Below are 111747 nucleotides of genomic sequence, written 5' to 3'. Positions count from 1 at the left end.
AGCTGCCCTTCGTCACGGTGGCCGTCGTTGACCGCTTCGGCACGGTCCAGGCTGTGCTCCGGGGAGACAACGCCGCCGCCCACACCATTGAGGCCGCCAAGCAGAAGGCCTACACGGCCGCAGCCTTCGGTGCACCCACCAGCGAACTCGCCAAGCGCGTCAATGGCAATGGTCCCTCGATCGCCGACCTGCCGGGCACGCTGTTCCTGGCAGGCGGTGTCCCGTTGAAGGTCAATGGCGTTTCTGTTGCCGGCATCGGCGTGGGCGGGGCACCTGATGGCGCCCTGGATGAAGCTTGTGCCACCGCCGGCGCCGATGCTGTTGCGGGTGCCGCGAAGTAAGCAGGACGGGGCTGCCCCCGTGCGCTATGTCAGGCAGCCTCAAGGATGCTGACGTAGTTGGCGATGCCGACGCCGCCCATGTTCTGCACCGCAGCCCTGCGCGGGGCCGCCAGCTGCATATCGCCGGCGGTCCCGGTGAGCTGCATCGCAGCAAGCACATGCTGCGAGACTCCCGTGGCGCCCACCGGATGGCCCTTGGCCTTGAGTCCGCCGGAGACGTTGACCGGCAGCTTGCCGTCCTTGTACACCCAGCCTTCCTCAAGAGCCCGGGCGCCTTCGCCGGGGGCGGTCAGGCCCATGGCTTCGTACATGAGCAGTTCCGCGATGGTGAAGCAGTCATGGACTTCGGCCAGGTCCAGGTCTTCGAGCCCGACGCCGGCCATCGCCAGGGCGCGCTGCCAGGAGGCCCGGGTGGCCTCGAACGCCGTGGGGTCGCGGCGGTCGGTGGGGAAGAAGTCGTTGGCTTGGCCGAAGCCGGCAAGCCGTACCGGAGCCGTGGCACCGCCGGTGGGGGAGACAGACAGCACGACGGCGGCTGCACCGTCCGAGACGGGGGAGCAGTCGGTGCGGCGCAGCGGGTCGGCCACCATCGGGTTCTTGTCCGAGACGGTCCGGCAGAACTCCTCGCCAAGGTCCTTGCGGAGCTGGGCGTAGGGGTTGTCCACGCCGTTGCGGTGGTTCTTCGCGGCGATGTTGCCCAGCACGTCTCCCAGGCTGCCGGCGGCGTCGTAGCGCTTGGCGTAGTGTTTTGCCACCTCGGCGAAAAGCCCGGTGAAACCTGTGGTGGACTGTCTCCCGGCCATGTCGTAGTCCGCCCCGAGAAGCGCGGCGCCCACCACGTCTGCCCCGGCGTGGGTCATCTTTTCCGCGCCAATCACCAGGACCGTTTTTGCGGTACCGGCCAGCAGCGACTTGGTGCCCTGCTGGAAGGCGGCCGAGCCGGAAGCGCACGCGTTCTCCACACGGGTGGCCGGGACGTTGGCCAGGTCCGGGGAAACCTGCAGGGCCAGTGACGAGGGGAAGGCCAGCGGCATCATGCCGGCGTTGAACTGGCCCACGTAGACCTCGTCTATCTGCGACGGTTCAACGCCCGCGGTGCTGATGGCGTCCGTGGCCACCTGGACAATCAGCGATTCGAGGGTCTCGTCCGCCAGCTTGCCAAACCTGCTGTGCCCCCAGCCGGTGATCAGGACATCCTTGCCAAACTGGTCTTTCAGGCTCACGCTGCCACTTCCTCGTTCTCAAGCCGGACATCGAAGCCGGCGTCGGTCTTTTCCCGGATCTCCTCTTCGGTGACGCCTGGCGCCAGCCGGGTCAGCGTGAGCTGCCGTCCGCCGTCGCCCGTTTTGTAAAGGTCAAACACGGCGAGGTCGCTGATGATCCGGTCCACGCAGCTGAGCCCCGTCAGCGGGAGGGTGCATTGGCTGACGATCTTGGCGCTGCCGTCCTTGGCGTTGTGTTCGGTCAGGACCACCACGCGCGGTGTTCCGGCCACCAGGTCCATGGCGCCGCCCATGCCTTTGACCATCTTGCCCGGGATGGTCCAGTTGGCCAGGTCACCATCGCCGGAGACCTGCATGGCGCCCAGGATCGCCACCTTGACATGGCCCCCGCGGATCATGCCGAACGAAGTGGCGGAATCGAAGATGCTGCCGCCGGGCAACACCGTGACGGTCTGCTTGCCGGCGTTGATCAGGTCCGCGTCCTCTTCGCCCTCGAACGGGAACGGCCCCATGCCCAGCAGCCCGTTCTCGCTCTGCAGCACCACCCGCACGCCCTCGGGCAGGTTGTTGGCCACCAGTGTGGGGATGCCGATCCCCAGGTTGACGTAGTCGCCGTCATTCAGTTCCCCGGCCGCAATCGCAGCCATTTCATCCCTGGTCCAGGCCATGGCGAAACTCCTTTTTCCTTCTCGCAGTATTCGGGTGTCTGTAGTCAGTTGGGTATTACCGGCGGCACGAATTCGAATGTCATTCCCAGCAGCCAGGCCAACAGCAGCACAACCGGCAGGTGGAACAGGAACTGCTGGAACGTGAAGCCCACCAGGTCCCGGGCGCGCAGGCCCAAGACGGCCAGCAGCGGCAGCATGAAGAACGGGTTGATGAGGTTGGGCAGGGCCTCGGCCATGTTGTAGATCTGCACAGTCCAGCCAAGGTTCATGTTTACGTCCGTCGCGGATTGCATGACGTAGGGTGCCTCGACCAGCCACTTGCCTCCGCCGGAAGGGACGAACATCCCCAGGAAGGCCGTGTAAAGGGCGATGATGACCGCGAACGCCCCGTTGCCGCCGATGCTGGTGAAGAAATGGGCCAGATGCTCCGACACCGAGAGGCCGCCCGCGCCCGTCGCCTTGGTGAGGATGGCCGCCATCGCCGCATAGAGCGGGAACTGGACCAAAATGCCTGCGGTTGCGGGCACGGCCTTGGTCACGGACTGGAGGAATTTGCGCGGGGTTCCGTGCAGCACAAGCCCCAGCATCAGGAAGACCAGCAGGTAGCCGTTCAGTGAACTGACCACGCTCAGGATGGGCAGGGTCAGGAGCTGGGACACCAGCCAGCCGAGGGTGAGCACCCCCGCCAGGATAGGCAGGACCCTGCTGTATTCGAGCCACTCGCCGGGGCGCGACTTTTCGGCCGGCGGTTCGGGCTGGTCATCAAGGTCGACGCCGAGGTCGGCCGCGGTTTTGACGGCGCCGCCCGTGGGGGCGGAGAAGTGGGCAATGACGGTGGTCAGCACCATCAGGATGACCAGGGTCAGCAGGGACTGCCAGGTGAAGATGGTGGTGCCGAAGTCCAGGACGCCGGTGATCTTCAGGAGCGCCGGCGGAATGGAAGCCTTGGTTGCCTGGAGCTGGGCCGCGGAGGAGGACATCCCCAGCGCCCAGACTGCGCCCAGCCCCATGAACGCCGCCGCGCCGAGGGCCCGGTAGTCGACGTGAAGGTCCCCCCGGCGGGCCACGGCACGCGCCAGGAGGCCGCCGAAGATCAGGCTCAAACCCCAGTTCACGAACGACACCGACATGGACATCACGGCAACAAAGCTGACGGCGGTCCGCGCGGAGCCGGGAACCTGGGCCAGGCGTTCAATCAGCCGGGCCACAGGGGGCGAGGTTGCCACGACGTAACCGGTCAGGACAACCATTGACATCTGGAGGGTGAAAGCGGTCAGGTCCCAGAATCCGTTGCCGAAGGAATCCACCACGGCCTTGGGCGAAGCGCCTGCCGCCAACGCTGCGACGGCGACGAGCAGCACCCCGGCCAAGGCGAAGATGTACGCGTCAGGGAACCATTTCTGTGTCCATCCGGCCAGCCTCTCCGCCATCCGGGCCAGGCCTTTCTGGCGGATATCGAGGTCATCGGGTTGCGTGGTAGTCATAAGGTGGTGCTCTCCTTTGAGTTCCCGGCCACGGCTCAGACGGCCAGCGCTTCGGCGCCGGCAGCCACAGTGCGCTGGCGTACCGTCCGCTGCTCGATGTCCTTTACCCGGGCCGTGGCCTGGACCAACCGCTGGACAAAGACCCCGGGGGTGACGATGTGGTTCGGGTCCAGTTCGCCGGGGGAGACGATGACCTCCGCTTCGGCGATGGTGAGGACCGCTGCGGTGGCCACCACCGGGTTGAAGTTCCGGGCAGTGAAACGGTAGGTGAGGTTGCCGTCCGTGTCCGCGGTGTGCGCGTGGACCAGTGCGACGTCGGCCTTGATGGCGCGCTCCTGGACGAAAGTCTCGCCGTCGAACACCTCGTGCGGCTTGCCCTCGGCCACCAGGGTGCCCACGCCTGTTTTGGTGTAGAACGCCGGAATGCCGGCGCCGGCGGCGCGGAGGCGTTCCGCCAGTGTTCCCTGCGGGGTGAACTCAACCTCGAGTTTCCCTGCGAGGTACTGCTCCGCGAAGAGCTTGTTCTCGCCAACGTAGGAGGCGATGACCTTGCGGACCTGGCCGGCTTCGATCAGGATGCCCAGGCCCTTGCCGTCCACGCCCATGTTGTTCGAGACGACGGTGAGGTCCTTGACGCCGGAGTCGCGCACGGCTTCGATCAGGTCAGCGGGGATGCCGCTGAGGCCAAAGCCGCCCACGGCGAGGGTCATCCCGTCCCGCAGCGCGCCCGCCAGGGCTGCGATGGCAGAAGGCTGGAGTTTTTTCATGACGTCTCCTCGTTGAGAGCAGTAAACGTCCACTTAGTGGACGCAGGATCTGCTTCCGGAGACTACGGGCGGCTCATTGAACCTGTCAAGGACACAATGCCAAGGAATTACAGTGTGGACGATATGCTCAAACGTATCCATATTGTGGACATTAGGAGGGTTTGTGACCATGACGCCGGTGCAGGGCGCCCAGGTGGTGACGCGGATTGCCGGGCTGCTGCGGCTGGTAGGTCGAAGCGCGGAGGGCATGCCGCTGGCCGGGCTGGTGCGCGAATCAGGACTCACCCGCCCCACGGTCCACCGACTCCTTTCGTCCCTTGCCGCTGAAGGCCTGCTGGACCACGATCCCACCACCGGCAACTGGGTGCTCGGCCCGGAGGTGCTGCTCATGGGGTCCGTGGCCGCGGCACGCTTTCCGATGGAGGACATTGCCCGCCCCAGCCTTCGACGACTTGCCGAGGCCACGGGGGAGAGCGCCTTCTTTTCGATCCGGCGCGGCGCTGAGACGGTCTGCCTGCTGCGCGAGGAAGGAAGTTTCCCCGTGCGTTCCTTCGTCCTGCACGAGGGCGTGCGGTTCCCGCTGGGTGTTGCGTCGGCCGGCACGGCCATCCTGGCCTTCCTGCCGGAAAGCGAGCAGGAGGAACTGCTGGACCGGTGGACTGACCACGCGGGGGCATTCGCGGCAAACCACACCGCCGCCTTGGTCCGGAAAAACCTTGCCCGCACACGGCTGGCCGGATACTCGGTAAACCCCGGGCTGGTCCTGGAGGGAAGCTGGGGGATGGGTGCGGCGGTGTTCGACCGATCCGGCAAGCCGGCCTGGGCTTTGTCGTTGACCGGCATCGAGCCGCGCTTCAAACCCGAACGGCAGGAGGAACTTGGTGGCCTGCTGATGGCGGAGGCGCACCGGATTACGCAGCAGCTGGGCGGCGCGGACAGGCGGCGTACCCGCTAGAGTCCGGCGCGGGGCTCCTCCGGGCCCTGGTCCTTCCACCAGGTGTCAAAGATGGTCACCGGAACCGTGCGCTTGTGCCGGGTGCGGAGGAACTTCTGTTCGATCGATTCGGCCACTGTTTCCGGAACGTCGCGGCCTTCGAGGTAGTCGTCGATCTGGTCGTAGCTGATGCCGAGTTCGTCTTCGTCAGTACGGCCAGGACGGTCATCGAGGAGGTCGGCGGTGGGCACCTTCTCCCAGATGCGGGCCGGCGCTCCCAGTTCGGCCAACAGGGCCCTGTTCTGCCGCTTGTTGAGGCCGAACAGGGGCAGGATGTCCGCGCCGCCGTCGCCGTACTTGGTGAAGAAGCCGGTCACGGATTCGGCGCCGTGGTCTGTGCCGATCACCAGGTAGTTGAATTCCCCAGCCAGTGCGTACTGGGCGATCATGCGGGTGCGGGCCTTCGTGTTGCCCTTGTGGAAATCGGAAATCTCCGAGCCCACCGTTTTTTCGAACTCGTCCTCGAAACCGTCAACCGCAGCGGAGATGTTGAAGGTCCACTCGGTCTTGGCCTTGATGAAGTCCAGGGCTGCCTGCGCGTCATCCTCATCATGCTGCACGCCGTACGGCAGCCGTACAGCCACGAAGTTCGCTTCCACGCCCTCGGCCTGGAGTTCCTCCACCGCCAGCTGCGCAAGGCGCCCGGCCAAGGAGGAATCCAGCCCGCCGGAAATGCCCAGGACGAAGCCCTTGGTATGCGTTGCCTTCAGGTATTCCTTCAGGAATGTGACGCGCTTGCGCACCTCCCCTGCGGGGTCGATCCGGGGCAGAACGCCCATTTCTTCAATGATCTTGGCCTGGAGTTCGCGCATGTGGTCCAGCCTAGCCAGCGCTGTCAACAACCCTCAACTGTTCCGGACGCGCGGCGCCCGGCGTAGCGTAACTGCATGGAACGGACGGGGTGTGCAGTGGTGGGCGGCGGCCCGGCGGGAATGATGCTCGGACTGTTGCTGGCCAGGGCCGGGGTGGACGTGGTTGTCCTGGAAAAACACGGCGATTTCCTGCGGGATTTCCGCGGCGACACGGTGCATGCTTCCACGATCCGGCTGATGGACGAGCTGGGCCTTGGCCCCGGATTCCGTGCCCTGCCGCAGAGCCGCCTGCAAAATGTGGCATTCCCGGTGCCGGGCGCCGGCCTGGTTACCCTGGCTGACTTCGACTCCTTGAAACCCCCGTACAACTATGTGGCCATGATGCCGCAGTGGGACTTCCTGGATTTCCTTGCATCCGCCGCCAAGGCTGAACCGACATTCACCCTCCTGATGGAATGCGAAGCCACGGGATTGGAGTTCGACGACGGCGGACGCGTCACCGCGGTGCGCTACCGGTCCGCCGGCGATACCGCGGCCGGCGGGGAGCAGGTGCTTCACGCCGACGTGGTGGTGGCGGCTGATGGCCGGCAGTCGGTGCTGCGCCGGGCCGCGGGGTTGTCCCCTAAGGAGTATCCGGTGCCGTTTGATGTGTGGTGGTTCAAACTTCCGCGCCGGACGCCAGGAAGGACTGGGGCGGCCGGGGTGGTCCCGGCCATAGGTGACCGGGAAGCGATGATTGCACTGAACCGCACTGACTATTACCAGATGGGCTACCTCGCCCCGAAGGGTGCGGACGCCAGGATCCGGGCCGAAGGTGTGGAGCGGTTCCGCCGGCGTGTGGCCGCACTCCGACCCGACCTGGCGGACAGTGTCGGTTCGATCAGCAGCGTGGAAGACCTGCACTGGCTCGATGTCAGGCTGAACCGCCTGCGCCGGTGGTATGCCGGCGGTTTCCTCTGCATCGGGGATGCCGCGCATGCCATGTCCCCGGCCGGGGGCGTAGGAATCAACCTGGCCATCCAGGACGCGGTGGCAGCGGCGAAGCGGCTGGCGCCGGACCTGCGCCGCGGACAGGTGCGCACCGCCACCCTTGCTGCGGTCCAGCGCCGCCGCTGGATGCCCACCGTGGTGGTGCAAACCGTGCAGCGGATCATGCACCGGGCCGTGTTCGTTCCGTTGTTCGCCGGGAAATTTCCTTCAGCCGATGCAGCCGGAAACACGTCCAGGCTCCGCCAGGCGCTGCTGTTCGCTATCAGGCACAACCCGGTCTTGAGGCGGATCCTGCCCCGGGTCATCGCTTTCGGTCCGCTTCCGGAGCACGCGCCAGGCTTTGCCCGCCCGCTCACCCACTAAACTGGAGCCCATGACTTCGCCCACTCACGCTGCGCCTGACGCTGCCGCTGCCCGCGCCCGACTGCTCGAACTGATCAAGGAACTCGCCGTTGTCCGCGGCAAGGTGATTCTTTCCAGCGGGGCCGAGGCCGACTACTACATCGACCTGCGCAGGATCACCCTGCACCACGAAGCCTCCAAGCTGGTGGGCCAGGTGATGTTGGCCCTGGCTGACGACGCCGGGATCGACTTTGAGTGCGCAGGCGGGCTCACCATGGGCGCAGACCCGGTCGGTACCGCGGTGATGCACGCCGCGGTTGACGCAGGCCGGTCCGTTGACGCTTTCGTGGTCCGCAAAGCCCAGAAGTCTTACGGCATGGGCCGCCAGGTGGAGGGTCCGTCCGTCGAAGGTCGGAAGGTGCTGGTCCTGGAGGATACGTCCACCACCGGAGGATCGGCGCTGACGGCAGTGGAAGGCGTGCGGAAGGCTGGCGGGAACGTAGTGGCCGTTGCCGTCATCGTTGACCGCGACACCGGCGCCAAGGAGAAGATCGAGGCCGAAACGGGTGTTCCCTACCTGTTCGCGTTTGGCAAGGACGAGCTTGGCCTTGCCTAGTACCCGGTAAGGGCGGCGGCAGGGCGCTGCCCTGGGCGTCCGGCCGGCTCCGGCAGCCGCTGCTCCGCCCTGGTGTTGGATCCAAAGTGGTGGCCCTGCCCGAAATAGTGGCGGAACGTATAGAACAGCGGTTGCCATGCGCCGACGTCCACATGTCGTGCGTCGAGGGCAAGGTCCTCCCTGACGTGGACTTTGCGCACCCGGACGTGCACGGCCTCCATATCCGTGTCCAGGGCCAGACTGTTTTCCAGCGTTGCCTCAATGTGGACGGGGCATTCGGCGATCCGGAGCGGCGAAACTTCAATGCTCGGAAGGCTGGTCCAGCCGGTAAGGGCCCATTTGTCGGGTACGTACCGGTACAGCCGCTTCTTCTGGGGCGGTAACGGGTCCATTCCAGTAGTCATGGCAATCTGCTCTATTTTCCCGGCCAGACGCGCCTCCGGAAGGTTGAGTACAACTTCGCGGCTCCGCATCAAATTCGCGTGGCCCTGGTTGGCGGTGCCGAGCCCCAGGACGTAGTGGTCCCCCAGGGACCATGCAGAGGATATGGGTGTGATGTTCGTGCTGCCATCGGGGTTCGCGGTGGTCAAAAGGACAACGAGGGAGCCAAAGTAGTGGGCGCCCGGGGTGATGGCGGTGAACATGCCCCAATAGTCGCCCCTCAACAGTTTGGTGCCGGTCAAACCATCTCCGTGGAACTATTGGAGCATGGCACCACTCTGGGCAGATGACTTGGCTTTGACGGCACGGGCCATGGCTGAGGAGTCGAGGGCCAGGATGCTGATCTCCCTCATGGACGCGCGGGCATGGACCGCGGCGGAACTGGCGGAGAGCGCCGGCATCACCCGCGGGACCGCCACGGTGCACCTTAACAAACTCACCGACGCGGGGTTGGTCGAGGACGTCCGCCAGGGGCGGCACAGGTATGTGAGGCTGAAGAACCGGAACGTGGCCGACGCGGTGGAGGCGCTGGTCCGGCTGAGCCCGCATGCAGAACCCGTGGTGCCCCGGTCCTTCCGGGCTCAGAAACATAACCATGAACTGCAACAGGGCCGGACCTGTTACCGCCACCTGGCCGGGGCCCTCGGAGTTGCAGTGACCCGGACCTGGCTGGACAAAGGGCTCCTCTCATCCGACTGGACGGTTACTGGCAACGGCCGGGCCTGGGCCCGCGACGTTGGGATGCCGTTACCGGAGAACCCCACCCGTGCGCTGGCACGGCCATGCCTGGACTGGACCGAACGGGTAGACCACGCGGCCGGACTTTTTGCCGAACTGTTCGCAGCAGGCGCGCTGGACCGGGGCTGGTTGATCCGTGGCTCGCACCCGCGCTCCGTCCGACTGACCACCTTCGGCTCCGAAGAATTGCGTCGGTTCGGACTGGGGTCCGCACTTGGTCAGGGCCAGCGGGTGACCTAATATTTGCCTTATCACCCTTCAGTTGCTTGGAGACCCTACACTTGCCCACCCAAGAACAACCTTTGAGCGCTACCGACAAGGTCCAGAACCTGATTCTGGACAGCGCTGACTTTGAGGACTTCCTCAACGAGCTTGCGCGGTTTTCCGCGCACCAGATGGCAGGCGACGGCGACGACGCCCTGTGCGGAATCACACTGCTCCGTGACCGGAAGGCAGCCACGATCGGCTGGAGCAGTGACTCGGCCCGGGAAGTGGATGAAATCCAGTACTCCCTGTCCCAAGGGCCGTGCCTTACCGCGGCAAAGGACGAACGTGAGGTCTATGTTCCGGACCTTTTCGAGGAGGACAGGTGGGGGCCGGACTACGCCAACGCTGTTGCGTCCCACGGGCTGCGTTCGGTGCTTTCCCTGCCCTTCAACCTGCAGGGCGAGGCCAAGGCTGCCTTGAACCTCTATTCCGACGTCCCGCACAAGTTCGATGGCGGGGCGGCTGCCCGTGCGCGGGACTTCACAAGGGAGATTTCGCAGGCACTGCGCCTCGCGGTCAGGTTCTCACTGCATGCGGACAGCGCCTCAAATCTCCGCGCGACCCTGGAATCGCGGACCATCATCGACATCGCCATTGGCATTGTCATGGCGCAAAACCGCTGCAGCCAGGCGGCCGCCGTCGAAATCCTCACGGAGGCGTCCAGCAACAGCAACACCAAGCTGCGCGACATCGCCAGGTCGCTGGTGGATTCCGTCGGCGGGGCAGGCGCGCACACCCACTACCAGGAGCCGGGAAGCGTCAGGCCGGGCCAGAGCGCCTGAGGGACGGCTTGTGCGGGGCTCCCGGTGGAGGTTACGCTTGCGGAGGTTGAGCCGTCGGCCATAGAACCTCTTTTGGAGTACCTATGGACCGCGCGCTTGACGCACTAGTTGACCTCGATGTCTCAGCTGACATCGTCCGGATTGAAGTCCGGGGAACCCTTCGCCACGACACCCGTGCGGAACTCGTCCACATCATTCGACGCGTCCGGCGGATGGGCCTGCGTTGCCGCATTTGTGTTGATCTTTCGCAGGCTGCCCTCATCGAATCATCGGCGCTCGCCGGGTTGCGCGCCGACCTGAACGCCATGGACACCAACTCCCTGCCAGGCCTTCCCTCCGCCGGGGTGACCCTCCAGCTTGTCACCGCCAGTTACGACCGCAATGCCGACGGCCCGTCGACCACCCAACCGCTCCTCATGGACGACGATGTCACGGAGTTGTTCACCGGCGGCGGTGATTTTGCCGAGGGACTCCCTCAGTTGCCGGTGATTTTCTTCGAAGTACTCTACGGCCGCCCGCTGACGGAGTACTCGGACGAAGAACTGCTCCACGCCAGCGATTCCGTCTTCGCCCTGCTGGATAACCCGCAGGCGTTCGACGGCGCGGACCTGCTGGGCCGCTACAACGACATCGGCCTGGAAATCGCCCGCCGGCAGCAAAAACCCCAGGCTCCGTTCCCCGCCACGGAGGGCCAGGCGGCCAGCTGACCGCCGCGTCGCGGAATGGTTACATACCGGTCCTTGCGGCGTTTACTTCAGGTGTGCTTACGGTAGGGGTGTGCCGTATGAGGGGGAGACAGGTCCGCAACACCGGCGCGGGGTCCCCCAGGCCCGGCTGCTGGCGGAGGCGGCTGCCCTTAAGCGCTTTTCCCGCCGGACGTTCCTCGCCGGTGCCGGGGCCTCCGGGTTGCTCGCTGCGGACATGCTGCTGACCCGTGAAGTGCAATCGCAGCGCCAAACCACAAAGATCCTGCCCGTTGCGGATGATTTCGCCGATGCCTATTACCCGGACGCCTGCTGGTTCCTCTTCCCCGGGTACAAAACCAGCTGGGAAGAGGCCCAGTGGATCCTCAACACCCTCCGTGGCTCGCTGAACAAGCGCGCCCGGCTCGCCGCCGTCGGGTACTCTAACCTGGGCCTGGATGTCACTGACGTGGTCCGCGCGATCTCCGAGTACGTCGCGGTGGAGAAAATCACCAAACTGTTCTTCTACGGGCACAGCTTCGGCGGCATGCTGGCCACCCAGGTGGCCGCCCGGCTCCTTGCCGTGGCAGGCATCCAGGTGCAGTTCATCCTGCTGGACTCGAGCCCCTACAGTGCGCATGACGTCCTGGACCAGAGCTGGTTCGACGGCGTGGTGTTCCTGTACGAGCGCGGTTTCAGGTTCCCGTCCACCCTCCGCGGCGGCTACGAACTGGGGGAGCGGATCATCCACAAGGACGAACGGAGCTGGCGCCAGATCCTGGACCAGACGCTCGAACAGCTTTCGCCGATAGCCCCCTCCAGTGTGCTCATCCAGACCGAGTCGGCGTACATCTACCACTTCGAGGGCGGCCAGTTCGCGGGCCAGCTTGGAACGGCCAAGATGGCCTATGTCGGCAACCCGAAGGACCAGACCGTCGACTACGAAACGGCCTCGGAGACCTGGGCCGTGGCTTTCAAGGACAACATGGTCTCCAGTGGCCTGCAAACCATCGGGGCCGCGCCGGCCCACGCCAGCCCCGGCTGGAACCCGCAAATCTACCGGCCCCTCCTGACGGAGCTGCTGGATGAATACTTCCCCTTGCCCCGGGGCGGCTCCCGGGTGAGTATCTTCTAGATCTGGTTCTTCAGGTCCGCCACGGAGTTCAGCACCTGGTTGGGCCGGAACGGGTAGGCCGCAATATCGTCCTTGTGCGTGATGCCGCTGAGCACCAGCACCGTGTGCAGGCCCGCCTCCATGCCGGCGATGATGTCCGTGTCCATCCGGTCACCGATCATGGCGGTGGTTTCGGAGTGCGCGTCGATCTGGTTCATGGCAGAACGGAACATCATGGGGTTCGGCTTGCCCACAATGTACGGCTCGCGGCCGGTGGCCTTGGTGATCAGGGCGGCAATGGCGCCGGTAGCGGGCATGGGGCCGTCCTTGGACGGGCCGGTGGCATCCGGGTTGGTGGCGATGAACCGCGCCCCGCCCAGGATCAGCCGGATGGCCATGGTGATGGCCTCGAAGGAGTACGTCCGCGTCTCGCCGAGCACTACGAAGTCCGGATCCTGGTCGGTGAGGATGAAGCCCGCCTCGTGCAGCGCCGTCGTCAGACCCGCCTCGCCGATGGTGTAGGCGCGATTTCCGGATTCCGAGCCGCGCACCTGGTCCTTCAGGAACTGGGCCGTGGCCAGCGCCGAGGTCCAGATATTTTCCTCCGGGATCTCCAAACCGGAGGAGCGCAGGCGGGCAGCGAGGTCGCGCGGGGTGAAGATCGAATTGTTGGTCAGCACCAGGAACCGCTTGGATGTATCCACCCAGCGCTGGATCAACTCGGCAGCGCCCGGAATAGGCTGGTTCTCGTGGACCAGGACGCCGTCCATGTCCGTCAGCCAGCATTCAATTTCCTGGCCGCTGCGGTAAACCGCGGGGTTTCCTGCTGCCTGGACTTCTTCTGCCACGTCTACCTCCACCGGTGATGAATGCTCCAGTGGTCCAGTCTAGTGTTGAAGGGTGAATCAAACGCCCGGGATGACCGACGAACCCAACCACGAGCCCGGGGACGCCGAACCCGCCAATGCCGAGGTCGGCGTCGGGCCCTGGGAAGGCGAATGGCCGGAAGGCGACCACTGGGACCCTGACCTCCTGGCGGACGGGGACCGGCGCAACGTGCTGGACAAGTACCGCTACTGGAAACACGAGGCGATTGTTGCGGAGCTGGACTCGCGGCGGCACAACTTCCACGTGGCCATCGAAAACTGGCAGCACGACCTCAACATCGGCACGGTGGTGCGCACCGCCAACGCCTTCCTGGCCAAAGAGGTCCACATCATCGGCCGACGGCGGTGGAACCGGCGCGGTGCCATGGTCACCGACCGCTACCAGCACGTACGCCACCACCCCACCGTGGCGGATTTCGTCCAGTGGGCGAACGGGGAGGGGCTCGCCATCATCGGGATCGACATCTTCCCGGACTCCGTCCCGCTGGAGACCTACGAGCTGCCCCGGGACTGCGTGCTGGTGTTCGGACAGGAAGGCCCGGGCCTGACGCTGGAGGTCCACGAGGCAGCCGTCGCCACCCTGTCCATCGAGCAGTTTGGCTCCACCCGGTCCATTAACGCCGCCTCCGCAGCCGCCATCGCCATGCACGCCTGGGTCCGCAGGCACGTCTTCGGCCAGCAGGTCTGAGTATTACCAACCCGTGACCCGAAACACCCGGCCTGCCCGGGAATGGCTAGGATGGTGCCTAGCCGTAAGCGGTCTACTTGAGGGTCATCCACCCACAGACGAAACTCAGCAGAGGAGCCAGCATGCCCATTGCAACCCCAGAGATCTACGCCGAGATGATCGACCGCGCGAAGGCGGGCGGATTCGCCTTCCCCGCCGTCAACGTCACGTCCTCGCAGACGCTGAACGCGGCACTGCGAGGCTTCGCGGAGGCGGAGTCCGACGGCATCGTGCAGGTCTCCACCGGCGGCGCCGCCTACTGGTCCGGCGCGTCCACCAAGGACATGGTTGCCGGCTCCCTGGGTTTCGCAGCCTTCGCCCGCGAAGTTGCCAAGAACTACAACGTCAACATCGCCCTGCACACGGACCACTGCCCCAAGGACAAGCTGGACGGCTTTGTCCTGCCGCTGCTTGAGGCTTCCGAGGCCGAGGTCAAGGCCGGCCGCAACCCGCTCTTCAACTCCCACATGTGGGACGGCTCCGCCGAAACCCTGCAGGAGAACCTGCGCATTGCCCGCGACCTGCTCCAGCGCACGGCTGCCGCAAAGATGATCCTCGAGGTGGAGATCGGCACGGTCGGCGGCGAGGAAGACGGCGTCGAAAACGCCATCAACGACAAGCTCTACACCACGGTCGAGGACGCCCTGGCCACCATCGACGCCCTGGGCGCCGGCGAAAACGGCCGCTACATCACCGCACTGACCTTCGGCAACGTCCACGGCGTGTACAAGCCCGGCGGCGTCAAGCTGCGCCCGGAGATCCTCAAGGACATCCAGGCCCAGGTGGGCGCGAAGATCGGCAAGGACAACCCGTTCGACCTCGTGTTCCACGGCGGCTCCGGATCCTCGGACCAGGAAATCGCCGACGCCGTCTCCTACGGCGTGATCAAGATGAACATCGACACCGACACCCAGTACGCCTACACCCGCCCGGTGGCCGACCACATGTTCAAGAACTACGACGGCGTCCTGAAGGTCGATGGCGAAGTGGGCAACAAGAAGACCTACGACCCCCGCGTCTGGGGCGCTTCCGCCGAAGCCGGCCTGGCGGCCCGCGTGGTGGAAGCCACCAAGCAGCTCGGTTCGGCCGGAAAGACGTTCTAGATGTCGGATGAGTTCCGCAAGAACCTGATGGGACCTGAGCCCACGCTCCTGCCCGCCGAGACCGAGGTCAATGCGCAGCTGGAAGCCGGGCACGAGGCGCTGGACCTGGTGGAAAAGCACCCCACGTCCTCACTGTTGTGGGCGATCCTGGCTGAGGAAGCGTGGACCGAGGGCCGGACCATCGACTCCTACGCGTACGCCCGGGTGGGCTACCACCGCGGACTGGACGCGCTGCGCCGCAACGGTTGGCGCGGCGTCGGGCCCATCCCGTGGGAGCACGAGCCAAACCGCGGGTTCCTCCGTGCGCTCTACTCGCTGGGCAGGGCTTCGTCGGCGATTGGGGAAGCGGACGAGCCCGAGCGGATCGAGAAGTTCCTGAACGACTCCGATCCCGCGGCGAAGGCAGCCATCGAGGGCTAGATACGAATAATTACGACGACGGCAGGTCACCTTCCCAGCGAAGGTGACCTGCCGTCGGCGGTGGTTGAGCCGCGTCGAAACCCTAGGCGTGGTGGGCGATGCCGGTGCGTGCCATGGCATCGGCGTACGCCGTGTGCATGTCCGCGAGGAACTCCTCCTGGCGGGCCGGTGAACCTGCGAAGGCGCGGCCACTCAGGGAGCGGACCTTGTAGGTCTTGAGGCCGCGGCGCCACAGCAGCGGGACTTCGGTCTTCAGCAGCAGGTTGGCCAGGCGGTTTGCCTCCGTGCCGTGCGCCACGATCACGGAGGCGCGGGGGACCAGGGCGAGGAACTTCAGCAGCGGCTTCAAACCTGCCTGCACCTGGTCCGGGGTGAATTTTCCGTTGGCCTCCCCCGGGACGTGCCACGGGTGGACGTTCCAGGGCATCACGAATTCCGGGCGCAGGCCCAGCTTCCACTGGATGCCCAGCATGCGGGTCGCGGCGTCCTGGTCACCGGCAGTGATGAAACCGGACTGGTCCATCTCGCCAATATTGGAGTACAGGCTGATGATGCGGCATTCCTCAACATCGTGCATGGGGTCCACGTAGGGCACCACGGTTCCGGGCTTCGCTTCCTGCAGGGAATCGCACAGCTCGTTGACAGCGGCAACGCTGGGCTCGTAACGGCGGCTCATGAGCTGTTCGTGGAATGTTTCGGGGGCCAGTGCGGTCATGAAGGGCTGGTTCTCCTGCGGGGATTGATGTTGCGTCCACCGCCGAAAATGGGCGCACGGTGGCGCAGCTCATCAACGGTGGTTAGTTGGGGTGGGCCGATTCCGGGTCGGCCTTTGCCAGTTTACCAAGCCCGGGGAAACGAAACGCCGGTCCAGCGCACCTGATTCATGGCGCAGTGGACCGGCGGTCATTCCCGGAAGGGGCGGATGACTACCAGAGGCGCTTGGTGGCGCGGCGGGCGCCCTCGCCAAGAGCCTCCAGCTTGGCGAAGGCGATCTGCGGATGCACCCGGCCGCCCAGGCCGCAGTCGGTGGACGCGATGACGTTCTCGCGTCCCACCAGCTTGGCGAAGCGGACAATCCGGTCCGCCACCAGGTCCGGGTGCTCCACCACATTGGTGGCGTGGGAGACGACGCCGGGGATGATGACTTTGCCCTCAGGAAGGGTGGTGTCTTCCCAAACACGCCATTCGTGCTCGTGGCGGACATTGGCCGCCTCGAAGGAGTACGCGCCGGCGTTGACCTGCAGCACTGAGCCGATAATGTCCGCGAAGGGGATATCCGTTGTGTGCGGACCATGCCAGGAGCCCCAGCAAACGTGCAGCCGGACCTGTTCCTGCGGAAGGTCCCGCAAGGCCCAGTTGGTGGCCTCGACGCGCAGCTGGATGAACTTCAGGTAGTCCTCCAGGGACGGCTCCGGGTTGATCTGGTCCCAGCTCTCGGCCAGGGACGGATCGTCGAGCTGGACCGTCAGGCCGGCGTCGATGATGGCTTTGTATTCCTCGCGCATCGCATCGGCGCAGGCGTAGACGAGCTCCTCATCGTTCTTGTAGTACTCATTGGCGACGCGGGCGCAGGAACCGGGGGAGAGGGACGCCACGAATCCTTCGCTGAGGCCTGCCGCGGCGAGCCCGGTCTTCAGGTTCTTGATGTCCGAGGCCACCAGGTCATGGCCGGTATATGTCAGGGGCCCGGCGATCTTGGGTTGGGACACGCTCTTCCGGTGCGCCAAGATCCCGGAGGAGGGATCGCTGTACGCCTCATTGAACGCCTGCCGGTCCCGCCGGTCGGGGAAGGACGTCAGGACAACGTTTCCGGGGGACGACCGCCGGACTTCGGCTTCAGCCCACCGGTCCACGGTGGTCGGCTCCAGGCCGCCGAGCCGGGCGAAGGAGTAGTTCCACCAGGCCCCGTAGTCTACGGAGTTGGACATCGTATGCCCGTACTCGCCGTCGTTGGGGATATCGATGCCCAGGTCCTTCTGGCACTGGACCACGCCCACAACGGAGTCTTCCAGGAGCTCCAGGAACGCCGGCGTGATCCCGTCGGATTCCTTTGCGGTGTTGGCTGCGATGAGTTCATCGGTGCGAGGCAGGGACCCGGCGTGGGTGGCGCGAATATGGTCGGTGTTGAGGGGCATGCTGGAATCTTCCTTCCATCGGTCCTGGCAGTAGCACCTTCGGCCGGCAGCTTTCCTGCCGGACCGTGGTTGCTGCGGCGTCATTGAGCCAGGTCTCTCAGCCGCTCCGGATGGTCCACTCTTACCTAAAGCGACAGCGTGGCGGCGGGGCAAATCGGTTTCATATTGTGGCGCGGCAGCGTCAGTCGGAGCTCGTCCGCACGATTCCGCCGAGAGAAAGCGGTACTTGATAACATTTAATACACCGACTTGACTTTAATTAGTAAGTGATGGTGATCTAGAAACATCGGTCTTTTGGGGGAAATACCGATAATCCCCCATACCCGTGTCCCGGTCTTACCGTTCGGGGTTTAATAATAATTTGGGGGAATCATGGTTGGATCAGCCAGCGCTAAGCCGCGCTCGCAAAAGGCTAATAAAGTCCGCGCTATTCTTGCCGGCGGCCTTGTCTTGGGGATCGGCGCGGCCTTCACTCTCGCGGCGTGGACGGACAACGAGTGGGTCTTCGGCCAGAGCGACAACGGCGGTGGCCCGGGGACCAAGGTGTACCAGATGCAGCAAAACACGTGGACAGGCACCGGTGGAACAGCAGCATGGAGTGACCAGCCGGACCGGAACGGCGGGGCGTTGACCTTCAGCGTCAATGCGGACAACCTGGTGCCGGGCAGCACCGTTTACGCACCGATGCAGCTGCGGGCGGTGGCCGGATCCGAAGCCCTGGTAGCCAGCTTGACCGAGGCGGAGCAGTCCCTTCCCATAGACGGGGTCACCAACACGTCCCAGCTCTATTCGGCACTGAGATACGAAGCCAAGCAGGGTGTGCCGAGTTCGTCATGCAACGCTGCAGGATTCGGTCCCGTGCAGAACGCAAATATTATTCCTGCGGGCTCAACCCTCAACACCATCTCTGTCCCCGGAGCCGCGACCAATATCAGCCTGCCCAGGGGTGACAACGCCACCCCTGGCACCGCGGTGGATATCTGCTTCGCTCTGACCCTTCCCACGGATGCCCCGTCATCCCTGCAGGGGCAGAAGACCGTCCCGCTCTGGAAGTTCTCAAGCACAGTGGGCCTGCCATAACCCCTCCGATGAGGCAGACAGCGTCCCGGCGCAAGCCCGGGTTGGCGTCCGATCCCCGGGCCCGGCCGGCTGCCCTCCGTGTGGCCAGGGGATTCCGCGAAGCTTTGCTCACCGTCGTTGCCCTGTTGGGGCTGGCGTGCATCCTTGTCCTGGTCCTGGGCTTCTTCTTCAAGGCGTCCTTCGTCGTCTTCCGTACGGGATCGATGGAGCCGCTCTATCCAGTCGGTGCGCTGTCCCTGACCGTGCAGGTCACCGCCAAGGATCTCGTCCCGGGCGACGTCGTGTCGGTCCGCCGGGAGGCGGCGACCGCCCTGGTGACCCACCGCGTGGTGGCAGTTTACCCGCCCAGTGTGGAGGGGGCCACAGCGTCGCTAAGGCTCCGCGGCGACGCCAACACTTCGGATGATCCGTTGCCCTACGAGGTGGCCACGGCGCAGAAGGTGCTCTTCACGGTTCCCGGGTTGGGAACCTGGATCATGGCCTCCCGGGGGCCGGAGTTCCTGGGCGCGGCAACCCTGGCGGTGGCAGCACTGGTCACGTGGGCCTACTGGCCGCGGCGCCGGGCCGCGGTCCAGGCAGAGATCTGCGCCACCGGGGCGAAACCACAACAGTAAGGTCGTAGATGACATGGCGGGACCCAGCACCAGGGACGTCGTACGGGCCGCGGGGGTTGTCGCGGTTTTGCTGGTGGGCGCTGCGCCTGGCGCAGCCGTGGCGGACGAGCAGCTGATTCCGGTACCGGAGACGGGGGCGGCCGGCTTCCTGTCGCTTTCCTCGTCGGTCTATCCACTGACACTGCCGGTGCTGTCAGCGGGGGAATCGTTCAGTTGGCAAATAGGCATTTCGCTGGACCAGCCCAGCGGCGAGTCCACCCTGCAGGTCACCGCCGACGGTGAGATCGCCGGTACGGACACCTACGTTGTGTCCGTGGACGAATGCGATGTCCCGTGGCAGGGAAGCAGCGGCTTGGGCGGGGACCTGCGTTGCCCCATCGGCTCCACGCCGCGGATAGCGCCGGTAACGCTCGTTGAACATCGCCAGGATGTGCTGGTTCCCTTGCGTGATCTGCGCATCGGATCCTCGCCCTACCTTCGATTTGTCTTGTCCCGGCCCGCGGATTCGCAGGACCCGCCGGACACCGCGCTGACGCTGGGTATTGGGGTCACCGCTGCCGGGAACGACCACGCCGTGGTCCCGTCCGGCCAGCGGCCGCCCGCACCGTTGGCCAATACCGGGGCAGCGGTAGTGCAGGGGCTGTTGGCCGGCGGCGGCCTGTTGCTCCTCGGCGCAGCGGTGGTGGCTGCAGTCCGCCGGAACATGACCCGGAGGGGGGAGGCATCGTGAAGACCGCGCGCGAGAACCTGCTGCGACGCGGGGCAAGGAACCCACTGACATCCGTTGCCATAGCGGCAGCGGCCGCAGTCTCCCTGGTGGCGACCACCACCGTCACCACGGCGGCATGGGTGGACAACGAATGGGCCGGCGGTTCTGTCGGCGTTGGTTCCCCGGGGGACTGTTCCACCAACACCCTTTTCAGCGGCCAGGCGTCCGCAACCCAGCTTTCCGGCAGGGTACTAGGAACGGACCTCAATTCCATCGCGGGAGTTGAAGGCCTCACCGTCACCAACGCCGGCGGCGCAGCGTCGCCGCAGCCGCTGTCGGCTACTCCGGTGACGGGGATTCCGGACGCCTTTATCAGCAAGCTGCCTGTCCCGGCCCTGGGGACCAACCCTGTGACCGTGGGCCTGGGCCTCGGCGTTCCGGTAGGAGGCCTGGGCACGTACACGCAGTGGGCGCAGGCGCAGGACAGTGGACAAGCCCGCGCCGCCGCCGGACTGGTCACCGACCAGTCCGGGGCTGTGGACGTGGGCGGAACGGCCACCGGAGCTGCCACCGCACCCCAGTCGGCCACCGTCAGGCTGGACAATCTTGTTCCTGCGTCACTGGCCGGAGTGTCACTGGACGTAGGTGCTGTGGCGTCGTCCGCGTCCGTCCAGGGATGCGACCTGGTCAACGGATGGCCTACGCTGGCGGCAAACCCTGCCGTCACGCGGGAGTACGGTGTCGCCAGCCTGAACCTGGGCACGAATGTGCCTGCTGCCGAATCAATCATTAGCACCACGAACGCCGCGCTCGGCAGCATGCCCACACCGCAGGTCCTGCAGCAAAACCTCATCAGTGCACTGGGTCAAGCCGTTCAGAACGCGCTGGCGCCTCTGGGCCTGGTTAAGACCACCACATCAGCCGACGTGGGAGCCGTGAATCTCGATGAAGTCCGGAAGGTGCTTACCCAACCCCAGGCACGAGGTGCTGTCACTCTCAACCTTGGCGCGGGCCGCCTCAACGTGGATCTGGCCAAGCTTCCGGGAAAGGATCCGCTCGCTAACGGGCGGGACCCTAACACGCCGGTGTTCCTGACGGAGGCGGACATAACGCAATTGCAGGCGGACGCGCGGGCTCTGCTGGCACAGATCACCACGCACCTGCGGACGGCTGTTGATGCCGTGATCGCGTCTGCGACTGTCACGGCGAGCGTTGAGGTCCCGCTCACTGGCGTTTCGTTGGGCAGCACCAGGATTGAGATCGCCGGAAGCGTGGGGCAATTCAGGGCAGGGACCGTTCAACCAACCGTCATTCCCTTGGGGCTAAACCTAAGCTCACCGTTGACGTCACTGCTGGTGAACGGGGTTGTGTCTGCCGTCACCAACTCCGTTGCGGTGCCACTGGACACGGTGGTGTCCAACCTGGAGGCAACGCTGGCCCCAATCGTCGCAGGCGCGCTTACCGATGCCGGAACTGTCGTGACGGCGTTCGGCTCCCTTGTTTCCATCCACGTCAACGTCCAGCCTGACAAGCCGTGGCAGGGCGTAAAACCAGGCGACGTCTCAGCGCGAGCCGGTGAATATAAAGTTTCTGCCGTCCGCGTTGGCCTGATTAATCAGCCCGGACTATTGACCCTTTACCTGGGTACTTCTGCCGCCGGACCGGTTAGTTATCGATCGTCATAATTTTCTACTCCAGCACGAGGAACTTTTTCGACTTTCCAACCGTTATTGGCGTTGGTGTGCGGTACGTTCCAGCATTAAATGCAAGCTGTCAAATTAATTGACAGAATTTCACATTATTGCTTGTATTTTGTCACAGCCCGCGATGGGGGACATGGCGGCTGGAACCACTCAATGCACTCGAAAGAGGTACCGCACGTGAAAAAATCCCTGGCTGCTTTCAAGGCCCTTACGGCAGCAGGCGCCCTGTCGCTCGCTGTCGTCGCCGCACCCGCGCCGGCCCTGGCAGTTGGCGAAGGCCCCAACTACGGCGGCAACGGCCAGATCACCACAAGCAAGCTGGCTACGTACAGTCAGATGGTCTCCTTCCTTAAGGACCAGGACGCCAAGCAACCGGCCATGGAGCTGGAAGTGATCGGCCAGACGGTCAAGGGCCGCGATATCCACCTGGTCAAATACATCTCTGACCCGGCCAAGCCCACCATCCTCTACCTGACCCAGCAGCATGGCAACGAACAGCTCACCACCGAGGGCGCCATGGAGTTCATCAAGCACCTGGGCACGGGCAAGTCGTCCGGCATCCTGGACGGCGTCAATATCCTGATCGTGCCCATGCTCAATGCCGACGGCGCCATGGGGGACGTAAACTTCCCGCTGGACAACTACCTCGCCAAGGGAGACCGCAACCTGACCCGGTACAACGCCGAGGGAGTCGACCTCAACCGGGACCACGTGGCCAAGGTCCAGCCGGAGACCCAGGCCCTGCACAGCAACGTGATGCGCAAGTACCGCGTCGATTACATGATCGACCTGCACCACCAGGGCACCCGCGCTGAACGCGACGGCAAGCTGGTGTCCGGGTCAATCCTGTACCCCACCACCCCGAACGCCGATCCCGCCGTCGTCGAGAAATCCAAGCGGCTTGGTGCCGTGGTTTTCAACAACGTGGACTCCACCGGCTGGGGCCACCTGGGCAAGTACCAGGGCGGCAGTGCGGAGACCATCAGCCGCAACGGCATATCCGTGGAATACGGCATTGCCACCCTGCTTTTCGAGATGCGCGGCATGTCGGACCACTACTTGGACGGCTACGCGCTGGGGCAGCGGAGCAACGGCTACCTGATCAAGCAGACGGTCACCACCCTGACCTCCACCGCCGCGGCGATCGCGGACGGTTCCATTGCCGACGCCGACACCTCCTTCTGGGACACTCTCGCCGAACAGACGTCCCGGCCGGCCGGGGAAGCCGAGGACGAGTAAGGGACCAGGCCCGCCGCAGTCCCTTGCGGGGCCGCGGCGGGCCCATCGAGTGGACAAAGTGCCTGATCCGCTAAACTTGGGTGGTAAGAGCCCCGGAACTCTTGCATCGCTGAGCCGCCCCGCGGTCCGGCGACGGCCGGTCTGTTCGGGGCATTCTCATGAACGGCGCTGCGCAGGTCCGCTCCCCGCGGCCGGACCCGGGCAGCCCGAACGAATGGGGGAGGATCCCATGCCAGCAATTGTGATCGTAGGAGCCCAGTGGGGCGACGAAGGAAAAGGCAAGGCCACCGACCTTCTGGGCGGCCGTGTTGACTACGTCGTCAAGCCCAACGGCGGGAATAACGCCGGGCACACCGTCGTCGTAGGCGGTGAAAAGTACGAACTCAAACTGCTGCCCGCAGGCATTCTCAGCCCCAACGCGGTGCCCATCATCGGCAATGGCTGCGTGGTGAACCTCGAAGCCCTTTTCCAGGAGATCGACGGACTCCAGGCCCGCGGCGCCGATACCTCGCGGCTCCGCGTGTCCGCCAACGCCCACCTGGTGGCCCCCTACCACCAGGTGCTGGACAAGGTGACCGAACGTTTCCTCGGCAGCCGCGCCATCGGAACCACCGGCCGCGGCATTGGCCCCGCCTACATGGACAAGGTGGCCAGGCTGGGCATCCGTGTCCAGGACGTCTTCGACGAATCCATCCTCCGCCAGAAGGTGGAAGGCTCGCTGCGCCAGAAGAACGAGCTCCTGGTCAAGGTCTACAACCGCCGCAGCGTTGTGGTGGACGAGATCGTTGATTACTTCCTGTCCTTCGCCGACCGCCTCCGCCCGCTGGTCATCGACAGCACCCTGGTCCTTAACACCGCCCTGGATGAGGGCAAGGTGGTCCTGATGGAGGGCGGCCAGGCCACGTTCCTGGACGTGGACCACGGCACCTACCCATTCGTGACCTCCTCAAACCCCACCGCCGGCGGCGCGTCCGTGGGCTCGGGCATCGGCCCTACCCGGATCTCCCGCTCGATCGGCATCATCAAGGCTTACACCACCCGCGTTGGGGCCGGACCGTTCCCCACCGAGCTCTTTGACGAGATGGGGATGTACCTGCAGAAGACCGGCGGTGAGTTCGGCGTCAATACCGGCCGCCCGCGCCGCTGCGGCTGGTACGACGCCGTCCTGGCCCGCCACGCCTCCCGCGTGAACGGCTTCACGGACTACTTCGTCACCAAGCTGGACGTGCTCACCGGCATCGAACAGATCCCTGTGTGCGTGGCCTACGACGTGGACGGCGTCCGCCACGATGAGATGCCCATGACGCAGACCGAGTTCCACCACGCCAAGCCCATCTTCGAATACTTCGAGGGCTGGACCGAGGACATCACCGGCGCCCGCACCCTCGCGGACCTCCCGGAAAACGCCAGGAACTACGTGCTGGCGCTGGAGAAGCTGTCCGGCACCCGGTTCTCCGCTATTGGCGTTGGCCCGGACCGGGACCAGACCATCGTGGTGAACGACCTCATCAACGACTGACACGTCCCTCCGGAACACGGTAGACGACGGCGGCGGGCCACCCATTGCGGGTGGGCCGCCGCCGGCGTTTGGGGGCGTGGGCAGTAATTTACACAGGCTTAACGCAGTTGGTCTTGTACCCCTGCAGCCGCCGCGGCCAGACTCGTTAACACCATTTGAACTGATCAGCGGACGGTCCCACTATGCGTTTGGCGGTGCAGGGATGCATCCAGCGAAGAGCCGTCGCCGGTCGAAAACACCAGACCGGAAGGACATGCCGTGGCAGGAAACATTGAAGTCTTTCTTGATCCGGAGCTGCTCTACAGGTTCCGGCTGCTGGGGCCCGATGGGTCGGTCATGGCCGTCTCGCAAGGATTCGAGGACAAGGCGGCGGTAGCTGCCGGTATCGCGGCCGTTCGTGAATGTGCGGGGACGGGCCTGGTCACCGATCTCAGCCCCGCCGGGGCAGTCTCCCGTCCCGCCGCTGTACCCGCAGCCGCCGGCGTCGCCGCTCCTGGCGACCTGCCCGTCGTCGTACCGGCGTGTGATGACCGGCGGCTGCCGGTGAGGCTGCACGCCTATGCATTGGCGAAAACAATGCGCAGGCAGGCCGCGCCGCGTTGGGCCAGCGCAGCTACCCGTTGAGGGCGGGATGAATAAAATCAAAAAAACTTTCACAAGGGCGTAACCCGCCGGGGGTCCGCAGCGATTACCCCTGTGAAGTGCCGGTCTGGAACCTGTCCCCCATCACGTTCCAGGCCGGCTCTTTTGATCTCTTGGCAAGGCCGCACGCGGGCGGAGTCCCGTGGCGCTCACCGGTCGGGAAGGTTACTGAAGGGTAAAGTAGGACCAGCGTTCCGGATTCCCGTGAGACGCTTCCCTTGCCGACGCCCTTTTGATTGAAAGCACCACGTCAGTGACCGATGCACAGACAGATGCGGCCCCGGACCACGCCGTTCCCGGGCCTGCTGCCTTCAGCCTCGTCTACAAAACGTACGCATCACAAGTCCTGGGCTATCTTGCCGCCCGGGGAGTCGACGATCCGGAGGCGGCCATGCAGGAAGTGTTCCTTTCCGTCCTGCCCCGCCTCGACACCGTGCGGGGAGGCGAACCGGGGCTGCGGACCTTCATCTTCAGCGTTGCCCATGCCCGGATGGTGGACGATCTCCGGCGCCAAAGCCGTCACCCGGCAAAGCTGCCGTTCGAGCCCGAGCTCGACCAGCGCGAAGACACCTCCGCCGAAAAGGAAGCCCTGCGCAACATCTCGCCCGGCGAAGTCCTGGAACTCTTGTCCGGGCTGCCCCAAGACCAGCGCGAAGCGCTCTCGCTTCGCCTCGTGGCCGGCCTCACCGTGGAGCAGGCGGCGGAGGCCATGGACAAGAGCCCCGGGTCCGTGAAGCAACTCCAGCGCCGTGCGCTGCTGAAACTCCGGGAGCTGGCGTCAGTGAAGGAGTACCTCGCGCCATGACACCACCATCAGGCAACCTCGTGTCCCTTGTCGACGACATGCTCCGGGACGCCGGCTGCGGCGATGACCCGGAACTTCGCGACGTCCTGCTTTCGCTCGGTTCGCTGGCTTCGCTGCCCGCTCCGGCACCCAGTGCGGAGCTTGCCGCCTTGCTGGCACCAGCCGCCGGCACGCCGATGGCTGGAGGCGCCTTGGAAAACCCTCCTGCCGGGGAGCAGCCCGCCGATGACCTCGCGCGCCGTCGGCGGCGCCACCGCCCGACCGCCCTGGGCCTGGTCCTGGTGGCCGGAATGGGACTGGGGGTTGGCGGGGTTGCCGCCAGCTCCTCCGCACCCGGAAGTGAAACAGTGCAGCACGTGCTGGCTGACTGGACTCCACCGTGGGACGCGCCGTCCACCACCAATGCTTCGGCCGCAGGAGGCGGCTACCGGTCCCCGGTCCCCGCCGCCGATGGGGAAGTCCCGGGCACGGTTTCGTCACCTTCACCCGCCGCGGCCGCACCCGGCAGAAGCCACGCGACCCGCCTTTTGGAGGACGCTGCCGGAGCGACGGGCCCTGGGGCCGTGCGAAGCTGCGGCGGAGCTTCCACGCACGACGACGGCGGCAGGCCGGTAGCCTGCGTGCCGGCCCGGCTGGGGGCTGCTTTTCCCGCCGCGCCGGGAGGCGGGACGGACGGGAACGGCCGCGGCCGGGACGACGGCGGCGCACCACCGGCGGCAGGCGCCACGCCTCCGGGGACGCCGGCAGCAGGCAAGCCGGACGCGCCCGCGGCGAAGGCTCCGGCAGTGGGCCAGGACGGCCCCGGTGCAGCCACGCCCAAGTCGGCTGATGCGCCGGGACCAGTGGGCCAGTCGCCGGGCCAGGGCAGCGGCAGGAAGGCTGAATCCCCGGCGAAGTAGTCAGCGGGCGCAGCCGGTGCCTGGCATCAACGGCTCCGGAGAGTGCGGCGTAGGCTGATCGCATGGGCCACACCAACGATCCCGCAGTCATTGAACGCCTCATGCGCACCAAAGGGCGGTGGGCCATCGTGGGCCTGACCACCAATGAGTGGCGCGCCGCCTACGATACGTCGCTGTTCATCCGGGACAAGCTCGGCATGGAAATCATCCCCGTCAACCTGCCCGGCGAACCTGTCCATGGCGAGACCGGGTACCGCACCCTCGCTGACATTCCGGCGGAAAAGCGGCCTATCGACGTCGTGGACTGCTTCGTGAACTCGCAGCGGGTGGGTGACGTGGTGGACCAAGCCATCGCCACCGGCGCCAAAGCCGTATGGCTGCAGCTGGGGGTGATCGACGAAACCGCCGCGGAACGCGCCAAGGCGGCGGGCCTGGACGTGGTGATGAACGCCTGCCCGGCCCAATTGGCCTGGAAGTACAACCTCTAGCGCTTCATCAGCTCCGGATAGTGCCGCTCGGTGACGTCCGGATGGGCGCGCATGCGTCCTTTGAGCATGTTCATGCCAAAGGACGCCAACAGGGGGTTGGCGGGATCATCAGTGATGCCCCGTGCCGCGGCCTTCAGCTCCGGAGCCAGGGGGACCGGCTGGATCACCGCGTCCAGCCGGGGCGACCAGAAGAACGGTACCGAGTAGCGGTCGACGCCAGGAGGCGGCGCCTGGACCCGGTGGATGGTGGCCGCAAGGTACCCCTCGGTGGCTACCTCCAGCATCTCGCCCAGGTTCACCACCAGGGCCCCCGGCAGCGGTTCCACCGGCAGCCAGCGGCTGGTACCAGGGGGCAGCACTTCAAGGCCGCCCACATTGTCCTGCAGCAACAGGGTTACGAAGCCGTAGTCGGCATGCGAGCCCACGCCCTGGTCGCCGGCGGCATCCACCACACCGCCCACGTAGTGCACCAGCTTGCCCATCCAGGCGGGAGCATCGCGGAATGGTTCGTCGAAGTAGTCTTCGGGAAGTTGCAGCGAAACGGCAATGGCCCTGAGCAGTTCCATGCCCACACCGGACATCAGCGCGGCCCAATCCATGGCGGCCGGCCGGAGTTCGGGGAACGCCTCTCCGGGCCAGAGATTGGGGCCCTGTAAAAGCCAGTACGGCTGGTCTGCCGGAACCTCCGGAACCGGCTCGCGGTCCGGCGAATAATCGATCTGTTCCCGGGCGTCCGCACGCCCCTGGGTGACTTCGGTACCCATCCGCGTGTAGCCGCGGAAGTGCGGTGACAAACGGTTGTCCAGCTTCATCCGTTCGTCCAGCGGCAGGTTGAAGAAACGCCGGATGATGTCCAGAAGCTGTTCGGCCTGCCCTGGCCTGCCCCCGTATCCCGTGATTTGGAAGAACCCGACATTGTGGGTGGCGTGCCGCAGTTGTTCGATGAATTCCGGGCTGAAAGTGCCGTCCGCCTGCCGTGCGGAATGCAGGTCCAGAACAGGTATGGGGCCCTGGTCGAGTGACATGCTCGCAGACTAGCACCGCGCAGTCCGGCTTTATAGGCTTCCTTCATGGACCCAACTGAGCTGAGGACGATCTGCCTTTCGTTCCCGGGAGCATATGAGGATTTTCCGTTCGGACCGGACACCTCAGTCTTCAAGGTCCGTGCCCATATCGCCGGGGGCGCCCGGCACGAGGCCAAGTTGTTCGCCGTGTCCACCATGGACGAGCGCGACTTTTCGGTGAGCCTGAAGTGTGAACCGGCGCTGGCGGTACAGTTGCGCGCAGTGCACCCGGAGATTACCGGTGCGTGGCATATGAACAAGACCCATTGGAACGGGGTGCGCCTTGATGGCAACCTGCCGGCAGCGATGATCCGGGACATGGTGGAGGATTCCTATGACCTGGTGGTGGCCGGCCTGAGCCGGAAGCAGCAGGAGCAACTGGGGTGGGCGCGCCTCGAAAGGGCCGGAAGCGATGATTGAAGAGGGACACCCCGGGGGTGGCCTGAACTACCCCGGCGCAGGAAGCACTGAAGCCGGCACGGCTCCGGCCGGGTATGGCCGCGTCCTCAGGGAGGCTTACCTTGGCTCCGGGACCACAGTGTACCGGCACGTCGCGGACGGCATCCTTGGCTGGGAGCTGCAGCGGCGGGCCGGGCTGCGGGTCCGTGCGGGGTCACCGAGGGCGGCGCCCGGCGTTCGCGTGGTGAGCGGATTCGGCGTCGGGCCCTTCCGCCTGAATGCGCCGTGCCAGGTGGTGTGGGTCCACGAACCTTCGGACCTGGACGGGCCGCAATCGGCCGGCTTTGGCTACGGTACGCTTCCCGGCCATCCCGCCCGTGGCGAAGAGTCCTTCGAAGTGGAGCTTGATGGGGAGGGGAAGGTGTGGCTTCGGATCCGCGCCTTCAGCAAGCCCGCCAACTGGTTCTACGCCGCCGGCGGACCAGTCACCCGCGCCGCACAGCGGCACGTTACTTCCCGGTACATTGAAGGGGCACGCTCTCTCGCCGCGGAAGGAACATCCCAGTGATCTTTATCGTCGTCAAGTTCAAGGTCAAGCCCGAATGGTCTGAACGCTGGCCGGACCTCGTTGCGGACTTCACCCAGGCCACCCGGCAGGAACCGGGCAACCTGTGGTTCGACTGGTCCCGCAGCTTGGAGGACCCCAACGAATACGTCCTGGTGGAAGCCTTCAAGGACGACGCTGCCGGCGACCACGTCAACAGTGACCACTTCAAGAAGGCCATGGCGGACATGCCGCAAGCCCTTGTGGAAACACCGAAAATCGTCAGCCGCCAGTTCGACGGCGAAGGCTGGGACCTGATGGGTGAACTCACCATCTGACCCTCGATAGCATGAACCCATGTGGATCGGTTGGATCGAGTTCGACATACTGCTGGGGCCGGTCCACAGCCTCAAGGAGAAGCGCTCGGTTGTCAGGCCGCTGCTGGCGGAACTGAGGCGCCGGTTCGATGTCTCGGTGGCTGAGGTGGGGGACCACAGCCAGTACCGGCGCACACAGCTGGGCGTCGGCTTGGTTTCTGCTGACCGGGCGCACCTCGTGGAGGTGCTTGCCGCCGTCGAGCGCTTCGTGGCAGCCCTGCCGGAGATTGAGCTGCTCAGCGCCCGCCAGCGGGAGCTCCACAGCGAGGACTGAACCGGTCCTTAAATGCGGACGGACACCCAAAGCCCTCTCTATGGGCTTGAGTGTCCGTCCGCGTTCTGTGGGGCCTAGCCGAAGTACTTCGGCAGTGTCCCTTCGTGGGCTTCGCGGAGGGCGTCGAGGGACAGCCCCTCTACGCCGTTGATCTCCAGCTTGCCGCTGGCCGCATCCACCACGCCGATGCGGGTGTGGGCAAAGCCGCGGGCGGTGCACATGTCCGTGAAGCGGACCTCCTCGGAACGGGGAACGCCTACCACGGCACGGCCCTGCGACTCGGAGAAGAGCGCCGTGAACAGGTCCACGCCGTCGCGGTCCATGACGTCCTGCAGCGCGATCCTGGCGCCAACGCCGTAACGCAGCGAGGACTCCACCAGGGCAGCCGCGAGGCCTCCTTCGGAGAGGTCGTGCGCGGAGTCGATCATGCCGTCGCGGGACGCGTTGATCAGGATTTCACCCAGTGCGCGTTCGGCCTCGAGGTCCACCTTCGGCGGCTGGCCGCCCAGGTGGCCGCGCATGTTCGCCCACTCGGAACCATCCAGCTCGGCGCCCGTGGTGCCCAGCAGGTAGATGGCCTGGCCGTCCTCGCGCCAGCCCGACGGCGTGCGGCGGGCGACGTCGTCGAGCTTGCCCAGGACCGCCACCACGGGGGAGGGGTGGATGGGCGTGGTGCCCGTCTGGTTGTAGAGCGAGACGTTGCCGCCGGTGACCGGGATTCCCAGCACCATGCAGGCGTCGGACAGGCCGCGGATGGCCTCGGCGAGCTGCCACATGACGTCCGGGTCCTCGGGGGAGCCGAAGTTCAGGCAGTCGCTGACGGCCATGGGGATGGCGCCGGCAGTGGCCACGTTGCGGTAGGCCTCCGCCAGGGCCAGCTGCGCGCCGTGGTACGGATCGAGGTAGGTGTAGCGGCCGTTGGCGTCGGTGGCCAGGGCAACGCCCAGGCCGGTTTCCTCGTCCACCCGGACCACGCCGGCGTCATCGGGGAATGCCATGGCGGTGTTGCCGCCGACGTAGCGGTCGTACTGGTTGGTGATCCAGGACTTGGAGCACATGTTCGGCGATGCCACGAGTTCGGTGACGGCCTTGGCCAGCTCAGCAGGGGCTGCCGGCCGGCCGGCGTCCTGCACCGAGCCCGTGAAGGTGTCGGCCTGGACGGCGTCCTGCCACTCGGGGCGGGCGAACGGGCGGTCGTAGACCGGGCCGTCATGCGCCACGGTGCGGGGATCGACGTCGACAATCACCTCGCCTTCCCAGGTGATGATCAGGCGGCCGGTATCGGTCACCTCGCCCAGCCAGGAATACTCAACAGCCCACTTGTCCATCACGGCCTCGAACGCTTCCACGTTCTCGGGGGTGACCACGGCCATCATGCGTTCCTGCGATTCGGACATCAGGATCTCGCCAGGGGTCAGCGTGGGGTCGCGGAGCAGGACGGAGGTCAGCTCAACCTGCATGCCGCCGTCACCGTTGGAGGCGAGCTCCGACGTGGCGCAGGAGATGCCTGCGGCGCCGAGGTCCTGGATGCCTTCCACCAGGGAACCCTTGAAGAGCTCCAGGCAGCACTCGATGAGCACCTTCTCCGCGAAGGGGTCGCCCACCTGCACGGCGGGGCGCTTGGAGGGCTTGGTGTCATCAAAGGACTCGGAGGCCAGCACGGAGGCGCCGCCGATGCCGTCGCCGCCGGTGCGGGCACCGAAAAGGACCACCTTGTTGCCTTTGCCGGAGGCGTTGGCCAGCCGGATGTCCTCGTGCCGCATGACGCCCACTGCCAGGGCGTTGACCAGCGGGTTGCCCTGGTAGACGGAGTCGAACACCATCTCGCCGCCGATGTTCGGCAGGCCCAGGGAGTTGCCGTACCCGCCGATGCCCGCGACTGCGCCGTGCATGACGCGGGCCGTGTCCGGGTGGTCGATGGCGCCGAAACGCAGCGGGTCCATTACGGCAACCGGGCGGGCGCCCATGGAAATGATGTCGCGGACAATGCCGCCGATGCCGGTCGCGGCGCCTTGGTAGGGCTCAACGAACGACGGCGAGTTGTGCGATTCGATCTTGAAGGTCACGGCCCAGCCGTCCCCCAGGTTGGTCACGCCGGCGTTTTCGCCGATGCCCACCAGCATGTCCTTCTTCATTTCCTCGGTGACCTTCTGGCCGAATTGGCGCAGGTGGTTCTTGGAGGACTTGTAGGAGCAGTGCTCGCTCCACATGACGGAGTACATGGCCAGTTCGGCGCCGGTGGGGCGGCGGCCCAGGACCTTGACGATCTCGTCGAATTCGTTCCGCTTCAGGCCAAGTTCAGCCCAGGGCAGCTCGGTATCCGGGGTCTTGGCTGCGTTCTCGACGGTGTCGATGTTGAACTTCTTGGTGGTTTCGGTGGTCACTTGTCGCCTCCCACAATCTTGTTCAGTACGGAGGTGAAGAAGCCGAGGCCGTCGGTGTCGGAACCGCCGGCGCCCGTCTCACGGGAGAACGCAGCCTCGGGGCCGAAGCCCGGCTCAACGGCGTGCTCCGGGTGCGGCATGAGGCCCACCACGTTGCCTGCGGCGTTGGAGATGCCGGCGATGTCGCGGCGCGAGCCGTTCGGGTTGAAGCCCACGTAGCGGAACACCACGCGGCCCTCGGCCTCAAGGGCGTCCAGGGTCTTCTCGTCCGCGATGTACTGGCCGTCCTGGTTCTTCAGCGGGATGGTGATCTCCTGGCCCGCCTGGTAGTCCAGCGTCCACGCGGTGTTGGCGTTCTCGACGCGCAGCACCTGGTCGCGGCAGAGGAACTTCAGGTGGTCGTTCTTGATCATGGAACCGGGCAGCAGGTGCGACTCGGTGAGAATCTGGAAGCCGTTGCAGATGCCCAGCACGGGGAGCTTGGCATCGCTGTTCGCGGCGTCGATGATCTTTGACATCAGCGGGGCGAAACGGGCGATCGCGCCGGCGCGCAGGTAATCGCCGTAGGAGAATCCGCCGGGGATGACCACGGCATCCACGTCGCCAAGTTCCGTGTCGCCGTGCCAGAGTTCGACGGCGGTGGCACCGGCCAGTCGGGCGGCGCGGGCGGCGTCGCGGTCGTCAAGGGTCCCGGGGAAAGTCACGACGCCGATCCGGGCGCCGGCGAGGCGCGGCTCCGCGGCGACGGCCACGGCCTCGCCGATCAGGGGAAGTTCAGTCATTTCAGGCCTCGACGACCTCGACGTTGACGACGTCCTCGATCACTGGGTTGGACAGGAGGGTCTCGGCGGCATCGCGGGCCTGGGCCAGGATTTCTTCCGTCACCTCGCCGTCGACCGTCAGTTCGAAGCGCTTGCCCTGGCGGACAGAGCTGAAGCTGGTGAAGCCCAGCCGGGGGAGAGCGCCAACGATCGCCTTCCCCTGCGGGTCCAGAATCTCGGGCTTGGGCATGACGTCAACAACGATCCGGGGCATCCGGCAACTCCTGTGCGTGAGCTTGGTTAAGGGCGCAGCGGAGTGGTGCCGTCTCACGCCGTACCGGGGTGTCGGGGACATGGTGGACGGGCGCTCCGCGAGCTTGCCCTATCATTCTACCGGCCCGGGCCCATGCCGCCGCATTCCGCATGTTCATGGAGTAGACCCCGATCCGGGAGGACCGGGGTGGAGGCCCGAAGGATGTGCTTCTGGAGTTGCCGGAGGGCGTTCACTAGGATTGGCTGATGGCGCAAAATTCCAAGTCCGTGCTGTTGCCGATGGTTGCCGCTGCCGTTTTTGCCGGCCTGGGCAGGATGGTGCTGCAGAAGGTGAAGGCGGACCGCATGGCCCGCGAAACCCGGGTCGCCGGCCCGTTGGACGAGAAGACCCGGCAGTGGATCAGCGACGTGGTGCGGACCCCACGCCACTAGCCGCGCGGAATTCTTTCCCCAGCAACTCCGGGGCGCCCTTCTGGGCGCCCTTTTTGTATGCCCGAATGTTCCGGCGGGACGGATATGACAAGCGAAAATTTCCAAAATGTGCTCTATGTCATATCTCGCTCTCAGTCTGTACCCTGTGAACAGTCTGGTCTCAGCTAATTACAAGATCTGTAATTACTTCTGCAGTTCCAGTCGTCTGGGGCGCCCACCAAGTCTGGGCGGTACATCGTGAAAGGGTTGCGCGTGAAATCAACAGGAAAGAGCCCCTTGCGGGCTGGGGGACTTCGGAAGGCAGCCGCCCTGGCTGTCGGGTTGCCCCTCCTCATAAGCTCGCTGGCAGTAACGCCGGCCACGGCGGCGCCGGGGAGCCAAAGCCTCGAGAATGCCGCCGCCACCACGAAAGACAGCCAGTTCAAGGACGGCCGGTACATCGTGGTCCTGGCCGGCCCGGCTGCAGCAGCCTACGAGGGCGGAGCCGCCGGGCTTGGCGCAACCAAGCCGCAGCAAGGCCGCAAACTGGATGCCGGCAGCCCAAACTACAAAGCCTACGACGCGCACCTGCGCCAGCAGCAGCGTGACGTTGCGGGAGCCCAGGGAGTATCCCCGGCCAAGCAGTACACCGCCGCCCTCAACGGATTCACCGCGGAGCTGACCGCCCACCAGGCGGCCGAACTGTCAAAGGACAAGCGCGTGCTCGTGGTGGCGCCGGACGTCGAGAACAAGCCCGACTACACCACCACCGACTTCCTCAAACTCACCGGTCCGGACGGGACCTGGGCCAAGCAGTTCGGGGGTGAAGCCAACGCCGGCAAGGGCGTGGTGGTGGGCGTCATCGATTCCGGCTACGCCCCGGACAACCCCTTCCTCCAGGGCGAACCGCTGCAGCCCTTGCAGGGTACCCCGCAGGTGGGCGTCCCCTACCGCACCGGCGACGGCAAGATTGCGATGCTCAAGGCGGACGGAACCACCTTTGAAGGCGAATGCCAAAAAGGCCAGGGAACCGGGGCCGGCTTCGACGGCTCGCTCTGCAACTCCAAGGTGATCGGCGCCCGCTACTTCGCCGACTCCTTCCTCCAGTACGTGACCCCGGGCAACCGGGCCCCCGAGGAGCAGATTTCCCCGGTGGACGTGGGCAGCCACGGCACCCATACGGCAACAACGGCAGCGGGCAATGCCAACGTCGAGCAGGTCATTGATGGGGCCAGCTTCGGAAAGAGCTCCGGCGTGGCTCCGGCAGCCAAGGTATCGGTCTACAAGGTCTGCTGGGAGGACACCAACCCGGACACCGGCGGTTGCTACTCGTCATCGTCGGTTGAGGCCGTCGACGCAGCCATCAAGGACGGCGTGGACGTCCTGAACTACTCAATTTCGGGCAACAACAACAGCACCACCGATCCCGTGGCGCTCGCCTTCCTGAACGCAGCCGCCGCAGGCGTCTTCGTGTCGGCCTCTGCCGGAAACTCCGGCCCGACGGCCTCCACCGTGAACCATGCCTCACCGTGGCTGACCACCGTGGCCGCCTCCACCTTTCCCAGCGACCTGGTGGGAACGGTCAAGGTCTCCGATGGTTCGCTGTACCGCGGCGCTTCCATCATGAAATCAGAGGTTGCGGACAAGCCTGTTGTGGTGGCCGCTGCTGCCGCTGCTCCCGGGGCGGCCAACGCCAACCTGTGCGGGCCCGGAACCCTGGACCCCGCCAAGGTGGCCGGCAAAGTGGTGGTCTGTGACCGTGGAGTAGTGGACCGGACTGCCAAGAGCCAGGAAGTCCAGGACAAGGGCGGTGTCGGCATGATCCTGGTGAATCTCACCAGCAGCTCCGAGGACGCCGACAACCACGTCATTCCCACCGTCCACGTCAACGCGCCCAAGAGCCTGGAACTGAAGTCCAAGCTGCAGGCAAACACGGCACTGACGGTGAGCCTGGTCAAGGGTGACCTGACCGGACTTCCCCCGGCGCCGGCGCCCCAGATCGCGGGCTTCTCGTCCCGCGGGCCCACTCTCGCTTCAGGCGGCGACCTGCTCAAGCCTGATATTTCCGCCCCTGGCGTGAACGTCCTTGCCGGCGTCTCCACGATCGGCAACCATGGCGACCAGTTCGGCTTCATGTCCGGTACGTCCATGGCCGCACCGCACATTGCCGGCTTCGGCGCCCTCGTGCTTGGCAAGCAACCGAAGTGGTCACCCGCCATGGTGAAGTCGGCCATGATGACCACCGCCTACCCGCTGGTCAACGCGGACGGGTCGCCCAACACGGATCCGTTCCAGGGCGGCGCCGGCCACATCGACTCCACCCGGGTGCTCGATCCCGGCCTCGTTTACGACTCCGGCATCCAGGATTGGCTTGGTTTCCTGAACGGACAAGGCGTTGATACCGGGGCCCCGCAGGCGGGCTCCATCGCCGCCCGCGACCTCAACCTCCCGTCGGTCGCCTTGGGCAGCCTGGTGGGTGAGGTCCAGGTCAAGCGCAAGCTGACGGCCCTGGTGCCGGGCATGTACCGGCCCGAGGTGAACATGCCGGGCTTCAACGTCAATGTCGAACCCAAGGCGCTGAACTTCGCCAAGGCCGGACAAACGCGTGAAGTAACACTGACCATCCGGAACGTCAGCGCACCGGTCGGCAAATTCAGCACCGGAAGCCTCACATGGAAGGGCCCGCGGACCGTCACATCGCCGATTGCCATCCGCCCGGTCGATGCCCAGATCGCTCCGTCGTTCTCGTTCAGCTCGGCCACGGGCACGGGCAGCGGCTCCATGGAGCTGGTGTCGGGCTCGGACAGCCCGATCGCCGTCGGCGTGGAAGGCCTGGCGCCACTGAACCAGACCGCGATCACCAAGACCCCGGGCGCGTACGCACCCACGAATGATGCCCACAACGCCCTGGTCCAGGTGCAGGTTCCCGCCGGCTCCACCTTCGCGCGGCTGGGCATCCAGGCGCAGTCGAACGACGTCGACTGGGACATGGTGGTGTACGCACCCAACGGTTCGGGCGGTTTGACGGCAACCCAGGTGGCAACGGCCTCGGCGAGCGAATTCCTTGACCTGGAATCGCCCCGGCCGGGCACCTATTACGTGGTGGCCAACCTGTACGCCACCGCGGACAATGGGCCTGCCACTGCCTCGGTCGAGGCGGTGAGCTTTGCGGGCGACGCCGGCAACCTCACCGTCAACCCCAACCCGATCGTGGCACCCAACGGGACGGCCACCTCGGCCACCCTGAACTGGGCCGGCCTGGGTGATGGGCGATACCTTTCGCGGCTGAGCCTGGGCAGCAACGGCATCAAGACCTGGGTAAACGTGCAGGTGGGTTCCGGCTCTGCCCAGGCCCCGGCCGGTGCGCCCCAGATGGGCATTGCGCAGGCAGTACCCGGAGCATGACCATCGCCTGAGCATGGGGGGAGGGTCCCGGACGATTTTCGTCCGGGACCCTTTTTCGTGCCCGGCGTCCGGCGGTCAGGTGGCGTTACCGCCCAGCAGGGGAGCCATGGCCTTCCACCGGGCGATCTCGCAGCCGTCCGTCCGGGTGAAGACCGAATGGACCGGGCGCCCATGGAACGTGCCGGAAACGACGGCAACCTGGGGTCCCCCGTACTGTTGGGTGCACAGCCTCGGTGGCCCGGGCCGGGGAAAGAAGATGTCCTCCCCGAATTCCTCCACGGCCGCCAGGGCGGCCTCGGGTGCCGGCAGGGTGGTTTCGGCCGCCAAAGTTCCGTCCTCCGCCACCAGCCGGAAAACGTACTCGGGGGCATCCGGGGCATCGCGGACGCTGATGGACAGGTCGATCACCTCGGCGCTCCCGCTGCGAGGGCGTCCAGGTCCAGGGCAAGCCGCTCCCGCAAGGCGGCAGCCTCAGCGGCAAAATTGCGCTGGTGCTCAACGTAGGAAGCCTTACCCTGCGGAGTTTCGATGGGAATGGCGGGATAGCCCCACTCGGCGAGGTCGTACGGGGAGGCCTGCATGTCCATGGCCCGGATGCGCCAGGAGAGTTCGAAGCAGTCCATGACCAGTTCGCTCGAAAGGGCCGGCAGCAGCTTGTACGCCCACTTGTAGAGGTCCATGTTGGCGTGCAGGCAGCCCGGCTGCTCCAGGTGGCGCTGCGATTCACGGCTGGGTGAATACTCGTTGAGCGGAATGGCATCCGGGGTGTAGAACCGGAACGCGTCAAAGTGGGTGCACCGGATCTTGTTGTCCTCCACCACCTTGTCCGTACCTGCTGATCCCAGCCGCAGGTGCAGGTATTCGTGGCGCAGATCGAACTTGTCCTGCCGGTAGACCATGGCCCATTCATGCAGGCCGAAGCAGCCGAACTGTGCAGGCCGTGCCGCCGTGCCGCGAAGGATCACCCCCGCGAACGCCACTGCCTCCTTGCGGTCGGCAAGGAAGGCGGCCCGGTCAAAGGTGACTGCCATGCTCCCCGCAGCCAGCCCCAGCGAGGCAAGCTCGCCGTCGTCGAGCGCCCGGTAGTGCTTCCAGCCTTGCCGGGCGGCTGCCTGCCTGCCGGTGAGGACGGTCCCGGACCCCGGGTGCCAGCGCTTCAGCTGGCCCGGCTTCTGGGTGTAATAGGTGAAAAGGAAATCTTCCACCGGATGCTTCTGCCCGGCCGACCGGCGGGCAAGATAAGGATCGGCGTAGCGGCTGACGCGCTGCAGGTGGGCTTCCTCCCGTGCCTGGGCGCTGTCCTCCGCCAGCACGCTAAGAGGCTCCACCGGCGGCACCGAGCACATCCTTGGCAGCGTCCCACGCACTGATTTCACATCCGTTGGTCCGGGCGAAGGAGGATTCGACGGCGACGCCATCCACGGCCCCGGTCACAGTCGCTTTCTGCGGGCCGCCATACTGCTGGGTGCAGGTCCGGTCGCTTCCCGGTGCGGCCTGGGCCACGATGGCGGGGTTCGCCTTGAGGGCCGCGCAGGCAGCAGCAGGATCCGGGTGGCGGCTTTCCGCGGCGGGGGTTCCGGAGGAGCAGACCAAAATGTAGTCGAGCGCGGGTGCGCCCTCGGACGGCATCACGGTAATGGCAAGCTTGGCGTTGCCCTGCCCCGGCCCGTTGCCGGGACGTGACGTTGCGGGCGCGGGGGCCGCGGCCGAAGTTTCAGTATCGGGAGAGGGCCCTGCGGGTGAACTGCCGGACGCGGAGGGCCCGCCGTTGGACGAACCGCCGCAACCGGAGAGCAGCCCGGAACCCATGGCCAGGACCGCTGCGGCCAATCGTAGGTTACGCATCAGGCCACCTCCCCTTCGTCATGCCATTCTAGTCGTCGGTTTTGCCGGAAAACCCCGGCCCGGCGGCCGGGCCGCTTGATGGATGGCCGGTCAGCGCGTGCCCTCCGACGTGGCGGCGATGAGTCCCATCATGGAGGCGTGCAGTTCGGTCACCTGTTCCCGGGTGAGGCCCAGCCGTTCCATCATGGTTCCCGGAACCTGAAGTGCTTGTTCCCGGAGCGCTCTTCCTTCGGGCGTCAGGGTCACCGCCAGGGCGCGTTCGTTGCCCTCAGCGCGTGCCCGGGTAATCAACCCTGCCGCCTCGAGCCTGCGCAGGAGTGGAGAGATGGTTGCCGGTTCCTGGGCCAAAGCCGCACTGATGTTCCTTACAGTACGCGGGCTGGTCTCCCACAGGCACAGCATCACCAGGTACTGCGGGTGTGTGAGGTTGAGTTTTTCCAACACCGGCTTGTAGGCGCCCACGACGCTTCGGGCAGCCACCGTCAGCGCAAAGCACAGCTGGTGTTCCAGCAAGAGGTCTTCATCCGCGGCATCGACGGGAGATGTGGGGGTCATGGCTTCCTTACATTGTTAGTGCACTAATTATTAGTGTACATTGACGGTAAGCAAGCATTGAGTGGAAGGAACGCGTTCATGGCCAGGGACAGGTCCGGGGACAAAGGCAACGCCTCCCAGCGCTTTATGCGCGCCACGGGAAAACTCAGGGCTGTCTTCGGCCCGGCCAACCGCTCTGCGCTGGCCCACGATATGACCGAGGAAAACCGCCGGCTGCTGGTCCAGCGCCAGGCGGAAACCCAGCAGTGGGAGACCATTACCAGGCCGGATGGCAGCACCTATGTTGTGCCCAGGAACCCTGAGGACCGTTCCTTGCGGTAGCCCTTTCGCGCCGCCGTCACCGGCGCCTTTTTCCGGCGCCGGGACTAGAATAAGGGCACTGTTTCCGCTAGGAGGCAGCAGCACTTTCGCCCGAGGTTCGGGAAGGGGGTGGGAAACAGTGGCACATGTCCTCAGCGGTTTCATGGGCCTGACCGAGAGGCTCCGCTTCTTCTTCGGCCCTGCCACACGGCTGGATGCCGACACGCCCGTGGTGCACCGACACGACCAATTTGAGCAGGCCTCCGAAGAGGATCTTTCACATTTCGTGGTGGAAACCGATTCAACGGGCCACCACTACGCAGTGCGCCGGGAAGACCTGGACCGGGAGTCCTGATACGAAAAAGCCGGGCTGCCGTTACCAAAGTAACGGCAGCCCGGCCTTTCTGTGCCTGCTCAGCGGCCGGTGCCGCCGTAAACTGTCGCTTCGCTTTCGCTGTCCAGGCCGAACGCCTGGTGGATCACGCGCACGGCCTCGTCCAGCAGGTCAGCGTGGGTTACCACCGAGATGCGGATTTCAGAGGTGGAGATCATGTTGATGTTGATGCCGGCATCGGACAGGGCCTTAAAGAACGTGGCCGAAACGCCGGGGTGTGACCGCATGCCGGCGCCGATCAGGGAGAGCTTGCCGATCTGCTCGTTGTATTCAATGGCCTCGAAGCCGATCTGGTCCTGCGCTGCGTGGAGGGCGGCCAGGGCATCGGCGCCCTCGACGATCGGCAGGGTGAAGGAGATGTCCGTCTTGCCCGTGCCGTGGGTGGAAACGTTCTGGACGATCATGTCGATGTTCGAGTGGGCGTCGGCGATGACCTGGAAGATCGCAGCGGCCTTGCCCGGAATGTCGGGAACGCCGACCACGGTGACCTTCGCTTCGGAACGGTCGTGCGCAACGCCGGAGATGATTGGCTGCTCCAAGGCAACTCCCTCTTGAGTGGTGATCTTGTCGTCGGCGCCGGGAATGACCCAGGTGCCTTCATGCTGGCTGAATGAGGAACGGACGTGCAGCGGCACACCGAACCGGCGGGCATATTCCACGCAGCGAAGGTGCAGGATTTTCGCGCCCGAGGCGGCGAGTTCCAGCATCTCCTCGCTGGATATGGTGTCGATCTTCTGGGCTGAGGGGACAACGCGCGGATCGGCCGTGTAGATGCCGTCGACGTCGGTGTAGATTTCGCACACATCCGCTTCGAGCGCCGCGGCAAGTGCCACAGCCGTTGTGTCCGAGCCGCCACGGCCCAAGGTGGTGATTTCGTTGGTGGCCCGGCTCATGCCCTGGAAACCGGCAACGATGGCGATGTTGCCCTTGTCCAGCGCAGTCCGGATGCGGTGCGGGTCGACGTCGATAATCCGGGCTTTGCCGTGAATGCCATCGGTAATCATGCCGGCCTGGGACCCGGTGAAGGACTGTGCGGACGCGCCGAGCTTGTTGATGGCCATGGCCAGCAGCGCCATGGAAATGCGCTCGCCGGCGGACAGGAGCATGTCCATTTCGCGGGCGGGAGCGGAATCTGTCACCTGCGCGGCGAGGTCCAGGAGTTCGTCCGTCGTGTCGCCCATTGCCGAGACGACAACCACCACCTCGTTGCCGGCATCCTGGGCATCGACTACGCGCTTGGCCACGCGCTTGATACCCTCGGCGTCCGCCACGGAGGAGCCGCCGAATTTCTGCACGATGAGCTGTTTGGTCACCGCGCCGGCGGCGGGCGCCACCTGCGGCTGGGTTGCGTTGTGCAGTTCGGTAGTGGGCGTACTCATGCGCGTACCTTCATCGGATCAGTTGGAGTTTTGGAGGCCATGAAGCCTGGCGGCGCGACTTCCTCCGACAGTTTATCGCCGTGCCCGGAGGGACGTTGAATTATGACCACATACCGGCCCGCGACGGGACTGGCGTGAAGGCGGCAGCCCGGCCGGACAACGCCTGGACAGGCTGGCTGTCGTCCGGCTGCAGGAAAATCCGGCCGGGCCCGGTATTGCGGCCGGCGGGCAGCCCCTCAGGCCAGGGCGTTTCGACGGCCTTCGAAGGCCCGGCCCAAAGTGACTTCGTCCGCGTATTCGAGATCGCCCCCCACCGGCAGGCCGGACGCCAGCCGGGTGACCGTGATACCGATCGTCTTAAGCATGCGGGCAAGGTAGGTCGCCGTCGCCTCGCCCTCCAGGTTGGGGTCTGTGGCGATGATGACTTCCTGGATGGCGCCGTCGTTCAGCCGCGTGAGCAGTTCGCGGATGCGAAGTTGCTCCGGCCCGACGCCGGCAATGGGATTGATCGCACCGCCAAGTACGTGGTACCTGCCACGAAAGGACCGGGTACGTTCCACGGCAAGGACGTCCTTGGACTCCTCCACCACGCAGATCACGGCCGGGTCCCTGCGCGGATCCCTGCAAATATTGCAGAGTTCCTGTTCGGTGACGTTGCCGCAGACAGTGCAGAACTTGACCTTGTCCTTGACCGTGGTGATGGCCTCGACCAGCCGTTTCATGTCCTGGGGATCAGCTTCGAGGATGTGGAACGCCAGCCGTTGCGCCGACTTGGGTCCCACCCCTGGAAGGCGTCCGAGCTCGTCAATCAGCTCCTGGACAGCACCTTCGTACACAATTCCCTCTTTAGTTCGATGTGGATGGCGGGCAGGTCACCAGGTGCGGACCAACGGTTTGTGGCGTTGTGGCCGGTCAGTACCGGGGCGCTAGGGGACTGCCGTCGTTGGACCGTTCCTCGATCAGCTTTCCGCCCAGAATACGCTCCACCGCCGCGCGTCCGAAGACACCGGACTCCTCGATGGTTTCGTCGTCGGCGCTCGGGATGTCCTGGACGTACGCGCTGGGGGCCGTTGCGGCCCTGGTGGGCGCTTTGGCACGGCCGGCCTCGGCTTCCGGGCTGTTGGACAGCCGCTGGTAGAGGCTTTGCCGCGTTTCAGGCCGTCCCGCGGAGGGCGTTGCCGCCGGAGCCTGTGGCCGCGACGGGGCAGACGTGGCGGGCCCGGCTGATGCCATGGCAAGTTCAGGTTCCGGAGCACGCATGGCCTGGGCCGGCTTGTACGTTTCCCGGACGGAGTCCGCACGACTGTTGTCGTTCACCGCTCCCACACCCCGGTCGGCCTCGGCCGTGGCCCTGGTTGCGGAGGCCGGGATAGCGGGCGGCACCTGTGCGGTGGCCGGTTCGTAATGCGGGGTCGGGGCAGGTGCCGGGGGCGCCGGTTCGTCCACGGAAGCACTGACAGGCGGCACACCCACGTTGCTCTTGTCCCCAACCACCCAGACACCGGGGGCCTGTTCGACGGCCCGGGCCCATGGGTCGTGGGCGGCTACCGCAGGCGGGGCCTCTCCGTTACCGGTATTGGCGGAAGGGGCGGTAGCGGGTCCCGCCTTAGGCGCGGCTTCTGTGCGGTTGCTGCCAGCGGGCCGGTCCGTGCCGGCGGTGGAGGCAGGCGTTGCGGTGGTGCCGGAAGCAGGGGCCGAAGGTTCCCAGTCCATGGGGGGCTCTTCATCCAGCGGCGGGGCGTCCTCGTCCCGGGGCGGGCCCCAGTCGTCGTCCGAATAGGAGTAGTCTCCGGCGGCGGAGGGGTAGGGGGACTGCGACACTGCGGGGCCGGATGCCTTGCCCGGGCCTCCGGTGCCTTCAGATGCCGGCTGGGCAGGCTCCCGGCGCTGGTTGTCCCCAGCGGACGGAGCGGCTGCGGCGGATGCCGGCGACGACGCAGCCTGGGCTGGCACGGAGGCAGGTGCAGTCACAGGGGTTACGGCCGGTGCCGGCGATGCGGCAGGTGCAGGTACTGGTGCTGCAGCCGGCGTGGCTGCGGCAGCATTGTCCGCCGTGGCAGCCGATGAAGTGGCGGGGGCCGGGGCAAGTCCCCAGGCAACGTCAGCTGACGTGGCCGGAACCACCGGACTGGCCGGAACTTTTGGGTTTGGCTCAGAGCTCGCCTGGCTGGCGCCGCCGGCAACCGCGTGGATCTGCAGGTCCATGCCAACCGTCTTGTGGATGGCCTGGCGCAAATTGTCGGAGTGGTCCGCCCGGCCGAAGGCTCCGGCGAGTCCGGGCGTGGTGAAGGAGAGGGTCAGGACGCTGCCGTCGAAGGCGCTGACCTGTGCATTCGGTTCCACCAGGGCCCAGGTGCTGCGCTTGATCTTCGAAAGGGTCTGCAGGACATCAGGCCAGGCCCTGCGGAGGACTTCAACGTCACCCATTGCCGGGGGAGCTGCCGGGGCGGACCGTGCAGGTTGCTCCTGTGGCGCCGGAGGCGTTGCCTCGGGGGCTGCTGCCGCAGCGGGCGCCTGGGGTTGGCGGCCGCGGGCCGGCTCCTCCACAGGCCAGTCGCTGGTGCTTACGCGTGGGGGAGTGAGGGGGTTGCGGGCATCCTGAGCGGGCGCGCCATGGCTGGTCCCGGAAGCGGGACCTGCAGGGGATGCCGGTCCCGCGGAAGGAGCAGGCGCCGCAGGGGTGGCCGATGCGGCCTGGGCGGGAGCGGCCTGTTCGGTTTCCTGTGGGCGGACGGCGGGCGCCGGCGAAGCATTCGATGGCTGGTCCGCCGCATCCCGGCCGGGGTGGGGAACGGGCCGGGCGGCTTCTTCGGCAGGGTGTTGGCTGGGTGACGCCGGGCCGGCGGCCACCTGCGGCTGGGCTGGGGTGGCTGGTGCCGGAACGGGTGCCGCTGGTGCCGGGACGGAGGCAGCCGGTGCGGGCGCTGAAGGCGCCGGCGCGGCTGTTGGCGGGGCCGTTGCGGCAGCGCCGACGTCGTTCCCGGCGTAGTTGAGCCGCCGCTCCACCCGGTCGATCCGTGCGGCCATGCCGCGTTCGTTCTGCTCGGAGCTGGGCAGGAGGATCCGGGCGCACAGGAGTTCAAGGTGCAGCCGCGGCGACGTGGCTCCTGTCATCTCGGTCAGGGCCGTGTTGGTAACGTCCGCAGCCCGCGACAGCTCTGCGGCGCCAAGGTTGTGCGCCTGGTTCTGAAGCCGTGCGATCTGGTCCGCCGGCATGCCCCGCAGGATGGCGTGCGCGCTTTCCGGCATGGCCTGGACGATGATGAGGTCGCGGAAGCGTTCCAGCAGGTCTTCCACGAACCGCCGGGGATCATGGCCCGTTTGGATGACCCGGTCTACGGCCCGGAAGACCGTTGCGGCGTCAGATGCGGCCACGGCCTCCACGACGTCGTCCAGCAGTGAGGCGTGGGTGTAGCCGAGGAGTGCGACGGCGAGCTCGTAGTCCAGCCCGTTGGGTCCGGCGCCTGCCATGAGCTGGTCCAGGACGGACAGGGAGTCGCGGACGGATCCGCCGCTGGCCCGGATGACCAGGGACAGCACGCCGGGAGCCACCGGAACATTCTCCTGGCGGCACAGCAGCTCAAGGTAGGCCATCAGCGGCTCGGGCGGTACCAGCCGGAACGGGTAGTGGTGGGTCCGGGAGCGGATGGTGCCGATGACCTTGTCCGGCTCCGTGGTGGCAAAGATGAACTTGATGTGTTCCGGCGGCTCTTCGACGATCTTCAGGAGGGCGTTGAACCCGGCCGAGGTGACCATGTGGGCTTCGTCGATGATGAAGATCTTGTAGCGGTCCCGGACCGGGGCGTAGGTGGCGCGCTCACGGAGGTCCCGGGCATCGTCCACGCCGCCATGGCTCGCAGCGTCGATCTCGATGACGTCGAGGGAACCCGAGCCGCCACGGGCCAGTTCCACACAGCTGGGGCAGGTTCCGCACGGGGTGTCAGTGGGGCCTTGGGCACAGTTGAGGCAGCGCGCCAGGATGCGGGCGGAGGTGGTTTTGCCGCAGCCCCTGGGACCGGAGAAAAGGTAGGCGTGGTTGACACGGTTCTTGCGCAAAGCCGTCATCAACGGTTCGGTGACATGCTCCTGCCCGATAACGTCAGCGAACGAGTCGGGACGGTATCTGCGGTACAGGGCGGTGGTAACTGTCACAGAGAAAACCCTACCAATCCGGGCTGACATCCTGCCGCCCTGTGGGGGAATAGTAAAGACCCCCCATGCACCCGCCAGAGCCCATTTACCCTTGCTACCTTCCGGTCCTGGGGGAGTTCAACAGGATGACGCCACATGAGGGGCCGTCAAACACTTTACCTGAACATGGGGCGCGACTCGAATCGGCCGGCTGCCGCGGTGACGGAGGTGGCGCGAGGCAGGAAACGCCGGTCACGTCGCGGATTTCCATTGCTTATCCCCGGGGCAGCCACGATCATTTGTATATACACCGATTGGGGCAATCTCAAGATTGTGAGGTGCGTGGCCTGGTTGAACGAACCGGACCCGGCAGCTCAACGGTGCAGCAACAGGGAATGGGCGCATTGGGGGCGTCCATTGCCGGGTCAGGGACGGAGCCTGGCGGGACCTGAAGGTCTTGCCGGGCGCGTTCGAAAACGGGCCCTGCGCGGGCCAATTGGGCGATGCGGAAAAGTTCAGGTAATCTGGTACCTGCTTTTGATTCAGAAGCAGTTGGAGAATTCGCCTAGCGGCCTATGGCGCACGCCTGGAACGCGTGTTGGGTTAACGCCCTCGGGGGTTCAAATCCCCCATTCTCCGCCGGTTGGAACCCGGCCCCGGCAGCTGCCGGGGCCGGGTTCTTTCGTTTAACCATCCAGGCCTTCCCAACGGGACAGCGGGGCAGTTTCTCAGGCCAGGTCAGCGGCGGGTTCGCCCAGGCGCCGCAGCCGTTCCCGGGCTGCTGCTTCGCTGGGACCCTTGCGCCTGCGGATGCCGCCCAGGGCGAGATGTACGACGCCGAGCACCAGCTTTGTGGCCAGCCGCACCGGAAGCGGGAAGGGGCCCAGCCGTGGAACGGAGAGGCCCAGCATCCGGCGGTACCGGGGCTCCAGGCTGTAAACGGCGGCCGCGAACAATATGCGGTAACCCGGCCTCAGCAGTGGATGCAGGGGTGCGTTGCGGATGAACTCCACCGTTTCCCTGACCCTGCCGTCAGCCCGCAGTTCGCCCTGCTCGTACCAGGCGTCCAGCTGGCTCCGCATCTGTGCCCGGGTGACTGGCGGGTCCTCCACGCCCATGAGCCGCCCGGCCTGGGCCCACTCGCGGACATAGGCATCTTCTCCGCCGGGGATCGGTCCGCCCCAGATCCGGTGGGCGGCCAGGAATCCGTCCGTGAAGGCGATGTGGATCCAGGCCGCCAGCCCGGGATCGTTGGCGCTGTAGGCGCGTTCGGTGCCGGCATTGTCCTGGTAGCTGCCTTGCACCGGTTCATGGAGCCGGCGCACGCGCCGTGAGGCCTCCTCCGCGGCGGCAGTGGAACCGTAGGTCACGGTGAAAATCCAGCGGATGGTATTGGCCAGCCGTCGGAGGGGATCCTCGCGGAAATTGGAGTGTTCATGCACGCCCGCCAGGGCACCGGGATGCAGCGACTGCATCAGCAGTGTCCGGATTCCGCCCACGATCGGGGACATGGAGCCGTGGACCGCCCACACCGCCGACCCTGGCAGGTGGTAGCCGGCATCGTCGCCCTCCGCGAGCCGCAGCGACCACTCCGGTGGTGCATCGGCGTTCCCGGAGAAAGTCTTCTTGATTTCGTCCCGCCAGGTACGAACGAAATTTCGCATGAGCCATTCTTGCCCATTTCGGCCTGTGCGTCAGTCGGCGGCTTGGCCGGCTGGCGCGTCCCTGCACCCAACGCCCACAAAAAACCCGCATTGTGCTGCTCCAGGGTTCCCCGGCGGGCGGACCTGTGGTCCCATGGGACGTACCGTCGAGACAACGCGCGGCAACCCCCGTCCTGGAGTCAATCAATGGGCAATTATTGGGTGCCCGGTAACGGCAAACCGGCCCAGCGGACATTTCCCCACCTGGTCCGTGCCGTGGCCGCCGCCGGTATGGTCGCGACTGCCGCTTGTGCAGTCAATCTTTCCGGCGGCCCCGCAGGACCCGTCCGGTTGGCAGGGGCGCTCGACCGGGCCCGGACTGCCGGTGACGTGGCGTCGGCCGGGGCGGTTGCGGGTACGGACACCCGGGGGGTGGACGGCAATACCGGGCCGCCGGCCTCGGACCAGGTTGGTGCCGGTTCCCTTCCGCCGGCCGTCGCCTCGGATCCCAATGTCACTTTGGCTTTCCCGCATGCAGCGCTGGGCGGTTTCCAGGACCCGTCGGCGGGACTGGTGGTCGGCCCGGCCGGTGCGGGCCGGCCGCCGGCAGGCTTCCTCATGGCGCCGCTCCAGTCGCTCGACCCGAGCTCGCCCTTCGGTTTCCGGGTGAGTCCCCTCAGCGGGACATCAGGAGACTTCCACCTTGGCCAGGACTACGCGGCCGCTTGCGGCACCCCCGTCTATGCGGCCGACACCGGGGTGGTCCGGGCGGCCGGATGGCATCCTTGGGGCGGAGGCAACCGGGTGGAGATCGACCACGGTGACGGCCTTATCACCACGTACAACCACCTTGAGTCGATTGGCGTCCATACCGGCGACCGGGTCCAGGTGGGCCAGGTTATCGCCCGGGTGGGAACCACGGGCTGGTCAACGGGCTGCCATCTGCACTTTGAGACCATCCAGAACGGCCGCTACACCAATCCCTTGAATTGGAGCTTCCTCCAGCTGCGCGCCGTCGGCCAATCACTCCCGGCCGGCATGGTTTCCTACGGCCCCGGGCCTGGCTTGTCCGACGGGAGGGTCAGCTGGACCATCCCGCTCCACGTGGACCGGGGATCGTCCCCGTCCGCCGGGCTGGAGGCATCGCCTGGTCCGGCGCCGCTGCTGGCTGGCCCGGCGCCGTCCGGTACCTTCTTTCCAATGTCCAACGGGCAGTTGACGACGCCGGCCCCAACGGCGTCTGCCCAGCCTTCGCCCAGTGCCCCGCCGCCGTCGTCCGATCCGACAGCCGGCAACCCGACGGCGTCGCCGTCCCCGTCTCCCAGTGAGCCGACACCAACGCCGACGCCGACGCCCACGCCCACGGATCCGAGCCCGACGCTGACGCCCACGCCCACGGATCCGAGCCCGACGCCGACACCCGCGCCTCCGGACCCGAGCCCGACGCCGAGTGAACCGACGCCCACGCCCGAACCTGCCGCGACGCCGACGCCGATGCCGAGTGAGCCGACCCCGACGCCGACGGCCACGGAGCCGACGCCTGCACCCGCACCCGCACCGGTGGAGCCGGCTCCTGCCCCGACGGCGCCTGCGACGACGGTGGCGCCGGCACACGCCCCGACAACGCTCGAGCCCACACCCGGTCCAACAACGCTGGAGCCCACGCCGGTCCCGACGACGTACTAGACGGGAAAATTCTTCAACGCCGGACCCGTACACGGAGTCGACGGCAACGAATTGCCCTTATGAGCTTCCTTTCGCAAACACAGCGCCCGGCGCCCCTGTACCCGATCCCGTTGCTCCTCAACGATGGCACCAGGACGAACTTCGGCCAGTTCAAGGGAAAAGTGGTGCTGGTGGTCAATGTCGCCTCCAACTGCGGCTTCACGCCCCAGTACGCCGGCCTCGAGGCACTCTACGGAAAATTCCGTGACCGCGGCTTTGAGGTCCTCGGTGTCCCGTGCAACCAGTTCGCCGGCCAGGAGCCCGGCACCGACAGCGAAATCGCGGAATTCTGCGAGCGCAACTTCGGCGTGACGTTCCCGCTGACAGCCAAGGCGGACGTCCGGGGCCGGAACCAGCACCTGCTGTATTCCGAGCTGACCAAGTTCCGCACCGGTTTGCTGCCGGGAGCGGTGAAGTGGAATTTCGAAAAATTCCTGGTGGGCCGTGACGGGACAGTGGCGGCCAGGTTCGGCCCCACCGTGGAGCCGGACGCGCCCAAGGTCATCGAAGCGATCGAGGAAGCGCTGGGCTGATCCGCCGGGCAGGCCGAATTAAGTCTGCAGAAGCGCAGTTCTTTTGATTTTTTCCACATCAGCTACGGCGATTCACCCCAAGTTTGCCAAATGTCTGATTGGATAAATATTACTGAAGGGTACAAGGGAAGAACGGCTTCCCACCGACCATAGAGGTAGCAATGGAGCACATCGAGGCCGAACATCCCCGGCCACGCCACTTCCTACTCCACTTGAGCGATCCCCACCTGTTGGGAGGTCCAGAACCCCTCTACGGAACCGTCGACAGCGAAGCACGCCTCATCCAGCTTTTCGAGGAAGTCAAGGCGTCCGGTGCACGGCCGGAGGCTGTGATTTTCACGGGCGACCTCGCAGACAAGGGTGATCCCGAAGCCTATGTGAAACTGCGGGCCATCGTTGACCCTGCATGTGAGGAACTCGGCGCCAAAGTGATCTGGGCCATGGGTAACCATGACGACCGTGCGAACTTCCGCCGGGGCCTGCTGGACCAGCCAGGCACCGATGAGCCGGTGGACCACAGCTACTTCATCAATGGGTTGAGAGTCATTACCTTGGACACCACCGTCCCTGGATTCCACCACGGCGAGCTGAGCACAGCACAGCTGGAGTGGCTGGCGCAGCAACTCGAAACGCCGGCCCCGGACGGCACCATCCTTGCACTCCACCACCCGCCGGTCCCGTCGGTACTCGATCTTTCGGTGCTGGTGGAGCTGCGCGACCAAGCCTCCCTGGCGGCGGTGGTCCGCAACTCTGACGTCCGCACCATCCTGGCCGGCCACCTGCACTACTCCACCACGGCCAGCTTCGCCGGTGTTCCGGTCTCGGTCGCGTCAGCATCCTGCTATACGCAGGACCTCAACGTTCCGGTGGGAGGCACCCGCGGGCAGGACGGCGGACAGGCCTTCAACCTGGTGCACGTATACGAGCACACAATCGTGCACTCGGTGGTGCCGATGGGCCGCGCGGCCACCGTGGGTGAATACGTCTCGCCCGAGGAAACCGCCCGGCGCCTGGCAGCTGCCGGAGTCCGGATTCCGGAAACCGCCAAGCAGCGCCGCAGCACCAAACAGGGCGTGGCCAGCAGCAAATAGGCGCGCCGGGTTCCGGAGCCGGCCGCCGGTAAGTCCGGGCACCCGTGCCCGGACTTACTTTTCCCAGGGAGCCTTGATGGGGAAGTACTTTTCCAGGAAGTCGGTCACGGCTTCTGCGCGTTCGTCGGCACTGACTTCGGGGAAACTGCCGTCGTTCAGGCAGAAGAAGTCCATGTTCCGCTTGGCGAGCAGCTTGGGCAGGTAGTTGATCCCGGCCCGCATGGTGGTGTCCACGTAGCGCACCTTCGCGGCCGTCTGCGTGACCGCTCGGCCTGTCAGCAGGGCGTAGTAGTGGTAGAACGAGTTCGTGACGGAGATGTTGTCCGCTGCCCGGAACCTGCTGGCCGCCGTCTTCCGGAATTCTTCCGGGAATTCTTCCTCCATCTGGGCCACGAGGCTGCGCCGCAGCGGAGCTGCAGTGTGTTCCAGGTGCCGGGTGGTGATCCGCCCGAACCGGTTCCAGAGAAGCTTGCGGTTGACCCGGGCGGCGTTCTCAAAGCCGCTGCGCTCGGCAGCGTTCTCGCCCAGGCCGATCCTGGTTTCTGCCTCAATGAACTTGGTGATGCCGCCGGGTGTGAAGAACATGTCCGGGCCTACGGGCCGGCCAAAGAACATGTCGTCATTGGAGTAGAGGAAGTGTTCGGACAACCCTTCTATGTGGTGCAGTTGGCACTCGACCGCCTGGGAATTGTGCGTGGGCAGCACCGAGGGATCTGCAAAGAACTCTTCGCTGCGGACGATCGTGACGGACGGGTGCTCTGCCAGCCAGGCCGGAGCGGGGGAGTCCGTGGCGATGAAGATGCGGCGGATCCATGGGGCGAACATGTACACGGAGCGCAGCGCGTACTTGAGCTCGTTGATCTGCCGGAACCGGGCCTCATGGTCGTCGCCCTCGCCCAGGACCACGCCCTGCTGCTGCGCGCGGCGGGCCGCAATGTATTCCGGAGAGCTTCCGTCCACCCAGGAAAAGACCAGGTCGATGTCGAAGCTGATGTCGCTGGCGTGGTCGGCGAACATGTTCTCGATGGTGGGCCAGGTGTGGCCGTAGCGTTCCACCGTGCCGCGGACGGCGTCCTGCCGCAGCATGGTCCTGCGGGTCAGGGAGTTCTCGATGGGGAGGATCAGTTCTTCGCCTTCGAAGGACCACAGCTCGATCTGGACGCCGGCGGAGGCGCCGAACTCGAAACCGCCCACCGGTTCCACCCGCGGCCGGTACAGGCGGAAGATCCGTGCCTGCCGGTTGGAGGACAGTTCGCCGTCCGCCACCAGGACGGAGGTCTTCTTCTTGGCGTCCACGGTCATGGAGTAGAAGGGCTCGTCCCTGCACGCCTCCACCAGGGCGGCGCGGAGTTTCTTCCGGCTCTTCCAGTCCAGCGCCACCACGGGGCGGTCGTTGTTGCCGCGGACCAGGAGGTAGGCCAGGCCCGCGTTTGCCAGGACGTTCCGCAGGAACAGCAAATCTTCCACCATGGCCTGGTAGGGGGTCCTGGTGTCGTTGATCAGGGCGTAGCGGCCCTTGTGCCGGATGACATCGGGGCGGTGCCTGAGCCGTTGTTCCGCCGCCGCCGACGTGATCTCCGCGTGAAATTGTTCCTCCACGGACGCCTGGCCGCCGTAGTAGACCTCGTCCTGGACCGGTGCTTCTGTAATGGTTGTCTCCGTGGTGGTCGAAGTAAGCTTTCTTACCTGCATGATAGTCCTGCCGTGGTAACAGCAGGTTTCGGGCCGCGGCGGCAGGGGCTCAGGCGCCCAGCGCCTCCCGCCAGGCGCGCAGGAAAGCGCCGCCGGCGTCGTCGTGGATCACCGTGCTCTCCAGTCCCAGGTCCGCTGCCGTGAGGACCGGATACGGTTTGCCGGGCACGCCGTCCGCGGGCCGGACGTCAACGTGCTTGACCGGGTGATCGTTGTGGTGCAGCCAGTCGGCCATCGCGTAGTCGGTCCGGGAATCGCCCACCGTCCGCCAAGCGTGGGGCGTGATGCCCTGGGCAGCCAGCAGTTCCACCGCGCGGCTGGCGCCGAGGTCCTTGCCCAGCCGCACGGACTCGATATCGGTGGAGATGATGGTGGGATCCACCCTGTAATCCACTGCGTCGTCGGAATTGGGCGCATGGTGGTCCAGCCGCACAACGCCCAGGCCGTGCCTGCCCATGAGCTCCATGGCGTCAGCGTCGAACAGCTTTTGCTCGGCCAGGTACTCGGCGCTGGGCACGTCGATGTGCTGCTCCACCGAGACCATGGCGCGTTTGGTTTCGTCAAAGAACATGTGGGCGGCGTAATCCTCCGCCACCAGGCGCCGGATGTCGTCGCCGTACGCTGCGGGCACGGCGAGTTCCCGGTCCACGTGGATGGGGCCCGGCCCGGCGGAGGTATAGCTGAACCAGACGGCGCCCTTCTCGCACACGGCGTGGATGACTGTTCCCGCCGGGATCCCGGCGGCGATCATGGGTTCCATGACCTGTTCGCGGATGAACGCGTCCGAGCGGCCGGTGTTGAAGATGACGGGGATTCCGGCTGCCGCGAGTGCCACCAGGTCAAGGATGATGTCCGGCTTCACGTCGCGGGTCACTGGGCTTGCCACGGGTCCGTCCACATCCAGCAGCAGCGCCAGCGGGGGCGTGGATGGCAGGCGGGTTCCTGGCTCGGGCATGGCGGGGGAGTCGGATGCGGTCATGGCTCCATTCTGTCAGCAGGAACCGGCCCGTTGCCGTGGAACGGGGCGATGTGACGGATGGTCACTGTTTGGCTACAACCTGGCGCCGGTCCGCCCTGATGCTTTCGCTGGGGCGGCGCGGTGCCTACTGTTGCATGGTGATATTCAAAGCTGTGGGCGAGGGCCGCCCTTACCCCGACCATGGTTACAGCACCCCGAAGCAGTGGGCGTCGCTGCCGCCGCGGCCGGTCCGGCTGGACGAACTGGTGACCACCAAGCGCACGCTGGACCTGGAGGCCTTGCTGGCCGAAGATTCCACATTCTTCGGTGACTTGTTCCCGCACGTGGTGCAATACCAGGGAACCCTTTACCTGGAGGACGGCCTGCACCGCGCGGTCCGTACGGCACTGCACCAGCGCACGGCGATCCACGCCCGGGTCCTGGTGCTCGATGGCTAGCCGCCGGCCGAAGGACCCCAGCGTCCTGCACGGCCACCGTGTGGTGTCCGGCGCTGAGCTGCGGGCAGCGATGGAAGCGGCCAAGGACGCCGACGAAACGGCCCGGGTCCGCCGCCGCGTGCTCCACGGCGTGGTCCTGGTCCTGCTGGTTGGGATGATCGCCGCGGCCATCATCGTTGCCCTCGCCATCATTAACGGGCGGCTGAAGGTTCCCACGGCCGAGCCCAGCCAGAAGCCGGTGTCTTCATGCCCCACTGCGGTGTTCGACTACACGCCCAACGACAAGGTCAGCCTGAACGTCTATAACTCCACCACCCGGGCCGGCCTGGCCCGCTCCGTGGCGGATGAATTCCTGGCGCGGAAGTTCGCGGTGGGCAATGTGTCGAACGTCAATGCCGGCTACCGGGGCGTTGCTGCAGTGGTCTCAGGCGCGGCCGGGCAGGCTGCCGCCTTCACGGTGCAGCGCAATGTACCGGGGTCCGACTACTTCCAGGACATCAGGACCGACGCCAGCGTGGACGTCATCCTGGCCCATGATTTCGCAGCGCTCGTCCCGGCGGATGTGGTGGACCAAACCCCTGGGACCCTGGGCTGCCCCAGGGAAAGCCGCCGCATTGCCGATGCCAACAAGCTTCCGGTAACCCCGGCCGCCGTGACGGCGCGCTGACCACGGCTCAGCCGGCCGCCGCCGGAAGGCCGGCCACGCGCAGGGGCCGCCCTTCGTCGTCGAACCTTGCTCCCGCCCCCAGCTGGATGAACCGCACCGTCCGGGCCACGCGCGCTTCCAGTTCGGCAGGCTCGTCGCTGCCCCTGGCGGCGCTGGAGGACAGCGTGCCCAGGATCAGCTGGGACTGTTGCCCCACGTCCGCCACCGGCAGGTAGCCCTGCTCCATGCCGTCACGCAGGATGCCCTGCAGCAGGGTGCTGAGCTCGCTGACGTGGTCGGAGAGTTTCGCGAAGGACGACGGCGACAGCACAGCCCCCATGGCCGGTCCGGGCGGGAGGTGGCGGCGGCTGAGGTCAACCACCTGGGCGCGGACGTAGAGGGCCAGCCGCTCCACCGGGTTCTCCAGGCGGCCCAGTGAATCGCGCAGGTCCGAGAGGAACTTTTCCGTCTCCTCCAGCGCGTAGGAAATCAACAGTTCCTCGATGTCCGCGTAGTAGTTGTAGACGGCGGTCCGGCCCACGCCTGCGTGCCGGGCCACGTCCGTCATGGTCAACCCGGGAAGGCCGTGGGTGAAAAGGAGTTCGCCGAAGGCTGTGAGGATACGGCGCTGCGTATCAGCGCGTTGTTCGGCGTTGCTGGCCGCTGAAATCCTGGGCATACAGACACTTTACCCCGATGTGTCAGTAAACGGCGCTAGATTGCGCAGCCATCCGGACCGCAGGCCCCGGCCTCCGCGGAATCGACCAACACCAACGGGTTGGCTTCCTGCCACGCCTGGTTAAGCGCGCGCGTGAACGTTTCCGCCGGCTGGGCGCCGGACAGGCCGAACTTGCGGTCAATGACAAAGAAGGGGACACCACTGATGCCCAGGGACTGGCCTTCCTGGAAATCGGACCGCACCGCGTCCGAGTACTTGTCCGTGGTGAACAGTTCGTCCACCTCGTCCTCCGGCAAGCCAAGCTCCCGGCCCAGTCCTGCCAGGTATTCCCGGCTGCCAATGTCTTTGCCGTGCTCGAAATGGTCGCTGAGGAGGCGCTCCTTGGCGGCATCCTGCTTGCCGTGGACGGCAGCGAGGTGGATCAGCCGGTGGGCCGTGAAACTGTTGGCCACCACCACCTTGTCGAAGCGGTAGTTGAGGCCCTCGTCCTTGGCCTGCTGTGCCACGTGCTCGAACATCTGCGAGACCTGCTGGGCCGGCATCCCCTTGCGGCTGCTCAGGTATTCCAGTTCAGTGCCATCGAAGTGCCCCGGCAGCCCAGGATCCAGCTGGTAGCTCCGCCACACCACATCAACAGAATCACGGTGCGGGAAGGATGCCAGGGCGGCCTCAAAGCGGCGTTTGCCGATGAAGCACCACGGGCAGGCGACGTCGGACCAGATCTCAATCTTCATGGCCTGCATAACCGGCCGGCAGGGGCCGCCATTCCGGCACCTGCCATGAGATCCGCCACATTGGGTCTTGTGGCAGCGGCCGTCGTGGGCAATAGTCGGATCAGGTGGTCATGCAGCGGCCCTCGGAATCGAAGACTCATCGGGTGCAAGAGCGCATCCGGTGTAATTTTGCCCGGCCTGCTGGGGAGCCCGGCCTGTAACCTGGGAGGCCAGGAATGCGGATTGGACTTGTCTCAGGGCCGTGGATCCCGGTCCCGCCGGCAACCTACGGAGGCACGGAAAGGGTGGTGGACGCCCTTGCCCGGGGCTTCGCCGCCGCCGGGCACGAGGTCCTGCTCGCGGCACCGCTCGAGAGTACGTGCCCGGTTAGGCTCGTTCCGGGGATGCGGCCCGCCGAGTACGAAGGACTCGGCACCAGCATCAGCGAACTCAGCCATGTTGTCAGGGCTTACGAGGGACTGCAGGACGTCGACATCATCCACGACCACACCATGGCGGGGCCCCTCTACCTGCACCGGCCGGCCGGGGTCCCGGTGGCCACCACCATCCACGGGCCCATCCACGCCCAAGCGGCGGATATCTACCGCGCCGTTGCCCGGCGTGGTGCCGTGATCGCCATCTCCAAGGACCAGGCGTCGCACGCCCCCGCTGTTCCCGTCACCCGGATCATCCACCACGGGATGGACCTCTCCGCCGTGCCCGTGGGGACCGGCAGCGGGGGCTACCTGTGTTTCGTTGGCCGCTCGTGTCCGGACAAGGGACTCCTTGAGGCCATCACCATCGCCAGGCAGGTTGGAATGCACCTCAAAATTGCGGTCAAGATGCGCGAACCGGAGGAGGTCCGCTTTTTCCGGGAAGTCATTGAACCAATCCTGGGCCCCAACGAGGACTTCGTCGGGGAAGTGGACGATGCCGCCAAATACCGGTTGGTTGGCGGTGCAACGGCGTTCCTGAACCCTATCCAGTGGTCCGAACCGTTCGGCCTGGTGATGATCGAGGCGCTCGCTACCGGTACCCCGGTGATTGGGACGCTCATCGGAGCGGCTCCGGAAATTGTCGAGCACGGCCGGACGGGATTCCTGGGAAAAACCGAGGAACTGGCCGGCTTTGTGGCGGCCGCGGCCGGGCTGGACAGGGCTGTGTGCCGGCAAGCCGTGGAAGAGCGCTTCAGCGCCGCCCGTATGGTTGCCGACCACCTGGAGCTTTACGCCGAACTCATAGAAGGGAGGATGCCCTCAGGGGTTCCGCAGGTTCCCCGGGTGCACCAGAATTTATTGGGGGCCTGAATGCTTCCCGATCCAGGGGGCATCTGCCGGAGAAGGGAGCCTTTCCATGACCGCCTGGAACGAAGACAACGAGGCAGCAGTATCCGATTCGGGATCGGTCACGGTCTTGGAGGGATCGTCGTTCTGCATCTCCTCCGGCACGGGCGACATCAGTCCTGACGCCGGAACCAACGGAGTCTTCTTCCAGGACACGCGGATCATCTCGCGCTGGATGCTCAGGATCAACGGCGCATTGCGCGAACCATTGTCAGCCCAACGCCCGCAACCGTTCGAGGCCACGTTCGTGGGCCGCGCCAAATGGCCCGGCGGCAGGTTTGACAGCCCCCTGGTGGTCCGCCAGGTCCGCCACATCGGCCCGGGGCTGCAGGACGACATTTCCCTTGAAAACTATGCGGCCGAACCGGTGGAGTGCGAGATCGAGCTGCTCGTCGACGCCGACCAGGCAGACCTCTTCGAAGTAAAGGGCGGCCGTACCAGCGGCCTGGACGATACCACCCGGGCCATCACGGACGGGAGGCTGGTCATCGAAGCATCACGGCACGGCCAGCAACGAGGGACCGCCGTCGGCGCACGGGGGGCGGAGGTCAGTACGGACGGGCTGCGGTTCCATGTCACTGTTCCGGCACGGGGCAAATGGAGCACCAGCGTCATAGTGGTGCCCTTGGTCAACGGTGAGGCGCCGGAGGAACCCTTCAAGGAGGGGCGGCTTCCGCACCACCGGGAAGGGGTTCGCCGGCACCTGGACTGGGAGGAAGGCGTTCCGCGGATCAGCATCGAGGACTCCAGCTTCCAGAACGTGCTCAACCGGAGCCAGAGCGACCTTGGTGCCCTGCGCATCTTTGATGCCCACCATCCCAACCGGGCTGCGGTGGCGGCCGGGGCGCCCTGGTTCATGGCCCTGTTCGGCCGGGATTCGCTGCTGACCTCCTACATGAGCCTGATGGTCAACCCCAACCTCGCCTTGGGCACGCTCCAAACCTTGGCCGGGATCCAGGGTAAGAAAGTGGACGTGGATTCCGAAGAGGAACCTGGCCGCATCCCGCATGAGGTCCGGCTCGGCGTCACTGCCGGCCTGTCCCTGGGAGGGACGGCGTACTACGGCACCGCCGACGCCACCCCCCTTTTCGTCTCCACCCTGGGGGAGCTAAGCCGGTGGGGCCTTTCCCGGGACGCGATCCAGCCCCTGCTGCCACACGCCGACCGGGCGCTGGAATGGATCGAAAAATACGGCGACCGGGACGGCGACGGTTTCGTGGAATACCTCCGGCCCAACGACCACGGCCTGGTGAACCAAGGCTGGAAGGACTCCTGGGACGGGATCAATTTCGCCGACGGAACCATCGCCGAAGCCCCGATCGCCCTCTGTGAAGTCCAGGCGTATGTCTACTCCGCGTACCTTGGCAGGTCCCTGCTGGCCCACTGGAGCGGCGATTCCGCCCTCGAAAAGCACTGGGCAGACAAGGCAGCCGCCTTCAAAGAGGAGTTCAACAAGAAGTTCTGGCTGCCGGACAAGGGCTACTACGCGGTGGCGCTGGACAAGGACAAACGGCCCGTCGATGCGCTGACCTCGAACATCGGCCACTGCCTCTGGACGGGCGTCGTGGACGAAGACAAAGCCGTGTCCGTCATGGAGAACCTGATGTCCCCGCAGATGTTCACCGGCTGGGGCATCCGCACGCTGGCGTCCGACATGGGCGCCTACAATCCGGTCAGCTACCACAACGGCTCGGTGTGGCCCCACGACACGGCACTGGTGGCCACCGGGCTGATGCGCTACGGGTTCGTGGACGAGGCCAAGCGGGTGGCCTCCGGGATCCTCGACGCCGCCCGGCATTTCGACGGGCGGCTGCCGGAGCTGTTCTGCGGGTTCGACCGTGGCGAATACCCTGGCCCGGTTCCGTATCCCACCGCGTGCTCGCCGCAGGCCTGGGCCGCGGCGGCGCCCGTGCAACTGGCACGGATCCTGTTGCGGTTCGACCCCGTTTTCACCCGCGGGGTGGTGCACCTGGCACCGATCCTGCCGGAGACGGTGGGCACGTTCCGGGCCGAAAATGTCCTGCTGGACGGAAGCCGGGTGACCATCAAAGCCACCGGAACAACCGGCACCATTGAAGGCCTTCCGCCGGGACTGAAGCTGCTGGCCGAGCCCCGGCCGCCGCTGGCCTACCCGTTGGAAGCGGCGGCGGCGGGCCTTGGCGCCCGCAGGCTCCCCTAAGGGAGGGGGCGTTCCAGCACGAAGTCGTGTTCCACCGTGCTGCCCAGCCGGAAGGACTTGGTTCCCACCTTGCGGAAACCCGACTTCCCATAGAAGCAGATGGCCCGGGCGTTCTGGCTGTTGACGCCCAGCCACGCGCCCGCCGCACCGGTTGCGGCGGCTGCCTCAAGGCTGGCGTGCATGAGCTCGGCGGCGGCGCCCAACCCGTGGTAGTCAGGGTGGACGTAGCACGTGCTGATCTCCACGGACGGGACCAGCGTCAGCGCGGAGGAAACGTCCGGGTCCGCGGCGGGCCGGTCCACCAGCAGGCTGTAGCCGGTGAGCGGGCCGTCGGCATCGATGACCAGGATGGTGATGTCCGGGTCAGCGAGATAGCGCGTGAAGTGTGCTTCGCTGAGCGTGTTGGCCAGGTGCGCGGCGATGTCGGACGGTGACGACGACGGCGGGCAGGCAAGCGGAAAGGTGACCGCTGCCAGCTCGGCCAGCGGGCCGGCGTCGTCCGCTGTTGCCCTGCGGATGCTGTGGGTCATGGGGGCCTTCCGGCTCAGTCGGTGATGGTGCGGATGGGGGAGCCGGCCAGCCAGGCGGTGATGTCCTCCACGGCTCCGCCGTAGAACTGCCGGTAGCTTTCCTGCGTGACGTAGCCCAGGTGGGGCGAGAGTACCGTGTTGGGGGCGGCCAGGAGCGGGTGCCCGGCCGGCAGCGGTTCCTGGTCGAAGACGTCCAGGGCCGCGCCGCGGATCCAGCCCTCGGCCAGGGCCCTGAGGAGTGCGTCCTGGTCAACCAGGGGACCCCGCGCCGTGTTCACGAGGATGCCTTCGGGGCCGAGCAGCCGCAGTTCTTCCTCGCCCACGATGTTTTCGGAGCGCGGGGAGAGCCGCAGGTGGAGGGTTGCGACATCGGCGAGGGTGAACAGTTCCGCCTTCGAGACCAGGCGCGCGCCGGCGTCGGCCGCGGCCTCCGCCGTCAGGTTCGGGCTCCACGCCACCACGTCCATCCCGAAGGCCCGGCCGTACGCCGCTACCCGGCGGCCGATCTTGCCCAGCCCCACGATGCCAAGGGTCTTCCCTGCCAGCTCGAAGCCCACCGTGGACTGCCAGCCGCCGGCGCGCAGCGAGTGGTCCTCGGCCGGCAGGTGCCGTGCGATGGCCAGCAGCAAGGCCCAGGTCAGCTCCGGGGCGGCAGTGGGTGAGCCGGGCGTGCCGCACACGGTAACTCCGTGCTCGGCCGCCGCCGCGACGTCGATCGAGGCGTTGGCCATGCCGGTGGTCACCAGCAGCTGCAGGGCGGGAAGTTGCTCAAACACCTCACGCGGGAACGCGGTCCGCTCGCGCATGGCGATCACCATCGTGGTGCCTGCCAACGCCGAGACCAGGGCGTCGCGGGAGGCGAAGGGTTCCCGGTACGAGGTGATGGTGACGCCCGCAGCCTCCAAGGCCGCGAAGTCGGCGAAGCCGTGGGCCACGTCCTGGTAGTCATCAAGGATGGCAAGCCGGTGCGTCATGGGTGTCCTTTGCGGTGTCCAGTCGTCCACAGTCACGTTCATCGTATGGCAGGGCCGCGCAGGCGGTCGCCTGGAGTTCCGGGCTCGCGCGGCGTGATAGCAATGAGGGTGATGAATCAAAGCCCATTCCCCATGTTGTCCCTGTGAGCGCCGGCGTCCTTTCCCGCGTGCCCAAGAGCTGGATCCTGCTGGCCTGCATCGGCCTGCTGGCCCTGAACCTGCGGGGCCCCTTCGTGGCGGTCGCGCCCCTGGTGGACCTCATGCAGGCCGAACTGCACTTCTCGCCGGTCATGCTGGGGCTGCTGACGAGTATCCCGGTGCTCTGCTTCTCGCTTGCTGCTCCATTGGCCTCTCTGGCGGCGCGGAGGTTCGGGGCAGAGTTCGCCGTCACGCTGACCATCCTGGGTGTCCTTGCCGGCGTGGTGGTCCGTTCCGCGGGCGGCCCGGTGCTGGTGGTGGCCGGTACCGTGCTCATCGGGGTGGCCATCACGGTGGGAAACATTGCGGTGCCCCTGATCATCCGCCGCGATTTCGCACCGCGCCGGCAGGGGACCGCCATGGGGATCTACACGGCGGCATTGAACATCGGGTCCTTCCTGACCTCGGTGGCCATGGCCCCGCTGGCAGCGGTCACCGGGTGGCGGCTTGCGCTCGCCGCCGTCGCTGTCCTTGCGGTCGCCGCCATTGTGGTGTGGGTCCTGGCGGTGGGGCCGCGCACGGCATTCCTGGTGTCGGATCCGGATGAGGCCTCGGGTGGGGACGGGCAGCGGGCGACGGCGCGCAGTTCCGGCTGGACGACGTTCGGGCTGACCGCGGGTTTCGGCGGCCAGGCGTTCTCCTACTACGGCGTCACCGCCTGGCTGCCCAGCTACCTGCACGACGAACTGGGGATGAATGCCGCGCAGGCCGGTGCCGCGTCCTCGATCTTCCAGATCCTGGCGATCGTGGGCGGCCTCGGCGTTCCCTTTGCGGCCAAATACATGAGTACGACGGCGGTGGCGGTCACCTTGGGGACGTTGTGGCTTGCCGTCCCCGTAGGGCTCCTGGTCCTGCCGCAGCTGTGGTGGCTGTGGTCCACGTCCGGCGGCATCGCCCAGGGCGGCGGCATCACCCTGATCTTCATCGCCGTGATCAAGCTGGCGCGCGACCAGGCCTCCGCCGGCCGGATGTCCGCAACGGTCCAGGGCCTTGGCTATTGCCTCGCTGCCGTTGCCCCTCCGCTGGTGGGCTTCGTCCACGACACGTCCGGCTCGTGGACGCCGGCCCTGCTGGTCATCCTGGCCTCCGTACTGACCTTCTTCGCCAGCACCACCCTGTCCGTGCGGAAGGTGCCGAAGGGGCGCTAAGGCCGCGTCCGCCGTCGGACGTTCCGCCACCCCGACGCCCGCTCACTTGATGCACCAGACGGCGGAACGCCCGCTCACCTCTTGCATCAAACGGCGGAACGCCCGCTCACTTTCTTGGGGAAAGTGAGCGGGCGTTTCGGGTTTTCCTGCAACAAGTGAGCGGGGGTGTGAGGGGTGCTCCGTCGCCGGGCCGGCGCCCCGGATTTCGGGGGGCCTGTTGCGAAGGGCGTGCCGGCCCGGCAAACGGAAGTTGTGGTGGGTCAGGCCGCTGCCAGCTCCTCGACCGTGGCCTTCTCGCGGGCTTCCGTGAGGTAGCGGGCATAGGCGGGGAGCGTCAGGAAGGACGGGAACTCACGGCTGAGCGTGACTTCCTCGAAGATGTCTCGGGCGTCCTCAAAACGGTCGCCGTCGAAGCGCTCCAGCCGGGCGAATTCCTCGTCCAGGAGTTCTTCCACCCACTCGTGGCTGATGATCTCGCCCTGGTCCGTGATGGCGCGGGCGTAGATCCACTGCCACAGCTGGGACCGTGAGATCTCCGCGGTCGCGGCGTCCTCCATCAGGTTGTGGATGGCTACGGCGCCGTTGCCGCGGAGCCAGGACTCGATGTAGCGGATGCCCACCTCGATGTTGTTCCGGATGCCCTGCTCGGTGATGGTGCCGGTGGTGGCAGCGACGTTAATCAGGGCGCGGTCATCGGGGGTGACGTCCTCGCGGAGCCGGTCCAGCTGGTTGGGCTTGCTGCCGAGGACGCCGTCAAACACTTCGCGGCAGACGGGCACCAGGTCGGGGTGGGCCACCCAGGAACCGTCGAACCCGTCGTTGGCCTCGCGGGTCTTGTCCGCACGCACCTTCTCGAGGGCGTTGGCGTTGGCTTCCGGGTCCTTGCGGTTGGGAACGGCTGCGGCCATGCCGCCGATGGCCATGGCACCGCGCTTGTGGCAGGCCCGGACCAGCTGTTCGGTGTAGGCACGCATGAACGGCTGGGTCATGGTCACCTGGCCGCGGTCCGGGAGGACGAAGCGCGGGCCGCGGGTACGGAAGTTCTTGATCAGGGAGAAGATGTAGTCCCAGCGGCCGGCGTTCAGGCCCGAGGCGTGGTCGCGGAGTTCGTAGAGGATCTCCTCCATCTCGAACGCTGCGGTGATGGTTTCGATCAGCACGGTGGCTCGGATGGTGCCCTGCGGGATGCCGAGCAGGTCCTGGGCCAGGATGAAGATGTCGTTCCACAGCCGGGCTTCCAGGTGGTTCTCGATCTTGGGCAGGTAGAAGTAGGGGCCCTTGCCCTGGGCGAGCAGGCGGCGGGCGTTGTGGAAGAAGAACAGGCCAAAGTCCACGATGCCGCCGGCGATGGGCTGGCCGTCGATCAGCATGTGCTTTTCCGGCAGGTGCCAGCCGCGGGGGCGGACCACGATGGTGGGCAGGTCGCCGTCCGCCAGCTTGTAGTCCTTGCCTTCTTCGGTGGTGAAATCGATCCGGCGCTCCAGCGCGTCGGTGAGGTTCAGCTGGCCCTTGATGACGTTCCGCCAGGTGGGGGTGGAAGAGTCCTCCATGTCGGCGAGCCACACCTTCGCTCCCGAGTTCAGGGCGTTGATGGTCATCTTCTTGTCCACCGGGCCCGTGATCTCGACGCGGCGGTCCTCCAGGCCGGGTGCCGGGGGAGCCACCCGCCAGGACGGATCATTACGGATGTGCTCGGTCTCCCGCAGGAAACGCGGGTCCGTTCCAGCGGCAATGTCGGCCCGCCGCGCGCGCCGTGCCTGCAGCAGCTCCTGGCGCCGCTCAGCGGTGGCCCGGTGCAGCTTGGCAATGAAGGAGAGGGCATCCGGCGTCAGCACCTCGTCCTGCCGGCAAATGGGCTGGGCGGTCAAGGTAATGCCATTGATCGTGAAGCTGTCAGTGAAGCTGTTCATTTCAGTCTCCTTAAAGACGAAAGGGAAGTTCGACGGCGGGTAGCAGCAGGGTGGCGACTGAGGCACGAGGCCGAGGAGCCGGTGTCGCGGCAGCCTGCGTAAAAGGGGCCCTGCGTCCGGCCTCGGCGAGTTCTACGAGCCCAAGGCCGGACGTGGGGAATAGCAGGCAGAGACGATGCCGGTCCGAAGGCCGGACGGAAGCGCCGCCGTCGTAAGCGTTAGTGGAACTGGCCCTCTTCGGTCGATCCGACCAGGGCGAGGGTGGAGGCGTTGGGGTTGAGCGCCGTGGAGATGGTGTCGAAGTAGCCGGTGCCGACTTCGCGCTGGTGCTTGGTTGCGGTGTAGCCGCGGGATTCGGAGGCGAATTCCTTCTCCTGGAGTTCGACGTAGGCGCTCATGCCTTCACGGGCGTAGCCGTGGGCGAGGTCGAACATCGAGTAGTTCAGGGCGTGGAAGCCGGCCAGGGTGATGAACTGGAACGTGAAGCCCATGGCGCCGAGTTCGCGCTGGAACTTGGCGATGGTGGCGTCATCCAGGTGCTTGCGCCAGTTGAACGACGGCGAGCAGTTGTAGGAGAGCATCTGGTCCGGGAACTCGGCCTTGACGGATTCGGCGAACTTGCGGGCCAGCTCCAGGTCCGGGGTGCCGGTCTCCATCCAGATGAGGTCGGAGTACGGGGCGTAGGCCTTGGCGCGGGCGATGCAGGGTTCGATGCCGTTGCGGACCTTGTAGAAGCCCTCGGCGGTGCGCTCGCCGGTGATGAACTCCTGGTCCCGCTCGTCCACGTCGGAGGTGATCAGGGTGGCTGCCTCGGCGTCGGTGCGGGCAATGACGACCGTGGGGGTGCCGGCGACGTCGGCTGCCAGGCGGGCCGCGTTCAGGGTGCGGACGTGCTGCTGGGTGGGGATCAGCACCTTGCCGCCGAGGTGGCCGCACTTCTTCTCCGAGGCGAGCTGGTCCTCCCAGTGAACGCCGGCCGCGCCGGCCTGGATCATGGATTTCATGAGTTCGTAGGCGTTCAGCGGGCCGCCGAAGCCGGCTTCGGCGTCCGCGACGATCGGGACCAGCCAGTCCTCGACGGTTTGGATGCCCTCGGAGAATTCGATCTGGTCGGCGCGGAGCAGGGCGTTATTGATGCGGCGGACCACCGTGGGAACGGAGTTGGCCGGGTAGAGGGACTGGTCCGGGTAGGTGTGGCCGGAGTTGTTGGCGTCCGCGGCCACCTGCCAGCCGGAGAGGTAGATGGCGCGCAGGCCTGCCTTGACCTGCTGCACGGCCTGGTTGCCCGTCAGGGCGCCCAAGGCGTTCGTGTAGCCGCCGGTCTTGTGCTCCTCGGTGAGCTGCTTCCACAGCTTTTCGGAGCCGCGGCGGGCCAGGGTGTGCTCCTCGGAGACACGTCCCCGGAGACGGACGACGTCGGAGGCTGAGTAGTCCCGGGTCACACCTTCCCAGCGGGGGTTGGCGGCCCACTCGAGCTCCAGGGCGGCGGCCTGCTGAGTTGTGTCCTGGCCGGACGGCTGCTGGGTGGGCTCAAATGCTGCAGTCATCGTTGATCTCCTTGATTGAGCTCCGGATGGAGTAGGTGGGAACCTCGCCGTTGAGGCTCCCACCGGCTTATCCGGTGCGGTGTTTCTTTCCGTGAAAACTACTTTTCAGCACTTTCAACCCCCTTTCTAGATGAAAACTGTGGAAAGAAATGCACTTCTTCCCGTATTCTTCAGAAATGTCGCCTTCAAGCTGGAACAGGGACGTTTCCCAGACGCCCTCCACCGCCGCCCCGGAACTGGACGTCATCGCCCTGGGACGCCGCGTCCGCCACCTGCGCAAACAAGCCGGCCTGACGCTCGATGACCTGAGCGCCGCCGTCGGCACCGCTCCCAGCCAGCTCAGCCTGATTGAAAACGGCAAGCGGGAGCCCAAGCTGACGCTGCTTCAACACCTCGCAGGCGCGCTCAATGTCAGCATTGACCAACTGCTCGGCGCCGAGCCGCCCAGCCGCCGGGCCGCCCTGGAAATCGAGCTGGAACGGTACCAGCGCGGACCGCTGTACGAGTCGCTGGATCTGCCCAAAATCCGCATCAGTTCGCGGCTGCCGCTGGATGTGCTGGAGGCCCAAGTGGGGCTGCTGCACGAGCTCGAACGGAAGATGAACGAGCAGGTGGCTACCCCGGAGGAAGCCCGCCGCGCCAACGGGGAACTGCGGGCCATGATGCGGGAACGCGGGAACTACTTTCCGGAGTATGAGGCCGAGGCCCAAAAGGTCCTCAAGGAGGTTGGCTACACCACCGGTCCGCTGAGCCAGCACGTCATCGCAGACATCGCCGCGCACCTCGGTTTCACCCTGCACCATGTAGGTGATCTGCCGCATTCCACCCGGTCCGTGACGGATTTGAAGAACCGCAGAATTTACCTGACCCAGAGCCAGCGGCAGGACCACGACCCCCGCTCGGTGCTGCTGCAGGCGCTGGGCCACTACGTCCTGGGCCATGAAACGCCCAAGAACTACGGCGACTTCCTGGCCCAGCGGGTGGCCACCAACTACTTCGCGGCCGCCCTGCTCCTGCCCGAACAGGCCACGGTGGAATTTCTGCAAAAAGCCAAAGCTGCCAAGGAAATCGCGGTGGAGGACATCCGGGACGCGTTCGCTGTGTCCTACGAGACCGCCGCGCACCGGTTCACCAACTTGGCCACCAAGCACCTGGGCATCACCACGCATTTCCAGAAGACGCACCAAAGCGGGATCATCTACAAGGCCTACGAGAACGACGGCGTGAACTTCCCCCAGGACCACACCGGCGCCATCGAGGGGCAACCGTCGTGCAAGGCGTGGACATCGCGGGCGGTGTTCGACGTGCCGGACAAGTTCAGCGCGTACAGCCAGTACACCGACACGCCGTCGGGCACGTATTGGTGCACGGCCCGCACGGAGCGCTCCGCCGCCGGGGAGTTCTCCCTGAGCATTGGGGTGCCCTACCAGCACGTGAAGTGGTTCCGCGGGCGCGAGACCACGGCCCGGGCCACCTCCAACTGCCCGGATCCGACCTGCTGCAAGCGTCCGCCTGCCGAACTTACTAACCAGTGGGCCGGCAATGCCTGGCCGTCGGCGCGTGCCCACTCACACCTGTTGGCCGCCATGCCCCCCGGCGCCTTCCCGGGCGTGGACGAAACCGAGGTGTACAGCTTCCTGCAGGCCCACTCCGGGAGTTGACACGCACGCCCGCTCACGTCTTGCGGCTATCCCAGCAACGCCCGCTCATGTCTTGCGGAAGAAGTGAGCGGGCGTTTGGGGTTTTCCTGTCGGAGGTGAGCGGGCGTTTGGGTTTTTCCTGTCGGAGGTGAGCGGGCGTTTGGGGTTTTCCGGTCGAAAGTGAGCGGGCGTTGGGTCAGCCGTGCAGGGCCCGGTAGGCGTCGGCCGCGGCGGGGTGCAGGGGGACGCCGGCGGTATTGATGAGGCTTTCGGCGCTGAGGAACTGCACCCCCAGGCTGGACTGTGGAATGAGTTCGCCGGCGTTATGCACCAGCAGTTGCACCGTCCGCTCCACCGTGGCGTTGTCCAGGTCCCGGCGGCACAGGAGCAAATTGGGCGCGCCCACCGTCCACACTGCCGGGATGCCGGGGTAGCTGCCTTCGGGGATGAGGACACGGTCATAGATGCCGCCGTACCGCCGTCGCAGTTCGGGCAGCAGGCCGGAGAGGTCCAGCAGCCGCAGAGCCACCTCCTGCTGGGCTGCGGCGATGGCGGCCGTCGGCACGCCACCGGACCAGAACAACGCATCCACGGCACCCGCCTTCAGGGCGGCAATACCGTCGTTCAGGCCAAGATTTTCGACGGCGGCGGTCCCGGCTGTGGGCGCTGCGGCAGTTGCCGAGGCACCCAGGCCGGCCGCTTCAAGGAGCCGGGGGGTGGTGAGGGAAGTACCGGACCCCGGCTGTCCCACGGCAACCCGGCGCCCGGCAAGCCCGGAGACATCCCGGATCCCACTGTCCTTGCGCACCACGCAGTGGACGTAGTTTTCGTAGACCTTCCCGATCGCTGCGATCTCTGGCGCATTCCCGCTGGATTTGTCCCCGGCAGCGTCCGCGAGGGCCACGGCAAACGCGGCGCGCCCGGCTCGGAGTTCGGCAATGTTGTCCAGGCTCCCGCCGGTGGCTACGGCGCGCGCATGGTTGGCCACGCCGTGACGCTCCAGGGCCGCCGCCAGGAGCGTCGAGAACTCGAGGTAGAAGCCGCCCGGTTCGCCGCCCGCCACAATGAGGCTCTCCGGCCGGTCCCCGCCGGTGCAGGCACTGAGGGCGGGCGGCAGCACGGTTGCAAGTCCGACGGCGGTGGCCCACGCCAGGACGGACCGGCGGGACGGGTGCGGTGCGGGGATGGAAACGCTAGGCACGGGTACCACCGCCGGGCATCGCATCCGGGGCGGCATTCGAGTAGGCGTGGAACTCGATCCGGGCCGTCAATCCGTGGGGGACTGCTTCGGCCAGCACCAGCCGGGCCCCGTTCGCGGCGGCAAGCTCACCCACGATGGTCATACCCAGCCCGGTACCCGGAACCGAGGAGTGCCGGGGGGACCGCCAAAACCTGGTGGCAGCCGAGGCGCGTTCGGACGCCGAAAGCCCCGGGCCGTCGTCGGAAATTTCCACCACAACCGCGTCCATCTCCGTCCGCACGGCAGCGGTGACGGTGGCCCCGGGCGCGTACTTGAAGGCGTTGCCGAGGAGTTCGTCCAGCATCTGGGCCAGCTCGGCGGCCCGGCACGCAATCAGGGCCGCAGGATGGGGTGCCGGCACGAGCACCAGGCGGCACCCGGTCTGGTCCGCCAGGGGTGCCGCCCTTTCGATTTCCCCCTGAAGGACGGGGAACGGGTCGACGGGCGGGGCGGCCGCATGGTCTGCGGGAGAGCCAGATGCCCGCAGGTACCCTTCCGAGGCCCGGTGCTCTGCGGCGGCAAGTTTCAAAACCCCGTCAAGGATGTCCTCCACCCGCTCAAGCTCCGCCACGGCCCGGTCCGCTGCGTCGTGTTCGCGGGCGGATTTCAGCTCAAGCTGGAGCAGGTCCAGCCGCAGCCGGAGTGCGCCCACGGGGTTGCGCAGCTGGTGGGACGTGTCCGCGATCAGCTGCCGTTGCGCTTCCATGCTGGCGCTCACGGTCCTGGCCATCGCCGTGAACGACCGGCTCAGTTCCCGCAGCTCCGGGGGACCTTCCTCCGGAAGCCGCTCGGTGCGCCCGGTCCGTTCCAGCTCGTGCACCGCCGAATCAAGCCGGAGGACGGGCCGCAGCACCCAGCCGGTGACCCTGGCCGCCCCCAGCAGGAGCACTGCTGCCAGCGCCAGGGCGGCAACGCCCACTCCGAGCCAGCGCTGCTGGAGCTTCTGCCGGGCCGTCTCCGCGTGGACGTCCAGGACCACGGCACCGAGCACCTGGCTGGCGCTGCCAAAGGGCCGGAAAATGACGTGCGACCCCGCGCCGAAGGGCTCCAGCGGTTCCAGGGACGTGTTGCTCACGTTCAGCCGGGCCATCGACAGCGCGTCCTGCACATCGGGCCGGCCCGCGTCCAGGTCCCCCGAACGCAGCGTGGCCTGCTGGACGCGGACCACCATCCCTTCGCCATACAGCCCGGAATAGGTGTCCATTTCCCGCTGCAGGCGCACGGTGTCGCCGTCGTTCGCGGCGTCAAAGGCCACTTGTGCCAGCCGGTTCAAGGAGGCCGCCCGATTGATCTGCAGTTCCTGGGTCAGCTCCCGGGAGGCGGAGGTCAGGATGGTGCCCGAGATCAGGAAGACCACCACCAGGCACAGCACGCTGAGGACCCCGAGCACCCGCAGCCTCATCCGGCAGCCGCCTCGACGCGGTAGCCCACGCCGCGGACATTGATGATGAATCCCGGCTTGCCGAGTTTTGCCCGCAGCCCGGTGAGGTGCACGTCCAGGGACCGGGACGAGGCCAGGAAGGCGTCACCCCAGAGGGCGTCCAGGATCTGTTCCCTGGTGACCACCGAGCCTGCATGGCTGGCCAGCAGGGCGAGGAGTTCGAATTCCGTGGCGGTCAGCGGCACCGGTTCGCCTGCCCTGGACGCGGTGCGCTTGGCCAGGTCGATCTCCACATCGCCAAGCACGATCACCTCCTGCGGCGTCCCCCTGCTGCGCCCGGCCCGGCGCGTTACAGCTTCTATCCGGGCCAGCAGTTCCACCAGCTTCACCGGTTTGACCAGGTAGTCGTCCGCGCCGGAGCGGAGCCCGAGCACCACGCTGCGTTCGTCGTCGCGCGCCGTCAAAATCAGGATGGGCACATCGGTGACCTGCCGGAGCTTGCGCAGCACCTCCAGGCCGTCCATGTCCGGAAGCCCGAGGTCCAGCAGAATCACCTGGAAATTCCGGTGGGAGAGCAGCGCGTCAGCGCCCCGGGACAACCGCCGGGGGCGGTGCCCGGCGCTTTCGACGGCGGCCGTGAGCGCGCCGGCCATGGCGTCGTCGTCCTCGACGATCAGCACGTCCATGGCCATCTTCCTTGCCGTGTTTCCAGTGGTTCCAGGTCCAGTTGCCGGTTCATTCCCGCCCCCGTGAGACTACCGCGTGGCGGCAAAATTTGCCCGACGGCGGGAGGTCGGGCAGGGGGAAAGCGGGGCGGCGCGAAACCTAAGGAAGTGTTAGGAAAGTGCGTTCCTCGTTGGTTGTGCGGTGGATCACCCATACCGTGGATGAGGCCCTCCGCCGCAGGAGGCCGAGGTTACTACAGGAGGAACTCACCGATGAGCACCCAACAAGCCGCGCCCCAGTCGGAGGCAGCCCAGACCCGCCGGGCGGTGGGCAACATCCTGAAGGGCTCCGCGGGCAACCTCGTGGAATGGTACGACGTCTACATTTACACGGCGTTCCTGGCGTACTTCCAGCCACACTTCTTCAACTCCAAGGATCCGCTGCAGGGCGCACTGGAAGGCATGGCTGTCTTTGCCGTCACGTTCCTGATGCGGCCCATCGGCAGCTGGTTCTTCGGCAGGTTCGCCGACCGCAAGGGCAGGAAGGCGGCCCTGACGCTGAGCGTGACCATGATGTCCGCGGGCTCATTCTTCATCGCCATCCTGCCCACCAAGGACGTGATCGGCGTCTGGGCGCTGGTCCTGCTGGTGCTGGCGCGCCTGGTCCAGGGCTTCTCGGTGGGTGGCGAATACGGCACCAGCGCCACCTACATGTCGGAGGCGGCCACCGCCAAACGCCGCGGGTTCTTCTCCAGCTTCCAGTACGTCACGCTGATCGGCGGCCAGATGCTGGCACTGCTGGTGCTGGTGGTCCTGCAGAACGTCCTGGACAAGGAGGCCCTGGCCGGGTGGGGCTGGCGCATCCCGTTCGCCATCGGCGGCGTGGCCGCACTGGTCGTGCTGTGGCTGCGGCGTTCCATGGAGGAAACCGTCTCCGCCAGCCAGGTCGAGGCCGCGGCAAACGCCAAGGCATCCGGGGAACCCCAGCCCGGAACGCTCAGGCTGCTCTTCACCAAGCACTGGAAGGCGCTGCTTATCTGCATCGGCGTCACCCTGGGCGGAACGGTGGCGTTCTACACCTACACCAACTTCATCCTCAGCTTCATGAACACCACCAGCGGCATCGCCAAGGAAACGACCTCGGTCATCAACTTCTGGGCGCTGTTCATCTTCATGCTGCTCCAGCCCGTCTACGGCATCATTTCGGACAAGGTGGGCCGCAAGCCCCTGCTGCTCTGGTTCGGCATCACCGGCGTGCTGTTCACCTGGCCGCTGATGTCCGCGCTCGCCGGGACGAAGGATCCCTTCGTGGCCTTCATGCTGATGATGGGCGGCCTGCTGATCGTGGGCGGCTACACCTCCATCAACGCACTGGTGAAGGCCGAACTGTTCCCGGCTTCCATCCGCGCCCTCGGTGTCGGCCTGGGCTACGCGATCGCGAACTCCCTCTTCGGCGGGACGGTGCCGCTGATCGGTGCCGCGCTGCAGAAGGCCGGGCAGGTTGAGCTCCTCTTCACCTACGTCACCCTGGCTATCGGCATCTCGCTGCTGGTCTACATCTTCGCCCTGAAGAACAAGAAGGCCACCCACCTCGATGACGAGCAGGGCCACGCTTGGGAACAAACGCCGGTGGGTGGCGGCAAGGACAAGGATCCGCTCGGCGTCTAGTCCGGGAGGCACCAGGGTGCCTGGTTCCCAAGGAGGCGTACGACGACGGCTGCCAGGCCGTCGTCGTACGCCTCCTTTATGCGCTGGGGATCCTTAGCGCCGGGCAGTCCGCCGCCGCGCCAGGAAGCCGTGGGCGGCGAACAGGCGGGGCAGTACCACGTACACCGCAGTCGGCACCACCACCATGGTCAGGGCCATCGCCCGGAAGATGGGATGCCAGCTTTCCATCAACGGGGCGGAAGCCATCATTCCAACAGCCACCAGCGGGAAGATGGCCAGCCAGGTGATGGCGGCGCGGACGTGGATGGACGGCGGAATGGGCAGCGCCGCGGGCTCCGGTGGCGTGGGGGTTGTCGAATTGGCAATGGCGGGGGAGGCGGGCTGTGTCACCGTGTCCATGGGAACTCCAACTAGTTAGTTGCTTTTTGTTTGCAACGACAATAAACCGCGGCCTGCAACAATTGCAACTACCTGGTTGGAATTGCGTAGACTTGTGTCATGGCGTGGAACACGGAGCGGACCAAGGAACTGTTGCTCGCTGCTGCCACGGAGGAGTTCAGTGCCAAGGGCCTGGCGGGAGCCCGGGTGGACCGGATCGCAACTGCCGCGGGCGTGAACAAGGAACGCATCTACCAGTACTTCGGCAAGAAGGATGAGCTCTTCGACGCCGTCCTGGCCGCCGAAATGGTCCGGGTCATGACCGAGGTACCCATTAGCGGCAGCGGGCCGGAAGCGTTTGGAGAATACGCCGGCCGCCTCTTTGACCGGCACACCACCGACGGCGTCCTGCCCCGGCTCCTGTTCTGGGAAGGCCTTGAACGCGGCAAGGAAACCGTCAGCCGTGCCACCCGGTCCGACCACTGCGCCATCAAGGTGGGCCAGGTGCTTGACGTCCTGCCCGGGATCGACCGCACGGACGCCGCGGACCTGCTGATCACCGTCATCACCCTCTGCGACGGCTGGCCCGTCCTGCCCCAGATCGACACCCTCCTGGCGGGCAGCGGCCCTGACCGCACCGCCCGGCGTCGTGCGTTCATTGTGCGGACCGCCACCCTGCTCGCCGGCGCGCTCCTCGCGGAGGCGCAGGCAGCGTTGGCAAACGCGCCCGGCTAGCTGCACCACCGCGTCCGCTGGCGGCGGGCGGTCCGCCGGGCGCGGGCGGACTATATTGGGCCATGTCAGCACAGCACCACAAACGCGGGAGTCTGCACTCATGGCCAAGGAACTTGCCACCCAGCTCATCGAACAACTCCAGGCTGCCGGCGTGCAGCGGATCTACGGGATTGTGGGTGACAGCCTCAACCCGATCGTGGACGCCGTCCGGCAAACAGGTGGGGCGGCGAAGGGTGGGATCGACTGGATCCACGTCCGCCATGAGGAAGCCGCCGCCTTTGCCGCAGCCGCCGAAGCCCAGCTCACCGGCAAGCTCGCGGTCTGCGCAGGATCCTGCGGCCCCGGCAACCTGCACCTGATCAACGGCCTGTACGACGCCAACCGGTCCGGGGCGCCCGTGCTGGCCATTGCCTCCCACATCCCCAGCAAGCAGATCGGCAGCAGCTTCTTCCAGGAAACCCACCCGGACCGGCTCTTCAACGAATGTTCGGTGTACTCCGAACTGGTCAGCACCGCCGAGCAGGCGCCGCGGGTCATGCACAGCGCCATCCAGCACGCCGTGGGCCTCGGGGGAGTCGCCGTCGTGACCCTTCCCGGCGACATTGCCGGACTCGAGGCAACGGCACCCACCCCGCTGCCGGCCGCCTTCCGTCCCGCCAGCCTGGTCCCGGATCCGGCCAGCGTCCAAGCGCTCGCGGACGCCATCAACGACGCCGGCAAGGTGGCAATTTTCGCCGGCGCCGGCGTGGAGGGGGCACATGCAGAGCTGATGGCGCTCGCTGAGCTGGCCAAGGCGCCGGTGGGGCACTCGCTCCGCGGCAAGGACTTCGTCCAGTACGACAACCCCTTCGACATCGGCATGACCGGCCTGCTCGGCTACGGCGCCGCCGCCGAGGGCATCGAAGACGCCGACCTTCTGGTCCTCCTCGGCACGGACTTCCCGTACGACCAGTTCCTGCCCGACACCAGGACCGCGCAGGTGGACCGGGCGGCGCAGCGGCTGGGCCGGCGGACCGACGTCGACATTGCCGTCCACGGCGACGTCCTCCCCACCCTGCGGGCCCTGCTGCCGCTGGTGAAGGCCAAGAAGAGCCGCAGGTTCCTGGACCAGATGCTCAAGAAGCACGACAGGCTGATGAACAAGGCCGTGGGCGCCTACACCCGCAAGGTGGAGAAAAAGCAGCCCATCCACCCGGAGTACGCGGCCTCGCTCCTGGACCAGGTGGCGGCAGAGAACGCCATTTTCACCGCGGACACGGGCATGTGCAACGTCTGGACCGCCCGCTACATCAACCCGCTGGGCACCCGGCGGCTGATCGGGTCCTTCCTGCACGGGTCCATGGCCAACGCCCTGCCGCATGCCATCGGCGCACAGTTGGCCTATCCCGGCCGGCAGGTGGTCTCGGTCTCGGGCGACGGCGGCCTGTCCATGCTGCTGGGGGAGCTGATCACGGTGGCGGCGCACCGGTTGCCGGTCAACGTGGTGGTCTTCAACAATTCCACCTTGGGCATGGTGAAGCTGGAGATGCTGGTGGATGGCCTGCCCGATTTCGGCGTGGACGTGCCGGACGCCGACTACGCCGCCGTGGCCAAGGCCCTGGGGTTCCACGCCGTGCGCGTGACGGATCCGGCACAGATCGAGACGGCGTACCGGGAGGCTTTTGCACACCCCGGTCCCTCCCTGGTGGAGCTGATCACCGATCCCAAAGCGCTGTCCATCCCGCCCAAGATCTCCGGGTCACAGGTGCTGGGGTTCGCCACCGCCATGTCCAAGGTGGTCCTGAACCGGGGAGCGGGCGAGGCCGTGAGTATGGCCCGCAGCAACCTGCGCAACATCCCGCGGCGCTAGGAACACGTCGAGATCGCCGGAAACTCCCGGGTTCGCCGGAAACTCCCGGCGATCTCGAGGGTTTCCGGCGAACCCGGCGCGGGGAGAAGAGGTTCTACCGGGCTCCGCCCTGCCAGAGCGCATCGAACGGGGCGCCCGAGGCTACGCGGTTGCGGATACCGGCGGTGACGAAGTCCTTGGCGGTCCGGGCTGCATCCAATGGCGTGGCGCCCTTGGCCAGCTCCGCGGTCACGGCTGCGGCGAGCGAGCAGCCGGCACCGGAGACGGCAACTTCGCCCACCTTCGGGGCTGTGAGGACTTCCAGGGTCTCACCGTCGTAGAAGACGTCGACGGCGTCCGGGCCTTCCAGCCGCACCCCGCCCTTGGCCAGGACTGCTGCACCGCTGAGTTCGTGGATGCGGACGGCGGCGGCCTTCAGGGACTCGACGTCGGTGATCTCCAGCCCGGACAGGGACTCCGCCTCGAAGTGGTTCGGCGTCACGAAGGTTGCCAGCGGCAGGATCTGGGCTTTCAGGGCCTGGTCCGTGTCCAGCGCATGGCCCGGTTCCTGGCCTTTGCAGATCAGCACCGGATCCAGGACCACGTTGGCGAAGCTGTTTTCCTGCAGCGCGGAGGCCACCGTGCTGATCGTTGCCGGGCTGCCCAGCATGCCGATCTTCACCGTGTCCAGCGCGGACGGTGCGCCGGAGGCCGGACCATACGCCGCCGTCGTCGCCTCCAGCTGGTCAGCGATCACCTGCTGGTCCACCGGCACGAAGCGGTGGTTCCAGCTGTCCTTCGGGTCGAAGGAGACGATGCAGGTCAGGTTCGCGATGCCGAAGACGCCCAGCTCCTGGAATGTCTTCAGGTCGGCCTGGGCGCCGGCACCGCCGGTTGCCTCGGAACCTGCGATGGTGAGGACGACGGCGGGACCGTTGACGGACAGCGTTGCATCAGGGGTAGCGGAAGTCATGCCCCCATCCTGCCACCCGGCGTCGGGCGCTTTCCATGTGGTGACGTACAGGGCATCGGGACGTCATATGGTCAGGAATCCAGCGGCTCAGAGCCTGTCAGCGCGGCGCCGGGCAGGAATGCCCCTGGTCCAAAGGGGACGTGGAGCAGGCGGTTCACGGCCGGGACCGGGCGATCTGAAGCAGGGCCTGCCCCAGCTCCGGCTGGCTGTAAACGAAGCCCGCGTCGAGCAGTTTCTGCGGCTGTACCCACCTGCTCTTCAGAACGAGTTCGGTCTCCGTGCGGATCAGGATGGCGCCTGCCCGAAGGAGCCATCCCGGGGTAGGTATGCCGAAGCGCGCGCCGTAGGCCCGGCGCACCAAACGCATCATCTCCCGGTTGCTCACCACGTCCGGTGAAGCCACATTTACCGGCCCTGCGATGCCGGTCCGCGCGTGCAGGAAGCGGATGCTGCGGTACAGGTCCTCCACATGGACCCAGCTGAACTTCTGCCAGCCATCCCCCATGTGGCCGCCCAGCCCCAGCCGTGCGAGGTTGGCGAACGGAGCCAGTGCACCGCCACCGCGGCCCAGCACGATAGCGATCCGCAGGGGGATCTTCCGGGTTCCCGGTGTGACCGCCGACTCAAGGGCGGCTTCCCAAGCTTTGGCCACGTCCACCGAGAAGCCGGTGCCCAGCTCGCCGTCGAACTCGGACTGGGGACGATCGCGGGCATCGCGGTAGATGGTTCCGGTGCTGGCATTCAGCCAGGTCGACGGCGGCTCCTGGCACCGCGCGATGGCCCGGCCGAGTGCCTTGGTGGTGGACACCCTCGAGTCCATGATCACCCCCTTGTTCCGCTCGCTGTAACGGCACGAGACGGAGCGTCCGGCGAGGTTCACCACCAGTTCGGCGCCGTTGAGCACCCGGGCCATGCCGGCGTCGTCGGCCCATGCTGCCGCGGAACTGCCGGTTCCCTTGCGTCCTATGGTCCGCACCATCCAGCCGTCCTCCTGGAAACGCCGGCGCAGGTAGGTGCCAATGAAGCCCGAAGCGCCTGCCAGTACAACTGTCCTTGTGCTGTCCACCTTTTCCCCCAATGGTTGTTGTCTTTCTTAACCGCGGATGCTGCGGCTCAGGTCGAGGACGTCGTCCAGCACCTTGCCGACTCCCGGGATGCGGGCAAGTGCCAGTCCGCGGGCCACCAGTGGAGCCGCTCCGTCCACCAGTTTCCTGGTCCGCCGCTGGCCCTCGGAGGTGTCGTAGACCCAGAACAGGGTGATGCCCATGTAGCAGAGCCAGAGCAGTTCCGGCAGGTCGTCCCGCACCTTTTTCGGTACGGCAGGGCGGGTCCCGTCCACCGTGTTCCTGAAGATATCCAGGGCTGCTTCCCGAGCGAGGGTTGAGCCCCCGGAGAACGGGTTCACCGGCGATGTTGGCCGGATGGCGGTGGCCACGAAGTCCGCTCCGAAGCGGTGGTACGGGGCCATGACGTCAAGGCCGGCATGCAATGTGGCCTTCAGCCGCTCAGCGAATCCGGCGGTCCGCTCCAGCGCTTCGGAGGCCAGGGCAGCGTGCTCGGCCTGCACCTGGATGTACAACTCGTGGACAAGATCGTCCTTGGACGCGAAGTAGTAGTAGGCGTTGCCTACGGAAACGCCTGCCTCGGCAGCGATGGCGCGCATGGTGGTCTTCTCGAAGCCGATCTCACGGAACATGCGCAGCGCAGTGTCCGCCACCCGCTGCCGGGTCTGTTCACTCTTGGCAACCACCGCGTCTCCCCATTCTTGAACGTGTTCAAAAACGAGTGTGACATAAAACTGAACGTGTTCAAAGAATGCTTGGGATCCGATAATCGCTGTGTTCCGGCACCGGCCCGGGTGTGGCGCTTCACGCCGCGTGGGTGTCAGATCGCCGGAAAGATGCCAGGTCGCCGGAAAGAACCGGCGACCTGGTCCCGTTCCGGCGATCTGGCGCTCCACCCGGCGGTTTGGCTACCGCCCAAGTGCGGCCAGGACACGGGCTTTGAACTCATGTTCACGGAAGAGGTCGGCCCAGGTCAGGCGAAGGAAGGTCCAGCCGTTCTCGGTGAGGGCCTTCTCGCGCTGCCGCTCCTGAAACAACGCCTCAGCCGTTGGCCGGTAGTCGAAGTACTTCGCTTTCCCGTCGAATTCGAGTGCCACCTTCTTGTCCTTCCAGGCGAAATCCAGCCGGTACCGGCCGGCACGAGTTGCTACCAACACCTGGGGCTCCGGCAGGGGAAGTTTCAGCCGCATCAGGAGTTCTCGGGTCAGTGTTTCGCCGGCTGACTCCGAACGTGGATCTGCATGGTTTAGGGCGCGCCGGAGGGTCCGGATCCCGCGGCGCCCCTCCAGCCCCTCGGCCATGCTTTCGAGGAGGGTTTTGTCGGCCCCAAGCCGGAGGGCATGATCGGTCAGTACCAGTGCCTGGCGGTAACCCAGCATCATGGCGCAATCAACTACCGTCCGCTCCAGCGAGGTCACCCTGAGGCCGCCGAGGGTGACCACCTCCGACGCTGTCCACGGCCGGGTATGGCCTTGGACATCCTTGCCGAGCCGCTCGCTGGAAGGATTCCGCGGCAGCAGAAGGTGGATCGTGTCATCGACTGCCCACAGGTGCAGAGCGTGCATCCGGGCCGCAGAGGTATGGCTGTACACATAGCCGCCCGATGAGGTGGTCAGCGTCCCGTGCGCGTGCGCGCGAATCAACTGCTTGCTGCGGACGGGACTTGTCTGCTTCTCCCACAGCTCGGCGCGGATGTAGCAGCCGTGGCGAAGCCGTACCAGCTTCCCGTGGAGGACCAATGCCTTGATGGCCCGGGAATTGAGGCCGCTCTCGTGCAACTGCGCCGTCCGCCATAGGTTGCCGGTGCTCGGAAGGGAGGGGAGACGGAAAGGCGGCTGGAGTGTCATCCGGACAGGATCCTGCCGCTGCGGCAACTCAGGAAGGCGCCGCCGTCGTCATGTGGAAAACCTGCCAGGGCCGCCCTGCCCCCGGGCTCGCCGCAAGCCGTCCAGCTCGCCGCAACGTTCCGGCGATCCGGCAGCGTTCCGGCGAGTTCGACGGCGGCCGGCCGGGTCAGGCCTTCAGCGTCCCGTCCAGGAGGGCCCGCAGTTCACGGAAATGTCGTTCCGTGGCTTCAGGGTGGAAGGCCGACGTGTCCGCCATCGTGTACCCGTGGGGAGCCCCGGTGTAGATGACGTTGGACGCCTCCAAGCCCGTGTCCCGCAGCGCGTCGCCCAAGCGGGCCACGGCGTCCGGGGCCATGCTCCTGTCGTTGTCGGCGTGGCCGAACACGAAGCGGGCCCGTGCGTTCCCCAGCCCACGGTGCGGGCTGTCCGGCTCGTCCGTGGCCAGGCCGCCGCCGTGGAAGCCACCGCAGGCTGCCACTACCGCGGGGTGCGCAGTGGCGGTCCGGACGGCAAGTCGGGCGCCCATGCAGTAGCCGGTGGTTCCGATGGGGCCGGGGGCAACGCCGTCGAGCCCGGCCAGCGCGGCAACCCACGCATCGATGTCCGGCAGCGCCTTGTCCGACGTCAGGTGCCCGACCCGCGGGAACGCCGCCTTGCCGGCCGCTTCCCGGCCTTCCTGGGTGGACATGTCAACGGCCGGGGCCAGCTGCTCCACGGTTCCGTCCCGGTAGAAGACGTTGGGGGCCAGCACCACGTAGCCCCAGTCCGCGATGCGCTGCGCCATCTCCTCGATGCGGGGGCGCAGGCCAAAGGCGTCCATGTAAAGGATCACGCCGGGGAACGGGCCGGTTCCGCTGGACGGACGGGCGACAAGGGCTTCGGCAGGGCCTGCTGCGGCCTGGATCTCAATGAGCATCTGGTCAGGATAGCGGAGGCTGCCGGGAGCAACGCTCAGGAGTAGTACCGGCCCAGGGTTTCCGCCTTGAAGTCGAAGAACGTGCCGGACTCGATGGCCAGCCGGGCGTCGTCCACCATCTTCACCACGAACCGCTCGTTGTGGATGGAGATGAGGGTGGCGGACACCATTTCCTTGGCCTTGAACAGGTGGTGGATGTATGCCCGGGAGTAGTTGGCACACGCGTAGCAGTCGCAGCCTTCCTGCAGGGGCCCGAAATCGCGCTTGTATTTGGCGCCGGAAAGGTTGAACCGGCCGTAAGGCGTGTAGAAGGCCGAGTTCCGGGCCACGCGGGTGGGGGAGACGCAGTCGAACGTATCGGCGCCGTTTTCGATGGCCGTAAAGATGTCGTCAGGCTCGGAAATCCCCAGCAGGTGGCGCGGCTTGTCCTCCGGCAGTTCCTCGTTGCACCAGCGGACGATCGTGCCCAGGTTCTCCTTCTCCAAGGCCCCGCCAATACCGAAACCGTCGAACGGCATGGCACCAAGGTCCCGGCACGCCTTCCGGCGGAGGTCCTCGTACTGTGCCCCCTGGATCACGCCGAACAGGGCTTGGTACGGCTTGCCCGCGCGGTCCTCCGTCAGGCGGAAGTGCTCCTCAATGCACCGCACCGCCCACAGCCGGGTGCGCTCCAGGGACTCTTCCTGGTAGCGGCGGGAGTTCTGCAAGGTGGTGAGCTCGTCGAACGCGAACATGATGTCCGCGCCGATCTGGTGCTGGACCTGCATGGAAATTTCCGGGGAGAAGCGGTGGCGGTCGCCATTGAGGTGGGATTTGAACCAGACACCGTCGTCGTCGATGTGCGCCAGGCGCTCTTTGCCGGGGGCCACGGCGTCATCCGGGCCGGGTGCGCCCGCGGCAGCAACAGTCTTCATGTCGATGACCTTCTTGAACCCGGACCCCAGGCTCATCACCTGGAAACCGCCGGAGTCCGTGAACGTGGGACCGGACCAGTTCATGAAGGCGCCCAGGCCGCCGGCCTCGTCCAGGATGTCCGGGCCGGGCTGAAGGTACAGGTGGTAGGCATTGGCCAGCAGGGCCTGCGCGCCCAGGTCCGCCATCGATTCCGGCAGTACCGCCTTGACCGTTGCTTTGGTGCCGACGGCGATGAACGCCGGCGTCTGGATCTCACCGTGCGGGGTGGTGATGGTGCCGGTGCGGCCCAGGAACTCGCCGCCGTTTTCCCTTTCTTGGGCCGCTGACGGCGGGCAGGAGTCCGCCAGCCGCGTGCCTACGGTGAAAGAGAACTGCGATTGGGTTTCAGGCAGGGCGAAGGCAGGGTTGGCAGGCACCACACCAGTCTGCCAGCAAACCTTACGACGCCGGCAACCGGTCCCGGGCAGGCCGGCGGCGGAGCGTCAGCTGGCTGGGTCCGTCCCGGGGTAGTTGGCCTCCCGCCAAGAATCCCAGGCGGAACGCACGGCGTCGAAGGCTCCGGCGCCAAGGTCATAGGTGGAAACCACCACCAGCGAACCGTCGCCCTCCGCACGGACGTCCTTGATGGCAGGGTGGTCCGCAACCACCAGCAGCCCTTCGCCGTGCTCGGCGTAACTGTGCACGGTGAGGCCCACTTGGTGGCTGGTCCGGTACCAGACCTTGCCGCTGATTTCCTCTCCGGTATCTAAAGTGACCTGGTACGGCTCGCCCGGGGCCGGAAGGTCCTTCAGCCCGAGTTTTTCGATGGCCGAGCCCTTCCCGTCCGTCAGGTGCAGGAACAGGGTGTGCCGCTTGCCGTGCGGGTGGCGTTCCAGCGCGAAGCGGAGCTGCTGAAGGAACGTCAGCCACCCTTGGGTGATGTCCTCGTCCCAGGCTGCCCACTCCGAATTGTGGTCGAGCGCCCCGCGTGTGACGCTGACCCTTGTCCCTTCCGGCACCGGGTGGAGTTCGAACGTGTCCCCGCCGTGCACCGTCAGGCTGGTATGGTCCGCGGATTCCTGTTCGTCGCCGGAGAAATAGATCTGCTTGATCTCGGACTCCAGGTCCTCGGCCTGCCAGCCGTGCCACTGGGCCACCTTGGACGGTTCACGCAGCATGGTCCAGACCTGCGGCGCGTCGGCGTTGATCACTACGCTGAGATTGTTCGTCATAGCCCCGAATGTACAACTCCGGCTACGCCCCGGGTAGGGGGAATTTTTACCGCCGGAGGGTCGCCGCCGGGCTCAGGCTCGGACTGCCTCCAGCTCGTTGCTGATGCGCCGTTCAAGTTCGGTCATGCCGATGGTTTCCGAACCGCCGTGGGCTCGCAGGAACAGCAGGGACTCCAGCCGCAGGAGCCGCCATTCGCGTTCTGCGTCGTGGTTGGAGTTGTCGATCGAGCGGAAGATTTCCTTGTCGTACAGGTTGGGCTCGTTGAGTGAGCGCTGCCGAACCTTGGCCGCCATGCGAGCCTTGAACGGATCCGTTTCCTGGTTTTCCGGGGTACGGATCAGTTTCTCGTAGACCTCGGCGCGTTTATCCTGGCCGTCCTGCCGGCAGATGTAGCTGGCCAGTGCCAGGGATGCTTCCACGGAGGTCCACCGGCCCGGGTTGCCGTCGTAGGGCAGCACGGTGAGGAGGTCCGCGACGGACAGCGCGGCGTCTGCGTCCTTGAGCGTGACGAACAGTTCGTGCGCGAGGTCGCTGAGGTCCTTCAGGCAGCTGCCGGACTTGAAGTTGACCCCTTTGGACAGCCGGTCGGCCAGGAGCAGGACACCCTCCGCATCCGGGTGCGCTTCCGCGGCGGCTTCCACCACGGACTCAGGGGTGCCGGCCGGCGCCGGGATGAGCGCGAGCTCCTCCTCGCTGGGCCCGTTCACGGCGGGCGGCGCGGGCGGCAGCGGGGGAAGGACGACGGCGGGCGCCACCGCAATGGGGCCCGTCCCGGCCGCCGGCTGGGACGGCGCGGCTCCCGCCTCGGGCAAAGGTGCGGCCTCTGGAAGGTCCGCCGGCAGCGGAAGCTGCGTGACGTCGTCGTGCGCTCCATCCACAACGGTGACCGTGGCGCCCACGGCAACCCTCAGCGTTCCGCCGCCGGAAAGGCTCGCCAGTACCAGGGCCGGGGAGCCGTAGTCGTCCCGCTCAAGCTCCACCTGGTCGATTTCGGCGGTGCGTTGGCCGTCCGGAAGGAGGATGTGGGTGCCGGTGGTCAGAGATCCAGCCTGCTGTTCACGGTGGTGCCTGGCGGCTGGTGTTTCGGTCATGGGAGTCCTTAAGTTCTCTTGCGGTCCGCCCTACAGTCTACAAAGCCGGGCACCTAAAACCGGGGACCCCCACGTCCCGGCGGGGTGGTCAGAAGCCCACGCCTGCGAAGGCCAGGGCCTGCCGGATGAGGCCGCCGCGGCCGCCGGAAAACTCCATCTGGACGCCCGGGCTGAGCACTTCTTCCGGGGTCATCCACGTCAGTTCCAGGGCGTCCTGGCGGGGTTCGCACTCGCCCGTGACCGGGATGATGTAGGCCAGGGACACGGCGTGTTGCCGCTCGTCGGTGAACCCTGTCTGGGACGGTGCCGGGAAGTATTCGGCCACCGTGAACGGCACGGGGCTGAGCGGAAGCTGGGGGAACGCCAAGGGGCCCAAGTCCTTTTCCATGTGCCGCAGCAGGGCGGCGCGGATGGTCTCGCGGTAGATGACCCGGCCGGACACCAGGGAGCGCACCATGGTCCCGTCGGCATCGGCCTGCAGCAGCGTTCCCACCTCGTTGACGTAGCCCAGCGGGTCCAGCCTGACCGGAACTGCCTCCACGTACACCATGGGCAGCCGCCCGCGCGCCTCAAAGAGGTCTTCTTCGGAGAGCCAGCCGGGATTCGGGTCAGGTGTGCGCACGTTCATGGTTAAGTTCTACCCCATGGGGCGGCGCTCCGAGATCCAGACGGTGGCGGGCGCGTTGGGGCTGCCAGCGTCCGGATTGGCCACGTGGAGGGTGCTCCCGAAGGCCTCCTCGGTGAGGCTGGCCGGGAAACCGGCTCCAGCGAGCCGCTCCCGCAACGGTTCCAGCGGGCCGCCGTACTCGAAGCCCAGGCCGGAGCGGGACGGCCCGGACGCCGCCCGGACCAGCAGGACGCCGCCGTTCTTGGCCGTGAAGTCGGCGGTTTCGTCGTCGTCGGGCACGGGCCGCGGCCGCGCCCCGATATGCAACATGGTGCGGACGGCAGCTTCCGGATCTGCGGTGTACCAGACGGCGACGACGGCAAGGGCGGGGTCGGCGTCGGCGCACTGGGCCTCGTGGACGGCCTTGTCGGCCAGGAAGCTGAAGCCGTCCGGCGCGCTGATGCGGCAGGCTTCGCCGTGGTCGGCCGTGACCAGTTCGGCGGGCACGGTTGCCTCCTCCTGTGCCGAGTCGTTGGTGCGGCGGGCAAACTCTGCCACGTCGCCCACCTCCACCGCGAAGACGGTGCGGCCGTCCTGCCCGGACCCGGCCTCCGCCCCATGGAGCGCCAGGCGGCCGGACGCGGAATCGAAGACCTGCCAGCCGCCGTCGTCCTCTGTTTGTGCCATCCCCAGTACGGTAAGGAACTGCTTCCAGGTGTCGGTGCGCGAGGTGAAGTGGACGGGGCGGACTCGGAGCATGGCGTTGTCCTTGGTGCTGGGTGGCGTGCGGCTGTATGGCCATGATGCCACGTGGCCGGCCGGTGCGCAGGGGCTTGTGGCAGGTCATTTTCCCGGCAGAATGGGGCCATGGCCGATGACCTCGAGGAACTGCTGGTGCCCGACGCCGCTGCCTGGCGCGCGTGGCTGGAAGCGAACCACAGCACCAGCCCCGGCGTCTGGCTGGTGCTGCATAAGAAGGGCGGCACGGTGACCGGCCTCGACTATCCGGCGGCCCTGGATGAGGCCCTGTGCTTTGGCTGGATCGACGGGCAGCTCCGGCGCCGCGATGATGAAAGCTCGTTTCAGCGGATGACACCCCGGCGGCCCAGGAGTATCTGGTCCGCCCGGAACGTGGGACATGTCGCCCGGCTGGAAGCGGAGGGAAAAATGACCGACGCCGGCAGGGCGGCAGTTGCCGCGGCCAAGGCGGACGGCCGCTGGGAAGCAGCCTACGGCGGCCAGGCCGACGTGGAGGTCCCCCCGGACCTTGCGGCAGCGATCGCCGCGAACCCGGCCGCGCAGGAGATGTTCGATGTCCTGACCAAGACCAACCTGTTCGCCCTGGTGTTCCGGACCAACACGGCCAAGCAGGCAGCCACCCGGGAACGCCGGATCGCCGCGTTCGTGGAGATGCTGGCACGGGGCGAGACGCCGTATCCCCAGAAGAAGCGCCCCGCAGGCCGTGACTAGCTGCGGCCGCATGACGAACCGGATTCGGCTCCCGGCGGCCTGCCGGGTAAAATTGACGGTTCACTTGCGCTGGTGCCGTTCCCCGACCCGGGGGACGGCACTTGTGCGTTCAGCGACGGATCGATGACCCCATGCTCCCCAAAATTTTCGGACCGGCGTATGCCGCCCTTCGGCGCCGCCCCCTTCTGTGGACGGCCGCAGCCGTGGCCGTGCTCCTGGTGGCGGCGGCCCTGGTGATTACCGGAAACACACGGACGGTCGACGGACAACACGATGGTGCGGCACCCACGGCACCCACGGCATCCACGGCACCGCCAGCATCAACGGCTCCCCCGGGGCCGCAGGCGCCACCGGCTGGCCAAACCGGCTACCGGCCTGCCTACCATCTCACCCCGGACCAGCGGTGGATGAATGATCCCCAGCGGCCCTTCTTCCTGGATGGTCTCTGGCATTACTACTACCTCTACAACGCCGACTATCCGGAAGGGAACGGGACCGAATGGTTCCACGCCACCAGCACCGATCTGGTGCACTGGGAGAACCGGGGCGTGGCCATCCCCAAGTTCCGCAACGGACTGGGGGACATCGAGACCGGCTCCGCCGTGGTGGACACGGAAGGCACCGCGGGCTTTGGCAAGGGGGCGGTCATCGCGGTGCTCACCCAGCAGCTCGACGGCGTGCAGCGCCAGTCCCTTTTCTACTCCACGGACCAGGGCTACAGCTTCCAAAGCTATGGACAGAACCCGGTGATGGAAAACCCCGGCGCGGAGCACTGGCGGGACCCGCGCATTGTCCGCGACGACGCCAACAACCAGTGGCTCATGCTCCTCGCTGAGGGCCACAAGATCGGGTTCTATACCTCCCCCGACCTTAAGCGGTGGACCTACATGTCCGGGTTCGTGCAGGACGGGCTGGGAATCCTGGAGTGCCCGGACTTCTTCCAAATGGACATCGACGGCGACCCCGCCAAACGCACCTGGGTCCTGGCCGCGAGCGCCAACGGTTCCAAGGAAGGCCGCACCACCGGCCTGGCTTACTGGACCGGCACTTTCGACGGCAAGGCCTTCACGGCGGACGGCGGCCACCAGTGGCTCGACGGCGGGGCGGACTTCTACGCGGCCGTCACCTGGGATGATCCGCGCCAAAGCGATGGCCAGCGGAAGGCATCCCGGCACGCCATCGGCTGGATGAACAACTGGGCCTATGCCCGGGAGTTGCCCACTGACGGTTGGTTCGGGGCGGCTTCGGTGGTCCGCGACATCCGGCTCGCGTCCGGCGCCGGCCGCCCCGCCCTGGTGCAGGCGCCCACCCCTGCGCTCCAGTCCTTGGAAGGGACGCCTGTCCAGGTGCCTGCCGGCCCGATCCGGGATGCCCGTACCCTGCCCATCCCGGACACCGGAGCGTTCAAGGCCGACGTCGAGCTGGAAAAACCCGCCGACGGCACCGGGAAAGCCACCCTGCTCCTGCAAAGCGGTGGCACCACCTACGCCACCATCGGCTACGACTTCGCGGCCGGCCGGGCCTTCATCACCCGGGACGGGGACGCCGCGGCCGGCGGCCAGGGGAAGGGACCCTCCGAGGGCAGCGGCGAGTACCGCCAGGCCCGCTCGGTGGAGGCGCGCACCGCCGGCGGGACCGTGCAGCTGACCGCCTACGTGGACCGGTCCTCCGTGGAGGTTTTCGTGGACGGACAGTCCCTGACCTCCCTCATGTTCCCGCCAGCAGGCCCGAAAGAGGTCCGGTTGGCCGCTGACGTGCCCCTGACGCTGAAAGCCGGGACAGTCACGCCACTGTCCGGTATCCGCTGAGCGCAGGCCCTGCCGGTTTGGCCGGGCTTGCCTGTCATACGGCCGGACCGGGCTGTTCAGTGGCCCGGCCGGCGGACATGACCGTGGCCGCTGCCTCCAGCGTCATCCAGGCCTGCAGCTGGGTGGCGAGCTCCACCGGCACTCCCGACGGATAGGTCCGGTCCGCGGGTTGGCAGGCGTGAACGGAGAAGATGCTCCTGCCGGCCAGGGGCGCCTTTGCTTCACCGGCGCCCACCGGCCGCCGTCCGGCCCAGAACGCCTCGGCGGTGTCCAGCACCAACGCAGCGGCCGCAGCGCGGGCAGGCCCGGGTAGCCGCCGGTCCGCCGCGGCAAGCGCGAGGTACCTGCAGAGGATCCCGGTGAAGAGACCGCCGTCGCCCGTTCCTTCGCAGCGCAGCACCGTGCCGGCGTTGGCGTTGCCGCCGGCTGCCGGAACGGTCAGCAGCCGCTGGACGGAGTCCACCAGTGCGGCGGCCCGGGCCAGGTTGGAGTCGCCGCCCAGTTCCAGGAGGGCGCCCAGGACCGGGCCTTGGTTGTAGGTGTACAGCGACCGTTCCACCAGCACATCCCCGGCAGTACCCAGCCGTGCACCGTCGAGGTAGAGTCCCTGGTCCTGGTCGAAGAGGGTGGCGTCCAGCCAGTCCAGCAGCGTCTGTGCCATGCCGCGCCGGCCGGTGCGGGCATAGAACAACGCCACAGGTGCCGTGGCCGGCGTGTTCTTGAAATCGCGCTTCTTGCTCCAGAACGTCCCCCCGCCCAAATCGTCGGTGCAGGCGGAGTCGAACTGCAGGGCCAATGCGGAACGCACCCGGGCGTTGCGCCGGCGTCCGGGCCGCTGCGCTTCTTCTGCGAGCTTGTCCAGCCGCAGGGTCGCCAGGGCCAGCCATGCCATGTCGTCGTAGTAGCTGTTCACGAGCGTCAGGGCATTGCGGAGCCTCATACCGGTGACCAGCCGTGAGGCGAGATGCCCTGCGCTGGGACGGTCCGGCCCGTTGAACCGAGCAGCCGGCGTGGCTCCGCCGGCCAGCTCTCGCAGGCCGGTGTCCACCAGGCAGTCCACGTAATGCGCCTGCCACCAGTAGTGCCACGGGGACAGCAGACCCGCGGCAGGCCTTGCGCCGCGGAGTGCGGCGAGCCACCGCTCCCGCGGCCGGCCGGGTTCTTGCCCCGCAACGGGTTCTTGCCCCGCCTCGGGGGCGTCCTTCCCGGCCGGGTGCCTGCCCTGCCACACCACGGCAGCGAGGTGCGTTCCGGGAAGGAGCAAGAGGTTCCGGCCGAACAGCCCGGTCACGGAGCGGGCCGCGTGGTCCGCACGGTCCTGCCAGGTGGCCAAGGAGGTGCTGCTGGAGGTCATGCCGTCCACCCTAGCGGCGGTGCCGGGTCCTCGGCTCCGCGGGGGTGAGTGCGGCGGCGCCGTATTTCAGTTAACATTCATTAACTGTTGCCCGAGGCCGCGCCGCGGCCGGAGGCACGCGCATCAAGGAGGATGTATGGACATCAAAGGCAGCGTCGCCCTGGTCACAGGCGGGGCCTCCGGGCTGGGAGCGGCCACCGCACGCAGGTTGTTCGACGACGGCGCCTCGGTGGTGCTCCTGGACCTCGCCTCCTCGGGCGGCCAGGCGGTGGCGGACGACCTCAACGGCCGCGCCCAAGCCGGGCAGTCCGCCGTCTTCGCCGCGGCGGACGTGACCAGCGAAGCCGAGGTGCGGGCCGCCGTCGCAACAGCCGCCGGGCTGGGCCCGCTGCGGATCGTGGTGAACTGCGCAGGAATTGCCACTCCCGGCAAGGTGCTGGGCCGTGCTGGCGTCCTGCCGCTGGAAGCGTTCAGCCGCGTTGTCCAGGTCAACCTGGTCGGCACCTTCAACGTGCTGCGGCTGGCGGCCGAGGCCATGGCGGCCACCGAACCCGTCGCCACCCGGTTGGGCGGCCCGGAGCGCGGCGTCATCATCAACACGGCATCCGTGGCCGCTTTCGACGGGCAGATCGGCCAGCCCGCCTACTCAGCCTCCAAGGGGGCCGTGGCCGCCATGACGCTACCCATCGCCCGGGAACTGGCACGCTCGCTGATCCGGGTGGTCACCATCGCCCCGGGCATCTTCGAAACGCCCATGATGGCAGGCCTGCCGCAGGAGGCCCAGGACTCGCTGGGCGCCCAGGTACCGCACCCGTCCCGGCTGGGGAAGCCGGCGGAGTACGCCAACCTGGTGGCGCACATCGTCGATAACGCCATGCTGAACGGGGAGACCATCCGCTTGGACGGCGCCATCCGGATGGGGCCGCGATGAGTTCCCCGGACATTCCGGACCTGCCGGCGGCGGACTTCTTCGCCGTCGAATCCATGCTGGGACAGGCCGAGCGCAACAAGCTGGCGGAGCTGCGGGACTTCCTTGCCGCCGACGTGGCACCCTACGCCGGCGACTGGTGGAACAAAGCCGAGTTCCCTGCCCACATCCTGCCCAAGCTGGCCGCCCTGGAACTGAGCACGCCGGCGCACCGGGGCTACAGCAACCTGTTCGCCGGGCTGGTCATCGCGGAGATGACCCGCGTGGACACCTCCCTGGCCACGTTCTTCCTGGTCCACCACGACCTCTTCGTCGAATCCCTGCACGCCTTCGGCTCGCCGGACCAGAAACGGCGGCTGCTGGCCGACGCCTCGAACCTGCGGATCACCGGCGCCTTCGCCCTCACCGAACCCCTGCACGGCTCCGACGTCGCCGGCGGCATGGAGACACGTGCCCGGCGGATTTCCTCCGGCACCGGAGAAGCGGACGACGCCGGCGACACGTGGGTGCTCAACGGCGCCAAACGTTGGATCGGCAACGGGACGTTCTGCGACTACATGCTGGTCTGGGCGCGCGACGAAGCCGACGGTTCCGTCCGGGGCTTCATCGTGGACGCCGGCCTGCCTGGCGTCAGCCGGAGCAGGATCGAGAACAAGATCGCGCTGCGGACCGTCCAGAACGCGGACATCGTCTTCAGCGACGTGCGGGTGCCGGAGGCGGACCGCTTCAGCGGCATCAGCAGCTTCGAGGACACCAAGGAGCTGCTGCGCAGTTCGCGGATCATGGTGGCCTGGCAGACGGTGGGCCAGCAGCTGGCGGCGTTCGACGTCGCCCGGCAGTACGCCGTGGAGCGTCAGCAGTTCGGCCGGCCGCTGGCGCACTTCCAGCTGATCCAGCAACAGCTGGTCACCATGCTGGGCAACACCGTAGCCAGCATGGGAATGATGGCTGGGATCGCCAGGCTCCAGGACGAGGGCGCAGCGGGCATGCAGCAGGTGGCCCTGGCCAAGTCGTACCTCAGCGCCCGGATGCGCGAAACCGTGGCGCTGGGCCGGTCCATCCTTGGCGGCAACGGCATTGTCACCGACTACCGGATGGCCAAGATCTTCGCCGACGCCGAGGCCATCTACACTTACGAGGGCTCGTTCGAGGTCAACACCCTGATCGTGGGCCGGGCCATCACAGGGGTGTCAGCGTTCGGGGGTTGAGCCTGTCGAAACCGGTCACGCGCCCGGGTACGGCTGCATCTCTCCTGCCTCCACGCGGATGTCCAGGCTGTTGTTCTTCACGGGCATGGGGCAGGTGCCGTAGGGGGTGAAGGCGCTGGGGTAGTTGATGGCACGGTTGAAGTCCAGGACCACGGAGCCGTCCGGGCGGGGCCGGGGCAGCGAAAGCTTCCGCCAGTCGTCCGTGGTCTCGCCGTTCGTTTCGTCGTGGAAGGTGACGGTCAGCGCGCCCAGTTTCTCCTCCTCGGCCTGCAGCCGGAACTCGTGGCTGCTGCCGGGGAGGCCAAAGACCACCTCACCCACGCTGCGGTGCACACCGTCCACCAGCGGGTTGGCGGTTCCGATCGGTACCTCCACCGGCTCAGGGTAGGGCACGAACCGGCCGGTGACTTCCCACTCCGGGTTGTACGGGTAGGTGGGGACGCCGTCGAACTCGGTGAACACCGGCGAGGCCGAATCCCGGGTGCGGATCGCGTATTTCCCGCCGCGCATCGCCAGTTCCACCACCACCTGGTTCCCGTCCGGGCCGCCGAACCGGACCCACATCAGCGACTCCTCGTCCGCGAGGACAGCGGACACGGTGCCGTCCACCTTTTCGCCCGTCTCCACCAGCGTGAGCCCGTCCGCCGGGACCGCGGTGAGTACCGCCGTCGTGCCGTCCACGGACCAGAGGCCCGGGGCGAGGTCGACGCCGGCAGGTGAGTCCTCGAGCCACTGGAAAGAGGTCAGGGTGAGCCAGCCGTGCGGGGCTGCCAGCGCCCTGTCCCGATTGGTGCGGAAGCGCTGCCAGCGCTCGAACTTGGCTGCGGTGGTGGTGGACATGGTTCCTTCCGGTTGCGTGTGCCCACGCTACAACCACGGGTATTTCCTGTTCATTCCGCCGGTGGCGACATCTTTTGAGACAGATTCCACTGTGGCGCCGGACCGGGGGTAGCATCTTTAGCTAGTAACGTGGCTCACAGTATCCAGCGCAGTGTACGAGCCAAGTCCGAAACCCTCGAAAGATAGCTTCCATGGCTCACACTGCAGCACATCCCGAAACAGACCTGGCCTCCGAACTGAGGGCAGACGTCCGCCGTGTTTCCACCCTCCTCGGCGAATCCCTGGTCCGCCAGCATGGGCCCGAACTCCTGGACCTCGTGGAACAGGTCCGGCTGCTGACCAAGGAATCCAAGGAAGCGGCGCGCGGCGGCGCGGACGCCACCGGCCCCTGGAGCGCGCACGACGTCGTCGCCCAGGTCCGCGAACTGCTCGGCTCCCTGCCGATTGAGCAGGCAACCGACCTGGTGCGCGCCTTCGCGTTCTACTTCCACCTGGCCAACGCCGCCGAGCAGGTCCATCGGGTCCGCGGCCTGCGAAACCGGGCGGAAAAGGACGGCTGGCTGGCCAAGACCGTGGCGGACATCGCCGAGCAGGCGGGCCCGGACGTCCTCCAGGAAGTGGTCAACGGGCTGGACGTCCGCCCAATCTTCACCGCACACCCCACCGAAGCGTCCCGCCGCTCGGTCCTGGACAAGATTCGCAAGATCTCCGACGTCCTGTCCCACTCCACGGCCGAGGGGTCAACGGCGAGGCGGAGGCAGGACCGGCAGCTGGCCGAGATCATCGACCAGATGTGGCAGACCGACGAACTGCGCCAGGTCCGGCCCACGCCCGTGGATGAGGCCCGGAACGCCATCTACTACCTGGGCGGCATCCTCACCGACGCCATGCCGCAGATGTTGTCCGAACTCGCCGACCTCCTGGGTGAGCACGGTGTCAGCCTGGCCGCCAAGGACGCACCCATCCGGTTCGGTTCCTGGATCGGCGGTGACCGCGACGGCAACCCGAACGTCACCGCGGCCGTGACCCGGGAAATCCTCCAGATCCAAAACCAGAGCGCCATCCGCATCAGCATCGGCATGATCGATGAGCTGATCTCCGTGCTCTCCAACTCCACCGCCCTGGCCGGTGCCGACCGCGCGCTGCTCGAATCAATTGATACGGACCTGAAGAACCTGCCGGGCCTGGACAAGCGGGTCCTGGAACTGAATGCGCAGGAGCCCTACCGGCTGAAGCTCACCTGCATCAAGGCCAAGCTCATCAACACGGGCAAGCGGGTGGCCGTCAATTCGAACCACGAGCACGGGCGCGACTACAACGCCACCGATGAACTCATGGCCGACCTGCAGCTTCTCGAACTCTCGCTCCGCAACCACTCGGCAGCCCTGGCCGCAGACGGTTCGCTGGCACGGGTGCGCCGCGCCATCGCCTCGTTCGGGCTGCACCTGGCCACGCTGGACATCCGCGAACACGCCGACCACCACCACGACGCCGTCGGGCAGTTGATGGACCGGATTGGTGGCCCCGGGCTGCGCTACGCGGAGCTGAGCCGCGAGGAACGCTTCGAGGTTCTGGGCTCCGAACTGGCGTCCCGCCGCCCGCTCTCCGGCCACCCGATCAAGCTCGACGGCGCCGCCGACGGCACCTACGACGTCTTCCGGGAGATCCGGCGGGCCCTGCGCATGTACGGGCCGGACGTCATCGAAACCTACATCATCTCCATGACCCGCGGCGCAGACGACGTCCTCGCCGCTGCCGTCCTGGCCCGCGAAGCCGGCCTGGTGAACCTGTTCGGCGACAAGCCTTACGCCAAGCTTGGCTTCGCCCCGCTGCTGGAAACGGTGGAGGAGCTGCGGGCCTCGGCCGAGATTGTCGACCAGCTGCTGTCCGATCCCTCCTACCGGGAGCTGGTGCGGTTGCGCGGGGACGTCCAGGAAGTGATGCTGGGCTACTCGGACTCGAACAAGGAATCCGGCGTCATGACCAGCCAGTGGGAGATCCACAAGACCCAGCGCAAGCTGCGCGATATCGCGGCCAAGCACGGTGTCCGCGTCCGCCTGTTCCACGGCCGCGGCGGTTCCGTGGGCCGTGGCGGCGGACCCACCTATGACGCCATCCTGGCCCAGCCCAACGGCGTCCTGGAAGGCGAAATCAAGTTCACGGAACAGGGTGAGGTCATCTCGGACAAGTACTCCCTGCCCGAACTGGCCCGGGAGAACCTGGAACTCTCACTCGCTGCGGTGCTGCAGGGTTCGGCCCTGCACCGCACCCCTCGGACTTCCGAGGACCAGCGGGAGCGATACGGACACGTCATGGAGTCCATCTCGGATGCCGCGTTCGACCGCTACCGCAAGCTGATCGACCACCCGGACCTGCCCGCCTACTTCATGGCGTCCACGCCGGTGGAACAGCTCGGGTCGCTCAACATCGGCTCCCGGCCGTCCAAGCGTCCGGATTCGGGCGCGGGCCTCGGCGGCCTGCGCGCCATTCCATGGGTGTTCGGCTGGACGCAGTCGCGGCAGATCGTGCCGGGCTGGTTCGGCGTGGGCTCGGGGTTGAAGGCTGCCCGGGAAGCCGGTCACTCCGCCCAGCTGGTGGAGATGATGGACCACTGGAACTTCTTCCGGTCCGTGCTGTCCAACGTGGAGATGACCCTGGCCAAGACGGACATGGACATCGCCGGCTACTACGTGTCCACCCTGGTCCCGGAGGGACTGCACCACCTGTTCCGCACCATCCGGGAGGAATACGAACTCACGGTGGCCGAGGTCCGCAAGCTCACCGGCGAGGACATCCTCCTGGACGCCCAGCCCACGCTGAAGCGTTCCCTGGAGATCCGCGACCAGTACCTGGATCCCATCAGCTACCTGCAGGTCGAGCTGATGCGCCGTATCCGGACCGAGGCGGAAATCAGCGGGGCCGAGATCGACGAGCGCCTCCAGCGGGCCATGCTCATCACCGTGAACGGTGTTGCCGCAGGCCTGCGCAACACCGGCTAGGAACGCCCGCTCACTTCCGGCGGCTTTTCTTCCGACGCGGGCTCACCTATTGCCGTTGGCATCCCAACGCGCGCTCACGTTTTGCGGTTCCAACCCAAACCCCCGCTCACGTTTTACCATTCCAACCCCAACCCCCGCTCACTCTCTTGAAGAGAGTGAGCGGGGGTTGGGTTTTTGGCGGCAGGATGTGAGCGGGGGTTGGGTTTTCGGGGACAGGATGTGAGCGGGGGTTTGGATAGGGTGGAGGGCATGCCTTCCTTCCAGACCCGCCTCAAGATCACCGGGCTGCGGCCGGGGAATCCGCCGGAGTCCGTCATGGACGCCGCCGTGGAGGCGCTGGGCACCCGCCACCACGTGGAGGCGCACCAGCTGCAGATTGCCGGCGGAGTGCCGCAACTCAACCTTCGATTCCTTGTGGAAGCCACCGAGTACTCCGGTGAGAACCAGCAGGCGCTGGAGTCGGCAAACATGATGCGCGACGCCGTCGAACGCGTTGCGCTGACAGGTGCGCTCAGCGTGCTGCGGCGCAGCCGCGGCAAGTGGCTGCCCGTCTAGCCTGCGTCCGGAATGGGCTCGTCCTCCACGGGGGACCTGTCGCCGCGCCGGCGGGTGACGATCAGCCCCACGACGGCGCCGATCACCAGGCCCACGGCCACCCCGATGAGGGAACTGGCCCAGAACGGCAGCCTGGTGGTTGACCCCGTAAAGTACCCCAGCCCGACGAGCCAGCAGGCCCAGAGGACCGCCCCCAGCCCGGCGCAGAGCCCGAAGCCGCGCACCGAGACATTTGCGACCCCTGACGCTGCCGAGGTTGCAAGCCGGCCGCCGGGGATGAACCGTGCGCCGATGATGGTGCCATAGGTGGACGACCGCCCGGCCTTCGCCAGGGCTGCATGGATGCCGGCGTGCACCCGGCGCCCCCATTTCCAGCGGTCCAGTACGTGGCTGAGCCGGCGGCGGAACAGGTGGAACACCACCATGTCGCCAATCCAGGACGCCAGGGCGGCGAGCACCAGGACGAGGAACACGTTGGCCCGGCCGTCCGCGGACAATGCGCCGCCGGTAATCACCACCATCTCCGAGGGGATGGGCGGGAAAATGGCGTCGCCAACCACCAGCGGGATGACCCAGAAATAGAGGGCCGCCCCCCAGCTGTCAGCGCTGCCGAAGTCCATTGCCACAAGGTACCGCACTTTTGCCGGCCCGGCGGTGCCCGTGACGGGCACCCACCCGGGGAGGGATACCGCCGAGGCCGTGCGTGCCCGGAACGCACGGTGGAGTGGGAAACTGGCGGCATGCGGATCACGGTTTTGCAGGGCGACATAACGCAGCGGCGGGTGGATGCGGTTGTCAATGCCGCGAATTCGTCGCTGCTCGGCGGCGGGGGAGTGGACGGGGCGCTGCACCGGGCAGCCGGTCCGGAACTGTTGGCTGCGTGCCGTCAGTTGCGGGCAACGGACCTCCCGCACGGACTGCAGACCGGCGCCGCCGTGGCAACGGCCGGATTCCGGCTGCCGGCCCGCTGGGTTATCCACACCGTCGGCCCGAACCGGCATGCCGGGCAGACCAACAGGGCCCTCCTGGTGTCCTGCTTCAGCGAAAGCCTGCGGCTGGCGGACTCCCTGGGCGCCCGCGGACTGGCGTTCCCGGCGGTGGGTGCGGGCGCTTACGGCTGGGCGGCGGATGCCGTCGCACAGGCGGCCCTGGACGCCCTGGCCGGATTCCAGGCGCTGCACCCGGCCAGCGACCTGGAGGTGGTGGAGTTCGTGCTCCACACGTCCGGGGTTGAAGAGGTGTTCAGGGACGTGTTCGGACAGCTTCGCTGAGGTCCAGGTCGCTGCGGTACTCTACTGGCCGGCCTGAGATCGGGTCGACGAAGCGGATGCCGCGGGCCAGCAGCTGCAGCGGTTTCGCGTAGTCGTCCGGGGCTTTGTCCAGCAGGTCAGGGTAGAAGGCGTCGTTGACGATCCCAAGTCCCAGCGAGGCCATGTGCACCCGCAGCTGGTGGGTCTTGCCGGTGTGTGGTTCCAGCCGGTACCTGGCAAGGCGGCGCCTGCTGGTGCCGCTGCCACCGGTACCCGCGGCACCCTCCGGGCCACCGTCGTCGAACGTTTCCAGCTGCTCGATCCTGGTTTCCGCGTTCGGCTCGCCGTCAATGACTTCCGCCAGCAGGTAGCTTCGGGACTTGGTCATCCGGTTGCGGACCACCACGGGAAATTCGACGGCGGGATGTCCCGGAGCGGGCTCCGCGGCGGAGACGCACTCGTACTCCTTTTGCACCTGCCGCTTCTCGAACAGCACCTGGTACTTGCCGCGGGTCTGCGGGTTGGTGGAGAAGAGCAGGACCCCGGCCGTCATGCGGTCCAGCCGGTGCATGGGAATCAGGTCCGGCAGGTCCAGTTGGTTCCGCAGCCGGACCAGGGCGGACTCCTGGATGTAGGTCCCGCCCGGGGTGGTGGGGAGGAAGTGCGGCTTGTCCACCACCAGCAGGTGCTCGTCCTGGTGCAGGATGGACAGCTCGACGGGCAGCCGGGTCTCCGGCGGCAGCGTGCGGTAGTACCAGATGAAGGTGTGGTCCTGGAGCGGGGTGCTGCGGTCCAGGGGGATGCCGCCCTCGCCCACGATCTCGCCGGCGTCGAACCGGTCCTCGATGCCCTGCGGATCGATGTGCCCCCAGCGGTGCATCATGTAGTCCATCGCGGTGTCCCAGGGGCCCTCGTCCGGGAGGCGGAGGCGGGTGGCGTTGACGCCGTCGCGCACGGGGAGGGGGGATTGCATCACCGCCCTATTCTACCGGTGCCCTTGGGCGGCCAGCGGGGCCAGGATCACGCGGACCACCGACGACAAAAAAGTTCTTGACAATAAAAGTTGTCGGTAATGAGAATGGTGGCATGCAGGAAATTGCAGTCATCGAGGACCCGGCTGCGGCCGAAGCGTCGCTGGACCCCATCCGCACCAGCATCCTGCGGGAGCTGGCCCGGCCCGGTTCCGCAACGCAGCTGGCGGTTCGGGTGGGCCTGCCCAGGCAAAAGGTCAACTACCACCTCAAGGCGCTGGAGCGGCATGGACTGGTGGAGCTGGTGGAGGAGCGCCGCAAAGGGAACGTCACCGAGCGCGTGCTCCAAGCCACCGCAGCTTCCTATCTGATCTCGCCGTCCGCGCTGGCCTCGATCTCGCCGGATCCGCACCGTTTCTCAGACCGTTTCTCCGCATTCTGGCTGCTGGCGCTCGCCGGCCGGATGGTCCGGGAAGTGGGAAAACTGATAGCCGGTGCCGCCGCTGCCCGGCAGAAACTGGCCACATTCGCCATCGACGGCGAGATTACTTTCCGCACCGCCGCCGACCGGGCAGCCTTCGCCGAGGAGCTCGGCGTGGAGGTCACCCGGCTGGTTGACAAGTACCACGACGACGGGTCCCCACACGGGCGGCGGCACCGGCTGGTCGTGGCCCTGCACCCGGTCCTCAAAGAAACCAATGCCCCCAAGGCGACCAACGAATCCACTCCAGGCAAGGAACAGGACAAATGAACAACAAGCGCTCCTTTGAAATCGTCCACGACTCTGAGCTTCCCGGCACGCCCGAGCGGGTGTGGGAAGCCGTCACCGCCGGAACCCCGGCCTGGATGTTCCCCACGGACCAGTGGCCAGCGGTCAGGACCGTGGAAGAGTACCCCAGCCACCTGGTATCCAGGATGGAAGGCCCGGACGGCTGGTTCAACCAACTGGAACACGTCCTGGAGCCGCTGGACGGCGGCCGCACACGCCTGCACTACGTCCATAGCGGCATTTTCGCCGACAACTGGGATGAGCAGTACGACGGCGCCAGCCGCCACACCGAGTTCTACCTGCACACGCTGGGCCAATACCTGCAGTACTTCGACGGCCGTCCCGTGGTGTTCACCGACATTCAGGCTCCCCCGGCTTCGCAGGCACCGGACGGGTTCGCCAAGCTGCGGGAAGCGCTGGGCCTGGGAACCGCCGGGCAGGGGGACAGCTTTGACGTGGAGCTCGACGGCGTGGGGCGGCTGGCGGGCGGCGTGGACTTCTCGAACGAGCACTTCCTGGGCCTGCGTACCCAAAACGCCTTGTACCGGTTCTTCGGCCGCAACGCCTTCGGCGCCCCGGTGGGCATGACGGTTCACGATTTCGGCGGCGCCGGCGACTCCGAGACCACGGCCAAGGCATGGGCCGGGTTCCTGGAGCACGTGTACGCGTAGCCACGCCTCCCGTTTGGCGCGCGAAATCGCCGGAGCGGTGCGGGATCGCCGTTCCGCTCCGGCGGTTACGCACACCTCCGGCGATTTCGGTGGCCCGGGCCAGCCGGTGGCCGGATCAGGCGATGGCGACGGCGGGGGCGTGGATCAGTGACCGGCGCAGCTGGGGAGCGGCGTCCAGCCGGTCCTGGGCGGCGCGGAGTCCCAGCACCGCCGCCTCCAGTTTGTCCGTTGCGAGCGTGAAGGGCAGGCGCAGGTTGCGTTCAAAGGCGCCGCCGATCCCGAACCTGGGGCCGGCCGCGAGCCTGATGCCGAATTCCGGCGCCAAGACCGTGAGGGCCGTGCTGATGGGGGCGGGAAGCCTGCACCAGACGGAGAGGCCCCCGGCGGGAGGAGTCGTCTGCCAGGTGGGCAGGTGTTCCGCGAGCAGGCCGAGCAGGGTTGAGCGGTTGCCCCGCAGCGTGTGCAACAGTGCGGGCAGCGGCTCCTCAAGTGCCCGCACCAGGTGGGCTGCGGCCAGCTGCTCCATGACGGGGCCGCCCAGGTCCAGCGTGGTGCGCGCGGCGGCGAAGCGCTGGATCATCGGTTCGGAGGCGCGGATCCACCCGGTGCGCAGGCCGCCCCAATGCGACTTGCTCAGCGAGCCGATCGATACGATTCCGCTGCCGAAGCCGGCCAGCGGAGTGGTGGCGATGCCGTCGAGGTTGAGGTCGCGCAGCGTTTCATCCGCCACCAGCACTGTTCCGGATGCGGCCGCCGCGCGGGCCAGCAGGCGCCGTTGTTCGTCGGGCATGATCATCCCAGTGGGGTTGTGGAAGTCCGGCACCAGGTAGGCGAGCTTGGGCCGCTGCTGGACCAGGGCCGATTCGAGGGCCGGCAGGTCCCAGCCGGCCTCGGCGAAAGCCACCGGGACGGGGCGGCAGCGGGCGGAACGGATGGCATCCAGTGCGTGGGGATAGCTGGGGTGCTCCACCAGGATCCTGTCCTGCCGGTCGGCCAGGGTCCGGATGATGATGGTCAAGGCGTGCTGCGCTCCGGACGTGACCATGACCTGCCCCGGCTGGGTGGGTACACCGGCAGCCGTGTACCGGTCCGCAACTGCCTGGCGCAACGGCAGCAGCCCCAAGGCGTCATAGCCAAAACCCGGCAGCAGGGCAGGCAGCTCCGTCAGCGCCGCGGCAAAGGCCCGGTGCACCACTTCGCCGCTGGCGGGCAATGCTGAATAGGCCAGATCGATCAGCCCTTCAGGGGCGGTCAGGCCCGGCGCCGCCAGCGGGGAAGCGGATTGGGGTTGCGGGCCGAAAAGCGCCGGCCCGAACGGGGTCAGTTCCGGGATGCGGGTCTTGCCCCGGCTGCCTTGGCCGGTGCTCAGGAAGCCCTGGTCCCGGAGGGTGGCATACGCCGCCGTAACGGTTGTCCGGCTGACCCCGAGGACGGAGCTGAGCGAGCGCTCGCTGGGCAGGGCGGTATCCAGGGCAATCCGGCCGTCCAGGATCAGGAGCCGTACCACGTCCGCCAGCTCGCGGTAGGCCGGCCCGGTGCCGCTGTTCCACGGGCCGAGGAGGCGGGACAAAGCCTGGGGAGTGAGGACAGCCATAGAGCCAGTATCTCAAACTGGCTATGTATTCCAATGCCAGTTGCTGGAATGGTTGTTCTCATGATGACCCGCAGACTTCTCCAACTCTTCACCGGCCTGGCCATGTACGGCATTTCGCTGGCCATGTTCATCCGTGCCGGCCTGGGCCTGGACCCCTGGGATGTGTTCCACCAGGGCGTTGCCAACCGGACCGGTTTGAGCATCGGGGTGGTGGTTATCGCGGTGAGTTTCCTGGTGCTTCTCCTGTGGATTCCGTTGCGGCAGTGGCCGGGGTTCGGCACCCTGTGCAATGCGGTACTGGTGGGAGTGTTCGCGGACATCGGGCTGGCAGTGATCCCGCAGGTTTCCCTCCTGGCCGGCCAGATCGGCCTCCTCGGCGGGGCCATGGTGCTGAACGGCATCGCTTCCGCCTGCTACATCGGGGCACGCTTCGGGCCGGGCGCACGGGATGGGCTGATGACCGGCCTGGCCCGCCGGACCGGCTGGTCGGTCCGGCTGTCCCGCACCCTCATTGAAGTGACCGTGCTGGCCATCGGGTGGCTGCTCGGCGGCTCCGTGGGCGTGGGCACCGTGGTTTATGCCTTGGCCATCGGCCCCTTGGTCCATGTCCTGCTGCCGCGCTTCATGGCCCCTGCGGCGACGCCGAAAGCGGCAAGCAAGCCGGCTCCCGCCAACTGCTGAGTCCCCGCCAGGCCTGCTGCTGTCAGTCCGGCACCGGCTGGCACGTGGGGCAGAAGTAAATGTCCCGTTCCTCCTCGCCGTTGGGCTTGCCCAGGAGGCCTCGCTGGATGGGAGTCCCACACTTGAGGCACGGTCGTCGTTCCCCGCCGTACACCCAATAGCCGGGCCTGCCGGCCATCCTGCCTACAGGGAGGCCGCGGGCATTGAGGACAGTAACGCGGCGGCCGGGGCCGAGGTTGGCCTCCAGCAATTGTTTGGCGTCGGTCATCATGGTCCGGACGTCCACGACGTCGGCCACGGGCGTGGCGGGATGCACTCCCGACAGGAAGCACGCCTCGCAGCGGTAGATGTTGCCGATGCCCGCGAGATTCCGTTGGTCCAGCAATGCCACGCCGATCGGTACCTCCGGGCGGGACCGGACACGGCGTTCGGCTTCATCCAGGTCCCAGTCCGGGCCCAGGAGGTCCGGACCCAGGAATCCCACGACGGAGTCCTCATTGGCCGTGGCCACCACTTCCAGGATTCCCAGGGAGAAGCCGACGGCGTCCGCAGCGGCCGTCCGCAGTACGCACCGGGCGGTGAATCCGGGCTTCCGCCACCGTCCGCCCGGCGGGTAGACCTGCCAGGCCCCTTCCATTTTCAGGTGCGAGTGGATGGTCAGCCGTTTGTCCTCCGGGCCCACCACCCGCATCAGCAGGTGCTTGCCGCGCGGGACCACTTCCTCGACGGTCCACCCTGCAAGGTTCAGCGTGGCAAACCGCGGCACACGGAAATCCGTGGCAAGCAGCGCCTGCCCCGCCAGGGCCTGGTGCAGTTGACGGGCGGCCCGCCAGACGGAATCCCCCTCAGGCACGGATCCTCAATCCCTTTGGCGTGGAGTAGGCGCCGGCGGCGCTGAGGGCTGCGGCAACGGGGGTGTCCAGGATTCCCTGCCCGTTCACCTTCTCCATGATCAGTTTGTCCACGGCTCCCCGGGTGACCACCCCGACCAGGGCAGCGCCGGCAGCCGCCAGGACGGCGGCGTCATCGCTGAACGCCAGAAGAGTCTTGCCACCGCGTTCCACGTACAGCACCAGCGCGCCATCCACCAGCACTACCAGGGCACCCGCCTTCCGGCCGGGGCGGTGGCCGGTACCGGCGTCGTCCCTCAGTGCGGGCCAGGGGAGGGCCGCGCCGAACGGGTTGGCGGGATCGGTGGCGGCAAGGGCCAGGGCCACCGGTTCCGCCTTGGCCAGTTGCGTGTCCTCCGAGTAGGAACGGAGCCGGTCCACGGTGGCGGGAACGGCGAACTGGGCGGCGCCGAGGTGTTCGATGAAGTAGCCGCGCCGGCACCGGCCCGCTTCCTCCAGCCGCGCCAGTACCTTGTACATGAGCCCGAAGCCGCCGAGGATTTGTTCGGCCATGACCGAGCCCCTGGTGACCACGCCGTAGCGGTCCAGCAGGAGTTCAGCAGTGGCGCGGGCGTGGATGGTGGCATCGAGTTCGGGCTCGGGAAGGGCGGACCAGCGGCCGGCTGCCGTAGCAGGCGTTGAAGCTCCCTGCGCTCCGTACCGGCCGCCGGCCAGCCCGGGGGAGCCCATCAGGCCGGTGCCGTGGGAGCGGCCCAGCCGGCTCAACCGCGGTGCCCGGGCGCGCGGGGCACGGGCCACTTGCCGGTGCGCTGTATGCCCGCCGGCGATCAGGGACCGGACCGGGGCGAATGTGTCGCCGGTAATCCTGCCGGCCCATGCGAGTTCCCACAGCGCGGTGATCACCTCCTGGTCGCTGAGGACGGCGTCCATGCCGCCGGCCACTTCGGTGAGCTGCCGGAAGAAGTACCCGCCACCGTTGTTCCGCAGGTGGTCCAGGAGGCGCCGGCCGGCATCTCCGGGCTCGAAGTCAGGGGCAGGATTGAGCGTCAACTCCGCGGAGTCAGCGAGGTGGAGGCTGATCCAGCCGTCGTTTCCCGGCAAGGATCCGGCGCCCGACCACAAGACCTCACCTGCCGCCATGAGTTCATCCAGCATGGCGGGCTGGTAGTTGGATACCCGGCTTGCCAGGACCAGCGGCTCCCAGGCCGAGGCGGGAACGGGCACCCCCGAGAGCTGGTCGATGGCGGTGATGATGCCGTCCAGGCCGCGCAGGGAGGGTTGGCCGCGCCCGCCGCCGGGGGTTCTGACATGCTGCCAGGCCGGCAGGAAGCGCCCATAGGCTGCGGCGTCCACCGGTTCCACTTCGGCGCGCAGCGCGGCCAGGGAGCGGCGGCGGAGCTTGCGCAGCACCTCGGCGTCGCACCATTCGCTGGCGACCGCCTGCTGGCCGACAGGTGAGGAGCTGCCCGATGGTGCCGGCTGATCAGCCGGCCGGCTTTGATCCCCCGACCCCGATTCCTGGCCGCCCGGCTCCAGCGGTGGGGCCTCGGGCGGGGTGGCGTGGGGCCGGAACTCTCCTTCCACGACGCGCCCGTCCGCTGCCAGCCGTTTCAGTGCCGTGCCCACCACGGCAACGCCCAGGCCCAGCCGGGTGGCGGCCTCGGCTGCCGTGAAGGGACCGTGTGTCCGGGCATACCGGGACACGAGGTCGCCCAGCGGATCGGCAACGGGTTCGATGAAGGCCAATGGCACACCCATGGGCAGCGGCACGCCGATGGCATCGCGGAGGCGGGCGGCATCCTCGACGGCGGCGAACCGCTCAAACCCGCCGATGTTGACCTTGATGGCGCGATTGGCCCGCTGGAGCGCGGCAAGGTGGGCGGCCGCGTCGGCGACGGCGGCGGGGGTGTCGGACTGCCCGGTTTCGGTGGCCTCAACCGAAGGAGAGGTTTCGGCAGGTTCCACGGCCGGAGAGGTCTCGGCAGCCTCAACCGGCGGCGCCGTGCCCTGCAACCGCGCGGCTGCCTCTTCCGGCGCGAGCGGGCCCAGCAGCCGCAGGAGGTCGGCCACTCCCTCCATGCCCCGCGCACGCCGGTCCGGGGTCAGCCGCTGCAGTTCGCGTTCGGTGGCCTCAATGACCTTGGCGTCCAGGAGTTCGCGCAGTTCCACCCGGCCCAGCAGTTCGTTGAGCAGCGTGGAGTCCAGGGCCAGGGCCGCGGCTCGGCGTTCCGCGAGCGGGGAGTCGCCTTCGTAGAGGAACTGGGCGACGTAACCGAAGAGCAGGGACTTGGCGAATGGCGAGGGCTGCTGGGTGGTGGTCTCCACAATCCGCAGCTCGCGCCTTTCCACGGAGGCGGCGATGTCCTTCAAGGCCGGCAGATCGTAGACGTCCTGCAGGCATTCCCGGACCGTTTCGAGCACGATGGGGAACGTGGGGTACTTCCTGGCCACGTCCAGCAGTTGGGCCGACCGCTGGCGCTGCTGCCAGAGCGGCTGGCGCTTGCCGGGGGTCTGCCGGGGCAGCAGCAGCGCGCGGGCCGCACACTCGCGGAAACGCGAGGCGAAGAGGGCGCTGCCGCCCACCTCGGCGGTGACGATCTGCTCCAGTTCCTCCGGGTCGAAGAGGAACAGTTCGGCGCCCGGGGGCTCGTCTTCCATCATGGGCACCCGCAGGACGATGCCGTCGTCGGCCGCCATGGCCGAGCCGTCCAGCCCGTACCGCTGGTGAAGCCGCTGGCCCACCGCGAGGGCCCACGGCGCGTGGACGGGCATGCCGAACGGGCTGTGCAGGATCACGCGCCAGTCGCCCAGTTCGTCGTGGAACCGCTCCACCACGAGCGTGGTGTCGCTGGGGACCACCTCGGTGGCCTGCTTCTGCTCGCTGAGGTACTGGATGAGGTTGTTGGCAGCGAAGTCGTCCAGGCCGCTGGCTTTGCACCGTTCGGTGGCCGGGCCGGGATCGGACGCGGACAGTTCGCGGACGAACGCGCCCAGGGCGCGGCCAAGGTCCACCGGGCGGCCCAGGGAGTCGCCCTTCCAGAATGGCAGCTTGCCGGGCTGGCCGAACGCGGGGGAGACCAGGACGCGGTCGTGGGTGATGTCCTCGATCTTCCAGCTGGTGGCGCCGAGGGCAAAGACATCGCCCACCCGCGACTCGTAGACCATTTCCTCGTCGAGTTCGCCCACACGCCGGCCACCCTTGGGCGCACGCGCCGGTTTTCCGTCCTCGGCCGGGGACGCCGAGCCTTCCGCCTCCGTGCCGATGATGTAGACGCCGAACAGTCCGCGGTCCGGGATGGTGCCGCCGGACGTGACGGCCAGCCGTTGCGCGCCGGGACGGCCCTCGATGGTGCCGGCATTCCGGTCCCAGATGATCCTGGGGCGGAGTTCGGCGAATTCGTCGGACGGGTACCGTCCCGCCAGCAGGTCGAGGGTGGCCTCGAACGCGGAGCGGGGGAGGGACGCGAAGGGAGCGGAACGGCGCACGGTGCTGAACCATTCCTCCACGTCGATGCTCCCAAGGGCCGTTGCCGCCACCGTCTGCTGGGCCAGGATGTCCAGCGGGTTGGCCGGGATGGCCAGCCGCTCGATCTTGCCATCCAGCATCCGTTCCACGGTGATGGCCGTGTGGACCAGGTCCGCCCGGTGCTTGGGGAACAGGACGCCTTGGGAGACCTCGCCCACCTGGTGGCCTGCACGGCCCACCCGCTGCAGGCCGCTGGCCACCGACGGGGGCGATTCGACCTGGACCACCAGGTCCACGGCACCCATATCGATGCCAAGTTCCAGCGATGACGTGGCCACCACGCACCGCAGCCGCCCGGATTTGAGGTCGTCCTCGATCAATGCCCGCTGGTCCTTGGAAACGGAACCGTGGTGCGCCCGCGCCAGTACCGGATCTGCGCCGGCGGAACTGCCCGCTTGCGCCATCATGTGCGCGGGTGTGGCCGTTGACGCGGGAAGGCCCGACGACGGTCCCCCCGGGCTGCCCGGCCCGGCGTCGAGCCCTTCCGGGGCGGCGTCGTCCCAGCCGCCGCCCACGGCCACCAGCTGGCGTTCGGCGTAGATTTCGTTGAGCCGGGCGGTGAGGCGTTCGGCGAGGCGCCGGGAGTTCGCGAAGACGATGGTGGACTGGTTGGCCAGCACCAGGTCAACGATCTTTTCCTCCACATGGGGCCAAATGGATGCCTGCGGCTGGAGGCCGGAAGCGGGCCCGGAGTCGAACGCGCCCGTAGCGCCCTGCAGGTCCGACATATCCTCCACCGGCACCGACACCGTAAGGTCCCAGTTCTTGCTGGCCGGCGGCGCGACGATTTCCACGGGCGCGGAACCGGCCAGGAACTGTGCCACGAGTTCCCGCGGCTCCACGGTTGCGGAAAGCCCGATGCGTTGCGCAGGTTTGGGCAGCAGCGCATCGAGCCGCTCCAGGGACACCGCAAGGTGGGCGCCGCGCTTGGTTCCGGCCACGGCATGGACCTCGTCGATGATGATGGTGTCCACCTCGGTGAGGGTCTCGCGGGCCCTGGAGGTGAGCATGAGGAACAGCGACTCGGGGGTGGTGATGAGGATGTCCGGCGGGTTGCTGAGCAGGGCCCGGCGGTCCGCTGTGGGGGTGTCCCCGGACCGGACGCCCACGGTGATCAGCGGTGCCGGGAGCCCCAACCGCTTGGCTGTTTGCGTGATGCCGATCAGCGGCGAGCGGAGGTTGCGTTCGACGTCGACGCCCAACGCCTTGAGGGGAGAAATGTAGAGGACGCGGGTTTTGCGTTTGGGTGCCCGGGACCGCTTGCCTTTGGCCGGGGTTTCCGCTGCGGGATCGGGGGGCGGCGGGGCCGTGCCCAGGAGGCGGTCCAGGGCCCACAGGAAGGCGGCGAGGGTCTTGCCGGACCCGGTGGGCGCCACCACCAGTGCGTGCGAACCTGACGAGATGGCAGTCCAGGCCCCGGCCTGGGCCGGTGTTGGTTCGGAAAAGGCGCCCAGGAACCAGTCCCCGGTGGCGCGGCTGAATTGGGCCATGGGCGCAGCGGAGCCGGGAGCGCTGCCGGCAGGACGCTGTTCCTGGTTCATGCCTCCATCATGCCCCAAGGCACCGACACTGGGTTTCGACGGCCGCCGCGACCCGGCGTGGGTGCCGGGTCGCGGCCAGGTCCGCCGGGCCGTGCGCGGTCAGGCCGGTTGGAACGCCCCGATGGAGAGCAAGGTGATTTGCGCGTTGCCGCAGGCCTTGGTGGGCTGCGGGAGGAACAGGGAGTCGGTGTCCTCGGGCGGGTAGACCCGGTAGCCGGCGGCATCCACCGGCGAGCAGTCCATGTAGTTGCCGGCCTGCGTGTAGCGCAGTACCGCGGTGCCGGTCTGGCCGGGGGCCAGCAGGACGTCAACCACTCCCGTGGAGTCGTCGCGCGCGGCCGGGGCTCCGATCGGGGCGCCTGCGGCGTCCGCAACCAGGGAGACGCCGGCGAATCCCTTGAGGATGCAGGGTTCGGTTCCCTTGTTGGTGAGGTTGAGCTTCATGTAGACGCTGCCCGCCGCGCCGCCGCCGGAGGCATCGGTGGCGGCCGTGAGTCCGGCCGCCTTGCACAGGGCAGGCGCTCCGGCGGCGGTGGTGCCGGGGGCGGGGGAGTCCGGCGTCGTGGCAGGTGCGGAGGACGACGGCGGGGCCGAGGATGCCGACGACGTGGGCGACTGGCTGGCCTGCCCGGTGGCGGGCGTCGTCGTCGTTTGGGACTGCGGCTGGCTTGGAGCGCACGCGGTGAGCAACAGCGTTGCCGTTGCGGCCGCCGTCGTCAGGGCAATCGCCTGGGAAATTATCTGAGACCTCATGGCACCACCTTCGCCGTACCGGTTGCCCGCGTCAACGATGCCACCTGCCTTGGCGGCAATTTGATGCCCGGATCGTGATGATCCGGTCACTGGAAGGCTCCCGCGGGATGGCATGCGGCGGCGCACCCCGGCCGGGAGCGGCCATCCTCAGTCCGTCTCAGGTCCCGTGCAGTACGGGCAGTCCTCGGGGCACTCCGTCATGCCGGCACCACCGCCAGGTCCAGGCCGTCTGCGACGTGGAACAGCCGGCGGCCCCCCGCGGGCGCGGTCACCCACACGATGCCGCCGTCGTCCGTCCTGTCATCCACCACGCCGCTGAAGGCCACCCGGCCGTTCCTGCGGAGTTCCACCAGGTCGCCGGTCTCGACCGGGTCCCAGCGGACAGGGCTTTTTACGCGGCTCGTCATTGAAGTCACGGGCATTCCTTTGCACGGCGTGGTTGCGGCGGCAGCTGCCGCCCAATGAAGCCATCAAACAGGGACGCTGCCGCCCAACTCAATGGAGGAGTGACCACGCTCCACGCTTCTTCTTTGTGCAGGCCTCCAGCAGGCTGGTGCAGGGGTCCGGAAGGCCCGTGTGCCATGGGGAAGGGCGGGGTTAGACTGCCTGCGTAAGCGTCGGCGATCGAAGGAGAAGTTCATGGACTACACCGGAAGCCAGTCGGAAAAGGCAGTCACAGCCGGTGAACTGGGCCGCAGCCACATCGGGCAGACAATCAGCTTCCAGCCGAATGAATTCACGGTGGTCTTCGGCAAGCTCGCAGGAATCGCGCGGACGGAAGCCATGGTTTACATCTCCCTGACAGGGGTGGGGAACGGCACGCACCTGAAGGATGAGTACGACCTGCCGGCTGCCCACGAGGTGTTCGTTCCCGTGGACGTCATCACCAACGCCGAATCCACCATCAAGGATTTGTTCGGCAAGGTCCAGGAGAACCTCCGCGGGACCGGCCACAAGGGCGGCGAAGACCGGACCGACCGGCTGTAGCCCCGGAAACCTGGCTGATGGCCGGCATCGTTTTCGATGCCGGCCATCAGTGCTTGGGACGCCAGTGCACCATATCTCTGTTGGAAGGAACATCATGGGCAACGAAGCTGCATGGCAGGAAACCACAACCGCGGGCCGGTTCGCCGGCAGGACCGTTATTGTCACCGGTGCAGGCTCGGGCATCGGGCTGGCAACCGCGCTGCGCGTCGCCAAGGAAGGCGGCCGCGTGATCGCGGCGGACATCAGCAAGGAACGGCTGGATGACCTTGTGGCCGGGAACCCCGGCCTGGACCTGGTTGCCGTTGCCGGTGACATCTCCACCGAAGAGGCCGTGGCGGCAGTGGTGGCGGCCGCCGGCGGCAGGGTGGATGCACTGGCCAACGTTGCCGGCATCATGGACAACTTCGCCCCCATCCACGAGGTGGACGACCAAGTCTGGGAGCGGGTCTTCCGGATCAACGTCACCGCGCTGATGCGACTCACCCGTGCGGTGGTGCCGCTGATGCTGCAGGCGGGCACCGGCTCCGTGGTCAATGTCTCCTCGGAGGCCGGGCTGCGGGGTTCCGCCGCGGGTGCGGCCTACACGGCCTCCAAGCATGCAGTGGTGGGCCTTACCAGGAACTCTGCCGTCATGTACGGCCCGTTGGGGCTGCGCTTCAACACCGTGGCGCCGGGCGCCACCATCACCAATATCGAGGCGAACTGGGGCTCGGAGCTGGCGGCGGGGCGGCTGGGTCCGCTGATGCAGGCGAACATCCCGACACCCGCCACCGCCGCGCAGCTCGCCGCGTCCATCACCTTCCTGCTCAGCGACGACGGCACGAACGTCAACGGCGCCGTGCTCGCTTCCGACGGCGGCTGGTCGGCACTGTAGCGGGCAGCACCGCTGCCGGCAGGCACCTTAAAGCCAAGCGGACGACGCCGGGTGCGGCCCGTCGTCGTCCGCCCACCCGGGCAGCACCCCGCAGTGCGGCCTAGTACGCCTTGACGCGCTGGTCCACCACGAGGTGGACCAGCGCGAACGTGCGGTCCCGGTCGATGGCCGCCAAGGCGGCGTCCAGGGCCGCCGGCACGTCGCGGTCATCCCTGACCGTGATGCCAAAGCCACCGAACGCCGTGGCCATCAACCCGAAGTCCGGGTTCTTGAGTTGGGTGCCGGAGACCCGCTGCGGGTAATGCCGTTCCTGGTGCGTGCGGATGGTGCCGTACTCCTGGTTGTCCATGACCACCACCAAGGGTGTGGCGCCATACTGGGCGGCGGTCGCCAATTCCTGGCCGTTCATGAGGAATTCGCCGTCCCCCGCGATGGTCACGACGCGCCGGTGCGGCTCGGCCAGCGATGCGGCAATGGCGGACGGGATGGAGTACCCCATGGAGCCGTTGCGGGCACTGAGCATGGACGCATAGCGGCGGGTGGGGAAGTACCGGTGCGCCCAGTTGGTGTGTTCGCCGGCCCCGAAGGTCACCACGGCGTCCTCGGAAAGCCGGGGCACCAGGTTGGCCATCAGGGTATCCATCCTGGCCTGCCCGGCCCCCGGGGCAGCGGGCGGCAGCGCGGCAAAGCGTTCCTGTTCCGCCCGCATCCGGGCCGTCCAGTCACGCCACTCGTCCTTGACCGGCAGCGCGACGCCCTGGAGGTCGCGCACGAACGCCTCCGGTTTGGCCAGGATTTGCCGGGAAACCGGGCCGGACCGTCCGCGCAGCGACGGGTCCACCGTGACCAGGAAGTTCTCCTTGGTCCAGTCCTGCCGGCAGACGAAGCCATCCGTAATGACATCGCCTGGGACCGTGCCCACAAAGACCAGCAGGTCGGTTTCCTCCAACAGGTCGTAGGTGGGCCGGGGGCGGCCGTACCCGATAGGGCCCACGTAGGACGGCGAATCGAAGGGAACTGTTCCCTGGGTCCGCCACTCGGCAGCGGCCGGGATGTGGTGCCGTTCCAGCCACCCGGTGAGCTGGAGGGCGGCTTCCTGGGTCCAGTCGTTGCCGCCAGTGACGAACAGCGGCTTGCTGGACCTGGCCAGGGCGGCTTCAAGGGCTGCGGAATCCGTGCTGCCCATGCCGCCGGCTGCCACGGGAATCGCCGGATGCAGGGCCGGGCTGACCTGCCGCCGGATCACATCCTCCGGCAGGCCGACCACCACGGGGCCGGGCCGTCCGCTCATGGCCGCGAACATCGCTTCGGCCACGATTTCGGAGGCCCGCTCCGGGTGGTCAAGGACCATGACCCGTTTCGCTCCGGTATCGAACCAGGACTTAATGTCGAACTCCTGGAACGCCTCGCGGTCCCGGTGGGCGAACGGGATGAGCCCCACGAAGAGCAGCATGGGGGTGGAATCCTGCCATGCGGTGTGCAGTCCCACATGGGCGTTGGCCGCGCCCGGCCCGCGGGTCACCATCGCCACCCCCGGACGCTGGTTCATCTTGCCGTCGGCCTCGGCCATGTAGGCGGCGCCGCCCTCATGGCGGCAGACGATGGTTTCGATGGCGGACCCGTGCAGGCCATCGAGCACGTCAAGGAAGCTCTCGCCGGGAACAACGTAGGTGCGCTCCACGCCATGCGCCACAAGGGAATCGACAATGACGTGCCCGGCGGACTTCAGGGTTGGCTGCGCGTTCTCCGGCACGTGTGGGCGGAGGTCCTGCCGGTCATCGACGACGGCGGCTGGCTGGGAACGGGATGCGGTCAGGGAGGGCTGCGGCTCTGGAGTCATGTTCTTTCTTTGGTTCGAAGGGTGGCGGAAGGTCCGGGTCAGGTGATGGGTGTCCGGTTGGCGATGACGGGGGAGGTGCCGGTGTAGCCGTCGCGGGTTTCGGCGATGTGGCGGATGCGGGTGCGGCAGGCGTACCAGCCGATGACCATGAGGATGGAGGCGATGGCGGTGACGAGCATGGTCAGGGGTGAGTCGATGAAGACCATGATGAGGACGCCGATGAGGAAGAGGAGGGAGAGGTAGCCGGTGTAGGGGGCGCCGAACATGCGGAAGGTGGGGCGTTGGACCCAGCCTTTGTCGGCCCAGCGTTTGAGTTGGATTTGGCACAGGACGATGGTGGCCCAGGTCATGATGATGCCGACGGAGGCGATGTTGAGGACGATTTCGAAGGCGTCGGCGGGGACGAGGTAGTTCAGGGGGAC

General features: G+C 66.9%; 106 protein-coding genes, 1 tRNA gene, 1 other RNA gene, 2 pseudogenes and 1 riboswitch (1 of these 111 only partly in view). Of the genes and pseudogenes, 54 read left to right on the top strand and 56 right to left on the bottom strand.

All coding sequences use genetic code 11. From position 1 onward, the window contains the following. On the top strand, positions 1-341 hold the 3' portion of the coding sequence (locus tag DFO47_RS06845) for a heme-binding protein (RefSeq protein WP_018763112.1). 238 nt of this gene lie to the left of the window's left edge; only the last 341 of its 579 coding nucleotides appear in the window; its start codon lies beyond the left edge, outside the window; the stop codon is at positions 339-341. 29 nt (positions 342-370) lie between these two features. On the opposite strand, the gene DFO47_RS06840 is transcribed toward DFO47_RS06845, so the two are convergent. From DFO47_RS06840 to DFO47_RS06825, 4 genes are read right to left on the bottom strand one after another with little or no spacing between them, the layout of a single operon-like run. Next, positions 371-1564, bottom strand: a complete 1194-nt coding sequence (locus tag DFO47_RS06840; RefSeq protein WP_133831139.1) for an acetyl-CoA acetyltransferase — start codon at positions 1562-1564, stop codon at positions 371-373. Beyond that, a complete protein-coding gene (locus tag DFO47_RS06835; protein WP_018763114.1) occupies positions 1561-2232 on the bottom strand; it encodes a CoA transferase subunit B in 672 nt (223 codons plus the stop codon). Before DFO47_RS06835 ends, DFO47_RS06840 begins: the two co-directional genes overlap by 4 nt. Positions 2233-2276: 44 nt before the next feature. Next, a complete protein-coding gene (locus tag DFO47_RS06830) occupies positions 2277-3716 on the bottom strand; it encodes a TIGR00366 family protein (RefSeq protein WP_133831138.1) in 1440 nt (479 codons plus the stop codon). 35 nt (positions 3717-3751) lie between these two features. Next, positions 3752-4483 carry a CoA transferase subunit A gene (locus DFO47_RS06825; protein WP_018763116.1) on the bottom strand — a complete coding sequence of 244 codons (732 nt, stop codon included), beginning with the start codon at positions 4481-4483 and terminating at the stop codon, positions 3752-3754. 169 nt (positions 4484-4652) lie between these two features. Between DFO47_RS06825 and DFO47_RS06820 the strand changes: the two genes are divergently transcribed. Beyond that, a complete protein-coding gene (locus tag DFO47_RS06820) occupies positions 4653-5438 on the top strand; it encodes an IclR family transcriptional regulator (RefSeq protein WP_043424350.1) in 786 nt (261 codons plus the stop codon). Here DFO47_RS06820 and nadE read toward each other — a convergent pair. Beyond that, positions 5435-6289, bottom strand: coding sequence for an ammonia-dependent NAD(+) synthetase (gene nadE, locus DFO47_RS06815; protein ID WP_018763118.1), 855 nt, complete (start codon positions 6287-6289; stop codon positions 5435-5437). The genes DFO47_RS06820 and nadE overlap by 4 nt on opposite strands. 75 nt (positions 6290-6364) lie before the next feature. Here nadE and DFO47_RS06810 point away from each other — a divergent pair, with 75 nt between their 5' ends. Then, positions 6365-7642 (top strand): FAD-dependent oxidoreductase, encoded by a 1278-nt coding sequence (locus DFO47_RS06810; RefSeq protein ID WP_026264969.1) that lies wholly within the window; start codon positions 6365-6367, stop codon positions 7640-7642. A gap of 10 nt (positions 7643-7652) precedes the next feature. Continuing rightward, entirely contained in the window at positions 7653-8237 is a 585-nt protein-coding gene (gene pyrE / locus DFO47_RS06805; RefSeq protein ID WP_018763120.1) for an orotate phosphoribosyltransferase, read from the top strand. Here the strand turns inward: pyrE and DFO47_RS06800 are convergent. Next, positions 8234-8920 (bottom strand): flavin reductase, encoded by a 687-nt coding sequence (locus DFO47_RS06800; RefSeq protein WP_133831137.1) that lies wholly within the window; start codon positions 8918-8920, stop codon positions 8234-8236. The two genes, pyrE and DFO47_RS06800, sit on opposite strands and share 4 nt — an antisense overlap. Positions 8921-8945: 25 nt before the next feature. Between DFO47_RS06800 and DFO47_RS06795 the strand changes: the two genes are divergently transcribed. The 4 genes from DFO47_RS06795 to DFO47_RS06780 all read left to right on the top strand — a co-directional run bounded on the left by DFO47_RS06795 (position 8946) and on the right by DFO47_RS06780 (position 12283). Then, complete coding sequence (locus DFO47_RS06795; RefSeq protein WP_133831136.1) at positions 8946-9656, top strand: winged helix-turn-helix domain-containing protein; 711 nt, start codon at positions 8946-8948, stop codon at positions 9654-9656. 62 nt (positions 9657-9718) lie between these two features. Further along, a complete protein-coding gene (locus DFO47_RS06790; protein ID WP_018763123.1) occupies positions 9719-10465 on the top strand; it encodes a GAF and ANTAR domain-containing protein in 747 nt (248 codons plus the stop codon). 83 nt (positions 10466-10548) lie between these two features. Further along, positions 10549-11172: a hypothetical protein gene (locus DFO47_RS06785; RefSeq protein WP_018763124.1), complete on the top strand. Its 624-nt coding sequence runs from the start codon at positions 10549-10551 to the stop codon at positions 11170-11172. A gap of 70 nt (positions 11173-11242) precedes the next feature. Then, entirely contained in the window at positions 11243-12283 is a 1041-nt protein-coding gene (locus DFO47_RS06780) for an alpha/beta fold hydrolase (RefSeq protein ID WP_018763125.1), read from the top strand. On the opposite strand, the gene DFO47_RS06775 is transcribed toward DFO47_RS06780, so the two are convergent. Then, entirely contained in the window at positions 12280-13122 is an 843-nt protein-coding gene (locus DFO47_RS06775; protein WP_018763126.1) for an HAD-IIA family hydrolase, read from the bottom strand. The two genes, DFO47_RS06780 and DFO47_RS06775, sit on opposite strands and share 4 nt — an antisense overlap. Before the next feature lie 58 nt (positions 13123-13180). Between DFO47_RS06775 and DFO47_RS06770 the strand changes: the two genes are divergently transcribed. The 3 genes from DFO47_RS06770 (at position 13181) to DFO47_RS06760 (ending at position 15399) form a co-directional block, all read left to right on the top strand. Then, a complete protein-coding gene (locus tag DFO47_RS06770; RefSeq protein ID WP_243835413.1) occupies positions 13181-13837 on the top strand; it encodes a TrmH family RNA methyltransferase in 657 nt (218 codons plus the stop codon). A gap of 122 nt (positions 13838-13959) precedes the next feature. Further along, positions 13960-14979 carry a class II fructose-bisphosphate aldolase gene (fbaA, locus tag DFO47_RS06765; protein WP_109045859.1) on the top strand — a complete coding sequence of 340 codons (1020 nt, stop codon included), beginning with the start codon at positions 13960-13962 and terminating at the stop codon, positions 14977-14979. After that, positions 14980-15399, top strand: a complete 420-nt coding sequence (locus tag DFO47_RS06760; protein ID WP_018763129.1) for a DUF3151 domain-containing protein — start codon at positions 14980-14982, stop codon at positions 15397-15399. 82 nt (positions 15400-15481) lie between these two features. Here the strand turns inward: DFO47_RS06760 and DFO47_RS06755 are convergent, their stop codons facing one another. After that, the gene (locus DFO47_RS06755) at positions 15482-16114 is read right to left on the bottom strand and encodes a uracil-DNA glycosylase (RefSeq protein WP_133831134.1); all 633 of its coding nucleotides are present in this window, start codon (positions 16112-16114) and stop codon (positions 15482-15484) included. A 211-nt stretch (positions 16115-16325) separates the two neighbouring features. Then, the gene (locus DFO47_RS06750; RefSeq protein WP_133831133.1) at positions 16326-17534 is read right to left on the bottom strand and encodes a cobalamin-independent methionine synthase II family protein; all 1209 of its coding nucleotides are present in this window, start codon (positions 17532-17534) and stop codon (positions 16326-16328) included. Between the two features lie 12 nt (positions 17535-17546). Continuing rightward, a riboswitch (SAM riboswitch) is annotated at positions 17547-17651 on the bottom strand. 255 nt (positions 17652-17906) lie between these two features. On the opposite strand from DFO47_RS06750, the gene DFO47_RS06745 reads away from it, so the two are divergent. The 10 genes from DFO47_RS06745 (at position 17907) to DFO47_RS06700 (ending at position 27232) form a co-directional block, all read left to right on the top strand. Continuing rightward, complete coding sequence (locus DFO47_RS06745) at positions 17907-18614, top strand: SipW-dependent-type signal peptide-containing protein (RefSeq protein ID WP_133831132.1); 708 nt, start codon at positions 17907-17909, stop codon at positions 18612-18614. An 8-nt stretch (positions 18615-18622) separates the two neighbouring features. Further along, positions 18623-19228, top strand: coding sequence for a S26 family signal peptidase (locus DFO47_RS06740; protein ID WP_133831131.1), 606 nt, complete (start codon positions 18623-18625; stop codon positions 19226-19228). A gap of 13 nt (positions 19229-19241) precedes the next feature. After that, positions 19242-19958, top strand: coding sequence for a hypothetical protein (locus DFO47_RS06735; RefSeq protein WP_133831130.1), 717 nt, complete (start codon positions 19242-19244; stop codon positions 19956-19958). Continuing rightward, positions 19955-21622 carry a choice-of-anchor G family protein gene (locus DFO47_RS06730; protein WP_133831129.1) on the top strand — a complete coding sequence of 556 codons (1668 nt, stop codon included), beginning with the start codon at positions 19955-19957 and terminating at the stop codon, positions 21620-21622. The genes DFO47_RS06735 and DFO47_RS06730 overlap by 4 nt, the downstream gene beginning before the upstream one ends. A gap of 171 nt (positions 21623-21793) precedes the next feature. Then, positions 21794-22879, top strand: coding sequence for a M14 family zinc carboxypeptidase (locus DFO47_RS06725; protein WP_133831128.1), 1086 nt, complete (start codon positions 21794-21796; stop codon positions 22877-22879). A 229-nt stretch (positions 22880-23108) separates the two neighbouring features. Continuing rightward, positions 23109-24398 (top strand): adenylosuccinate synthase, encoded by a 1290-nt coding sequence (locus tag DFO47_RS06720; protein WP_018763137.1) that lies wholly within the window; start codon positions 23109-23111, stop codon positions 24396-24398. Between the two features lie 258 nt (positions 24399-24656). Then, positions 24657-25022 (top strand): DUF1508 domain-containing protein, encoded by a 366-nt coding sequence (locus DFO47_RS06715; RefSeq protein ID WP_133831127.1) that lies wholly within the window; start codon positions 24657-24659, stop codon positions 25020-25022. 271 nt (positions 25023-25293) lie between these two features. Further along, positions 25294-25845, top strand: a complete 552-nt coding sequence (locus DFO47_RS06710; protein ID WP_133831126.1) for a sigma-70 family RNA polymerase sigma factor — start codon at positions 25294-25296, stop codon at positions 25843-25845. Then, positions 25842-26744 carry a hypothetical protein gene (locus tag DFO47_RS06705; RefSeq protein WP_133831125.1) on the top strand — a complete coding sequence of 301 codons (903 nt, stop codon included), beginning with the start codon at positions 25842-25844 and terminating at the stop codon, positions 26742-26744. The genes DFO47_RS06710 and DFO47_RS06705 overlap by 4 nt, the downstream gene beginning before the upstream one ends. A gap of 62 nt (positions 26745-26806) precedes the next feature. Continuing rightward, entirely contained in the window at positions 26807-27232 is a 426-nt protein-coding gene (locus DFO47_RS06700; RefSeq protein ID WP_133831124.1) for a CoA-binding protein, read from the top strand. Here DFO47_RS06700 and DFO47_RS06695 read toward each other — a convergent pair. Next, a complete protein-coding gene (locus DFO47_RS06695; RefSeq protein ID WP_133831123.1) occupies positions 27229-28257 on the bottom strand; it encodes a 2-oxoglutarate and iron-dependent oxygenase domain-containing protein in 1029 nt (342 codons plus the stop codon). The two genes, DFO47_RS06700 and DFO47_RS06695, sit on opposite strands and share 4 nt — an antisense overlap. A 45-nt stretch (positions 28258-28302) precedes the next feature. On the opposite strand from DFO47_RS06695, the gene DFO47_RS06690 reads away from it, so the two are divergent. From DFO47_RS06690 to DFO47_RS06675, 4 genes are read left to right on the top strand one after another with little or no spacing between them, the layout of a single operon-like run. Beyond that, positions 28303-28716, top strand: a complete 414-nt coding sequence (locus DFO47_RS06690; protein ID WP_133831122.1) for an MmcQ/YjbR family DNA-binding protein — start codon at positions 28303-28305, stop codon at positions 28714-28716. After that, positions 28709-29263 (top strand): DUF1990 domain-containing protein, encoded by a 555-nt coding sequence (locus tag DFO47_RS06685; protein WP_018763144.1) that lies wholly within the window; start codon positions 28709-28711, stop codon positions 29261-29263. The genes DFO47_RS06690 and DFO47_RS06685 overlap by 8 nt, the downstream gene beginning before the upstream one ends. After that, positions 29260-29577, top strand: a complete 318-nt coding sequence (locus DFO47_RS06680) for a putative quinol monooxygenase (RefSeq protein ID WP_018763145.1) — start codon at positions 29260-29262, stop codon at positions 29575-29577. The genes DFO47_RS06685 and DFO47_RS06680 overlap by 4 nt, the downstream gene beginning before the upstream one ends. A gap of 19 nt (positions 29578-29596) precedes the next feature. Further along, positions 29597-29890 (top strand): DUF503 domain-containing protein, encoded by a 294-nt coding sequence (locus tag DFO47_RS06675; protein ID WP_018763146.1) that lies wholly within the window; start codon positions 29597-29599, stop codon positions 29888-29890. A gap of 74 nt (positions 29891-29964) precedes the next feature. Here DFO47_RS06675 and purL read toward each other — a convergent pair whose 3' ends face one another. Genes purL through purS form a run of 3 tightly spaced genes read right to left on the bottom strand, consistent with a single transcriptional unit; the run spans position 29965 to position 33309 of the window. Beyond that, complete coding sequence (purL, locus tag DFO47_RS06670; protein ID WP_133831121.1) at positions 29965-32274, bottom strand: phosphoribosylformylglycinamidine synthase subunit PurL; 2310 nt, start codon at positions 32272-32274, stop codon at positions 29965-29967. After that, on the bottom strand, positions 32271-33056 hold the full coding sequence (purQ, locus tag DFO47_RS06665; RefSeq protein ID WP_133831120.1) for a phosphoribosylformylglycinamidine synthase subunit PurQ: 786 nt from the start codon (positions 33054-33056) through the stop codon (positions 32271-32273). Before purQ ends, purL begins: the two co-directional genes overlap by 4 nt. A gap of 1 nt (position 33057) precedes the next feature. Further along, on the bottom strand, positions 33058-33309 hold the full coding sequence (gene purS, locus DFO47_RS06660; protein WP_015935902.1) for a phosphoribosylformylglycinamidine synthase subunit PurS: 252 nt from the start codon (positions 33307-33309) through the stop codon (positions 33058-33060). A gap of 245 nt (positions 33310-33554) precedes the next feature. Here purS and DFO47_RS06655 point away from each other — a divergent pair, with 245 nt between their 5' ends. Both DFO47_RS06655 and DFO47_RS06650 read left to right on the top strand, forming a co-directional pair. Further along, positions 33555-33740, top strand: a complete 186-nt coding sequence (locus DFO47_RS06655; RefSeq protein ID WP_018763149.1) for a hypothetical protein — start codon at positions 33555-33557, stop codon at positions 33738-33740. A 252-nt stretch (positions 33741-33992) separates the two neighbouring features. Further along, a complete protein-coding gene (locus tag DFO47_RS06650) occupies positions 33993-37124 on the top strand; it encodes a S8 family serine peptidase (RefSeq protein WP_243835375.1) in 3132 nt (1043 codons plus the stop codon). A 75-nt stretch (positions 37125-37199) separates the two neighbouring features. Here the strand turns inward: DFO47_RS06650 and DFO47_RS06645 are convergent, their stop codons facing one another. The 4 genes from DFO47_RS06645 to DFO47_RS06630 all read right to left on the bottom strand — a co-directional run bounded on the left by DFO47_RS06645 (position 37200) and on the right by DFO47_RS06630 (position 39524). Next, a complete protein-coding gene (locus DFO47_RS06645) occupies positions 37200-37532 on the bottom strand; it encodes a hypothetical protein (RefSeq protein WP_018763151.1) in 333 nt (110 codons plus the stop codon). After that, positions 37529-38461 (bottom strand): 3-methyladenine DNA glycosylase, encoded by a 933-nt coding sequence (locus DFO47_RS06640; RefSeq protein ID WP_133831119.1) that lies wholly within the window; start codon positions 38459-38461, stop codon positions 37529-37531. The genes DFO47_RS06645 and DFO47_RS06640 overlap by 4 nt, the downstream gene beginning before the upstream one ends. Then, on the bottom strand, positions 38439-38969 hold the full coding sequence (locus DFO47_RS06635; RefSeq protein WP_166651681.1) for an SSI family serine proteinase inhibitor: 531 nt from the start codon (positions 38967-38969) through the stop codon (positions 38439-38441). Before DFO47_RS06635 ends, DFO47_RS06640 begins: the two co-directional genes overlap by 23 nt. A 90-nt stretch (positions 38970-39059) precedes the next feature. Then, positions 39060-39524 carry a MarR family transcriptional regulator gene (locus DFO47_RS06630; protein ID WP_133831118.1) on the bottom strand — a complete coding sequence of 155 codons (465 nt, stop codon included), beginning with the start codon at positions 39522-39524 and terminating at the stop codon, positions 39060-39062. Between the two features lie 78 nt (positions 39525-39602). On the opposite strand from DFO47_RS06630, the gene DFO47_RS06625 reads away from it, so the two are divergent. Next, entirely contained in the window at positions 39603-39845 is a 243-nt protein-coding gene (locus DFO47_RS06625; protein WP_018763155.1) for a hypothetical protein, read from the top strand. 118 nt (positions 39846-39963) lie between these two features. Next, on the top strand, positions 39964-40179 hold the full coding sequence (locus DFO47_RS06620; RefSeq protein WP_133831117.1) for a hypothetical protein: 216 nt from the start codon (positions 39964-39966) through the stop codon (positions 40177-40179). Positions 40180-40238: 59 nt separating this feature from the next. On the opposite strand, the gene DFO47_RS06615 is transcribed toward DFO47_RS06620, so the two are convergent. The 4 genes from DFO47_RS06615 to ffs form a co-directional block, all read right to left on the bottom strand. Continuing rightward, positions 40239-41597 (bottom strand): aspartate kinase, encoded by a 1359-nt coding sequence (locus DFO47_RS06615; protein ID WP_018763157.1) that lies wholly within the window; start codon positions 41595-41597, stop codon positions 40239-40241. Positions 41598-41833: 236 nt separating this feature from the next. Beyond that, positions 41834-42433, bottom strand: coding sequence for a recombination mediator RecR (gene recR / locus DFO47_RS06610; protein WP_018763158.1), 600 nt, complete (start codon positions 42431-42433; stop codon positions 41834-41836). Between the two features lie 76 nt (positions 42434-42509). Continuing rightward, entirely contained in the window at positions 42510-45749 is a 3240-nt protein-coding gene (locus tag DFO47_RS06605; protein ID WP_133831116.1) for a DNA polymerase III subunit gamma and tau, read from the bottom strand. 51 nt (positions 45750-45800) lie between these two features. Continuing rightward, positions 45801-45897: signal recognition particle sRNA small type (ffs, locus tag DFO47_RS06600), an RNA gene on the bottom strand. 385 nt (positions 45898-46282) lie between these two features. Between ffs and DFO47_RS06595 the strand changes: the two genes are divergently transcribed. Next, positions 46283-46367 (top strand) — tRNA-Ser (locus tag DFO47_RS06595). Between the two features lie 89 nt (positions 46368-46456). Here DFO47_RS06595 and DFO47_RS06590 read toward each other — a convergent pair. Further along, a complete protein-coding gene (locus DFO47_RS06590) occupies positions 46457-47392 on the bottom strand; it encodes an oxygenase MpaB family protein (protein WP_018763160.1) in 936 nt (311 codons plus the stop codon). A gap of 186 nt (positions 47393-47578) precedes the next feature. Here DFO47_RS06590 and DFO47_RS21480 point away from each other — a divergent pair. Then, a pseudogene (locus tag DFO47_RS21480) lies at positions 47579-48343 on the top strand (M23 family metallopeptidase); the annotation flags it as partial. Positions 48344-48417: 74 nt separating this feature from the next. Here the strand turns inward: DFO47_RS21480 and DFO47_RS21305 are convergent. Next, complete coding sequence (locus tag DFO47_RS21305) at positions 48418-49008, bottom strand: hypothetical protein (protein WP_243835425.1); 591 nt, start codon at positions 49006-49008, stop codon at positions 48418-48420. Positions 49009-49116: 108 nt separating this feature from the next. Here DFO47_RS21305 and DFO47_RS06580 point away from each other — a divergent pair, with 108 nt between their 5' ends. Together DFO47_RS06580 and DFO47_RS06575 are read left to right on the top strand one after the other, a co-directional pair. Beyond that, the gene (locus DFO47_RS06580) at positions 49117-49629 is read left to right on the top strand and encodes a glutathione peroxidase (RefSeq protein ID WP_018763162.1); all 513 of its coding nucleotides are present in this window, start codon (positions 49117-49119) and stop codon (positions 49627-49629) included. A 161-nt stretch (positions 49630-49790) separates the two neighbouring features. Further along, a complete protein-coding gene (locus DFO47_RS06575; RefSeq protein ID WP_109045878.1) occupies positions 49791-50720 on the top strand; it encodes a phosphodiesterase in 930 nt (309 codons plus the stop codon). A gap of 54 nt (positions 50721-50774) precedes the next feature. On the opposite strand, the gene DFO47_RS06570 is transcribed toward DFO47_RS06575, so the two are convergent. Beyond that, positions 50775-52412 (bottom strand): stealth family protein, encoded by a 1638-nt coding sequence (locus DFO47_RS06570; protein WP_018763164.1) that lies wholly within the window; start codon positions 52410-52412, stop codon positions 50775-50777. A 49-nt stretch (positions 52413-52461) separates the two neighbouring features. After that, the gene (locus DFO47_RS06565) at positions 52462-53391 is read right to left on the bottom strand and encodes a hypothetical protein (RefSeq protein WP_133831114.1); all 930 of its coding nucleotides are present in this window, start codon (positions 53389-53391) and stop codon (positions 52462-52464) included. 137 nt (positions 53392-53528) lie between these two features. Between DFO47_RS06565 and DFO47_RS06560 the strand changes: the two genes are divergently transcribed. Next, positions 53529-53828, top strand: a complete 300-nt coding sequence (locus DFO47_RS06560) for a hypothetical protein (protein ID WP_026264985.1) — start codon at positions 53529-53531, stop codon at positions 53826-53828. Then, on the top strand, positions 53821-54495 hold the full coding sequence (locus tag DFO47_RS06555; RefSeq protein WP_133831113.1) for a LytR C-terminal domain-containing protein: 675 nt from the start codon (positions 53821-53823) through the stop codon (positions 54493-54495). Before DFO47_RS06560 ends, DFO47_RS06555 begins: the two co-directional genes overlap by 8 nt. Before the next feature lie 7 nt (positions 54496-54502). Here DFO47_RS06555 and DFO47_RS06550 read toward each other — a convergent pair whose 3' ends face one another. Together DFO47_RS06550 and DFO47_RS06545 are read right to left on the bottom strand one after the other, a co-directional pair. Next, on the bottom strand, positions 54503-55153 hold the full coding sequence (locus tag DFO47_RS06550; RefSeq protein WP_133831112.1) for a TetR/AcrR family transcriptional regulator: 651 nt from the start codon (positions 55151-55153) through the stop codon (positions 54503-54505). 35 nt (positions 55154-55188) lie between these two features. Further along, a complete protein-coding gene (locus tag DFO47_RS06545) occupies positions 55189-55887 on the bottom strand; it encodes a DsbA family oxidoreductase (protein WP_133831111.1) in 699 nt (232 codons plus the stop codon). Between the two features lie 215 nt (positions 55888-56102). Between DFO47_RS06545 and DFO47_RS06540 the strand changes: the two genes are divergently transcribed. Then, positions 56103-57173: a glycosyltransferase family 4 protein gene (locus DFO47_RS06540; protein WP_133831110.1), complete on the top strand. Its 1071-nt coding sequence runs from the start codon at positions 56103-56105 to the stop codon at positions 57171-57173. A 46-nt stretch (positions 57174-57219) separates the two neighbouring features. Then, positions 57220-59388: a glycogen debranching N-terminal domain-containing protein gene (locus DFO47_RS06535; RefSeq protein ID WP_133831109.1), complete on the top strand. Its 2169-nt coding sequence runs from the start codon at positions 57220-57222 to the stop codon at positions 59386-59388. On the opposite strand, the gene DFO47_RS06530 is transcribed toward DFO47_RS06535, so the two are convergent. Next, a complete protein-coding gene (locus tag DFO47_RS06530) occupies positions 59385-59918 on the bottom strand; it encodes a GNAT family N-acetyltransferase (RefSeq protein WP_133831108.1) in 534 nt (177 codons plus the stop codon). The genes DFO47_RS06535 and DFO47_RS06530 overlap by 4 nt on opposite strands. Positions 59919-59932: 14 nt before the next feature. After that, positions 59933-60892 carry a D-2-hydroxyacid dehydrogenase family protein gene (locus DFO47_RS06525; RefSeq protein ID WP_133831107.1) on the bottom strand — a complete coding sequence of 320 codons (960 nt, stop codon included), beginning with the start codon at positions 60890-60892 and terminating at the stop codon, positions 59933-59935. 143 nt (positions 60893-61035) lie between these two features. On the opposite strand from DFO47_RS06525, the gene DFO47_RS06520 reads away from it, so the two are divergent. Further along, on the top strand, positions 61036-62238 hold the full coding sequence (locus DFO47_RS06520; protein ID WP_133831106.1) for an MFS transporter: 1203 nt from the start codon (positions 61036-61038) through the stop codon (positions 62236-62238). 260 nt (positions 62239-62498) lie between these two features. Here DFO47_RS06520 and aceB read toward each other — a convergent pair whose 3' ends face one another. Together aceB and aceA are read right to left on the bottom strand one after the other, a co-directional pair. Next, on the bottom strand, positions 62499-64148 hold the full coding sequence (aceB, locus tag DFO47_RS06515; RefSeq protein WP_133831105.1) for a malate synthase A: 1650 nt from the start codon (positions 64146-64148) through the stop codon (positions 62499-62501). A 218-nt stretch (positions 64149-64366) separates the two neighbouring features. Next, positions 64367-65695 (bottom strand): isocitrate lyase, encoded by a 1329-nt coding sequence (gene aceA / locus DFO47_RS06510; RefSeq protein ID WP_018763757.1) that lies wholly within the window; start codon positions 65693-65695, stop codon positions 64367-64369. A 149-nt stretch (positions 65696-65844) separates the two neighbouring features. On the opposite strand from aceA, the gene DFO47_RS06505 reads away from it, so the two are divergent. Beyond that, entirely contained in the window at positions 65845-67356 is a 1512-nt protein-coding gene (locus DFO47_RS06505; RefSeq protein WP_133831104.1) for a helix-turn-helix transcriptional regulator, read from the top strand. Positions 67357-67531: 175 nt separating this feature from the next. On the opposite strand, the gene DFO47_RS06500 is transcribed toward DFO47_RS06505, so the two are convergent. The 3 genes from DFO47_RS06500 to DFO47_RS06490 are packed head-to-tail and all read right to left on the bottom strand — an operon-like array spanning position 67532 to position 70642. Next, positions 67532-68536 carry a TAXI family TRAP transporter solute-binding subunit gene (locus DFO47_RS06500; protein WP_133831103.1) on the bottom strand — a complete coding sequence of 335 codons (1005 nt, stop codon included), beginning with the start codon at positions 68534-68536 and terminating at the stop codon, positions 67532-67534. Continuing rightward, positions 68529-69977 carry a HAMP domain-containing sensor histidine kinase gene (locus tag DFO47_RS06495; RefSeq protein ID WP_133831102.1) on the bottom strand — a complete coding sequence of 483 codons (1449 nt, stop codon included), beginning with the start codon at positions 69975-69977 and terminating at the stop codon, positions 68529-68531. Before DFO47_RS06495 ends, DFO47_RS06500 begins: the two co-directional genes overlap by 8 nt. Continuing rightward, positions 69974-70642: a response regulator transcription factor gene (locus DFO47_RS06490; RefSeq protein ID WP_026265144.1), complete on the bottom strand. Its 669-nt coding sequence runs from the start codon at positions 70640-70642 to the stop codon at positions 69974-69976. Before DFO47_RS06490 ends, DFO47_RS06495 begins: the two co-directional genes overlap by 4 nt. 252 nt (positions 70643-70894) lie before the next feature. On the opposite strand from DFO47_RS06490, the gene DFO47_RS06485 reads away from it, so the two are divergent. Continuing rightward, positions 70895-72289 carry an MFS transporter gene (locus DFO47_RS06485; protein ID WP_133831101.1) on the top strand — a complete coding sequence of 465 codons (1395 nt, stop codon included), beginning with the start codon at positions 70895-70897 and terminating at the stop codon, positions 72287-72289. Positions 72290-72382: 93 nt separating this feature from the next. Here the strand turns inward: DFO47_RS06485 and DFO47_RS06480 are convergent, their stop codons facing one another. Next, positions 72383-72688: a hypothetical protein gene (locus DFO47_RS06480; protein ID WP_133831100.1), complete on the bottom strand. Its 306-nt coding sequence runs from the start codon at positions 72686-72688 to the stop codon at positions 72383-72385. Positions 72689-72787: 99 nt separating this feature from the next. Here DFO47_RS06480 and DFO47_RS06475 point away from each other — a divergent pair, with 99 nt between their 5' ends. Both DFO47_RS06475 and DFO47_RS06470 read left to right on the top strand, forming a co-directional pair. Continuing rightward, entirely contained in the window at positions 72788-73402 is a 615-nt protein-coding gene (locus DFO47_RS06475) for a TetR family transcriptional regulator (protein ID WP_018763764.1), read from the top strand. A gap of 100 nt (positions 73403-73502) precedes the next feature. After that, positions 73503-75251, top strand: a complete 1749-nt coding sequence (locus tag DFO47_RS06470) for a pyruvate dehydrogenase (RefSeq protein WP_133831099.1) — start codon at positions 73503-73505, stop codon at positions 75249-75251. 94 nt (positions 75252-75345) lie between these two features. Here DFO47_RS06470 and DFO47_RS06465 read toward each other — a convergent pair whose 3' ends face one another. The 10 genes from DFO47_RS06465 to DFO47_RS06420 form a co-directional block, all read right to left on the bottom strand. Then, complete coding sequence (locus DFO47_RS06465) at positions 75346-76203, bottom strand: hydroxymethylpyrimidine/phosphomethylpyrimidine kinase (protein WP_133831098.1); 858 nt, start codon at positions 76201-76203, stop codon at positions 75346-75348. 154 nt (positions 76204-76357) lie between these two features. After that, complete coding sequence (locus tag DFO47_RS06460; protein WP_133831097.1) at positions 76358-77269, bottom strand: TIGR01777 family oxidoreductase; 912 nt, start codon at positions 77267-77269, stop codon at positions 76358-76360. Positions 77270-77296: 27 nt separating this feature from the next. Then, on the bottom strand, positions 77297-77953 hold the full coding sequence (locus DFO47_RS06455) for a TetR family transcriptional regulator (protein ID WP_133831096.1): 657 nt from the start codon (positions 77951-77953) through the stop codon (positions 77297-77299). Positions 77954-78175: 222 nt separating this feature from the next. Further along, complete coding sequence (locus DFO47_RS06450) at positions 78176-79114, bottom strand: type IV toxin-antitoxin system AbiEi family antitoxin domain-containing protein (RefSeq protein WP_133831095.1); 939 nt, start codon at positions 79112-79114, stop codon at positions 78176-78178. A gap of 166 nt (positions 79115-79280) precedes the next feature. Next, complete coding sequence (locus DFO47_RS06445) at positions 79281-80030, bottom strand: dienelactone hydrolase family protein (protein ID WP_133831094.1); 750 nt, start codon at positions 80028-80030, stop codon at positions 79281-79283. A 35-nt stretch (positions 80031-80065) separates the two neighbouring features. Further along, on the bottom strand, positions 80066-81361 hold the full coding sequence (gene tgt / locus DFO47_RS06440; RefSeq protein ID WP_109045926.1) for a tRNA guanosine(34) transglycosylase Tgt: 1296 nt from the start codon (positions 81359-81361) through the stop codon (positions 80066-80068). 66 nt (positions 81362-81427) lie between these two features. Then, positions 81428-82156, bottom strand: a complete 729-nt coding sequence (locus tag DFO47_RS06435) for a hypothetical protein (protein ID WP_109045899.1) — start codon at positions 82154-82156, stop codon at positions 81428-81430. A 72-nt stretch (positions 82157-82228) separates the two neighbouring features. After that, a complete protein-coding gene (locus DFO47_RS06430) occupies positions 82229-83248 on the bottom strand; it encodes a DUF6707 family protein (RefSeq protein WP_133831093.1) in 1020 nt (339 codons plus the stop codon). A gap of 88 nt (positions 83249-83336) precedes the next feature. After that, positions 83337-83876: an NUDIX hydrolase family protein gene (locus DFO47_RS06425; protein ID WP_018763774.1), complete on the bottom strand. Its 540-nt coding sequence runs from the start codon at positions 83874-83876 to the stop codon at positions 83337-83339. A gap of 9 nt (positions 83877-83885) precedes the next feature. Continuing rightward, entirely contained in the window at positions 83886-84614 is a 729-nt protein-coding gene (locus tag DFO47_RS06420; protein ID WP_133831092.1) for a VOC family protein, read from the bottom strand. 108 nt (positions 84615-84722) lie between these two features. On the opposite strand from DFO47_RS06420, the gene DFO47_RS06415 reads away from it, so the two are divergent. Together DFO47_RS06415 and DFO47_RS06410 are read left to right on the top strand one after the other, a co-directional pair. Continuing rightward, on the top strand, positions 84723-85325 hold the full coding sequence (locus DFO47_RS06415) for a YdeI/OmpD-associated family protein (RefSeq protein WP_018763776.1): 603 nt from the start codon (positions 84723-84725) through the stop codon (positions 85323-85325). A gap of 131 nt (positions 85326-85456) precedes the next feature. Then, positions 85457-87133: a glycoside hydrolase family 32 protein gene (locus DFO47_RS06410; protein ID WP_133831091.1), complete on the top strand. Its 1677-nt coding sequence runs from the start codon at positions 85457-85459 to the stop codon at positions 87131-87133. A gap of 34 nt (positions 87134-87167) precedes the next feature. Here DFO47_RS06410 and DFO47_RS06405 read toward each other — a convergent pair whose 3' ends face one another. Further along, positions 87168-88487 carry a glycoside hydrolase family 76 protein gene (locus tag DFO47_RS06405; protein WP_133831090.1) on the bottom strand — a complete coding sequence of 440 codons (1320 nt, stop codon included), beginning with the start codon at positions 88485-88487 and terminating at the stop codon, positions 87168-87170. Positions 88488-88623: 136 nt separating this feature from the next. On the opposite strand from DFO47_RS06405, the gene DFO47_RS06400 reads away from it, so the two are divergent. Both DFO47_RS06400 and DFO47_RS06395 read left to right on the top strand, forming a co-directional pair. After that, positions 88624-89418 (top strand): SDR family NAD(P)-dependent oxidoreductase, encoded by a 795-nt coding sequence (locus DFO47_RS06400; RefSeq protein WP_133831089.1) that lies wholly within the window; start codon positions 88624-88626, stop codon positions 89416-89418. Further along, a complete protein-coding gene (locus DFO47_RS06395) occupies positions 89415-90623 on the top strand; it encodes an acyl-CoA dehydrogenase family protein (protein WP_133831088.1) in 1209 nt (402 codons plus the stop codon). The genes DFO47_RS06400 and DFO47_RS06395 overlap by 4 nt, the downstream gene beginning before the upstream one ends. Before the next feature lie 15 nt (positions 90624-90638). Here DFO47_RS06395 and DFO47_RS06390 read toward each other — a convergent pair whose 3' ends face one another. Continuing rightward, the gene (locus tag DFO47_RS06390; RefSeq protein WP_133831087.1) at positions 90639-91463 is read right to left on the bottom strand and encodes a DUF1684 domain-containing protein; all 825 of its coding nucleotides are present in this window, start codon (positions 91461-91463) and stop codon (positions 90639-90641) included. A gap of 191 nt (positions 91464-91654) precedes the next feature. Between DFO47_RS06390 and ppc the strand changes: the two genes are divergently transcribed. Both ppc and DFO47_RS06380 read left to right on the top strand, forming a co-directional pair. Further along, the gene (ppc, locus tag DFO47_RS06385) at positions 91655-94462 is read left to right on the top strand and encodes a phosphoenolpyruvate carboxylase (RefSeq protein WP_133831086.1); all 2808 of its coding nucleotides are present in this window, start codon (positions 91655-91657) and stop codon (positions 94460-94462) included. A 249-nt stretch (positions 94463-94711) separates the two neighbouring features. After that, complete coding sequence (locus DFO47_RS06380; RefSeq protein WP_133831085.1) at positions 94712-95017, top strand: hypothetical protein; 306 nt, start codon at positions 94712-94714, stop codon at positions 95015-95017. Here DFO47_RS06380 and DFO47_RS06375 read toward each other — a convergent pair. Then, positions 95014-95637 (bottom strand): VTT domain-containing protein, encoded by a 624-nt coding sequence (locus DFO47_RS06375; protein WP_043424487.1) that lies wholly within the window; start codon positions 95635-95637, stop codon positions 95014-95016. The two genes, DFO47_RS06380 and DFO47_RS06375, sit on opposite strands and share 4 nt — an antisense overlap. Positions 95638-95757: 120 nt before the next feature. On the opposite strand from DFO47_RS06375, the gene DFO47_RS06370 reads away from it, so the two are divergent. Beyond that, positions 95758-96288, top strand: a complete 531-nt coding sequence (locus DFO47_RS06370) for an O-acetyl-ADP-ribose deacetylase (RefSeq protein ID WP_043424489.1) — start codon at positions 95758-95760, stop codon at positions 96286-96288. Here DFO47_RS06370 and DFO47_RS06365 read toward each other — a convergent pair. Continuing rightward, positions 96260-97240, bottom strand: coding sequence for an RluA family pseudouridine synthase (locus DFO47_RS06365; RefSeq protein ID WP_133831433.1), 981 nt, complete (start codon positions 97238-97240; stop codon positions 96260-96262). The two genes, DFO47_RS06370 and DFO47_RS06365, sit on opposite strands and share 29 nt — an antisense overlap. A 113-nt stretch (positions 97241-97353) precedes the next feature. Here DFO47_RS06365 and DFO47_RS06360 point away from each other — a divergent pair, with 113 nt between their 5' ends. Together DFO47_RS06360 and DFO47_RS06355 are read left to right on the top strand one after the other, a co-directional pair. Next, positions 97354-97989 (top strand): helix-turn-helix domain-containing protein, encoded by a 636-nt coding sequence (locus tag DFO47_RS06360; protein ID WP_133831084.1) that lies wholly within the window; start codon positions 97354-97356, stop codon positions 97987-97989. After that, positions 97986-98678, top strand: coding sequence for an SRPBCC domain-containing protein (locus tag DFO47_RS06355; RefSeq protein WP_133831083.1), 693 nt, complete (start codon positions 97986-97988; stop codon positions 98676-98678). The genes DFO47_RS06360 and DFO47_RS06355 overlap by 4 nt, the downstream gene beginning before the upstream one ends. A gap of 115 nt (positions 98679-98793) precedes the next feature. Here the strand turns inward: DFO47_RS06355 and DFO47_RS06350 are convergent, their stop codons facing one another. Next, positions 98794-100272 carry a PLP-dependent aminotransferase family protein gene (locus DFO47_RS06350; RefSeq protein ID WP_133831082.1) on the bottom strand — a complete coding sequence of 493 codons (1479 nt, stop codon included), beginning with the start codon at positions 100270-100272 and terminating at the stop codon, positions 98794-98796. Positions 100273-100332: 60 nt separating this feature from the next. On the opposite strand from DFO47_RS06350, the gene DFO47_RS06345 reads away from it, so the two are divergent. Further along, on the top strand, positions 100333-100953 hold the full coding sequence (locus DFO47_RS06345) for a hypothetical protein (protein ID WP_133831081.1): 621 nt from the start codon (positions 100333-100335) through the stop codon (positions 100951-100953). A gap of 22 nt (positions 100954-100975) precedes the next feature. Here the strand turns inward: DFO47_RS06345 and DFO47_RS06340 are convergent, their stop codons facing one another. From DFO47_RS06340 to DFO47_RS06320, 4 genes are all read right to left on the bottom strand, one after another. Further along, complete coding sequence (locus tag DFO47_RS06340) at positions 100976-101806, bottom strand: DNA-formamidopyrimidine glycosylase family protein (protein ID WP_109045912.1); 831 nt, start codon at positions 101804-101806, stop codon at positions 100976-100978. Continuing rightward, the gene (locus DFO47_RS06335; protein ID WP_133831080.1) at positions 101799-106871 is read right to left on the bottom strand and encodes a crosslink repair DNA glycosylase YcaQ family protein; all 5073 of its coding nucleotides are present in this window, start codon (positions 106869-106871) and stop codon (positions 101799-101801) included. Before DFO47_RS06335 ends, DFO47_RS06340 begins: the two co-directional genes overlap by 8 nt. Positions 106872-106970: 99 nt before the next feature. Beyond that, positions 106971-107624 (bottom strand): DUF4232 domain-containing protein, encoded by a 654-nt coding sequence (locus DFO47_RS21210; protein WP_026265151.1) that lies wholly within the window; start codon positions 107622-107624, stop codon positions 106971-106973. 197 nt (positions 107625-107821) lie between these two features. After that, positions 107822-108031 carry a hypothetical protein gene (locus DFO47_RS06320; protein ID WP_133831432.1) on the bottom strand — a complete coding sequence of 70 codons (210 nt, stop codon included), beginning with the start codon at positions 108029-108031 and terminating at the stop codon, positions 107822-107824. 232 nt (positions 108032-108263) lie between these two features. On the opposite strand from DFO47_RS06320, the gene DFO47_RS06315 reads away from it, so the two are divergent. Further along, entirely contained in the window at positions 108264-108611 is a 348-nt protein-coding gene (locus DFO47_RS06315; RefSeq protein WP_018763796.1) for a hypothetical protein, read from the top strand. A gap of 94 nt (positions 108612-108705) precedes the next feature. Next, positions 108706-109485, top strand: a complete 780-nt coding sequence (locus DFO47_RS06310) for an SDR family NAD(P)-dependent oxidoreductase (RefSeq protein ID WP_018763797.1) — start codon at positions 108706-108708, stop codon at positions 109483-109485. Positions 109486-109585: 100 nt separating this feature from the next. Here DFO47_RS06310 and DFO47_RS06305 read toward each other — a convergent pair whose 3' ends face one another. Together DFO47_RS06305 and DFO47_RS06300 are read right to left on the bottom strand one after the other, a co-directional pair. After that, on the bottom strand, positions 109586-111325 hold the full coding sequence (locus DFO47_RS06305) for a thiamine pyrophosphate-dependent enzyme (RefSeq protein ID WP_109045915.1): 1740 nt from the start codon (positions 111323-111325) through the stop codon (positions 109586-109588). A gap of 38 nt (positions 111326-111363) precedes the next feature. Next, positions 111364-111747: pseudogene (locus tag DFO47_RS06300) on the bottom strand (L-asparagine permease); the annotation flags it as partial.

The sequence above is a fragment of the Arthrobacter sp. AG258 genome, from assembly GCF_004364695.1.
Classification (GTDB): domain Bacteria; phylum Actinomycetota; class Actinomycetes; order Actinomycetales; family Micrococcaceae; genus Arthrobacter.
Note: the sequence above shows the minus strand (reverse complement) of the source record. Positions and strands in the feature narration are given on the sequence as shown.

Excerpts from the sequence above, each read along its gene's own strand:
- purQ (WP_133831120.1), bottom strand. The coding sequence starts at position 33,056 with ATGACTGAACTTCCCCTGATCGGCGAGGCCGTGGCCGTCGCCGCGGAG.
- DFO47_RS06625 (WP_018763155.1), top strand. The coding sequence starts at position 39,603 with ATGGCCAGGGACAGGTCCGGGGACAAAGGCAACGCCTCCCAGCGCTTT.
- DFO47_RS06490 (WP_026265144.1), bottom strand. The coding sequence starts at position 70,642 with ATGGACGTGCTGATCGTCGAGGACGACGACGCCATGGCCGGCGCGCTC.
- DFO47_RS06580 (WP_018763162.1), top strand. The coding sequence starts at position 49,117 with ATGAGCTTCCTTTCGCAAACACAGCGCCCGGCGCCCCTGTACCCGATC.
- DFO47_RS06410 (WP_133831091.1), top strand. The coding sequence starts at position 85,457 with ATGCTCCCCAAAATTTTCGGACCGGCGTATGCCGCCCTTCGGCGCCGC.
- DFO47_RS06740 (WP_133831131.1), top strand. The coding sequence starts at position 18,623 with ATGAGGCAGACAGCGTCCCGGCGCAAGCCCGGGTTGGCGTCCGATCCC.
- DFO47_RS06825 (WP_018763116.1), bottom strand. The coding sequence starts at position 4,483 with ATGAAAAAACTCCAGCCTTCTGCCATCGCAGCCCTGGCGGGCGCGCTG.
- DFO47_RS06700 (WP_133831124.1), top strand. The coding sequence starts at position 26,807 with ATGGGCCACACCAACGATCCCGCAGTCATTGAACGCCTCATGCGCACC.
- DFO47_RS06820 (WP_043424350.1), top strand. The coding sequence starts at position 4,653 with ATGACGCCGGTGCAGGGCGCCCAGGTGGTGACGCGGATTGCCGGGCTG.
- DFO47_RS06565 (WP_133831114.1), bottom strand. The coding sequence starts at position 53,391 with ATGACCGCATCCGACTCCCCCGCCATGCCCGAGCCAGGAACCCGCCTG.
- aceA (WP_018763757.1), bottom strand. The coding sequence starts at position 65,695 with ATGACTGCAGCATTTGAGCCCACCCAGCAGCCGTCCGGCCAGGACACA.
- DFO47_RS06835 (WP_018763114.1), bottom strand. The coding sequence starts at position 2,232 with ATGGCCTGGACCAGGGATGAAATGGCTGCGATTGCGGCCGGGGAACTG.
- DFO47_RS06370 (WP_043424489.1), top strand. The coding sequence starts at position 95,758 with ATGCGGATCACGGTTTTGCAGGGCGACATAACGCAGCGGCGGGTGGAT.
- DFO47_RS06830 (WP_133831138.1), bottom strand. The coding sequence starts at position 3,716 with ATGACTACCACGCAACCCGATGACCTCGATATCCGCCAGAAAGGCCTG.
- fbaA (WP_109045859.1), top strand. The coding sequence starts at position 13,960 with ATGCCCATTGCAACCCCAGAGATCTACGCCGAGATGATCGACCGCGCG.
- DFO47_RS06475 (WP_018763764.1), top strand. The coding sequence starts at position 72,788 with ATGGCGTGGAACACGGAGCGGACCAAGGAACTGTTGCTCGCTGCTGCC.
- DFO47_RS06320 (WP_133831432.1), bottom strand. The coding sequence starts at position 108,031 with ATGACGAGCCGCGTAAAAAGCCCTGTCCGCTGGGACCCGGTCGAGACC.
- DFO47_RS06465 (WP_133831098.1), bottom strand. The coding sequence starts at position 76,203 with ATGACTTCCGCTACCCCTGATGCAACGCTGTCCGTCAACGGTCCCGCC.
- DFO47_RS06690 (WP_133831122.1), top strand. The coding sequence starts at position 28,303 with ATGGACCCAACTGAGCTGAGGACGATCTGCCTTTCGTTCCCGGGAGCA.
- DFO47_RS06470 (WP_133831099.1), top strand. The coding sequence starts at position 73,503 with ATGGCCAAGGAACTTGCCACCCAGCTCATCGAACAACTCCAGGCTGCC.
- DFO47_RS06635 (WP_166651681.1), bottom strand. The coding sequence starts at position 38,969 with ATGCGTAACCTACGATTGGCCGCAGCGGTCCTGGCCATGGGTTCCGGG.
- DFO47_RS06720 (WP_018763137.1), top strand. The coding sequence starts at position 23,109 with ATGCCAGCAATTGTGATCGTAGGAGCCCAGTGGGGCGACGAAGGAAAA.
- DFO47_RS06760 (WP_018763129.1), top strand. The coding sequence starts at position 14,980 with ATGTCGGATGAGTTCCGCAAGAACCTGATGGGACCTGAGCCCACGCTC.
- ppc (WP_133831086.1), top strand. The coding sequence starts at position 91,655 with ATGGCTCACACTGCAGCACATCCCGAAACAGACCTGGCCTCCGAACTG.
- DFO47_RS06390 (WP_133831087.1), bottom strand. The coding sequence starts at position 91,463 with ATGTCCACCACCACCGCAGCCAAGTTCGAGCGCTGGCAGCGCTTCCGC.
- DFO47_RS06445 (WP_133831094.1), bottom strand. The coding sequence starts at position 80,030 with ATGCTCATTGAGATCCAGGCCGCAGCAGGCCCTGCCGAAGCCCTTGTC.
- DFO47_RS21210 (WP_026265151.1), bottom strand. The coding sequence starts at position 107,624 with ATGAGGTCTCAGATAATTTCCCAGGCGATTGCCCTGACGACGGCGGCC.
- DFO47_RS06615 (WP_018763157.1), bottom strand. The coding sequence starts at position 41,597 with ATGAGTACGCCCACTACCGAACTGCACAACGCAACCCAGCCGCAGGTG.
- DFO47_RS06810 (WP_026264969.1), top strand. The coding sequence starts at position 6,365 with ATGGAACGGACGGGGTGTGCAGTGGTGGGCGGCGGCCCGGCGGGAATG.
- DFO47_RS06425 (WP_018763774.1), bottom strand. The coding sequence starts at position 83,876 with ATGAACGTGCGCACACCTGACCCGAATCCCGGCTGGCTCTCCGAAGAA.
- DFO47_RS06795 (WP_133831136.1), top strand. The coding sequence starts at position 8,946 with ATGGCACCACTCTGGGCAGATGACTTGGCTTTGACGGCACGGGCCATG.
- DFO47_RS06630 (WP_133831118.1), bottom strand. The coding sequence starts at position 39,524 with ATGACCCCCACATCTCCCGTCGATGCCGCGGATGAAGACCTCTTGCTG.
- DFO47_RS06400 (WP_133831089.1), top strand. The coding sequence starts at position 88,624 with ATGGACATCAAAGGCAGCGTCGCCCTGGTCACAGGCGGGGCCTCCGGG.
- DFO47_RS06570 (WP_018763164.1), bottom strand. The coding sequence starts at position 52,412 with ATGCAGGTAAGAAAGCTTACTTCGACCACCACGGAGACAACCATTACA.
- DFO47_RS06430 (WP_133831093.1), bottom strand. The coding sequence starts at position 83,248 with ATGACCGAAACACCAGCCGCCAGGCACCACCGTGAACAGCAGGCTGGA.
- DFO47_RS06345 (WP_133831081.1), top strand. The coding sequence starts at position 100,333 with ATGATGACCCGCAGACTTCTCCAACTCTTCACCGGCCTGGCCATGTAC.
- DFO47_RS06355 (WP_133831083.1), top strand. The coding sequence starts at position 97,986 with ATGAACAACAAGCGCTCCTTTGAAATCGTCCACGACTCTGAGCTTCCC.
- DFO47_RS06350 (WP_133831082.1), bottom strand. The coding sequence starts at position 100,272 with ATGGCTGTCCTCACTCCCCAGGCTTTGTCCCGCCTCCTCGGCCCGTGG.
- DFO47_RS06310 (WP_018763797.1), top strand. The coding sequence starts at position 108,706 with ATGGGCAACGAAGCTGCATGGCAGGAAACCACAACCGCGGGCCGGTTC.
- DFO47_RS06360 (WP_133831084.1), top strand. The coding sequence starts at position 97,354 with ATGCAGGAAATTGCAGTCATCGAGGACCCGGCTGCGGCCGAAGCGTCG.
- DFO47_RS06450 (WP_133831095.1), bottom strand. The coding sequence starts at position 79,114 with ATGACACTCCAGCCGCCTTTCCGTCTCCCCTCCCTTCCGAGCACCGGC.
- DFO47_RS06365 (WP_133831433.1), bottom strand. The coding sequence starts at position 97,240 with ATGCAATCCCCCCTCCCCGTGCGCGACGGCGTCAACGCCACCCGCCTC.
- DFO47_RS06735 (WP_133831130.1), top strand. The coding sequence starts at position 19,242 with ATGGCGGGACCCAGCACCAGGGACGTCGTACGGGCCGCGGGGGTTGTC.
- DFO47_RS06755 (WP_133831134.1), bottom strand. The coding sequence starts at position 16,114 with ATGACCGCACTGGCCCCCGAAACATTCCACGAACAGCTCATGAGCCGC.
- DFO47_RS06540 (WP_133831110.1), top strand. The coding sequence starts at position 56,103 with ATGCGGATTGGACTTGTCTCAGGGCCGTGGATCCCGGTCCCGCCGGCA.
- DFO47_RS06505 (WP_133831104.1), top strand. The coding sequence starts at position 65,845 with ATGCACTTCTTCCCGTATTCTTCAGAAATGTCGCCTTCAAGCTGGAAC.
- DFO47_RS06480 (WP_133831100.1), bottom strand. The coding sequence starts at position 72,688 with ATGGACACGGTGACACAGCCCGCCTCCCCCGCCATTGCCAATTCGACA.
- DFO47_RS06530 (WP_133831108.1), bottom strand. The coding sequence starts at position 59,918 with ATGACCCACAGCATCCGCAGGGCAACAGCGGACGACGCCGGCCCGCTG.
- DFO47_RS06335 (WP_133831080.1), bottom strand. The coding sequence starts at position 106,871 with ATGAACCAGGAACAGCGTCCTGCCGGCAGCGCTCCCGGCTCCGCTGCG.
- DFO47_RS06705 (WP_133831125.1), top strand. The coding sequence starts at position 25,842 with ATGACACCACCATCAGGCAACCTCGTGTCCCTTGTCGACGACATGCTC.
- DFO47_RS06655 (WP_018763149.1), top strand. The coding sequence starts at position 33,555 with ATGGCGCAAAATTCCAAGTCCGTGCTGTTGCCGATGGTTGCCGCTGCC.
- DFO47_RS06305 (WP_109045915.1), bottom strand. The coding sequence starts at position 111,325 with ATGACTCCAGAGCCGCAGCCCTCCCTGACCGCATCCCGTTCCCAGCCA.
- DFO47_RS06380 (WP_133831085.1), top strand. The coding sequence starts at position 94,712 with ATGCCTTCCTTCCAGACCCGCCTCAAGATCACCGGGCTGCGGCCGGGG.
- pyrE (WP_018763120.1), top strand. The coding sequence starts at position 7,653 with ATGACTTCGCCCACTCACGCTGCGCCTGACGCTGCCGCTGCCCGCGCC.
- DFO47_RS06675 (WP_018763146.1), top strand. The coding sequence starts at position 29,597 with ATGTGGATCGGTTGGATCGAGTTCGACATACTGCTGGGGCCGGTCCAC.
- purS (WP_015935902.1), bottom strand. The coding sequence starts at position 33,309 with ATGCCCCGGATCGTTGTTGACGTCATGCCCAAGCCCGAGATTCTGGAC.
- DFO47_RS06485 (WP_133831101.1), top strand. The coding sequence starts at position 70,895 with ATGAGCACCCAACAAGCCGCGCCCCAGTCGGAGGCAGCCCAGACCCGC.
- DFO47_RS06745 (WP_133831132.1), top strand. The coding sequence starts at position 17,907 with ATGGTTGGATCAGCCAGCGCTAAGCCGCGCTCGCAAAAGGCTAATAAA.
- DFO47_RS06590 (WP_018763160.1), bottom strand. The coding sequence starts at position 47,392 with ATGCGAAATTTCGTTCGTACCTGGCGGGACGAAATCAAGAAGACTTTC.
- DFO47_RS06785 (WP_018763124.1), top strand. The coding sequence starts at position 10,549 with ATGGACCGCGCGCTTGACGCACTAGTTGACCTCGATGTCTCAGCTGAC.
- DFO47_RS06695 (WP_133831123.1), bottom strand. The coding sequence starts at position 28,257 with ATGTCACTCGACCAGGGCCCCATACCTGTTCTGGACCTGCATTCCGCA.
- DFO47_RS06685 (WP_018763144.1), top strand. The coding sequence starts at position 28,709 with ATGATTGAAGAGGGACACCCCGGGGGTGGCCTGAACTACCCCGGCGCA.
- DFO47_RS06535 (WP_133831109.1), top strand. The coding sequence starts at position 57,220 with ATGACCGCCTGGAACGAAGACAACGAGGCAGCAGTATCCGATTCGGGA.
- DFO47_RS06435 (WP_109045899.1), bottom strand. The coding sequence starts at position 82,156 with ATGACGAACAATCTCAGCGTAGTGATCAACGCCGACGCGCCGCAGGTC.
- nadE (WP_018763118.1), bottom strand. The coding sequence starts at position 6,289 with ATGCGCGAACTCCAGGCCAAGATCATTGAAGAAATGGGCGTTCTGCCC.
- DFO47_RS06525 (WP_133831107.1), bottom strand. The coding sequence starts at position 60,892 with ATGACGCACCGGCTTGCCATCCTTGATGACTACCAGGACGTGGCCCAC.
- DFO47_RS06550 (WP_133831112.1), bottom strand. The coding sequence starts at position 55,153 with ATGCCCAGGATTTCAGCGGCCAGCAACGCCGAACAACGCGCTGATACG.
- DFO47_RS06405 (WP_133831090.1), bottom strand. The coding sequence starts at position 88,487 with ATGACCTCCAGCAGCACCTCCTTGGCCACCTGGCAGGACCGTGCGGAC.
- DFO47_RS06575 (WP_109045878.1), top strand. The coding sequence starts at position 49,791 with ATGGAGCACATCGAGGCCGAACATCCCCGGCCACGCCACTTCCTACTC.
- DFO47_RS06725 (WP_133831128.1), top strand. The coding sequence starts at position 21,794 with ATGCACTCGAAAGAGGTACCGCACGTGAAAAAATCCCTGGCTGCTTTC.
- DFO47_RS06395 (WP_133831088.1), top strand. The coding sequence starts at position 89,415 with ATGAGTTCCCCGGACATTCCGGACCTGCCGGCGGCGGACTTCTTCGCC.
- DFO47_RS06420 (WP_133831092.1), bottom strand. The coding sequence starts at position 84,614 with ATGCTCCGAGTCCGCCCCGTCCACTTCACCTCGCGCACCGACACCTGG.
- DFO47_RS06375 (WP_043424487.1), bottom strand. The coding sequence starts at position 95,637 with ATGGACTTCGGCAGCGCTGACAGCTGGGGGGCGGCCCTCTATTTCTGG.
- DFO47_RS06495 (WP_133831102.1), bottom strand. The coding sequence starts at position 69,977 with ATGAGGCTGCGGGTGCTCGGGGTCCTCAGCGTGCTGTGCCTGGTGGTG.
- aceB (WP_133831105.1), bottom strand. The coding sequence starts at position 64,148 with ATGAACAGCTTCACTGACAGCTTCACGATCAATGGCATTACCTTGACC.
- DFO47_RS06415 (WP_018763776.1), top strand. The coding sequence starts at position 84,723 with ATGGCCGATGACCTCGAGGAACTGCTGGTGCCCGACGCCGCTGCCTGG.
- DFO47_RS06750 (WP_133831133.1), bottom strand. The coding sequence starts at position 17,534 with ATGCCCCTCAACACCGACCATATTCGCGCCACCCACGCCGGGTCCCTG.
- DFO47_RS06545 (WP_133831111.1), bottom strand. The coding sequence starts at position 55,887 with ATGAAGATTGAGATCTGGTCCGACGTCGCCTGCCCGTGGTGCTTCATC.
- DFO47_RS06315 (WP_018763796.1), top strand. The coding sequence starts at position 108,264 with ATGGACTACACCGGAAGCCAGTCGGAAAAGGCAGTCACAGCCGGTGAA.
- DFO47_RS06770 (WP_243835413.1), top strand. The coding sequence starts at position 13,181 with ATGACCGACGAACCCAACCACGAGCCCGGGGACGCCGAACCCGCCAAT.
- DFO47_RS06555 (WP_133831113.1), top strand. The coding sequence starts at position 53,821 with ATGGCTAGCCGCCGGCCGAAGGACCCCAGCGTCCTGCACGGCCACCGT.